General features: G+C 67.6%; 104 protein-coding genes, 3 tRNA genes and 1 pseudogene (2 of these 108 cut by a window edge). 62 read left to right on the plus strand and 46 right to left on the minus strand.

The annotated features are described in order from the left end of the window. On the plus strand, positions 1 to 991 hold the 3' portion of the coding sequence (gene dinB, locus AC5Y39_RS14355; protein WP_500017723.1) for a DNA polymerase IV. 203 nt of this gene lie to the left of the window's left edge; the window shows 991 of its 1,194 coding nt (coding positions 204-1,194); its start codon lies beyond the left edge, outside the window; the stop codon is at positions 989 to 991. Positions 992 to 1,063: 72 nt separating this feature from the next. Then, positions 1,064 to 1,597, plus strand: coding sequence for a TetR/AcrR family transcriptional regulator (locus AC5Y39_RS14360; RefSeq protein ID WP_500017721.1), 534 nt, complete (start codon positions 1,064 to 1,066; stop codon positions 1,595 to 1,597). On the opposite strand, the gene AC5Y39_RS14365 is transcribed toward AC5Y39_RS14360, so the two are convergent. After that, complete coding sequence (locus tag AC5Y39_RS14365; protein WP_500017719.1) at positions 1,570 to 2,574, minus strand: PHP domain-containing protein; 1,005 nt, start codon at positions 2,572 to 2,574, stop codon at positions 1,570 to 1,572. The genes AC5Y39_RS14360 and AC5Y39_RS14365 overlap by 28 nt on opposite strands. A gap of 40 nt (positions 2,575 to 2,614) precedes the next feature. Between AC5Y39_RS14365 and AC5Y39_RS14370 the strand changes: the two genes are divergently transcribed. Beyond that, positions 2,615 to 3,460, plus strand: coding sequence for an LLM class F420-dependent oxidoreductase (locus AC5Y39_RS14370; RefSeq protein ID WP_500017717.1), 846 nt, complete (start codon positions 2,615 to 2,617; stop codon positions 3,458 to 3,460). A 370-nt stretch (positions 3,461 to 3,830) separates the two neighbouring features. Here the strand turns inward: AC5Y39_RS14370 and AC5Y39_RS14375 are convergent, their stop codons facing one another. The 3 genes from AC5Y39_RS14375 to AC5Y39_RS14385 all read right to left on the minus strand — a co-directional run bounded on the left by AC5Y39_RS14375 (position 3,831) and on the right by AC5Y39_RS14385 (position 10,908). After that, positions 3,831 to 5,297 carry a glutamate synthase subunit beta gene (locus AC5Y39_RS14375; protein WP_500017715.1) on the minus strand — a complete coding sequence of 489 codons (1,467 nt, stop codon included), beginning with the start codon at positions 5,295 to 5,297 and terminating at the stop codon, positions 3,831 to 3,833. Then, complete coding sequence (gene gltB / locus AC5Y39_RS14380; RefSeq protein ID WP_500017713.1) at positions 5,290 to 9,867, minus strand: glutamate synthase large subunit; 4,578 nt, start codon at positions 9,865 to 9,867, stop codon at positions 5,290 to 5,292. Before gltB ends, AC5Y39_RS14375 begins: the two co-directional genes overlap by 8 nt. A 426-nt stretch (positions 9,868 to 10,293) precedes the next feature. Beyond that, positions 10,294 to 10,908 (minus strand): TetR/AcrR family transcriptional regulator, encoded by a 615-nt coding sequence (locus tag AC5Y39_RS14385; RefSeq protein WP_500017711.1) that lies wholly within the window; start codon positions 10,906 to 10,908, stop codon positions 10,294 to 10,296. 50 nt (positions 10,909 to 10,958) lie between these two features. Here AC5Y39_RS14385 and AC5Y39_RS14390 point away from each other — a divergent pair, with 50 nt between their 5' ends. Further along, complete coding sequence (locus tag AC5Y39_RS14390) at positions 10,959 to 11,942, plus strand: Rv3169 family protein (RefSeq protein ID WP_500017710.1); 984 nt, start codon at positions 10,959 to 10,961, stop codon at positions 11,940 to 11,942. Positions 11,943 to 12,068: 126 nt separating this feature from the next. After that, entirely contained in the window at positions 12,069 to 13,112 is a 1,044-nt protein-coding gene (locus AC5Y39_RS14395) for a phosphotransferase family protein (RefSeq protein WP_500017708.1), read from the plus strand. Positions 13,113 to 13,216: 104 nt separating this feature from the next. Here AC5Y39_RS14395 and AC5Y39_RS14400 read toward each other — a convergent pair whose 3' ends face one another. Beyond that, positions 13,217 to 13,489: a WhiB family transcriptional regulator gene (locus AC5Y39_RS14400; RefSeq protein ID WP_499912463.1), complete on the minus strand. Its 273-nt coding sequence runs from the start codon at positions 13,487 to 13,489 to the stop codon at positions 13,217 to 13,219. 186 nt (positions 13,490 to 13,675) lie between these two features. Between AC5Y39_RS14400 and AC5Y39_RS14405 the strand changes: the two genes are divergently transcribed. The 21 genes from AC5Y39_RS14405 (at position 13,676) to eccA (ending at position 35,643) form a co-directional block, all read left to right on the plus strand. Beyond that, positions 13,676 to 14,716 carry an FHA domain-containing protein gene (locus AC5Y39_RS14405; protein WP_500017706.1) on the plus strand — a complete coding sequence of 347 codons (1,041 nt, stop codon included), beginning with the start codon at positions 13,676 to 13,678 and terminating at the stop codon, positions 14,714 to 14,716. Between the two features lie 73 nt (positions 14,717 to 14,789). Next, entirely contained in the window at positions 14,790 to 15,269 is a 480-nt protein-coding gene (locus tag AC5Y39_RS14410; RefSeq protein WP_500017705.1) for a hypothetical protein, read from the plus strand. Between the two features lie 98 nt (positions 15,270 to 15,367). Beyond that, positions 15,368 to 15,520, plus strand: a complete 153-nt coding sequence (locus AC5Y39_RS14415; protein WP_500017704.1) for a hypothetical protein — start codon at positions 15,368 to 15,370, stop codon at positions 15,518 to 15,520. Between the two features lie 7 nt (positions 15,521 to 15,527). Next, positions 15,528 to 16,361, plus strand: coding sequence for a DUF4226 domain-containing protein (locus tag AC5Y39_RS14420; protein ID WP_500017702.1), 834 nt, complete (start codon positions 15,528 to 15,530; stop codon positions 16,359 to 16,361). 12 nt (positions 16,362 to 16,373) lie between these two features. Next, positions 16,374 to 16,676 carry a type VII secretion target gene (locus tag AC5Y39_RS14425; RefSeq protein WP_500017700.1) on the plus strand — a complete coding sequence of 101 codons (303 nt, stop codon included), beginning with the start codon at positions 16,374 to 16,376 and terminating at the stop codon, positions 16,674 to 16,676. Then, entirely contained in the window at positions 16,673 to 16,948 is a 276-nt protein-coding gene (locus tag AC5Y39_RS14430) for a DUF2694 family protein (protein WP_500017699.1), read from the plus strand. Before AC5Y39_RS14425 ends, AC5Y39_RS14430 begins: the two co-directional genes overlap by 4 nt. Before the next feature lie 7 nt (positions 16,949 to 16,955). Next, complete coding sequence (locus AC5Y39_RS14435; protein ID WP_500017697.1) at positions 16,956 to 18,410, plus strand: PPE domain-containing protein; 1,455 nt, start codon at positions 16,956 to 16,958, stop codon at positions 18,408 to 18,410. Beyond that, positions 18,407 to 18,706 carry a hypothetical protein gene (locus AC5Y39_RS14440; RefSeq protein WP_500017695.1) on the plus strand — a complete coding sequence of 100 codons (300 nt, stop codon included), beginning with the start codon at positions 18,407 to 18,409 and terminating at the stop codon, positions 18,704 to 18,706. Before AC5Y39_RS14435 ends, AC5Y39_RS14440 begins: the two co-directional genes overlap by 4 nt. Positions 18,707 to 18,728: 22 nt before the next feature. Next, positions 18,729 to 19,886 carry a hypothetical protein gene (locus AC5Y39_RS14445; RefSeq protein ID WP_500017693.1) on the plus strand — a complete coding sequence of 386 codons (1,158 nt, stop codon included), beginning with the start codon at positions 18,729 to 18,731 and terminating at the stop codon, positions 19,884 to 19,886. Then, entirely contained in the window at positions 19,883 to 22,804 is a 2,922-nt protein-coding gene (eccCb, locus tag AC5Y39_RS14450; RefSeq protein WP_500017691.1) for a type VII secretion protein EccCb, read from the plus strand. Before AC5Y39_RS14445 ends, eccCb begins: the two co-directional genes overlap by 4 nt. A gap of 113 nt (positions 22,805 to 22,917) precedes the next feature. Then, a complete protein-coding gene (locus tag AC5Y39_RS14455) occupies positions 22,918 to 23,217 on the plus strand; it encodes a PE domain-containing protein (RefSeq protein ID WP_500017689.1) in 300 nt (99 codons plus the stop codon). Between the two features lie 8 nt (positions 23,218 to 23,225). Further along, positions 23,226 to 24,437, plus strand: coding sequence for a PPE domain-containing protein (locus AC5Y39_RS14460; RefSeq protein WP_500048234.1), 1,212 nt, complete (start codon positions 23,226 to 23,228; stop codon positions 24,435 to 24,437). 81 nt (positions 24,438 to 24,518) lie between these two features. Then, complete coding sequence (locus AC5Y39_RS14465; RefSeq protein ID WP_499912497.1) at positions 24,519 to 24,836, plus strand: type VII secretion target; 318 nt, start codon at positions 24,519 to 24,521, stop codon at positions 24,834 to 24,836. Positions 24,837 to 24,854: 18 nt separating this feature from the next. Continuing rightward, positions 24,855 to 25,148, plus strand: coding sequence for a WXG100 family type VII secretion target (locus tag AC5Y39_RS14470; RefSeq protein WP_499912499.1), 294 nt, complete (start codon positions 24,855 to 24,857; stop codon positions 25,146 to 25,148). A 78-nt stretch (positions 25,149 to 25,226) separates the two neighbouring features. Continuing rightward, positions 25,227 to 26,090: an ESX secretion-associated protein EspG gene (locus tag AC5Y39_RS14475; protein ID WP_500017685.1), complete on the plus strand. Its 864-nt coding sequence runs from the start codon at positions 25,227 to 25,229 to the stop codon at positions 26,088 to 26,090. Between the two features lie 43 nt (positions 26,091 to 26,133). Then, positions 26,134 to 27,621 (plus strand): type VII secretion protein EccB, encoded by a 1,488-nt coding sequence (gene eccB, locus AC5Y39_RS14480; RefSeq protein ID WP_500017683.1) that lies wholly within the window; start codon positions 26,134 to 26,136, stop codon positions 27,619 to 27,621. Between the two features lie 29 nt (positions 27,622 to 27,650). Continuing rightward, on the plus strand, positions 27,651 to 29,063 hold the full coding sequence (locus AC5Y39_RS14485) for a MinD/ParA family ATP-binding protein (protein ID WP_500017681.1): 1,413 nt from the start codon (positions 27,651 to 27,653) through the stop codon (positions 29,061 to 29,063). A 19-nt stretch (positions 29,064 to 29,082) separates the two neighbouring features. Beyond that, entirely contained in the window at positions 29,083 to 30,600 is a 1,518-nt protein-coding gene (gene eccD / locus AC5Y39_RS14490) for a type VII secretion integral membrane protein EccD (protein ID WP_500017679.1), read from the plus strand. Then, positions 30,600 to 32,249, plus strand: coding sequence for a S8 family serine peptidase (locus tag AC5Y39_RS14495; protein ID WP_500017677.1), 1,650 nt, complete (start codon positions 30,600 to 30,602; stop codon positions 32,247 to 32,249). Before eccD ends, AC5Y39_RS14495 begins: the two co-directional genes overlap by 1 nt. Further along, entirely contained in the window at positions 32,246 to 33,883 is a 1,638-nt protein-coding gene (gene eccE, locus AC5Y39_RS14500) for a type VII secretion protein EccE (RefSeq protein ID WP_500017676.1), read from the plus strand. Before AC5Y39_RS14495 ends, eccE begins: the two co-directional genes overlap by 4 nt. 8 nt (positions 33,884 to 33,891) lie before the next feature. Next, positions 33,892 to 35,643, plus strand: coding sequence for a type VII secretion AAA-ATPase EccA (gene eccA, locus AC5Y39_RS14505; RefSeq protein ID WP_500017674.1), 1,752 nt, complete (start codon positions 33,892 to 33,894; stop codon positions 35,641 to 35,643). Positions 35,644 to 35,655: 12 nt separating this feature from the next. Here eccA and AC5Y39_RS14510 read toward each other — a convergent pair whose 3' ends face one another. Further along, complete coding sequence (locus tag AC5Y39_RS14510) at positions 35,656 to 37,404, minus strand: PE-PPE domain-containing protein (protein WP_500017672.1); 1,749 nt, start codon at positions 37,402 to 37,404, stop codon at positions 35,656 to 35,658. A 190-nt stretch (positions 37,405 to 37,594) separates the two neighbouring features. On the opposite strand from AC5Y39_RS14510, the gene AC5Y39_RS14515 reads away from it, so the two are divergent. From AC5Y39_RS14515 to AC5Y39_RS14540, 6 genes are all read left to right on the plus strand, one after another. Beyond that, positions 37,595 to 38,005: an EVE domain-containing protein gene (locus AC5Y39_RS14515; RefSeq protein WP_500017670.1), complete on the plus strand. Its 411-nt coding sequence runs from the start codon at positions 37,595 to 37,597 to the stop codon at positions 38,003 to 38,005. A gap of 21 nt (positions 38,006 to 38,026) precedes the next feature. Continuing rightward, positions 38,027 to 39,031 carry a pirin family protein gene (locus tag AC5Y39_RS14520; protein ID WP_500017668.1) on the plus strand — a complete coding sequence of 335 codons (1,005 nt, stop codon included), beginning with the start codon at positions 38,027 to 38,029 and terminating at the stop codon, positions 39,029 to 39,031. Beyond that, positions 39,006 to 39,341, plus strand: coding sequence for a GNAT family N-acetyltransferase (locus AC5Y39_RS14525; RefSeq protein ID WP_500017666.1), 336 nt, complete (start codon positions 39,006 to 39,008; stop codon positions 39,339 to 39,341). Before AC5Y39_RS14520 ends, AC5Y39_RS14525 begins: the two co-directional genes overlap by 26 nt. Before the next feature lie 282 nt (positions 39,342 to 39,623). Continuing rightward, a complete protein-coding gene (locus tag AC5Y39_RS14530) occupies positions 39,624 to 40,361 on the plus strand; it encodes a cutinase family protein (protein ID WP_500017664.1) in 738 nt (245 codons plus the stop codon). A 50-nt stretch (positions 40,362 to 40,411) separates the two neighbouring features. Further along, on the plus strand, positions 40,412 to 41,554 hold the full coding sequence (gene macS / locus AC5Y39_RS14535) for a MacS family sensor histidine kinase (RefSeq protein ID WP_500017662.1): 1,143 nt from the start codon (positions 40,412 to 40,414) through the stop codon (positions 41,552 to 41,554). Positions 41,555 to 41,573: 19 nt separating this feature from the next. Continuing rightward, positions 41,574 to 42,203 carry a response regulator gene (locus tag AC5Y39_RS14540; protein WP_500017965.1) on the plus strand — a complete coding sequence of 210 codons (630 nt, stop codon included), beginning with the start codon at positions 41,574 to 41,576 and terminating at the stop codon, positions 42,201 to 42,203. Between the two features lie 23 nt (positions 42,204 to 42,226). Here the strand turns inward: AC5Y39_RS14540 and AC5Y39_RS14545 are convergent, their stop codons facing one another. Together AC5Y39_RS14545 and AC5Y39_RS14550 are read right to left on the minus strand one after the other, a co-directional pair. Beyond that, entirely contained in the window at positions 42,227 to 43,522 is a 1,296-nt protein-coding gene (locus AC5Y39_RS14545) for an acyltransferase family protein (protein ID WP_500048235.1), read from the minus strand. 55 nt (positions 43,523 to 43,577) lie between these two features. Then, positions 43,578 to 43,865 (minus strand): YiaA/YiaB family inner membrane protein, encoded by a 288-nt coding sequence (locus AC5Y39_RS14550; protein ID WP_499912535.1) that lies wholly within the window; start codon positions 43,863 to 43,865, stop codon positions 43,578 to 43,580. 145 nt (positions 43,866 to 44,010) lie between these two features. Between AC5Y39_RS14550 and AC5Y39_RS14555 the strand changes: the two genes are divergently transcribed. Beyond that, positions 44,011 to 44,403: a VOC family protein gene (locus tag AC5Y39_RS14555; protein WP_500017658.1), complete on the plus strand. Its 393-nt coding sequence runs from the start codon at positions 44,011 to 44,013 to the stop codon at positions 44,401 to 44,403. A 108-nt stretch (positions 44,404 to 44,511) separates the two neighbouring features. On the opposite strand, the gene AC5Y39_RS14560 is transcribed toward AC5Y39_RS14555, so the two are convergent. After that, a tRNA-Leu gene (locus AC5Y39_RS14560) sits at positions 44,512 to 44,594 on the minus strand. Between the two features lie 244 nt (positions 44,595 to 44,838). Here AC5Y39_RS14560 and AC5Y39_RS14565 point away from each other — a divergent pair. The 7 genes from AC5Y39_RS14565 (at position 44,839) to pknB (ending at position 54,342) form a co-directional block, all read left to right on the plus strand. Next, on the plus strand, positions 44,839 to 46,209 hold the full coding sequence (locus AC5Y39_RS14565) for an FHA domain-containing protein (RefSeq protein ID WP_500017656.1): 1,371 nt from the start codon (positions 44,839 to 44,841) through the stop codon (positions 46,207 to 46,209). A gap of 140 nt (positions 46,210 to 46,349) precedes the next feature. Further along, positions 46,350 to 46,817, plus strand: a complete 468-nt coding sequence (locus AC5Y39_RS14570; RefSeq protein ID WP_499912814.1) for an FHA domain-containing protein FhaB/FipA — start codon at positions 46,350 to 46,352, stop codon at positions 46,815 to 46,817. Further along, positions 46,814 to 48,313 (plus strand): PP2C family protein-serine/threonine phosphatase, encoded by a 1,500-nt coding sequence (locus tag AC5Y39_RS14575; RefSeq protein ID WP_500017654.1) that lies wholly within the window; start codon positions 46,814 to 46,816, stop codon positions 48,311 to 48,313. Before AC5Y39_RS14570 ends, AC5Y39_RS14575 begins: the two co-directional genes overlap by 4 nt. After that, complete coding sequence (locus tag AC5Y39_RS14580) at positions 48,310 to 49,725, plus strand: FtsW/RodA/SpoVE family cell cycle protein (protein WP_500017652.1); 1,416 nt, start codon at positions 48,310 to 48,312, stop codon at positions 49,723 to 49,725. Before AC5Y39_RS14575 ends, AC5Y39_RS14580 begins: the two co-directional genes overlap by 4 nt. Continuing rightward, positions 49,722 to 51,200 carry a D,D-transpeptidase PbpA gene (pbpA, locus tag AC5Y39_RS14585; RefSeq protein WP_500017650.1) on the plus strand — a complete coding sequence of 493 codons (1,479 nt, stop codon included), beginning with the start codon at positions 49,722 to 49,724 and terminating at the stop codon, positions 51,198 to 51,200. The genes AC5Y39_RS14580 and pbpA overlap by 4 nt, the downstream gene beginning before the upstream one ends. Further along, positions 51,197 to 52,474, plus strand: coding sequence for a protein kinase domain-containing protein (locus AC5Y39_RS14590; RefSeq protein ID WP_500017648.1), 1,278 nt, complete (start codon positions 51,197 to 51,199; stop codon positions 52,472 to 52,474). The genes pbpA and AC5Y39_RS14590 overlap by 4 nt, the downstream gene beginning before the upstream one ends. Then, positions 52,471 to 54,342, plus strand: coding sequence for a Stk1 family PASTA domain-containing Ser/Thr kinase (gene pknB / locus AC5Y39_RS14595; protein WP_500017646.1), 1,872 nt, complete (start codon positions 52,471 to 52,473; stop codon positions 54,340 to 54,342). Before AC5Y39_RS14590 ends, pknB begins: the two co-directional genes overlap by 4 nt. Here pknB and AC5Y39_RS14600 read toward each other — a convergent pair. Both AC5Y39_RS14600 and AC5Y39_RS14605 read right to left on the minus strand, forming a co-directional pair. After that, entirely contained in the window at positions 54,320 to 54,994 is a 675-nt protein-coding gene (locus AC5Y39_RS14600; RefSeq protein ID WP_500017644.1) for an aminodeoxychorismate/anthranilate synthase component II, read from the minus strand. The two genes, pknB and AC5Y39_RS14600, sit on opposite strands and share 23 nt — an antisense overlap. Before the next feature lie 35 nt (positions 54,995 to 55,029). Then, positions 55,030 to 55,764: a DUF881 domain-containing protein gene (locus tag AC5Y39_RS14605; protein ID WP_500017642.1), complete on the minus strand. Its 735-nt coding sequence runs from the start codon at positions 55,762 to 55,764 to the stop codon at positions 55,030 to 55,032. Positions 55,765 to 55,849: 85 nt separating this feature from the next. Here AC5Y39_RS14605 and crgA point away from each other — a divergent pair, with 85 nt between their 5' ends. Both crgA and AC5Y39_RS14615 read left to right on the plus strand, forming a co-directional pair. Further along, positions 55,850 to 56,131, plus strand: a complete 282-nt coding sequence (gene crgA / locus AC5Y39_RS14610) for a cell division protein CrgA (RefSeq protein WP_499912830.1) — start codon at positions 55,850 to 55,852, stop codon at positions 56,129 to 56,131. A gap of 151 nt (positions 56,132 to 56,282) precedes the next feature. Next, positions 56,283 to 56,699, plus strand: coding sequence for a PH domain-containing protein (locus tag AC5Y39_RS14615; RefSeq protein ID WP_500017640.1), 417 nt, complete (start codon positions 56,283 to 56,285; stop codon positions 56,697 to 56,699). A gap of 2 nt (positions 56,700 to 56,701) precedes the next feature. Here the strand turns inward: AC5Y39_RS14615 and AC5Y39_RS14620 are convergent, their stop codons facing one another. Further along, on the minus strand, positions 56,702 to 57,232 hold the full coding sequence (locus tag AC5Y39_RS14620; RefSeq protein WP_500017638.1) for a peptidylprolyl isomerase: 531 nt from the start codon (positions 57,230 to 57,232) through the stop codon (positions 56,702 to 56,704). An 86-nt stretch (positions 57,233 to 57,318) separates the two neighbouring features. Between AC5Y39_RS14620 and cwsA the strand changes: the two genes are divergently transcribed. Beyond that, entirely contained in the window at positions 57,319 to 57,738 is a 420-nt protein-coding gene (gene cwsA / locus AC5Y39_RS14625; RefSeq protein WP_500017636.1) for a cell wall synthesis protein CwsA, read from the plus strand. 87 nt (positions 57,739 to 57,825) lie between these two features. On the opposite strand, the gene AC5Y39_RS14630 is transcribed toward cwsA, so the two are convergent. From AC5Y39_RS14630 to dnaA, 10 genes are all read right to left on the minus strand, one after another. Beyond that, positions 57,826 to 57,898, minus strand: a tRNA-Ala gene (locus AC5Y39_RS14630). A 105-nt stretch (positions 57,899 to 58,003) separates the two neighbouring features. Beyond that, positions 58,004 to 58,077: transfer RNA gene (locus tag AC5Y39_RS14635), tRNA-Ile, on the minus strand. 39 nt (positions 58,078 to 58,116) lie between these two features. Further along, entirely contained in the window at positions 58,117 to 58,848 is a 732-nt protein-coding gene (locus AC5Y39_RS14640) for a DUF3566 domain-containing protein (RefSeq protein ID WP_500017634.1), read from the minus strand. A gap of 34 nt (positions 58,849 to 58,882) precedes the next feature. Further along, complete coding sequence (gene gyrA / locus AC5Y39_RS14645; protein ID WP_500017632.1) at positions 58,883 to 62,650, minus strand: intein-containing DNA gyrase subunit A; 3,768 nt, start codon at positions 62,648 to 62,650, stop codon at positions 58,883 to 58,885. 15 nt (positions 62,651 to 62,665) lie between these two features. Beyond that, on the minus strand, positions 62,666 to 64,696 hold the full coding sequence (gene gyrB / locus AC5Y39_RS14650) for a DNA topoisomerase (ATP-hydrolyzing) subunit B (RefSeq protein ID WP_500017630.1): 2,031 nt from the start codon (positions 64,694 to 64,696) through the stop codon (positions 62,666 to 62,668). A gap of 211 nt (positions 64,697 to 64,907) precedes the next feature. Then, a complete protein-coding gene (locus AC5Y39_RS14655) occupies positions 64,908 to 65,429 on the minus strand; it encodes a DUF721 family protein (protein ID WP_500017628.1) in 522 nt (173 codons plus the stop codon). Then, complete coding sequence (gene recF / locus AC5Y39_RS14660; protein ID WP_500017626.1) at positions 65,426 to 66,568, minus strand: DNA replication/repair protein RecF; 1,143 nt, start codon at positions 66,566 to 66,568, stop codon at positions 65,426 to 65,428. The genes AC5Y39_RS14655 and recF overlap by 4 nt, the downstream gene beginning before the upstream one ends. A 10-nt stretch (positions 66,569 to 66,578) precedes the next feature. Beyond that, entirely contained in the window at positions 66,579 to 67,472 is an 894-nt protein-coding gene (gene gnd / locus AC5Y39_RS14665; protein WP_500017624.1) for a phosphogluconate dehydrogenase (NAD(+)-dependent, decarboxylating), read from the minus strand. A 43-nt stretch (positions 67,473 to 67,515) separates the two neighbouring features. After that, positions 67,516 to 68,709 carry a DNA polymerase III subunit beta gene (gene dnaN, locus AC5Y39_RS14670; protein WP_500017622.1) on the minus strand — a complete coding sequence of 398 codons (1,194 nt, stop codon included), beginning with the start codon at positions 68,707 to 68,709 and terminating at the stop codon, positions 67,516 to 67,518. Between the two features lie 517 nt (positions 68,710 to 69,226). Next, a complete protein-coding gene (dnaA, locus tag AC5Y39_RS14675) occupies positions 69,227 to 70,723 on the minus strand; it encodes a chromosomal replication initiator protein DnaA (RefSeq protein ID WP_500017620.1) in 1,497 nt (498 codons plus the stop codon). Positions 70,724 to 71,207: 484 nt separating this feature from the next. Here dnaA and rpmH point away from each other — a divergent pair, with 484 nt between their 5' ends. The 9 genes from rpmH to AC5Y39_RS14720 all read left to right on the plus strand — a co-directional run bounded on the left by rpmH (position 71,208) and on the right by AC5Y39_RS14720 (position 77,571). Further along, positions 71,208 to 71,351, plus strand: a complete 144-nt coding sequence (gene rpmH, locus AC5Y39_RS14680; protein ID WP_083088040.1) for a 50S ribosomal protein L34 — start codon at positions 71,208 to 71,210, stop codon at positions 71,349 to 71,351. Between the two features lie 22 nt (positions 71,352 to 71,373). Then, positions 71,374 to 71,733, plus strand: a complete 360-nt coding sequence (gene rnpA / locus AC5Y39_RS14685) for a ribonuclease P protein component (protein WP_500017618.1) — start codon at positions 71,374 to 71,376, stop codon at positions 71,731 to 71,733. Beyond that, entirely contained in the window at positions 71,730 to 72,089 is a 360-nt protein-coding gene (gene yidD, locus AC5Y39_RS14690; RefSeq protein WP_500017616.1) for a membrane protein insertion efficiency factor YidD, read from the plus strand. Before rnpA ends, yidD begins: the two co-directional genes overlap by 4 nt. A 43-nt stretch (positions 72,090 to 72,132) precedes the next feature. Continuing rightward, the gene (yidC, locus tag AC5Y39_RS14695; protein ID WP_500017963.1) at positions 72,133 to 73,179 is read left to right on the plus strand and encodes a membrane protein insertase YidC; all 1,047 of its coding nucleotides are present in this window, start codon (positions 72,133 to 72,135) and stop codon (positions 73,177 to 73,179) included. Between the two features lie 47 nt (positions 73,180 to 73,226). Next, positions 73,227 to 73,805, plus strand: a complete 579-nt coding sequence (locus tag AC5Y39_RS14700) for a Jag family protein (protein ID WP_500017614.1) — start codon at positions 73,227 to 73,229, stop codon at positions 73,803 to 73,805. 57 nt (positions 73,806 to 73,862) lie between these two features. Continuing rightward, positions 73,863 to 74,564, plus strand: coding sequence for a 16S rRNA (guanine(527)-N(7))-methyltransferase RsmG (gene rsmG / locus AC5Y39_RS14705; protein ID WP_500017612.1), 702 nt, complete (start codon positions 73,863 to 73,865; stop codon positions 74,562 to 74,564). Beyond that, on the plus strand, positions 74,456 to 75,589 hold the full coding sequence (locus tag AC5Y39_RS14710) for a ParA family protein (RefSeq protein WP_500017610.1): 1,134 nt from the start codon (positions 74,456 to 74,458) through the stop codon (positions 75,587 to 75,589). The genes rsmG and AC5Y39_RS14710 overlap by 109 nt, the downstream gene beginning before the upstream one ends. Before the next feature lie 24 nt (positions 75,590 to 75,613). Further along, positions 75,614 to 76,585, plus strand: a complete 972-nt coding sequence (locus tag AC5Y39_RS14715; protein ID WP_500017608.1) for a ParB/RepB/Spo0J family partition protein — start codon at positions 75,614 to 75,616, stop codon at positions 76,583 to 76,585. Between the two features lie 227 nt (positions 76,586 to 76,812). Continuing rightward, positions 76,813 to 77,571, plus strand: a complete 759-nt coding sequence (locus AC5Y39_RS14720; RefSeq protein WP_500017606.1) for an acetyltransferase — start codon at positions 76,813 to 76,815, stop codon at positions 77,569 to 77,571. Here the strand turns inward: AC5Y39_RS14720 and AC5Y39_RS14725 are convergent. From AC5Y39_RS14725 to AC5Y39_RS14760, 8 genes are all read right to left on the minus strand, one after another. Further along, complete coding sequence (locus AC5Y39_RS14725; RefSeq protein ID WP_500017604.1) at positions 77,561 to 78,754, minus strand: N-acetylmuramoyl-L-alanine amidase; 1,194 nt, start codon at positions 78,752 to 78,754, stop codon at positions 77,561 to 77,563. The genes AC5Y39_RS14720 and AC5Y39_RS14725 overlap by 11 nt on opposite strands. 163 nt (positions 78,755 to 78,917) lie before the next feature. Continuing rightward, positions 78,918 to 79,250, minus strand: a complete 333-nt coding sequence (gene trxA, locus AC5Y39_RS14730; protein ID WP_500017602.1) for a thioredoxin — start codon at positions 79,248 to 79,250, stop codon at positions 78,918 to 78,920. Beyond that, positions 79,247 to 80,221 (minus strand): thioredoxin-disulfide reductase, encoded by a 975-nt coding sequence (gene trxB / locus AC5Y39_RS14735; RefSeq protein ID WP_500017600.1) that lies wholly within the window; start codon positions 80,219 to 80,221, stop codon positions 79,247 to 79,249. Before trxB ends, trxA begins: the two co-directional genes overlap by 4 nt. A gap of 109 nt (positions 80,222 to 80,330) precedes the next feature. Further along, on the minus strand, positions 80,331 to 80,912 hold the full coding sequence (locus AC5Y39_RS14740) for an RsmA family anti-sigma factor (protein ID WP_500017598.1): 582 nt from the start codon (positions 80,910 to 80,912) through the stop codon (positions 80,331 to 80,333). Positions 80,913 to 80,948: 36 nt separating this feature from the next. After that, positions 80,949 to 81,521: an RNA polymerase sigma factor SigM gene (gene sigM, locus AC5Y39_RS14745; protein WP_500017596.1), complete on the minus strand. Its 573-nt coding sequence runs from the start codon at positions 81,519 to 81,521 to the stop codon at positions 80,949 to 80,951. Between the two features lie 190 nt (positions 81,522 to 81,711). Further along, a complete protein-coding gene (murJ, locus tag AC5Y39_RS14750; RefSeq protein ID WP_500017595.1) occupies positions 81,712 to 85,296 on the minus strand; it encodes a murein biosynthesis integral membrane protein MurJ in 3,585 nt (1,194 codons plus the stop codon). Then, entirely contained in the window at positions 85,293 to 87,533 is a 2,241-nt protein-coding gene (locus tag AC5Y39_RS14755; RefSeq protein WP_500017961.1) for a DUF6049 family protein, read from the minus strand. The genes murJ and AC5Y39_RS14755 overlap by 4 nt, the downstream gene beginning before the upstream one ends. Positions 87,534 to 87,622: 89 nt before the next feature. After that, positions 87,623 to 88,426 (minus strand): NUDIX hydrolase, encoded by an 804-nt coding sequence (locus AC5Y39_RS14760; RefSeq protein WP_500017959.1) that lies wholly within the window; start codon positions 88,424 to 88,426, stop codon positions 87,623 to 87,625. A 99-nt stretch (positions 88,427 to 88,525) separates the two neighbouring features. Here AC5Y39_RS14760 and AC5Y39_RS14765 point away from each other — a divergent pair, with 99 nt between their 5' ends. From AC5Y39_RS14765 to AC5Y39_RS14780, 4 genes and pseudogenes are all read left to right on the plus strand, one after another. Next, positions 88,526 to 89,962, plus strand: coding sequence for a CCA tRNA nucleotidyltransferase (locus tag AC5Y39_RS14765; protein WP_500017593.1), 1,437 nt, complete (start codon positions 88,526 to 88,528; stop codon positions 89,960 to 89,962). 17 nt (positions 89,963 to 89,979) lie between these two features. Further along, entirely contained in the window at positions 89,980 to 90,483 is a 504-nt protein-coding gene (locus AC5Y39_RS14770; RefSeq protein ID WP_500017957.1) for a pullulanase, read from the plus strand. 23 nt (positions 90,484 to 90,506) lie between these two features. After that, a pseudogene (locus tag AC5Y39_RS14775) lies at positions 90,507 to 90,624 on the plus strand (type II toxin-antitoxin system CcdA family antitoxin); the annotation flags it as partial. Between the two features lie 103 nt (positions 90,625 to 90,727). Further along, positions 90,728 to 91,108 (plus strand): type II toxin-antitoxin system VapC family toxin, encoded by a 381-nt coding sequence (locus AC5Y39_RS14780; protein ID WP_500048236.1) that lies wholly within the window; start codon positions 90,728 to 90,730, stop codon positions 91,106 to 91,108. Positions 91,109 to 91,137: 29 nt separating this feature from the next. Here the strand turns inward: AC5Y39_RS14780 and AC5Y39_RS14785 are convergent, their stop codons facing one another. Both AC5Y39_RS14785 and AC5Y39_RS14790 read right to left on the minus strand, forming a co-directional pair. Continuing rightward, positions 91,138 to 91,911 (minus strand): TIGR03084 family metal-binding protein, encoded by a 774-nt coding sequence (locus AC5Y39_RS14785; RefSeq protein ID WP_500017592.1) that lies wholly within the window; start codon positions 91,909 to 91,911, stop codon positions 91,138 to 91,140. A gap of 10 nt (positions 91,912 to 91,921) precedes the next feature. Next, a complete protein-coding gene (locus AC5Y39_RS14790) occupies positions 91,922 to 93,163 on the minus strand; it encodes an MFS transporter (RefSeq protein WP_500017953.1) in 1,242 nt (413 codons plus the stop codon). 164 nt (positions 93,164 to 93,327) lie between these two features. Between AC5Y39_RS14790 and AC5Y39_RS14795 the strand changes: the two genes are divergently transcribed. Continuing rightward, the gene (locus AC5Y39_RS14795) at positions 93,328 to 93,930 is read left to right on the plus strand and encodes a YqgE/AlgH family protein (RefSeq protein WP_500017590.1); all 603 of its coding nucleotides are present in this window, start codon (positions 93,328 to 93,330) and stop codon (positions 93,928 to 93,930) included. On the opposite strand, the gene AC5Y39_RS14800 is transcribed toward AC5Y39_RS14795, so the two are convergent. Genes AC5Y39_RS14800 through AC5Y39_RS14810 form a run of 3 tightly spaced genes read right to left on the minus strand, consistent with a single transcriptional unit; the run spans position 93,927 to position 96,247 of the window. Further along, a complete protein-coding gene (locus AC5Y39_RS14800; RefSeq protein ID WP_500017951.1) occupies positions 93,927 to 94,913 on the minus strand; it encodes a bile acid:sodium symporter family protein in 987 nt (328 codons plus the stop codon). The genes AC5Y39_RS14795 and AC5Y39_RS14800 overlap by 4 nt on opposite strands. Beyond that, positions 94,910 to 95,251: a hypothetical protein gene (locus tag AC5Y39_RS14805; protein ID WP_500017589.1), complete on the minus strand. Its 342-nt coding sequence runs from the start codon at positions 95,249 to 95,251 to the stop codon at positions 94,910 to 94,912. The genes AC5Y39_RS14800 and AC5Y39_RS14805 overlap by 4 nt, the downstream gene beginning before the upstream one ends. Positions 95,252 to 95,293: 42 nt before the next feature. After that, entirely contained in the window at positions 95,294 to 96,247 is a 954-nt protein-coding gene (locus AC5Y39_RS14810; RefSeq protein ID WP_500017587.1) for an LpqN/LpqT family lipoprotein, read from the minus strand. A gap of 129 nt (positions 96,248 to 96,376) precedes the next feature. On the opposite strand from AC5Y39_RS14810, the gene leuS reads away from it, so the two are divergent. Continuing rightward, positions 96,377 to 99,259, plus strand: coding sequence for a leucine--tRNA ligase (gene leuS / locus AC5Y39_RS14815; RefSeq protein WP_500048237.1), 2,883 nt, complete (start codon positions 96,377 to 96,379; stop codon positions 99,257 to 99,259). Between the two features lie 25 nt (positions 99,260 to 99,284). Here leuS and AC5Y39_RS14820 read toward each other — a convergent pair whose 3' ends face one another. Continuing rightward, complete coding sequence (locus AC5Y39_RS14820) at positions 99,285 to 99,947, minus strand: SDR family oxidoreductase (RefSeq protein ID WP_500017583.1); 663 nt, start codon at positions 99,945 to 99,947, stop codon at positions 99,285 to 99,287. A gap of 63 nt (positions 99,948 to 100,010) precedes the next feature. Here AC5Y39_RS14820 and ggh point away from each other — a divergent pair, with 63 nt between their 5' ends. Then, positions 100,011 to 101,351 carry a glucosylglycerate hydrolase gene (ggh, locus tag AC5Y39_RS14825; protein WP_500017581.1) on the plus strand — a complete coding sequence of 447 codons (1,341 nt, stop codon included), beginning with the start codon at positions 100,011 to 100,013 and terminating at the stop codon, positions 101,349 to 101,351. A 2-nt stretch (positions 101,352 to 101,353) separates the two neighbouring features. Here the strand turns inward: ggh and AC5Y39_RS14830 are convergent, their stop codons facing one another. The 10 genes from AC5Y39_RS14830 to AC5Y39_RS14875 all read right to left on the minus strand — a co-directional run bounded on the left by AC5Y39_RS14830 (position 101,354) and on the right by AC5Y39_RS14875 (position 110,966). Then, on the minus strand, positions 101,354 to 101,809 hold the full coding sequence (locus AC5Y39_RS14830; RefSeq protein WP_500017579.1) for a MarR family winged helix-turn-helix transcriptional regulator: 456 nt from the start codon (positions 101,807 to 101,809) through the stop codon (positions 101,354 to 101,356). 60 nt (positions 101,810 to 101,869) lie between these two features. Further along, complete coding sequence (locus AC5Y39_RS14835; protein ID WP_500017949.1) at positions 101,870 to 102,607, minus strand: amino acid ABC transporter ATP-binding protein; 738 nt, start codon at positions 102,605 to 102,607, stop codon at positions 101,870 to 101,872. Between the two features lie 12 nt (positions 102,608 to 102,619). Further along, a complete protein-coding gene (locus AC5Y39_RS14840; protein ID WP_500017947.1) occupies positions 102,620 to 104,368 on the minus strand; it encodes an ABC transporter substrate-binding protein/permease in 1,749 nt (582 codons plus the stop codon). Between the two features lie 68 nt (positions 104,369 to 104,436). Beyond that, positions 104,437 to 105,333, minus strand: a complete 897-nt coding sequence (locus AC5Y39_RS14845; RefSeq protein WP_500017577.1) for a DUF4436 domain-containing protein — start codon at positions 105,331 to 105,333, stop codon at positions 104,437 to 104,439. A gap of 37 nt (positions 105,334 to 105,370) precedes the next feature. After that, entirely contained in the window at positions 105,371 to 106,162 is a 792-nt protein-coding gene (locus AC5Y39_RS14850; protein WP_500017575.1) for an LLM class F420-dependent oxidoreductase, read from the minus strand. A 21-nt stretch (positions 106,163 to 106,183) separates the two neighbouring features. Then, positions 106,184 to 107,197, minus strand: coding sequence for a hypothetical protein (locus tag AC5Y39_RS14855; RefSeq protein ID WP_500017574.1), 1,014 nt, complete (start codon positions 107,195 to 107,197; stop codon positions 106,184 to 106,186). Positions 107,198 to 107,279: 82 nt separating this feature from the next. Beyond that, positions 107,280 to 108,224 (minus strand): Rv0045c family esterase, encoded by a 945-nt coding sequence (locus AC5Y39_RS14860; RefSeq protein WP_500017572.1) that lies wholly within the window; start codon positions 108,222 to 108,224, stop codon positions 107,280 to 107,282. Between the two features lie 10 nt (positions 108,225 to 108,234). Further along, positions 108,235 to 109,326, minus strand: coding sequence for an inositol-3-phosphate synthase (locus tag AC5Y39_RS14865; protein WP_500017570.1), 1,092 nt, complete (start codon positions 109,324 to 109,326; stop codon positions 108,235 to 108,237). Positions 109,327 to 109,377: 51 nt separating this feature from the next. Beyond that, entirely contained in the window at positions 109,378 to 109,914 is a 537-nt protein-coding gene (locus tag AC5Y39_RS14870) for a PadR family transcriptional regulator (RefSeq protein ID WP_499904467.1), read from the minus strand. 200 nt (positions 109,915 to 110,114) lie between these two features. Continuing rightward, entirely contained in the window at positions 110,115 to 110,966 is an 852-nt protein-coding gene (locus tag AC5Y39_RS14875) for a DUF1707 SHOCT-like domain-containing protein (RefSeq protein ID WP_500017568.1), read from the minus strand. A 122-nt stretch (positions 110,967 to 111,088) separates the two neighbouring features. Between AC5Y39_RS14875 and AC5Y39_RS14880 the strand changes: the two genes are divergently transcribed. The 3 genes in view from AC5Y39_RS14880 to AC5Y39_RS14890 are tightly spaced (at most 43 nt apart) and all read left to right on the plus strand, a layout consistent with a single transcriptional unit that may run on beyond the window. Next, positions 111,089 to 111,514 carry a DUF5318 family protein gene (locus AC5Y39_RS14880; protein WP_500017566.1) on the plus strand — a complete coding sequence of 142 codons (426 nt, stop codon included), beginning with the start codon at positions 111,089 to 111,091 and terminating at the stop codon, positions 111,512 to 111,514. A 43-nt stretch (positions 111,515 to 111,557) separates the two neighbouring features. Next, on the plus strand, positions 111,558 to 113,969 hold the full coding sequence (locus AC5Y39_RS14885; protein ID WP_500017564.1) for a transglycosylase domain-containing protein: 2,412 nt from the start codon (positions 111,558 to 111,560) through the stop codon (positions 113,967 to 113,969). Positions 113,970 to 114,001: 32 nt separating this feature from the next. Further along, a protein-coding gene (locus AC5Y39_RS14890; protein ID WP_500017945.1) for a glycosyltransferase family 87 protein crosses the window boundary here: on the plus strand, positions 114,002 to 115,343 show its 5' portion. It continues 275 nt past the right edge of the window; the window shows 1,342 of its 1,617 coding nt (coding positions 1-1,342); it begins with the start codon at positions 114,002 to 114,004; the stop codon falls past the right edge of the window.

Genomic DNA, 115,343 nt, shown 5'->3' on the forward strand with positions numbered 1-115,343 from the left:
GGTGGTGCCGCCTCGGATGTCGGCTTACAGCGCGGCCTCCGACGCGGTGTTCGACGTGTTCCGCGACACCACACCGATGGTCGAGCCGTTGTCGGTGGACGAGGCGTTCCTGGACGTCGGCGGACTGCGCCGGATTGCCGGGGCGCCCGTCGACATCGCTGAAAAGCTGCGGGCCGACGTTCGCGAGCGCGTGGGCCTGCCGATCACCGTGGGCATCGCGCGGACGAAGTTCCTCGCCAAGGTGGCCAGCCAAGTGGCCAAGCCCGACGGCTTGCTGTTGGTTGCTCCGGAACGGGAACTCGCCTTCCTGCAGCCGCTGCCGGTACGCCGGCTGTGGGGCGTCGGCGCGGTGACCGCCGAGAAGTTGCACGCGCACGGGCTCGAGACTGTGGCCGACGTCGCCGAGCTGGGCGAGCCGATGCTGGCGTCGCTCGTCGGGCCGGCGATGGGCCGGCGGCTGTTCGCGCTGTCACGCAATGTCGATTCGCGCCGGGTACAGACCGGTGTTCGGCGGCGTTCAGTGGGCGCCCAGCGGGCGCTCGGCCGAGGCCGGCACAGCGCCGCCGACATCGACGTGACGGTCGTCACGCTCGTCGAACGCATCGCCCGCAGGATGCGCGCCGCCGGACGCACCGGCCGCACCGTGGTATTGCGAATGCGTTTCGAGGACTTCGGCCGCGCGACCCGCTCGCACACGCTGCCCCAAGCCACCGCCTCCACCGCGCCGCTCTTGACGGCTGCGCGCGAATTGGTTTGTGCGGCAACCCCTTTGATCGCCCAGCGTGGCCTGACCCTGATCGGCTTCAGCGTCGCCAACATCGACCGCGACGGTGTTCACCAACTCGAGTTGCCCTTCGACTCGGCGCCCGACGGCGTCGCGCTGGACGGGGCACTGGATCTCGTGCGCCGGCGCTACGGCACCGGTGCGGTCACCCGCGCTGTGCTGCTGGGCCGCGACGCCGGCTTGGAGATGCCGCATCTGCCGGATTGACCACAGCAAAACAGGCATGAGTCCGTTACGGGCCGGGTAACCGCAGAGCAACAACACGGGAGGAACTGGTTCATGCGCGTCACCAGGAAACAGGCGGAACTCAACAGGCAGCGCATCATCGACAGCGCCATTCGGTTGTTTTCAGAGCGTGGAGTCGACGGGGTCGGTGTCGCCGAGGTGATGGCCGATGCCGGTTTCACTCACGGCGGCTTCTACAACCACTTCTCGTCGAAAGACGATCTCGTCAACGAGGCCTGCCGCGCGTCGTTCGCTCGCTCGATGAACGCCATGCGCGAAGGAGATTGCACGCTCGACCGGTTGCGTGACGACGAGTTCGGCGCGTGCGTGTCAGCCGCTATGCTCAGCGAGGCCGCAAAGGGCAAGGCCGGCCTCAGCGCCGTGTTCGCGAAGGGAATCCGCGAGTTCCTCGACATGCTCACCGAGCGGTACGGCAGCCACGACCGCGCCGTGTCGAGTTTGACGTGCTTCGTCGGCGCGCGGGTGCTGGCCCAGGCAGTTGCGCTGTCCGACCGGGAGTTGGCTGAGCAATTCGACGCCGCGCTCTACCCTCAGGACGCTCAGCCGCGACTCCAGGCCAGCAACTGATCGAGCGGCCAGGTGTTGACGATCCGTTCGGCCGGCACACCGGCGTCCAGCGCCCGCTGCGCGCCGTAGGCCAAGAACTCGAGTTGCCCAGGCGCGTGTGCGTCGGTGTCGATGGAGAACACGCACCCGATCTGCAACGCCAGATCCATCAAGCGCCGCGGCGGATCCCGGCGTTCCGGGCGTGAATTGATCTCGACGGCCGTGCCGTACTCCGCGCAGGCGGTGAACACCTTTTCGGCGTCGAATTTCGATTCCGGCCGCAGGCCCCGGTTGCCGTCGACAAGCCGGCCGGTGCAGTGTCCCAGCACGTCGACCAGCGGATTCGACACCGCTCGCACCATCCGGCGTGTCATCGACGGGGCGTCCATGGACAACTTGGAATGGACGCTGGCCACCACGACGTCCAGCCGCTCGAGCAATTCGGGCTCCTGGTCCAGTGACCCGTCCTCGAGGATGTCCACCTCGATGCCGGTGAGAATCCGCATTGGCGCCAGCTCGTCGCGCAGCTCGTCGATGACATCGAGCTGTGCGCGCAGCCGCTCCGGGGACAGCCCGTTGGCGATCTTCAACCGCGGGGAGTGATCGGTCAGCGCGCAGTACTCGTGCCCCAGCGCCTTGGCCGCCTGCATCATCTCCTCGATCGGCGCCGATCCGTCGGACCAGTTCGAATGCAGATGCAGATCGCCCCGCAACGCGGCGCGGATCTCGCTGCCACCCAAATCGCTTGCGCCAGCGCGTAATTCGAGGAGAAGCTGTGGCACCTGACCTGACCACGCCTCGGCGATCACCTTCGCGGTCTTCGGGCCGACCCCGGACAGGCTCTGCCAGCCGTTCGTCTGCCCCAGCCGGTCGCGCTCGGCCTCGTCCAGCGCCTCGATCACATCGGCGGCGCGCCGGTACGCCATCACACGCCGTGGCTCTTCACGCGCGCGGTCTTTGTAGTAGGCGATCTCACGCAGCGCGGCTACCGGATCCATGACTCCAGTGTGCCCAGCGGCAGCGACTACCCTCGGCCCGGTGCGATTCGCGTTCAAAACCTCACCGCAGAACACCACCTGGTCGGACATGCTGGCCGTCTGGCGGGCAGCTGACGACATCGACGTCTACGAATCCGGTTGGACGTTCGACCACTTCTACCCGATCTTCTCCGACCCGGCCGGGCCGTGCCTGGAGGGCTGGACCACGCTGACCGCGCTGGCCCAGGCCACCCGCCGACTGCGCCTGGGCACGCTGGTCACCGGCATTCACTACCGGCATCCGGCGGTGCTGGCCAACATGGCGGCGGCGCTGGACATCATCTCGAACGGCCGGCTGGAGCTCGGCATCGGCGCGGGCTGGAACGAAGAGGAATCCGGCGCGTACGGGATCGAGCTCGGCTCCATCAAAGAGCGCTTCGACCGCTTCGAAGAGGCCTGCCAGGTGCTCGTCGGGCTGCTGTCGCAGGAGACCACGGATTTCGACGGCAAGTACTACCACCTGAAGGCGGCGCGCAACGAGCCGAAGGGCCCGCAGCGCCCGCATCCGCCGATCTGCATCGGAGGCAGCGGCGAGAAGCGCACGCTGCGCATCACCGCGCGCTACGCCCAGCACTGGAATTTCGTGGGTGGGCCACCTGCGGAGTTCGCCCGCAAGCGCGACGTGCTGGCTGCCCACTGCGCCGACATCGGCCGGGATCCGAAGGAGATCATGCTGTCGGCGCATGTGCGCCTCGACGACGACCGCGACTACGCCAAGGTGGTGGCAGACGCGGCGGCGCTGGGCGAAGAAGGGCTGGGCCTGGCGATCGTCTACCTTCCGGTGCCGCACACTCCCGACGTGCTCGAGCCGCTGGCGACGGCGATCAGGGATTCGGGATTGCTCTAGACGGTAACGGATTGATAACGGTCAGCAAAGGCCAGCAACCTCAACGCTTCATGCGCTGACCGTGGCGTTCGGCAGGTCAGACGCCGTAACGCAGTAACTCGTCCGCAGTGACCAGGCGCTCGTGCTTAGCTGGAAACTCGCGGCTCTTCACGGGGTGTCGAAACCATGACCAGGCAATTCGACCCACCCGAGACCGGGGTATCGGGTTCAGGTGCACGATGAACACTCCTGCGGTGAACCAGCTTCAGATATTTGCGCAGTGGTAAGGGTACACCGCACCACCAACGTTCAATCATTGAACACCTGATTTACGGCAAACTTTGGGAGGCGCGCCAAAAACTCTCGACCGCGTGTCGAGACTTGTTTGTGGTTAGCGCTGAGGTGCGGCCGTCGGCTTGATCGGGGCGGGCAGCGCGGTGACGCCCATCAGGTAGTCGTCCACCGCCGCTGCGGCCGCCCGGCCCTCGGCGATCGCCCACACGATCAGCGACTGCCCGCGTCCCATGTCGCCGGCCACGAACACGCCCGGCACGCTGGTGGCGAAGTCGTCGTCGCGGGCGACGTTGCCGCGCTCGGTGAACTCCACCCCGAGATCGGTCAGCAGACCTTCGCGTTCCGGCCCGACGAAGCCCATCGCCAGCAGCACCAGATCGGCCTCCAGCTCGAAGTCCGTGCCCTCGACCTTGACGAACTTGCCGTCTTGCATCCGCACCTCATGCGCACGCAGCCCCGTCACGTGGCCTTCGCTGCCGATGAACTCCTCGGTGTTGACCGAGAACACCCGCTCGCCGCCCTCTTCGTGCGCCGACGACACTCGGAACATCAGCGGATAGGTGGGCCACGGCGTCGACTCCGCTCGGGTGTCCGGCGGCCGCGGCATGATCTCGAACTGGTGCACCTCGGTGGCGCCCTGTCGCAGCACCGTGCCCAGGCAGTCGGCGCCGGTGTCGCCGCCGCCGATGATGACCACCTTCTTGCCTTTCGCGGTGATCGGCGGCTCGCCGTCCGGACCCAAGACGTCGTCACCGAGCTGCACCCGGTTGGCCCACGGCAGGAACTCCATCGCCTGATGGATGCCGTCGAGGTCGCGTCCGGGGATCGGCAGGTCGCGCCACGCCGTCGCGCCGCCGGCCAGCACCACCGCGTCGAAGTCGGCCCGCAGCTGCTCGGCGGTGATGTCCACGCCGACGTTCACGCTGGCTTTGAACACCGTGCCTTCGGCTTCCATTTGCGCGAGCCGACGGTCGATGTGGCGCTTTTCCATCTTGAATTCCGGAATGCCGTAGCGCAGCAGCCCGCCGATGCGGTCGTCGCGCTCGAACACGGTCACCATGTGGCCGGCGCGGGTCAGCTGCTGCGCTGCCGCCAGTCCGGCCGGCCCGGATCCCACCACCGCGACGGTCTTGCCCGTGAGCACCGACGGCCGGATCGGGGTCACCCAGCCCTGCTCGAAGGCGTTGTCGATGATCTCGACCTCGACTTGCTTGATGGTCACCGGATCCTGGTTGATGCCCAGTACGCATGACGCCTCACACGGCGCCGGGCAGAGCCGGCCGGTGAATTCCGGGAAGTTGTTGGTGGCATGCAGCCGGTCGATCGCGTCGCGCCAGCGGTCGGTACGCACCAGGTCGTTCCACTCGGGAATCAGGTTGCCCAGCGGGCAACCGTTGTGGCAGAACGGAATTCCGCAATCCATGCAGCGGGTCGCCTGGATCCGCAACTTGTCGTGCGGGAAGTCTTCGTAGACCTCTTTCCAGTCGCGGATGCGCAGCGGGATGGGCCGCCGCTTGGGCAGCTCGCGCTGACGGTACTTGAGGAAGCCGGCGGGATCAGCCATGGGCCGCCGCCATGATCGCTTCGTCGACGTCGGTGCCGTTCTGTTCGGCCTCGGCGATCGCCTCCAGCACCCGCTTGTAGTCACGGGGCATCACCTTGGCGAACCGCTGCCGCTCGGCACCCCAGTGCGCCAGGACGCGCTTGCCCGGGGCTGAGTCGGTGGCGTCGACGTGCTTGGTCAACATCCGGTGCAGCCACTCGAAGTCGTCGTCGTCGAGCTCTTCCAACTCCACCATCTCCGGGTTCAGATGTTCGGACAGCACCGAATTCGGGTCGTACACGTAGGCCACTCCGCCGGACATGCCGGCGGCGAAGTTGCGTCCGGTCGGCCCGAGAATGACCACCTTGCCGCCGGTCATGTACTCGCAGCCGTGATCGCCGACGCCCTCGACCACCGCATGCGCGCCGGAGTTGCGCACCGCGAACCGCTCGCCCACCTGCCCACGCAGGAAGCACTCGCCGCTGGTGGCGCCGAACAGCACCACGTTGCCGGCAATGATGTTGTCCTCGGCGACGTAACCCTCGGGGGCGTTGCGCGACGGCCGCACGACCACACGGCCACCCGAGAGCCCCTTGCCCACATAGTCGTTGGCGTCGCCATACACCCGCAGCGTGATGCCGCGCGGCAAGAACGCACCGAAGCTGTTACCGGCCGACCCGTCGAACGTGATGTCGATGGTGTCGTCGGGAAGCCCTTGTCCCCCATAGGCTTTCGTGAGTTCATGGCCCAGCATGGTGCCGACGGTGCGGTTCACGTTGGAGATCGTGGTGGAGAACTTCACCGGCGTCTGGGAATCGAGCGCCTCGCGGCTCATCACGATCAGCTGCTGATCCAGCGCCTTGTCCAGACCGTGGTCCTGACGCGAACTGCAGTACAGATCCTGGTTCATGAACGCCGACTCCGGCTCGTACAGCACAGGCGACAGATCCAGCTTGCGGGCCTTCCAGTGCTCGGCGGCCACCGCGGTGTCCAAGGCGCCGACCTGCCCCACCGCCTCGTTGATGCTGCGAAAACCCAACTGCGCCAAGTATTCTCGCACTTCTTCAGCGATGAACATGAAGAAGTTCTCGACGAACTCCGGCTTGCCGGTGTAGCGCTTGCGCAGCTCGGGGTTCTGGGTGGCCACCCCCACCGGACAGGTGTCGAGGTGACACACCCGCATCATGACGCAGCCCGACACCACCAGCGGCGCGGTGGCGAAGCCGTACTCCTCGGCGCCCAGCAGCGTCGCGATCATCACGTCGCGCCCGGTCTTGAGCTGGCCGTCCACCTGGACGACGATCCGGTCACGTAACCCGTTGAGCAGCAACGTCTGCTGCGTTTCGGCCAGGCCCAGCTCCCACGGCGCTCCGGCATGCTTCATCGACGTCAGCGGCGTCGCGCCGGTGCCGCCGTCGTGCCCGGAGATCAGCACCACGTCGGCGTGCGCTTTGGACACGCCGGCAGCTACCGTGCCGACACCGTTCTCGGACACCAGCTTCACGTGTACACGCGCGGCTGGGTTCGAGTTCTTCAGGTCGTAGATCAGCTGCGCCAGGTCTTCGATCGAGTAGATGTCGTGGTGCGGCGGCGGCGAAATGAGGCCGACGCCCGGGGTGGAATGCCGAACCTCAGCCACCCACGGATACACCTTGTGACCCGGAAGCTGGCCTCCCTCACCGGGTTTCGCGCCCTGGGCCATCTTGATCTGGATGTCGGTGCAGTTGGTGAGGTAGTGCGACGTGACACCGAACCGGCCGGACGCCACCTGCTTGATCGCACTGCGCCGCCAGTCGCCGTTGGGGTCCTTCTCGAAGCGGCGGACATCTTCGCCGCCCTCACCGCAGTTCGACCGGCCGCCAAGGCGATTCATCGCGATCGCCAGCGTCTCGTGCGCCTCGGCGGAGATCGAGCCGTAGCTCATCGCGCCGGTGGAGAACCGCTTGACGATTTCGCTGGCCGGCTCGACCTCCTCGATCGGCACCGGCGGGCGCACACCCTCTTTGAACCGCAGCAGCCCGCGCAGCGAAGCGATCCGCTCGGACTGGTCGTCGACCAGCTTCGTGTACTCCTTGAAGATCTTGTACTGGCCGGTGCGGGTGGAGTGCTGCAGCTTGAACACCGTGTCGGGGTTGAACAGGTGGTACTCACCCTCGCGGCGCCACTGGTATTCGCCGCCCACCTCGAGTTCGCGGTGTGCGCGCTCCTCGGGCCGGGGCAGGAACGCCAACGCATGCCGACGCGCGACGTCGTCGGCGATGTCGTCGAGGTCGATGCCGCCGGTCGGACAGGTCAGCCCGGTGAAGTACTCGTCGAGCACGGCCTGACTGATGCCGACGGCCTGGAACAGCTGCGCGCCGGTGTAGGACGCAAGCGTCGAAATGCCCATTTTGGACATGACTTTCAGCACGCCCTTGCCGGCGGCCTTCACATAGTTGGCGAGCGCCTTCTCGCGATCCAGCCCGGTGATCACTTTGCGATCGAGCATGTCCTCGATCGACTCGAACGCCATGTACGGGTTGATCGCCGCAGCGCCGAAGCCGATCAGCGCGGCCATGTGGTGCACCTCGCGGGCGTCACCGGACTCGACCACCAGGCCGACCAGTGTGCGCGAACGCTCCCGCACCAGATGGTGATGCACCGCTGCGACCGACAGCAGCGACGGGATGGGGGCCATCTTCTCGTCGGACTCGCGGTCTGACAGCACGATGATGCGGGCGCCATCGGCGATCGCCGCCGACGCCTGCCTGCGGATGTCGTCGAGCGCGGCGCGCAACCCGGCGCCGCCTTTGGCCACCGGGTAAAGGCAGCGAATCACCGTGGTGCGCATGCCATGCCGGCGACCGTTGACCTCCGCGTCGGGGTCGAGGTTGACCAGTTTGGCCAGCTCATGGTTGCGCAGGATCGGCTGCTGCAGCACGATCTGGCGGCACGAGTTCTCGTCGGGCGACAGCAGGTCGCCCTCAGGGCCGATCACGCCCTGCAGGCTGGTCACCACTTCCTCGCGGATGGCGTCCAGCGGCGGGTTGGTGACTTGGGCGAACAACTGCTGGAAGTAGTCGTAGAGCATCCGCGGCCGCTGCGACAGGACTGCGACGGGGGTGTCTGTGCCCATGGAGCCGATGGGCTCGGCGCCGGTGCGTGCCATCGGCGCGACGAGCAAATTCAGCTCTTCGTAGGTGTAACCGAACACCAACTGCCGCAACACGATTCGGTGGTGCGGCATTCGCACGTACGGACCCTGGGGCAATTCCTCCAGAGCGATCAGCCCGTTGTCCAGCCACTCCTGATACGGGTGCTCGGCGGCCAGCTCTGCTTTGATCTCCTCGTCGGAGACGATGCGGCCCTGAGCCGTGTCCACCAAGAACATCCGGCCGGGCTGCAGACGCATTCGCTTGACCACGGTCGACGGGTCGAGGTTGAGAACACCGGCCTCTGAGGCCATCACCACCAGTCCGTCGCTGGTGACCCAGATCCGCGACGGCCGAAGCCCGTTGCGGTCCAGCACCGCGCCCACCACCGTGCCGTCGGTGAACGTCATCGACGCGGGGCCGTCCCACGGCTCCATCAGCGAGGAGTGGTACTGGTAGAACGCCCGGCGCGCCGGGTCCATCGACTCGTGGCGCTCCCACGCCTCGGGGATCATCATCAGCACCGCGTGCGCGAGGCTGCGGCCGCCGAGGTGCAGCAGCTCCAGCACCTCGTCGAAGCGCGCGGTGTCCGACGCGCCCGGCGTGCAGATCGGGAACAGCTTTTCGACGTCCGTGCCGAACACGTCGGTGCGGATCAGCGCCTCGCGCGCGCGCATCCAGTTCTCGTTGCCTGTGACGGTGTTGATCTCGCCGTTGTGCGCGATCCGCCGGAACGGGTGGGCCAGCGGCCACGACGGGAACGTGTTGGTCGAAAAGCGCGAGTGCACAATGCCCAGCGCGCTGGTCAGCCGATCGTCTTGCAGGTCGAGGTAGAACGCCTTGAGCTGCGGGGTGGTGAGCATGCCCTTGTAGACCAGGGTCTGGCCGGAAAGGCTTGGGAAATAGACAGTTTCGCGGCCGGGACCGTCCTGGCCCGGACCCTTGGTGCCCAGCTCGTGCTCGGCGCGCTTGCGGATGACGTAGACCCGGCGCTCGAGATCCATGCCCGACGCACCGCCGATGAAGATCTGGCGGAAGGTCGGCATCGCGTCGCGGGCCAGCGCGCCCAGTGACGACTCGTCGGTGGGCACGTTGCGCCAGCCCAGCACCTCGAGTCCTTCGGCTTCGACGATCTTCTCCACCGCAGCGCAGGCCTCCGCGGCCTCCTTGGACGACTGCGGCAAAAACGCCATCCCGGTCGCATAGCTACCTGCCTCGGGCAGGTCGAAATCGACGACCGCCCGCAGGAACTCGTCGGGAACCTGGATCAGGATCCCCGCACCGTCGCCGGTGTGCTGCTCGGCCCCGGCCGCACCGCGGTGCTCGAGGTTCAACAGGGCGGTGATCGCCTTGTCGACAATGTCGCGGCTGCGCCGGCCGTACATGTCGACGACCATGGCGACGCCGCAGGCGTCGTGTTCGAACGCGGGGTTGTAGAGCCCGACACTGCTGGGCGCCATTCCCACCTACCTTTTCCGCACGCTTTCGCGAAAGTCTCTCTCGGTTGCCGACGGTGTGCTCCCTGGGCGGTGGGTCGCACCCTCGGACTTGTCAATTCTGGGCCGGTTCACTCCGGCCGAAAAGAGGGGCCGAATCCCGCGGAGGGAATGCAGCCGTACGACGCTGAACGGCGCACTTGTCCCGGTTGCGACAAGTGCTGAAAACGATATGACAAACAGGCCCTGACATGCCAACTTTGTCCACCCTCGCCGCTCAGTGCCCCGCCGTCGGCGGGAGTCTCCAAAGCGGTCCGGGCCTGACCCGAATCGGCTGTGCCGCTTGTCGATTCATGCTACGCCCGTGCGGCGTGCACTCAGGAACAGAGCGACAGCGGATTTGCTGTGATTCTCGACTCATCGCCCTGAGCGTAGAAATCGCTGGTTAAGTTAATTCTCATCGTTTGCTGTGACGCTCACCACGCGGTGCACGGCGGCCGCAATCCGGGCGCAGAACTCATCTGCCCCCTCGTCGGCGTGCGTCATGGCCCGCAGGAACGTCGCGCCGCGGATGATGTCGAACACCACATCGGCGTCGCAGCCCGGCGCCGCTTTGCCCTCAGCGACCGCCCGGGCGATCAACGCGTCCAAAGCGGCGCGCACCGGAAGCTCGCCGCGGGTGAGCAGGCGCTGGTAGCTGTCAGGGTCGCGGCTGTATCCGGCCAGCAGTCCGGGCACCGCCGCCCGCGCCGCCGGCTCGCTGGCGACGTCGAGGAACAGCCTCACCCAGGTGTGAAGGTCGGCGCGCAGATCTCCGGTGGGTTCGGGCAGGTCGAAGGTGTCGAGGTGCAGCACCGCTTCTTCCAGCAGCTCGGCCTTGCTGGCCCAGCGCCGGTAGATGGTCGGGATGCTCACGTTCGCGCGCCGGGCGATCTCGGCCAGGGTGGTGTCTTCGTAGCCGCGTTCGGCGACGACGGCCCGGGCGGCCGCGATGATGGCCGCCGCGATCGCGGGATCGCGGGGCCGTCCGGGTCCGACGCGGACCGACTCGTAGAGCGCAGACAAAAGCGTGCTCCCTATTGATTACGTGCCGTAACGTAATATAGCGTTCCGGCATGTTGGTCGCCCACGACGAGTTGCTGTGTCACCAGTTGCCGACGACGTTCGACCACGTCGAGCAGTCGGATCTGCGCTGGACCGAACGGGTGGTGATCTACGGTTTCGACCCGGCCACCGGCACCAGCCTGATGACAGGCATGGCCCGCTACCCCAACCGCAACGTCACCGACGCGTACGCGATGGCCACCGTCGACGGGCAGGCGCATGTGGTGCGGGCGTCGCGCGAAATCTCGGCGGGGGTCGACGGCATCGCGTCATGGCAAGTGGGCCCGTACGGCTACCGCATCGTCGAGCCGCTGCGGCAGGTGCAAGCCACGCTCGACACCGACGCCATGAGCATGGACCTGACGTTTTCCGGGGTGTTCCCGTGCTACGAGCAGGCGCCGGCGTTCTTCCGGCACCGCGGCCGCGTCGACGAGGACGCCCGCCGCTTCTACCAGAACGGCCACGCCACCGGCTCGATCGTTGCCGCCGACCACCGAATCGAGATCCGGCCAGACACGTGGGTGTTCGGCCGTGACCACAGCTGGGGCGTGCGGCGCGGCGGCGGAGGCGGCAATCTGCCCGAGTCGCAGATCCTGCAACCGCATGAAATCCCCGACGGTGTCCTGTATTTCATGGGCATCTTCCAATTCGAGGACCGCCTGGTGCATTTCGCGCAACGCGAAGACGCCGACGGCCGGATCTGGCACTACGAGGGCGAGTTGCTCTACCCGATCTCCACCGGCAAGCCCAGCCAGAAGATCGTCAGCGTGGACCACGACTTCGTGTTCCGCCCTGAACAACCGCGGGTGATCGCCGGCGGCGAGGTCACCATCCATGCCGACGACGGCTCGCAGGACACCCTCTCGATCACCCCGGTCACCGACTTCTGGCCTGGCTTCGCCGGTTATGACGAATACCGCGGCTACGCGTCGGGTTACTGGCGCGGGCCCAGCTACCTCGACCACTTCGCTCGTCGACACCACCGATCTCAGTGAGGTCGCCAAAGTCAGCATGCTCAGCGAGACGCTGTGCACGCTGCGCTGCGGTGACGCCACCGGCCACGGCCTGGTCGAGATGGTGTTCATGGGCCGTAACGACCGCTACGGCTACGCGGGTTACTGATGTCGGCCTCGGCGCGGCCCACCGCCGAAGAGCTGCCTGTTCTGTTGCAAGACGCTGTTACACAACGGATTTCGCGGGACGCACGGGTGGTGAACTGGCGTGCGGCCGAGCGCGGACTGTCCACCGAGACATACCTGTTCGACGTCGCCGATGCCGACGGCGTGGTGCTGCGGCGATTGGTGTTTCGTCGCCCCCCGGCCGTGGCGCTGTATCCGGACTACGACATCCTGCGCCAAGCGCTGGTGATGAATCGGTTGGCGCACACCGCAATTCCAGTGCCGCGGGTGCTGTGGCTGGACCGGTCCGGCCGCGACGTCGGCAGCCCGTACCTGGTGATGGAACAGGTGCCCAATATCGGCAGCCCCGGTGACTTCCCGTCGTATCACAGCGAGGGCCTGTACTTCGATGCGACCGAAGAGCAGCGCTCGACGATGTGGTGGGGATGTCTGCAGGCGATCGCCGACATCCACGAATTGGACTGGCGCGCATTGCGGCTGGAGTCGCTGTTGTGCCCGGCTTCCAGTGCTCATCCGCTGCGGCAGGTGGTCGACTACTACGGGTCGACGCTGCGCTGGGCGATGGGTGAGCGGCCGCGCCCCGAGCTGCTGGCGGCTGTCGACTGGCTCGCCGACAACATCTACGAGCCGGAGCATCTGTGTTTGTGCTGGGGCGACAGCCGCCTGTCGAACGTACTGTTCGGACCCGGCTACGAGGTCGCGGCAGTGCTCGACTGGGAGGTCGCCTACATCGGTGACCACGAAGCCGATCTCGCGTGGATGCTGTTTCTGGACTGGTCGTACAGCGATCAGCAGCAGATTCCCCGGCTTGCCGGTACACCCAGCCGCGAGGAGACGATCGCCCGCTACGAGCAGCTGACCGGCTGGCCGGTACGCAACCTGCGCTACAACGAGGTGCTGGCCGCGGTCGCGCTGTCGGCACCGGTGCTGCGCCTGCAGGCCAAACTGCTTGGCGACGGACTGATCACCGAAGACTTCGACTTGGCCGGCTTCTGCGTGGAACGGATCCGCCAGCTGCTGGGATAGCCGGCGCCAGGCCCTGCCGGCCGTGGTCACCCCTCGTCTACCACGGCCGGCAGCCGGGCCGGACCTCCCCCGACGGGCCCAGCCCGGCCGGTCACTGGCCGGGCTCACTGGACGGCGTAGCCGCCGTGTGCCGCCAACGACCGCAGCTGCTTGAGCGCGAACGCGCGCCCCCGGCCTCCTTCCGGGATGACCACGCCCGCCCACATGCCTTGCGCCGCGGGCATTTCGCACGCCTCCTTGGCGCAAAGCCAGCGCCGCGGGCATGCCCGGCACACCGCTTTGGTGGCTTCGTCGGTGGCGGTCAGCCAGCGGTCAGGGTCGCGGGTGCACGCGGCGATCTCGAACTCGGTCGCGGGCCGTTCCACCACCACGGTCATGTCGGAACTCCTTCTGTGCGGCGTTACGCGCAGAACCGTAGCAGTCGTTCCGTAGCGCTGCAACGCTTTTTCGCGGCGCGCGGCTGTATCCCATGTGCAATCGGGCGTATCACGGTCGCCAAACCGTAGCGAAGATACGGTCCGCCTGCTCGGCCGCGTCGGCGTAGCCGGATAGAGTGATCGTCGATGGACACCGCTGCGCCGCCGACGCTGACGGTCGAGTGTTCAGGCGCGGTCTACCAGCTCAATCCCGATCGCTCACCCGCCACGATCGGACGGTCGACCGAGGCCGACGTGCCGGCGACCGATCCGCGCATCTCGCTGGTGCATGTCCGCCTCGAAAGCGATCCCGGTGGCTGGCGGGCGGTCGACGCCGGCACCCGCACCGGCATGTTCGTCGGCGGCGTGCGCCGCACGGTCGTCGACATCCACGACGGCCTCACCATCCACCTCGGCGATCCCGACGGCATGCCTGTCACATTCCGGTTCGCCATCGACCCCCCCGCGACAGCCGGCGACGACGAGCCCGTCGACAGCGGAATCGCCCGTGCCGGGGCCGCAGTGGCCGCGCGTCGGCGAGAGCTGAACATCACCCAGCGCACACTGGCCAAATACCGGATCATGAACGCCGGCGCGCTTATCGCGTTCGAGAAGGGACGCAGCTGGCCACGCGAACGCACCCGCGCCAAGCTGGAGGAAATTCTGCAGTGGCCGCCCGGAACCATTGCGAACATCCGCAATGGCGGCGCCGTGCCGGGCCAGCGTTCAGAGCCGGAGGCCGACGCTGACCAGGCGCCGTTGATCGTCGGCGCGGTAGATGTCGCGATGAAGACGTTCGCCGCCGCCATCGATGCGCTACCCGACGAGTCCGCCGGGGACTTCGCGGGGCGGGCAGCGGTGATCCTCGCGGATCTGCGGCAGTTGGAGGCGGTCGTCGCCCGGGCCGCACGCCAGAGCCGCGGTATGCCCGCGGTCGTGATGGCCCTGAGCGCGGTGCGAAAACGATACGAGGAGTTGATGTTTCGAGCTGCGGCCGCGCCGGACGCCACGCTGGGCCAGCGGCTGTTCGCGGCCCGGCGGCGGGCCAACCTCTCCGCAGCCGAGATCGGCAATGCGATCGGTGTGTCGGCGCAGCTGGTCGAGGCGCTCGAGGCAGGACAACCGGTCAGCGAGCACGACGCCGCGGCGATCCAGCGGTTTCTGGCCCAGTTCCAGCAACCGGCTTAGCCGCTGCACGCACGCGAGCAAGGGTGCCGACTTTGCGCACCGAACCACCCGCGGCATGTCCGATACTGATGGCATGCCCTTGGAGGACTCGGTTCACCACGCGCGCGACGTGCTCGCGCGCGCCGATTCTCTGTTCGGTTCGGCGGCCGACGAACCGCCGGCGCCGGCGCCGCAGCTGTCCGAACTCGCCGATCTCGTGCGGCGCACCGCGACACCGGACATGGCGGGGTCGGCGATCGCCGGCTACACGACGTTCGCCCACGAGCGCGCCGCCAAATTGACGCAGCTCGCCGATGCCGACAAGGCATTGCACCGCGTCCTCGACGATGCGGCGCGAGCCGAGAACACCGCTGCGGCCGCCTCCCGGTCGACACTTGCCGCCGCCCGAGCACACGTCGATCGTCATGAAGAGCTCGCGGCCACGCCGGGCGGTCAGCTGTCGTTGCTCGCGGCGCTGCACGCCGAGGTCGGCCGCCAACAGGCCTTGGTGAGCGAGCACCACCAGCGAGCCGCCGAGCTGGCCGACCAGCTGCGGCTGGTGTCGTACGACTGATCGATTCCGGCGTCGCGGCGACCGGCGGGGTGCGCAGAATTCGCGCTGAAACAGCCCTCAACAGCGGGTTACGCTGAGGCGCGACGAAGGGGGTCGCGATGGAAGTCTGGCTGCAGCAGCAAGCGAACGCGGTACTGACCGCGCTGCAGCACGCCCAACAGCTCTTCGGTGGCCCCAGCGCGCCTCAGCCGCCGCGGCCGTTCGCGCCGCGCGAAGATCTGGAAGCTGACCTGGGCCGGCCATGGATGTGAGGCCGGCATGACGCAGCCCGCATTCGGCACCGACGAGCAACTCAGCGGCCGTGCCGCTGACGCCGTCGCCGACCTGCACGACGAGCTGCGCCGCCGCTTCTCGGGACTCAACACCGCCGAGGCGCAACTGGCCGAGGCGGTATTGACCGCCCAGGCGACCAGCGAAGCCGGCCGCGCCCGGCTACAGAACATCCAGGCCCAGCTGGTGGAGGCGATCGCCAACCCGGTCAATGCGCTGGACACCCCGGCCGGCGAACGCCAGTTCCTGATGTTCCTGCGCGCCAAAGTGGCTGAAATTCAGCGCGTGGTCGACGACGGTGCCCTGACCGCGCAAGACCAGGCGGAGCTTGCGCGGGCGCTGGGAAACGGCTACCTCGGCGGCGACACGTCGGGGGCTGAGTCGGTGGCCGGTGAGTCCCGGCCCGCATCTGCGGCTCGCCCCTCCCCGATGCCGCAAACCACGCCCGCAGCCAGCATGGCGCCGCCCTCGCTCGGCGGTTTGCCGCAAGCACCGCCGCCGTCCGCGCCGACGGCACCCGGCCGGGGCGCGGCCACGTCGCCACTTGCCGGGCTGGCGCCTCTGCTCGCGGAGCTCGGCGGCGACGAATCAGCGCCGCGGCGGGCCGAGGACCAGCCCGCCGACGAGCACGAGAAAGCGCCGCACCCGAAAGACGACGAAGACCAGATCGAAGACCAAGACCAAGACCAAGACAACGACGCACCGCCGGCACGCGACGACGAGGACGAGCGGGAGACCGATGACGAGGACGCACCGCCGACTCCCGACGCCGCGCCGCCCGGGGAACCCGCACCGGCGCAGACCCGCCCGGCCGCCAGCTAGGAGACAACGACGATGGCAGAACAGGGCATCCGCGTCACGCCGGATGCGTTGCGGCAGATCGCTTCTCAGCATGAGGGCATCGCCGACGAGATCGCCTCGGCGCGGGCGGCCGGCCCGGACATCCTGGCGTCCGTCGCGACCCACGGGCCGATCATGCACACGTTCAAAGCCGCCGTCGCCGACGTCGTGGCGCGCCGCGACGCAGCGTTCGCGGCGCACGAGGCAGACCACCGAGCGGCTGCGGCCAAACTCCGCGAAGCCGCCGACCGCTTCACTGAACAAGAACAAATCAACGCAGCGAGGCTGCAATTTTGAGCGACGAATCGTTTACCGCGTCGACGACCGACAACACCGTGTTCGTCCGGGTCGCCGTCGCCGGCCACACCCTCGGGGTGCAGATCGAACCCGAGGCGATGCGGCTGTCGGCCCACACCATCGCCGAGCGGATCATGGCCTGCAACGACGTCGCATATCTGAAGGGTCAGCTGGTGCTGCGCGACGAGTTGCAGCGGGCCGCCATCCCGGTCGACGACATGCCGACCGAGCAGGACCTGGCCGCTGCCGAACGTCGGCTGAGGGAGCTGTAGACCGACGATGAAAGTGGATTCAACCGGGCTCGTCGCTGCGGCTGAGCGGCTGCGCAATGCCGCGGCGTCGCTGAGCGCGCCGGATGTCGCAGTACACCCTCCGCTGGCCGGCGATCACACGTCGGTCGCCGCCGCGGACAGGCTCAACGCGGCCGGAGAAGCTCTGGCGTCGGCGATCAGGTCCCAAGCCGCCGGCCTGCTCGCCACCGCCGATCACCTGGCGGACGTCGCCGCCGGCTTCACCGAGCAGGAGACCGTTAACGCAGCCGCGCTGAGCGGTGCGACTTCACGCGCTCAGCCGGTCGGGATCCCGTCCTCCCTCGCCGCCGCGCCGACCGTGCCAGCCGACACCCGGACAGCGCTGCCACCGCCGACCGACACCGACGGAGAAACGGTGGCCCGCAAGCTGCACGGCGGAAACGCTTCTGCCGGAATGGTTTTCGCGCAAAACTGGCGCTCCCGGGCCGCAGCGGCCGAAGACGCGCGAGGCGTCGTGCGCGACGTCCTCGGCACACTGCCGGAGCTGTGGACCAGCCCTGCGGGCACCGCGGCGGCGACCGCTCGCCTGGCCGCCCACTCCGAGGGGCTGGCCACCGTCGCGGACCGGGCCGCCGCACTGGCCGAGCAGGCGCAACGTCACGCGGACAGCTACCGCAACGCGGCCGCGAATGTTCCGCAGCCGCAGGAGTTTCAGGCAAACCACGAGGAGCTGCAGGCAGCGCTGGACGCCAACGCCAGGTTCCCCGGTCGGTACACGCCGCTGGTGTCGTCGCTGATCGCCCAGCAGGGGGCGCTGAATCAGAAGGCGCTCAACACCCAGGCCCAGTATCACAGCGACACCGATGCCGCCACGGCCAGCCGACCCGACGACGGCGTGACGCCAGAAGAGGCCGGGCAGTTGGCGTCACAGCTGCCGCAGATGATCCCCGGGCTGCTGGGTGCCGTCGGCGGACTGCTCGGTGGGGCGATGTCGTCAGCCGGTGCCCTCCCCCAGACAATGATGCAGACCGCCCAGCAGCTCGCCCAGACCGCTGCGCAGAGCCTGTCCGGGCTGGCCGCCTCTCCGCTCAACGGCAAGTCGACGCCGCCAACGCATTCGGGCGCCGCCCCCGCCGCGACAGCCAAAGCCGGCGGTCCCGCCCTCAGCGGCGCGACCAGACCCGCTGGCGGCATCGACACGACTCCCGTCGCGCCGTCCACGTCGTCGTCGTCAGCGCCGCGCCCCACGCCGCCAGCAAGTGCGATGCCAACTGCCACCCCGGCCGCAGGGCCGTCCGCGGCTCCGATGGGCATGCCGATGGGTATGGTGCCGCCGCAAGCGGCCAACGACACCGAACGACGTCAGGTGCCCGCCGACAAGAAGATCGTGGTGACCGCGGCGCCGCACACCGAATCCGTCACCGGCCGGTGCACGGCAGCTCGCCTTACGGCCGCACGCAGGATCGACGACGAGGCGCGATGACGGACTTCGACGATCTCGACGACGCCGCGAAGGTCCGCTACAGCCAGGCGGAACTTGCGGCCACGTTTGCTCAACTGAGCGCGGTGCTGGATCGGCTGGCTGCGTTGCGGACCACCGCCGCGGACCCCGACGGCGACGTCCGGCTCACCCTGGGTCCGGACGGCAGGTTGCTTACTCTTTTCATCGACGAATCGGTTCCGAGCCGGCTGACCCACCTCGGGCTCGAGGAGAAGATCAACAATCTGCTGGCAGAGGCCAACATCGTCGCCGAGAAATCCAGGCGGGAGAGTTACTGATGTCCTCACTAGGGTGGCTCGGGTGACGACGCGCCCCTTCGTGCCTCCGCCCCGCGAGCCGGCACCGGAGACCGGCGGCGGCAAGATCGCCGTCGACGCGCCGATCGCCGCGCCTGTGCCGCCTCCGCGCAGCATCTGGGGAATCGTGTTGCCGATCGGCCTGGTCGTCGGCGTGGTGGGCTTCATCGTCGCGATGTACGTCTCCGGTCAGCGGTCGCTGGCCAACGGGTTCGCGATCTTCCCGCTGATCATGCTGATGAGCATGGGCGGCATGCTGTTCCGCGGGCGCGGCGCCGCCCAGCGCATGCCCTGGAGCCAGCTCGAGCAGTACCGCCGCGAATACTTCGCCCGGCTCGACGAGGTCCGCGACGAGGTCACCGAGGCGGCCCGCAAGCAGTGGGCGCACCGGGCGCACAGCCATTGGCCGCCGTCGCAGCTGGTCAGCGTGGCCGGCTCGCCCCGGATGTGGGAACGCCGCCCCGGCGACCCGGAGTTCGGCGTCGTCCGCCTCGGCACCGGCAACGTGGCGCTGGCGATGACCATCGACACCCCGCAGATCCCGGCCGCATCCAAGATCGAGCCGGCGACGGGCCACGCCCTGCGCAAGTTCTTGATCGAGCAGCGCCACGTGCGCAACATGGCCCGCGTCGTCTGGCTGGAACGCCAGCCCGGGGTGTCGCTGGTCGGCGACATGGAAGCGGTGCGCGGCGTCGCTCGGTCCATGATCTGCCAGCTCGCCGCCTTCCACAGCCCCACCGATCTGCAGATCATGGTCGTCTCGTCGGCGCCGTCGCGATGGGACTGGATCAAGTGGCTGCCGCACTGCCAGCACACCGCCGTCCGCGACGGCTGCGGCGAGCGACGGCTGCTGTTCTCCTCGCCTGCCGAACTCGAGGGCTTCGCCGGCGACGAGCTGCTCGACCGCAAGGAATGGACGCCGCCGCCGTCCGGCCTCCACGGCGGACCGGATCCGTCGGCGCCGCCGCTGTGGGTGATCGTCGACGACCACTGCGGCGCGGCCGACGACTGGGCGGCCATCACCGGCAAGCGCGGCGTGGGCCGGGTCTGCTTCGTGCGGCTGGCTCCGGAGCCGACGACGGGTGTCGGCTTCGACCCGGACAGCACCTACCGGCTGTCGGACGGCGTGCTGCGCAAACGGGCAGGGGCGATGCTGCGGTGAGCGCACCTCATGAACTCGAAGACGCGTTCTACGCCGTCGCCGACACGATGACGATCGCCGAGGCGGAGCGGTTCGCCCGCACGCTGTCGGCGTGGCGCCCAGTGGGGTCGGCGTCCGTCGTCACGTCTGACGGCCCTGCACGAGACTTGTTGGAAGTGCTGGGAATTCGCGACGCCCGCAAGCTCGACGTGGACCGGCTGTGGTCGGCGCGACGCACGCAGAACCGGCTGTGGATGCGGTTCCCGATCGGCTTGGACCCCTCCGGCGAGGTGGTCGAGCTGGATCTCAAGGAGACCTCGCAGTACGGCATGGGCATGCATTCGGTGCTGATCGGGTTCTCCGGCTCGGGCAAGTCGGAGACGATCATCACCGAGGTCACGTCGCTGGCGCTGACCCATTCCCCCGAGACCGTCAATGTCGCGTTCCTGGACTGGAAGATGAAGTCGGCGGGCATCGTGCTCGAACGGTTCCCGCACGTCGTCGCCAGCGTCAGCAACCTCGGCGACGAGATGCACCTGGTCGAGCGCATGCTCGAGGCACTCGAGGGCGAGCTGGACCGCCGCGGCGCGTTGTGCGCCGCCACCAACTGCAAAGACCTCAACGTCTACAACGAGAAGCGGCTCATCGACCCGTCGCTGGAACCGGTGCCGGCGTTGGTGGTCATCATCGACGAATACCAGGAGCTGTTCGGCAGCGAGCTGGGCAGCAAGTTCATCGACCTCTGTTGGCGGATCGTGCGTCAGGGCCGGTCGCTGCATGTCTTCCTGCAACTGGCCGGCCAGACCGTCGACGTGCACCGGCTGCAGAAGATCCGCAGCCTGATCGGTTTCTTCATGGCGCTGCGGACCGGCACCGAGGAAGACTCGCGGGAGGCCATCGGCTCGGCGATCGCGGCCCATCTTCCCGAAAAGGGCAGGGAGGGAACGGGTTACCTGCGTGAGGGGCAGCGCCCGCCGCGTGAGTTCCGCGCGTTCTACAGCTCGCCGCCGTTCGTGCCGCCGCCTGAGACGGGTCCCGCGCCGCAGGCCGCCGCCGGCACGTGGTTTTCGCCGAGGCCGTTCACCGCCACGGTCGCCGAGGACGAGGACGGCCTGCTGGCCACTCCCGCGCTCAACGGCCAGGAACCCGAACAGCCCCAGCCGGCGCCGCTGCCCGCCGCCCCGGGTGAGCTGCCGCCCACGCTCGTCGACACCATCGTCGAGTCACTGCGTGCCACGGGTGCGCGGCCGCCGCGGCAACTGTGGCTGCCGCCCTTGAACAAGCCCGCCGCCGCCGACGAACTGGTCCGGCTGTACCGAGGCAAGCCGTGGGACGTCGACTACGGCGACAACGCCGGCCTGGCGTTCCCGGTCGGCATCGAGTACCGGCCGCGCCAGCACCGCCAGGACGTGCACACCTTGGATCTGCTGACCGCCAACGGGCTGGTGATCGGTGCGCCGCAGTCGGGCGTCACCACCACGCTGATGACGATGATGACGACGGCCGCGCTGATGTACCGCCCGGAGCGGGTGCAGTTCTACTGCGTGGCGGCCGGCGGGCCGAGCCTGGCCGCGGTCGCCGGCCTGCCGCACGTGGCGGGCTTGGCCCCGGCGCTGGACCGCGAGGGCGTCGGCCGCATTCTGGCGACCGTGCAGGGCATCGTCGCCGAGCGCGAAGCCATTTTCGCCAAGACCGGCTTGGACATGGACGAGGTGCGGCGGCGCAAGTTCGGGCCCCAGCCGCAGCCGGTTCCGGTAGCCGGTGGTGACGTCGTGCTCGTGATCGACGGCTGGGCGACCTTCGCCACCGAATACCCCCAATATGTCGACCACATCGTGGCTTTGGGTCGTGCGCTCAGCTACGGCGTGCACATCGTGGTTTCGCACACCAGCTACCTGCAGGGCTTCAAACAGGCACTGAAGCCGCTGGCCACCGCGCGGATCGAACTGCGGCTCACCGATCCCGGCGACTCCGAGATGGACCGGGTGCTGGCACGCAAGGTGCCCAAGAACATCCCCGGCCGCGGCCTGACCAAAGCCGGGATGCATCTGCTGATCGGTGTGCCGGAGCTGGCCGAGCAACCGCAAGGACGAGTCGACGCACGCTCCGTCGGCGCCGTCGTCGCCGCGCATTCCGGCGTGCGCAAGGCCGCGACCGTGAGCCGGCTGCCGGAGTCGGTGCCCTACGAAGAGGTCGCACGACGGGCGGGCCGCCCTGCCCGTCGCGGCCTGCTGGCGTTCGGGCTGTCAGAGACCGACCTCGGTCCGGCCTACCTCGACCTCGACGACCACCCGCACGCTGTTGCGGTCGGGGCACCGCGGTCGGGACGCACCAATTTCCTGCGCACCCTGTGCCGCGCCATCACCTCGCAGTACACCCCCGATGAGGCGCGGCTGGTGATCCTCGACCCGCGACGCACGCTGTTCGGGGTCGTGCAGGGCGCTCACCTCGGCGAGTACGCCTACACGCAGACCGCAATCCGGGAGGCGGTCCGCAAAGTGGTCACCGAATTGGACAGCCGCCAGCCGCCGCCGGGCACCACACAAGAAGAAATGATGACGAAGAAGTTCTGGTCCGGTCCGGAGATCTTCGTCGTGATCGACGACGCCGGGCTGTGGCCGGTGATGGACAATCCGCTGGCTGCGCTGGCCATGCACGTCGAGCAGGCCCGCGACACCGGGCTACACATCCTCGCCGGCACGGCGGTGGCGAACTGGAACCAGGTGGCGATCGGAAGTTCGCTGCTGGGCAAGATGCGCGCTTCGCTCACCCCGACCCTGATCCTCGACGGCCGCCGCGACGCCGGCAAGATCGTCGGCGACCTGGTCGCCGAGCCGCAGCGTCCCGGCAAGGCGATCTACTTCACCCGATCAGCGACCACCGGCGCGCTGATCGCGTGGACCAACCCGCCGGCACTGCCCACGGGGCCGACGTCTTGACCCAGCAAACCGTGCCTGAAGAATTCCACAGGGCCGATATTGGCGCTGTGGCATGTCTCACGGCCGGTTAGGATCATTTCGTCACGTTACGACGGTCGGGAGGAAACACATCCATGCTTGTCGATCCAGCGCTGTTGGGCGCCGCCGCGTCGACGGAAACCGCCGGAACCGCCACCATGGCGTCAGCCAGCGCCGCCGCCGCGCCCGCCATCTCGGCCGTGCTGCCCCCGGGTTCTGACTCGGTGTCGGTGCGGGCCGCCGCAGTGCTCAACGCCCGCGGCGCGGAGACCACGGCGATTCTCGCGGACTACATCGCGATGCGTGGCCTGTACGCGGGGGCGATCGGCAGCAGTGGCGCCACCTACTCGACGGTGGAGGGCATCAACGCAGCCACCGCTGCGTTGGGCGGCTAACCGGCTACATGCCTGGGGTTGAATGGGGCGCGATGCCGCCCGAGGTCATCGCCGCGCAAGTGACCAGCGGGGACGGCGGCGCCAGCCTGACAGCAGCCATCGCGGCGTACCAGGAACTCGTGGCGACGCTCACCACCGAAGGTGCCACCATGGGCGCGACTGCGGCAGGCACCGCAGCCAGCGGATGGGAAGGTCTGGGCGGCACCGCGATGGTGGCCACCGCAATGCCCTACGTCGCGGCGCTGGAGGCGCTGACCGCATGGATCGAGCAGGCGGGCACTGCGGCAGCGGCGATCCTGGACGCCTACCACACCACGCGTGCGTCGCTGATCCCGGTGCCGGCCTGTGAGACCAACCGAGCGCAGTTCGCCGCCGCCGTGGCGGCCGGCATTTTCGGCTGGCCTGAGGCCGTCGCACTCGAGGGTCAGTATCAGGAGTACTGGGTCCAAAACGCCAGCCTCGCCGGCTCCTACGAGGGCGTCGTCACCGGAATCCTCGCGCCGCTGGCCACTCCGCCGCCGCCTGCGCCGTTGACCGCGAACCCGGCCGGACCCGCCGCCCAGGCCGCCGCCGTCGGGGAGGCCGCCGCCAACGGCGCGGTGAACGCAAGCATGCACAGCAGCCTGCAAGGCGTCAACGAGGCAGCCAGCGGCACCCAAGCCGGCGCGGCGCCCGCCGAGGCGGCGCAATCGATGCTGTCCAGCGCCCCGCAGATGCTCGGCCAGCTGAGCCAGCTGCCCCAGATGGCGAGCCAGGCACCGCAGTTGCTTGGCCAGTTTCCCCAGATGCTCAGCCAGTTCCCGCAGATGGCGATGGGCATGCTGGGTCCTCTCACCAGCGGCATGAACGCCAGCTCCGCCGCAGACATGGCAGCCCTGGAGAAGGCCGGCGCGGATGTGGCTCCCGTGGCGGCCGGCACCGACGCCGCCGCGCGCACCGGCAGCAGCGGACTGTCGGGCAGTAGCGCGGTGATGTCCAGCTTTACGCGGCCGACCAGCAGCTTCAACGCTCCCGGGCCGCCGAAGCTGCCGACCGGATGGTCCGCGGCCACACCCGCAGTCCCAGAGGTTGCCTCCTCGGCACAGCCGGCGATGGCCGGCGGAACCGGCGGCCTCTACGGTGCGCCGGGCATGATGCGCGATGACCGCAGCCAAGAGAACGCCAAACCGGTGCGCACGGTCCAGCTGACCACCGCGCCCGCTGCGGGGAGGGGGGAATAACCGAAGAAATTGGTGCACGGACCACCGTTTCGTGCGGCTTAGACTCAGACGGACAGCAAACAAACCCGAAAGAAGACATAGATGGCGGATTCGCAGTTACTCGTCACTCCCGACCAGATGCGCAGCGCTGCCCAGCAGCTCGAGCAGCTGCGCGACCAGGCCAACGCCACCCTGCAGAACTACCTCAACGCCGCCCATGACGTGCATTCATCGCAAGGCTGGTACGGCATGGCGGCCAGCACGAACATCACCACTACCGAAGAAATTCACAACGCTCAGATGAAGCTCACCACGCAATGGGGCGAGCTGATCAACACGCTGCGGCAAGCTGCCGACAACTACGAGCATCAGGAACAGAGCTCTCAGTCCACCATCGCCGGCGTCGCGAATTCGCTTTAGTCAGAAGGGGTTTCAGTCATGGACGGAATGTTCGTCTACAACCCGGCGATGCTGCCGGACTATGTGCAGTCCATCTCCACGGCCAGCGCTCAGCTCGAGGACGTCCGCAGCCAGGCGCAGAACGTGCTGGCGCATGTGCGCTCGGTGTTCGACTCCCGCGGTGGCGGCGCCTTCGAGCAGGCCCAGATGATGATCAACTCCGGCATCGACGCCGGCAAGGAGGTCATCATGCGGCACTCGCAGGTGGTCGGCAACGCCCATGAGGACATGGTCGCTACCGACGTCTCGGCGGCGCAGTCGTTCGGGTTCTGACCCTCAGCAAACCTAGACCAGGGGAGGCCCTGCCGCGGAGACACCGCAGGGCCTCCCCTGTCTGATGTGAGAGAACCGATGGCTGATCTGACCACCACCACCGCCGGCATCTGGGTGCTGCAGGCGCTGCTCGGCGTGGAGACCATGCCGGTGACGCTGCGGTTGCGGCCGTACATTCCGTCGGTCGATTCCGGACCGACGGTCGCGACCGTGGCCGGCGAGCGCCCGCTGACGCAGACCGCCGAGTACGCGAGCCTGGTCGCAGCCGGCGTCATCGGCGCCGACGGCCGGGTGGACGACGCGGTGCGCGACTGGATGGCGGTGGTCGGCCGGCCCGAACGCGAAGTCGTCGTCGCCATCCGCCGCCCAGCCGAGGACTCCGACGGAGCGATCCAGGAACGGACTCTGTCGATGTGCCGGCGCGGCCGCTGGCTGGCGATGATCGCCCGCAGTGGCGACGAGGTCGTGCTCGCCCCGGTCGGCGAGACCGCGTCACCCGACGAGCAGCTTGGCTTGATTTCCGACACGGTCCTGCATGCGTTCGGCGACGCCCCGCCGGCCGCCATCGACGGGGTCAACTTGCCCACTGATGCGCTCAAAGCGGCGATGGAAGCGGCTCGCGGCGGTGACCGCTGGGCGGTCGCCAACGCACTGGCGCGCCTCGGTCTGGCACCAGACCAGGTGGCCGCGCTGGTGGCTGGTTTGCGGTTGGACGAATCCGCGATGGCGGTGGTCTCGGTCATCGACCACGGAGTGGCCCGCACAATCCACCCCGATGTGCTCGGCGTATACGACACCGCCAGCGGGCGGTTCAGTCTGAGCACCACCAGCGCGCCCGACGGGTCGAGCTGGACCAGCATCTGGCCGGCCACACCGGGGTCGCTGCGGCAGGACCTGGCTCGGCTGCTTTCAGTGCCCCGGCCCACCGCATACCCGGTTTGACCTCCGGTTTTCCAAGACTCAAGCGACGATAAGGTACTGACACATGGCGTTGAACCTGGCGAGCGGCCTGCAGGTGTCGGCGCACTTCTTCTGGCAGCGCCGCAACGCCGCCGCGCTGTCACACCACGGCGTGCGCATGGAGTTCGATCCGGTGCAGCGCCAGCGCGCGTCCCTGCTGCTCGGCTTCGTCTTCGCGCTGCTCGGGGTGGCGCTGATGTTCCTGCTCTCGTGGTTCAAGCCGGCGGGGCAGGTGGGTAAGTCGACGATCCTGGCCGACCGCGACACCGGAGCAGTGTTCGTGCTCGTCGACGGGCGGCTTCATCCGGCGCTGAATCTGGCCAGCGCGCGGTTGATCGCCGGGCAGGCCGCCAATCCGACGTTCGTCAAAGCCACCGAGCTCTCCAATTACCCGCAGGGTCCGACGGTAGGCATTGCCGGAGCGCCGATGGCGATGCCGTTGCGCACTTCCGACGCCTCGCAGTGGGCGATCTGTGACACCGCGGCCTCGGGCAAGGCCTCTGCGCCGCCGACTGTGACCGCGATCGGCGGCCCGCTGACCGTCGGACAACGGGCGCAGCAGCTGACCGCCCCCAAGGCGGTGCTCGTCACGCACAACGACACGACCTATGTCATCTGGGGCGGCCACCGTTCCCAAGTCGACCTGTCGAACAAGGCTCTTGCTCTCGCACTCGGATTGGATTCCGCTGCGCCACAACCAGTTTCGATATCCAACGCATTGTTCGACGCGCTGCCGGCCACTGAGCCGATCACGACGCCCACGGTCCCGAACGCCGGCGCACCGGGCGGCTGGAACCTGGCACCCGGCGCTGTCGTCGGGTCAGTGCTGTCGGTGCGCGACCTGCAAACCGGCGAAGACACCTTCTATGTGCTGCTGACCGACGGGGTGCAGCGGATCTCGCCGTTCGTGGCGTCGCTGCTGCGCTCGGCCAACTCGTTCGGCAATCCGCTGCCGCTGGTGGTGGCACCGGACAAGCTCGCCCACGTGCCCGTCGTCAACTCACTGCCGGTGGGCTATTACCCCACCACCCGGCTGACGTTCGTCGACACCGCGGCCAATCCGGTCACCTGTGTTGCGTGGTCCAAGGGCTCGACGGACCGTTCCGCGGTCACCACCGTGCTGTCCGGCAAGGGCCTGCCCATCCCGGTGGGCGCCGACTCGCGGCTGCTGCAGCTGGTCAAAGACGCCCGCGGCCCGGCGTCCATCGAGGCCGATCAGGTATACATGGCGCCGGGTGCCACCAACCTGGTGATGACCACCAGCGCTGCGCCGGAAGCCACCACCCGCGAGTCGCTGTGGTGGATCAGCGACCAGGGGGCGCGGTACGGCATCTCGCTCGACGACGCGTCGCTGCGAGCTCTGGGCATCACCCCGGGCATGGCCCGGCAGGCGCCGTGGCCGCTGATCCGCGTGTTCGCCGCTGGCCCGGCGCTTACCCGAGCGGACGCGCTGACGCAGCACGACACCGTGTCCGCGCCGGCGGAGGCGGCCCCGCTCGGCCAGCCCCAATAACGATTTTGAACAAGGAGACCGATCCAGCCGTGACCGAACGTGACGACTTCCTCCAAGAGCATCTCGGGCCGCCGCCGGATGACGAGCCCGCTCCCGCGCACGCCGCGCAAGACCCGCCCGACGCCGCGGAGCAGCCGAGCACCCGCCCCGAGCCGGTAGTGCCCCGCTCCCCGGAGCCGGGTGTTCGCCCGTACGAGGGCGCGCCGCCGCAGCAGTGGCCGACGCCGCCGGAGCCGGGCGCTGCGGCGCAAGGCGCGCACTACCGCACCGGACCGGCAAGCTATCCCCCGCCGAGCCGGCAACCTCAGCAACCGCCTACAGCCGGCGGCCCCACCTCCTCGGAAACCGGCCGGATGTTCAATCCGGGCCGGCCGGAACGCCCGTCGGGATGGCCGCCGGCACGCGAGCCCGCGACGCCGGGTCAGCGGCCAGGCCCAGGCTGGCAGCAGCAGCCCGCGCCCCGCTGGCAGGAACCACCGACCCCGCCGACGAACTGGTCCTACGTGGACAGCATCCGCACCAGCGAACTGGTGCCGACCCGTAAGCCGCCGCCCGGTCGGGGCTGGCGCCGGGCGGTGTACAAGGCGACGTTCGGGCTGGTGAACCTGGGCCGGTCGCCGGACGAGCTGCGCCAGGCCGAGCTGGAAGCCAAGATTCGCTCGGTGCTGCGTGGGCACTACAAGATCGGTGTGCTGGGCAAGGGCGGCGTCGGCAAGACCACGATCGCCGCCAGCGTCGGCTCGATCCTGGCCGAGCTGCGCCAGGACGACCGGGTGGTCGCCATCGACGCCGACACCGCATTCGGCAAGCTGGGCAGCCGCGTCGACCCGCACGCCGCGGGCTCGTACTGGGAACTCGCCGCCGACGACCACCTCGACACGTTCGCCGACGTCCGCAGCCGCGTCGGCAACAACTCCGCCGGGTTGTTCGTGCTCGCCGGCGAGGCGTCCACCGCGCGGCGCCGCGTGCTCGACCCGGCCGTCTATCGAGAGGCCGCACAGCGGCTGGACCGGCACTTCACGATCTCGATCGTCGACTGCGGCTCGACGATGGACAGCCCCGTCACCCAGGAGGTGCTGCGCGACCTCGACGCGCTGATCGTGGTCTCGTCGCCGTGGGTGGACGGCGCCGCCGCCGCCGGGCAGACCATGGAGTGGCTGGCCAACCGCGGCCTGACCGGGCTGCTGCACCGCACCGTGGTGGTGCTCAACGACTCCGACGGCCACGCCGACAAGCGCACGCGCAACATTCTGGTGCAGCAGTTCGCCAGCCGGGGCCAAGTGGTGATCGAGGTGCCGTACGACTCCCATCTGCGGCCCGGCGGAGTCATCGACGTGTCGACGGAGATGTCGCCGAAGACCCGCCGCAAGATGGTCGAGATCGCCGCCGCGATCGCAGAACATTTCCCGGCGACGACGGACGCGCCGCGGGAGAGGCGATGACCGCTTCGAGGGGACCGCGGTGACGACGTACCAGTCGCCCGCGACCGCCGCGGCGCCGACGGCTGCTCCGCCGGCCGTTCCGCCGTCGTGCCGGGTGTCCATCCTGGCCGGCGACTCGCATCAGATCGACCTCGTGCTGCCGTCGGCGGCTCCGCTGTCCACCCTCATCGATCCCACCGTCGCCGCCATCAACAAGGTGCTGCGCGGCCGCGGCGCCCCCGAATTGCCCAGCGCGACATACGAATTCGCACGGGTGGCCGGGATGGCGGCGCTGGCGTCGGACGTGTCGCTGGCCGGTCACAACATCGTCGACGGCGAGGTCCTCGTACTCACGCCCGCCGGCACCGCCGAACGGTTCGGCCCGGTGGTCGAGAACGTCTCCACCGCGCTGGCGCAGTACGCCTCGGAGCACTTCGTGCGGGTCAGCGCCGAAACCGCGATGGCGGTGGCTGTCGCGATCATGGGCGGCGCACTCGCCGTCGCCGGCGCGCTGTTGTGGCGGCTGCGCTGGGCATCCGAAAGTTCCGTCCTGGTCCCTGCACTGCTGGCGGGGGTGGCGCTCGTGCTCGTCGGGGTCGCGGTGCTGGGCACCCGGCTCGGCGCGCTGCGCGTGGTCAACGACGGCGCGGCGTGGGCGGCGATCGCATTGGCCACGCTGGCCGCTGCCACGGTTCCGCCGGGCGGAAACCCGGGCGCTCCGCACGCGTTTTTGGCCGCGGTCACCGCAGTCGCCGCCACCTGGCTCCTCGCGCGGCTGACGGGTCGCTACTTCGCCGCGGTCGCCGCGGTGATCACCGGCGGAGCAGGGGTGATCACCGCCTCGGCCATCCGGATGTATTGGGCGGTCCCGGCACCACGGCTGGCGGTCGGCATGCTGGTCGCGGTGCTCGTCGCGACGGCGGCGGCGCCGGCTGTCGCGCTGTGGCTCGCCAAGGTGCCGCGCCAGACCTTCGGCTCGATCACCGGACGAGACATCTTCGCCCGCGCCGCCGGACAGCCCGAAGACACCGTCTCGCCTGTCGAATCGGGGCCACCCGCCGACGTCACTCTGACCGGTGAACAGGTGGCGGCTGCCGCCCGGCGGTCGAACACCGTGCTGACCGGCGTGCTGCTGGGGATCGCCGCGCTCACGGTGCCGTCAGCGCTCGTCGCGGTGACACCGGGCGCCGACCAGCAGTGGGCGCAGCTGGTGGTCGTCGGTACGGTCGGCATGATTCTGATCTTGCGCGCCAGGGCTTTTCGCGACCGCCGGCATGCCATCATCCTGGTGCTGGCCGCCACCGCCGCAATGATCGGTGCTGCCGCGCGCTACGGATTCCATTCCGCGGCAAGCGATTCCACTGCCGCACTGGTCGCCGCGGGCGTGGCGATCGGCATTGCGCTCGCGGGTCTGCTGGCTGCCACCGTGGTGCCGCCGCGGGTGTTCTCACCGCCGGTGCGCAAGGTCGTCGAATACACCGAGTACGTGTTGTTGGCGCTCATCGTGCCGTTCGCCGCGTGGGCCGTCGGCCTGTTGCACTACATCCGCTACCACTGATGTGCGGCGCATCGGTTCGGGCAGCAGCAGCTGCCACTGCCGCGGTCGCGCTGCTGGCCGCCAACCTGCTGATGCCGGCAGCGGCAGTGGCGATCGATCCGCCGACGATCGATCCCGGGGCGCTGCCTCCCGACGGTGTCCCGGGCCCCGACCAGGAGATGAAGCAGGACAACACCTGTGCGGCACCACTTACCGTCGCCGTCCCAGATGTCACCCAGCCCGCGCCCGGAAACGTCATGCTTGCGATTCCGCAAGCCTGGAAGTTCTCCACCGGCGCCGGCGTGACCGTCGGCCTCATCGACACCGGCGTGACACCGAACCCGCGACTGCCCGCGCTGGCCGCAGGTGGCGACTACGTGATGGGGCTCGCCAACGGGGGTCTGACGGACTGTGATTCGCACGGCACCATCGTCGCGTCGATCATCGCCGCCCACCCGTCGGATCCCGCGGCCAAACCACCGCCGATGCCGGCCGGCGTGGCGCCGCCGCCACCGCCACCGCCACCTCCGGCGTCACCGTTTCCCACCACTCCCCCACCACCGCCACCCAAACCGTCGACGGTGACCGTCACTGCGCCACCTCCTCCACCGCCACCGCCGCCACCGGGCGAAGAGCCACCACCGCCCGACGCCCCCGCTGCGGGGCCGGGTGACGAGGGCGGCGACCAGCCGGTGCCCCCTCCGCCGCCCGGCAGTCCGGACGGTGTCGTCGGCGTCGCTCCGGACGCGGCGCTGATCTCCGTGCGCCAATCGTCGGCGGCGTTCGGTCCGGCCAAGCCGTCTGCCGGCGACGAAGGCGAGCGGCGCGAAAAGGCTGGCGACATCGCGACATTGGCGCGCGCGATCGTGCACCTGGCGAACTTGGGCGTGGACGTCATGAACATCTCGGTGACGGCATGCATCAATGCGGCCGCGCCGATCGACCAGGCCGCGCTCGGTGCGGCAGTGCGATATGCCGCGGTCGAGAAGGACGTGGTGATCGTCGCGGCAGCCGGCAATGTGGGCGAAGAGAACTCCTGCGGGCAGAACCCGGTGTTCGATCCGCTGCGTCCCGACGATCCACGCGACTGGCACGAGGTGACGACGATCGTCACGCCCGCCTGGTTCTCCGACTACGTGCTGGCTGTCGGCGCGGTGGCCCCGGACGGTCAGCCGCTGCCCAAGAGCATCGCCGGGCCGTGGGTGGGGGTGGCGGCGCCAGGGCTGCAGATCATGGGATTGTCGAGCCTGGACGGCGCACCCGTCAACGCGCTGCCCGCCCGTGAGCCGGGTAAGGCGAATCCGTTCTGGGGCACCAGCTTTGCGGCTGCCTACACCAGCGGGGTGGCCGCGCTGGTACGTGCCAAGTATCCGCAACTCACAGCGCACCAGATCATTCGCCGCATCACCGCGACCGCGCACAACCCGCCCCGCGGCGTCGACAACACCGTCGGCTACGGCGTGATCGACCCCGTCGCGGCGCTCACCTTCGACGTCCCCCTCGGCGATCCGAAGCCCCCCGAACGGCTCACCTCGTTCCTGCGGGTTCCACCGCCCGCGCCGGCACCGGATCTGCGGCCGCGCCACACCGCGCTGATCGGCGCCGCCGTGGTCGTCGCAATCGTGGCCGGGGTGACCGGGGCGGCCGCGCTGCGCAGGAGGAAGTCGTGAGAGAGCGGACCATCGGGGTGGCCCTTACCATCCCCGCGGTGATCGGCGCTGAGGTCGTCGTGCTGGCCGGACTCGCGCTGTTCCCTCCCACCCGAGGCCCGTGGTGGCCCGTTGCGGTGATCGCCGTGATCGCCATCGCGGCTCTGCTGGTGACGGTGCATCGGCGCAGTGCGGTGGGCTGGCTGGTTGCGCTGCTGCGATTTTGGCGACGACGGCGGCGCGGCCCAGTGGTGGTGCCCGCGGCGGTGGACATCCCGCACGGCTCGCAGCTGTACGGAGTGCGGATCGACGGCGGCGAGGCGATCACCATGGTCGCGGTCTCCGGGCAGGCGTATTCGCCGACCGTCCTCACCGGCTCGGCGACCGCGCTGACGCCCAACCTGCTGCCGCTGGATGCGCTCACCGCGCTGCTCGATCAGCCGGGCGGCATCCGGTTGGCGGGTATCGACATCGTGGCCAGCGGGGTGCGGGTGCGGCGCGGCATCGGCTACCCGCCGCTGTACAGCACGCTTCTGGCGGACCGGCCCGCTGCCGGGCAGCGGACCACGTGGCTGGTGGTGCGTCTGGACATGGCACGGTCGAGCAATGGGCTGCGGTATCGCGCGTCGGTCGGAGCGGCCGCGGCGGCGGCTACCGAGCGGATCGTCAACGCGCTGCTGCAGCGCGAAGTTCGTGCCAGCGCATTGACGGCAAAGGATCTCGACGCCGCGATGACCGAACTCGGCGCTGGCTTGGTCACGCCCGCTCAGGTGCTGGAAAGCGTTGATGCCGAGCCGGTTTCGGCCGCACGGCGTGCCACACCCACGGAGGCCTGGAGAACGATCCGGCAGCATCCGGGGTTCTTGAGTTCGTACTATTTCTCGGCCGAGGACATCACCACCAACGCGTTGAACCAGATGTGGGCGCTGCATTCCGACGCGGTGGTGCAAACCGTGTCGTTGACCAAGAAGCGCAGCCGCACCGACGGGCGCGCCTGGGTGTCGGCGATGGTGCGGCTGTCCGACCCGCAGCCGCCGGCGAATCCGCCCACGCTCTACCTCAATACGCTGCCGGGCGAACAAGGACCGGCTGCGGTGCGCTGCGTGCCCGCCGCGCGCAGGTTCGACCGGCTACCCGCGCGGCCATTGGACAAAGAAGGCCTCGACATTCCCATCGGGTCGTCGGGCGTGTTGGTGGGCACCACCTTGCGCGGCGACTTGCTGCTGATGGCGCTGACGGATCCCGACCAATCCACCCGCATCAGCATGAAGACGTCGGCGGCATACACCCGTCAGTTGCTGGTGCGCGCTGCCGCAGTCGGCGAACGGATCGCCATCTACACCGACAACCCCCGTCGCTGGACCACGCTCGAGCAACCGCTGATCGCCCTCGTCGACCGCAGCCACCCGCCCGAGTTCGTGCCGTCGATCATCGTCAGCGACCGCGCCGCCGGCCCGCCGCCCGCGGGGCTGGCGTCAACCGTGATCAGCCTGGACGATTCGGAACACCAAGCGGCCGCGGATATTTCGTTCACCCAGACGTCGCCGTCGATGGTACGGATCACCACCGCGGCGTTCAGCGCCGACGTGCACATCGCAACCTTCAAGGCCGAACAACCCTTCCTGGGCCAGCCCGTCGACGAGATGGCACTCTGAGGACCGCTATGACATCGCCGAACGATCAGCGCCGCGCGTTCGACGCCGCGATCGAAAGTTACAAAGCAGGCAACACCGCTGCCGCGCTCAGCGCGTTCCGCTCGATCACCGCGGCGCAGCCCGCGATGTCGGATGCCTGGTTGGGCCGACTGGCATGCGGTGACCTTGATATCGCGGTGCTGCGCGGCGCGCACGAGAATTCCCGGTCGCTGTACCGCGAAACGCGCCGAATCGGGCTCGTCGACGGGGACCTGCACGCTCGGATCGACGCGCCACTGTACGTGACGATGCCGGTGTGGTCCCGCGCGACGATCGCGCTGGCATATGCGACAGCGTTGATAGCCGAGCGCGATTTCGCAACCGCGATGAAGGTGCTGGAGGATCCGGTGGTCACCGGTGACGCGATGGCCGCGCAGTGGTGTCAGTTCGTCACCGCGGCCGCGTATCACATCGCGAAGCGGTGGCCGGATGTCCTTGTCGCGACGGCGAAGTCGCCGCCGGCGCACGCCACGCACGTCATCGCCGATCTGACGGCCGCGGTCGATACCCTGGCCGCCTCCGCCGCAGCCAGCCTCGGTCAGTTCCAGACCGCGCTCGACCGCGCCGCCGCAGTTTCAACTGGCAACCAGTACATCGCCGCCGACGCAGCCCTGACTAAGGGCTGGTGCTTGCGCGAGCTGGGGCAGGAAGACGACGCACGAATCAGCTTCGAGCAGGCGACCGCCAACGGTGTGCTGCTGGACGCCGCTCGGCAGGCGCTGGCGAATCCCGGTTACCGGCTGGTGGTCACTGATGCCGAAACCATTGCCACCCGCACCGATCCCTGGGATCCCGATACGGAGACCAGCCGCGAGGAACGGGCGGCTGCCGCGCTGGCCGACCAGAAGGAGAACGCGCTGGCCGCCGCACAGGCCAAGCTCGACGAGCTCATCGGGCTGGCCGGCCCCAAGGAGCAGATCACCGTGTGGCGCACCGAGATTCAGATCGACCAGATCCTGGCCGCCCGCGGTGAGGAGACGTCGACCACGCATGAGAATCACATGGTGCTGGAGGGTCCGCCCGGGACCGCGAAGACGTCGTTCGCGCGGATCGCAGCCGAGTTCCTGTTCGGCCTCGGCAAGATCGAGCGGCCCACCGTCGTCGAGGTCACCGAAGAGGACCTGGTCGTCGGGTACATCTCGCAGACCGCCGCGCGGATGAAGGAAGTCTGCGAATCTGCTTTGGGCGGAGTGCTTTTCATCGACGAGGCCTACCGACTCGCGCCGGAACACGAAGGCCACTCCTTCGGCAAGGACGCCATCAACACGCTGCTGAAGTACATGGAAGATTACCGGGACCGTCTGGTGGTGATCGTCGCCGGATACCCCAAGGAGATGCGCCGGTTCATGAAGACCAATCCCGGTCTGGCATCACGCTTCCACCTGACGTTGAGCTTCGAAAGCTACACCCCCGAGGAGATCGTTCAGATCGGCCAGCACATCGCCCGCAAGGAGAAGATCTCGATCGCCGACAGCGCATGGCCACTGCTCGAGGCGGAGGCGACGCGGCTGCGCAACACCCCGATCGATCACGGCACGGCGCTGGACACGGCGGGCAATGGCCGGTTCGCGCGCAAGGTCGTGATCCACTGCAAACACGAACGCGCCCGTCGGCTGTCCACCACACCGCCGCACCTGCTGGCGCAGGCCTCCAACGACGATTTGATCGTCAACGACGACGACATGCGCCGCGCCATCGCCGCCGCGCTGGCGACACAGTAGGTCCGACCCGCATCAGCTAGCGGCGTCGTTGTTCTTGGCGCCGGTTCGGCCGGTCGCCGTCGTCCCCGTCCCCGAGGCATCGGTGGATCGGTGTGTGCGCGACGGCCGCTGCGGTTTGGTGGCCTGCTGACGAGATGCCGGCTCACCTACGGTGGGTCCTGTTGCAGCCCTTGACTTTTCGGTATCGGCCGTGCGTGACGGCCGGTGCAGTGTCGACGGGGTGGTGTCGCGCGGCGCCGACGATGCTCGCGGCAGCGGTCGCAGGGATTGACGTGTGGTGGCGACGTTCGACGTCGAACGGGCCTGCTGGTCAGACCTCGTTGCGGCGTCATTCGTGTCGGCATCGGCTGCTGTGGTGCCTGTGGTGCCCAGATTGGGCGCCACCCGCCGCAGCAACTGAATCACCGCGGCGTTCAGTCCATTCGGCTGGCCTTGCGGGAACAGGATGTTGTCTTCGGCCCATGCGGTCAATGAGAAGAGGGCCGGCTCGATGATGCTGTTCAACGCGGCCGGTATGCCCAGCCCGTTGACCACTGCGTCGAATGCCCTCGCCGGTGGCCCTTTTAGTTGCGCGAAGATCTGGAATGGGTTGAAGGCCTCGTTGACGGCTGTGACGAGCTGGCGGTATGGCGCGCCTATGGTCGCCGTCGATTGGGTTTCGGCTTTCGTGAGGGAATCGGTGAGTGCCTGGTATCCAGGCAGTTGCGCGCCCACGATCTTGGCGGCGTTGTTGGCGCCCTCGACCACCGCCTTGGCCAGCTGAATGGTCAGTGTCGCCGGGTCGGTCACCGGAATCAGTTGCGCCGGTGTCGGTTCGCCGAAGGGAATGGACCTGTCGTAGCCGGCCTCCACCAAGACTTTGAAGAACGGTTCGACGACGTCGATGAGCTTTTCGGGCACGCCGATCAAGCGCAGCGGATCGAACAGCGGCAGATCGGTGGTGGGAATCCAGTAGTACGTGGTGTCGCCGTATTGCTGAACGACCGTGCCGGGCACGTACTTCGGGCTGGACGGATCCAGGCTGACCTCTTCGCCGTAGAGGGCATGCACGAACACCACGCCCAGTATCGCGTTGGCCGTCGACACCAGGTCGAGCGGGAACTGCGGTGTGTCAGCCAAACCGTCGTACTGGCGGGCGATGTCGATGGTTTTGAAACCGGTGTCGGTGGGTGCGGCGCCGTTGAAGGTGAAGTCGAAGAACGGGATAGTCACGCCTGAAAACCGTTCCGCGATACCGCCATTGGGTCGGTTGCCCATACCGATTCCCACGAAGGTGACATCGGGAACCTGCTCACCGCGCGCCTGGCGAGCCGCGAGTTCGGCCTTCACCTTCATCGACACGACAGTGCTCTGTGAATACCCGAAAACCACGAACGGCCCCTTCTGGCCGGCCATGGCGTCCAATAGCGAGTCGACACCGACGTCGACGGAGTGGTTGATGCCGAGGATCTCTTCTGGTGTCCATACCGCAACTGGCGTGTACCCGTCGGCATCGGGCACGGTTGGAGCGATGAAGTCGCGGATCGCCGATGCCATGAATCCCCGGCTCGGTACGGGAAAGGTTGTGCCGTCCATGATCAGTGCGTTGGTCAGCAGCCGCACATTGAGGAACGACGGCGTCAAGGCCAGTAGCGCCGCGCACACGAAGGCCACGGCGACGAGGAGGGCGCGGGCCGCCGCTGTCCACTGCGGCACCTGAACCATCACCCGCTGACGTCTCAGGTCCCCTCCGGCCTGACGTTCGGTGGACTTGTGGCGCATGATTGCCCTCCGTATCGCAAGCGCGCCGGACTTCCTCTCGGGGGAGCATGCTGTCACATTTCACCAGTAAGCGGTGGAGGGGCGTTCTAACTGCTCGTGCTGTCCCCAACGCCGACTTCATCCACAGCCGTTGCCGCGGCTCCACGCGCGGTGGCCAGTTGTGTCGCCCCCCGGTCCTACCGTCAGCGCCATGACGAACTGGATCAGCACCGTTAGCCGCGATCACGTCGAGCTAGGCGTGCGCGGGCGCTTCACGCAGGCCAATCACGGCAAGCCACACATGCTGCGGCGGATGGCCAAGGGCGACTTCCTTGTCTTCTATTCGCCGAAGACTGCCTTGGATGGCGGCGAGCCGCTGCAAGCGTTCACCGCGATCGGGCAGATCGTCGACGACGAGCCGTATCGGCTCGACGACTCCCCGGACGCCCTGTGGCGCAGGAACGTCGACTTCCTTCCCGCCCACGAGGCACCGATCCGGCCGTTGATCGACGAGCTGCATTTCATCGAGGACAAGAAGCGGTGGGGATACAAATTTCGCTTCGGCGTCTTCAAGATCGACGACCACGATCTCGAGGTCATCAGGACGGCCATGACGAGCTGAATCGGGCGTACCGTCGCGGACGTGAGCAACCTGGACGCCGCGCCCGTCGAGGCCACCTGCGCGGCGTCTGGGCAGGCCGGCGTCGAGGTGCTGCACGCTCGCGACGTTCCGCTGGGCGGCCCTCGGGCATTGCGGGTGCGCAGGACGCTGCCGCAGCGCCAACGTTCGCTCGTCGGGGCGTGGTGCTTCGCCGACCACTACGGCCCTCATGACGTGCGACATGCGCCCGGCATGGTGGTTCCACCGCATCCGCACACGGAATTGCAAACTGTCAGTTGGCTTTTCAGCGGCGAAATCGAGCACCGCGACAGCGGCGGAGTGCACGCTTTCGTCCGGCCGGGTGAGCTGAACTTGATGACGGCAGGGGCGGGAATCTGTCACTCGGAGGTGTCGACGGCAGCGACGACGGTTTTGCATGGCGTGCAACTGTGGGTCGCGCTGCCCGAGGCGCACCGACACACCGCTCGGGGCTTCGCCCACTATGTCCCCCAACCGGTTTCGTTCGACGGATTCACCGCGCGTGTGTTCGTCGGCGCTGTGCACGGCATCGCGTCGCCGGTTGAGGTATTCACCCCGCTGCTCGGCGCCCAACTCGACCTTCGTCCCGGCGCCGCGGCTGACCTCCACGTCGACCCCTCGTTCGAGCACGGCGTGCTGTTGGATCAAGGCGACGTGGCGGTGGCGGGCGTACCGCTGGGCACCGGTGATCTGGCTTGCCAAGGCGCCGGGCACACCGTGCTGAGCATCCAGAACACCGGAGGCGCACCCGCGCGCGTGCTGCTTCTGGGTGGTACGCCGTTCGCCGAAGAGCTTGTGATGTGGTGGAACTTCGTCGGCCGCAGCCATGAGGACGTCGTTTCTTACCGCCAATTGTGGGAATCCGAGGACGAACGCTTCGGTGTGGTGGAGGGCTACGCCGGCACGCCCGCTCGATTGCCGGCTCCTCCCCTGCCCACGACGCGACTTCGACCACGACCTGCGCCGGCCAGAAAGGGAACCGATGACCACCGACAAAACGGGCGCTGAGACCACAGTGGCGCAAGAACCCGATCGGTTCACCATCAGCGTCGAGGGCCGGCCGGTCGGCTTCACCGAATTCAAGGACCGCGATCGTCAGCGGATCTTCGTTCACACCGAAGTCGACGACGAGTTCGAAGGCCGTGGACTCGGCACGATCGTCGTCGGCGAAGCGTTACAGGCCACCAAAGACGCGGGCCTTCGCATCGTGCCGATGTGCGAGCTCGTCGCCGCGTACGTCGACAAGCATGCTGAATACAGCGACGTCGTCGACCCGGCGACACCCGACATCCAAGACTGGCTGCGTAACGCCAGCTGAGCGGGTCAGGGGATCGCGCAAACCCTCCGCACAGTGCCATGCCGTTGCTACTCCGTGCGCGGACGTCCCATCCCGCGCCGTATTCGTTAGACAGGTTTAGTATCGGGGAGGCGGACATCTTTCGATCGGGGCAATGCAAGCCGAGGGGCCGGTCGAAGACCACAACGAAGTAGGCGTTCGAACGCGGCATGCAGCGCCGTGCACTGCAGTTGACTTGAGCGACTTGGAGGGCGGGCAATGACTCTTGGGGGATCGGTTCAGGCGCAGCGGTCTTTTCATTTGATGAACACGCACGTGGTCGCGCGTCTGCTGGGTGTGCTGGCTCTGGTGGCCTTTTCGGTGCTGCTGAGCGCGCCGGGCGCGATTCCTTCCGCATCAGCGGCGCCATGCCCGGATGTCGAAGTCGTCTTCGCGCGGGGAACGTTCGAGCCGCCGGGTGTCGGGGTCACCGGTCAGGCGTTCGTCGATGCGCTGCGCTCACGGCTCGGCGATAGATCCCTTGACGTGTATGCGGTGAACTACCCGGCCTCGCTGGACTTCGCGACTGCGGCCGACGGTGTGATCGACGCCAGCAACAAGGTCCGCGACACGGCGACGAGCTGCCCGAACACCCAGATGGTGCTCGGTGGCTACTCCCAAGGCGCGGCGGTGGCCGGCTACATCACCGCGGATGCGGTGCCTACGGGCTACGACTTGCCCGACGGGATCAAGGGGCCCATGGCTCCAGCGGTGGCTGACCATGTCGCAACGGTGGCGTTGTTCGGGAAGCCGTCCAACGGTTTCTTGAACACCATCGATCGCGATGCGCCGCCGATTACCATCGGCCGCCTTTACACGGCCAAGACCATCGAGCTGTGTGTTCCCGAGGATCCGGTGTGCGCACCGCAGGGCAGCGATAACGGCGCGCACGGACTCTATCCGTTCAACGGGATGGCGGACCAAGCCGCGGAGTTCACCGTCCGCCACCTACGCTCAACCGGATCGAACGAAGCACCGCCGACGCCGGAGAATCACGGGTAGACGATTCGTGGCGCCGTCCACCCGACGTCGGACTGCCTTAGATTCGGGGCGTGAGCGCTGCTGACCCGACCACACCGTTGTGGCGGGCCGCCCAAGTCTTTCGGTTGCTCAGTTGCCTGTATGCGCTGGGCTTTCAGATCGCGATCAACTCGGATCTGAAACACCCGGCGGTCGGCTGGCTGTTGTTCGCGGTGTTGGCGACTTGGAGCCTGGCGTGCGGTGTCGCTTACCTGCGTGGCTTCGGCCGTCGCACCAGCTGGGTCGTCGCCGAGATCGTCGTCGTGGTGCTGCTGATGCTGTCTACGCACTTCGTCGCAACTGAGCAGTGGGTCGCCGAGAATCAGTCCTGGCCCACCACGTTGTGGGCGACCAACGCAACCATCTCCGCGGCGATTCTGCGCGGTCCGGCGATCGGCATGCTGACCGCCGTGGTGGTGATGGCCGCCTACGCACTTTTGAAGGGCTACTTCAGCCTCAACCTGGGCCACAACGCGACCATCGTCATCGAGGTGGCGGTCGGACTGGCCGTCGGCATGGCCGCGCGTACTGCTGAGCGCGCCCATACGCAGTTGCAGCGTGCGGCGCGAATGTCGGCGGCCGTCGAGGAACGTGAGCGGCTGTCGCGACAGGTACACGACGGTGTCATCCAAGTGCTCGCCCTGGTGTCCAGACGCGGTCGTGAAATCGGCGGCGCCGCAACAGAATTGGCGCAACTGGCCAGCGAGCAGGAGCGCGCGCTGCGCCGCCTGATCGGCGCTGCCACCGCCGGGCCGGCCGCATCGGCCGACGGGCCGACGGACGTCGGCGGCCTGCTGCGACGTCACGAATCAGACGCGGTGTCGCTGAGCCTGCCCGCCACCCCGGTCCTGATGGACGCCACGGTCGCCGACGAGCTCGACGCCGCCGTCACCAACGTGCTCGCCAACGTCGCCGCCCACGCCGGACCCGGCGCGCACGCGTACGTGCTGCTCGAGGACCTCGGTGACCGCGTCACCGTCAGCATCCGCGACGACGGCGTGGGTATTGCAGCAGGACGACTCGAACAAGCGGCCGAGCAGGGCCATGTCGGAGTGACCAAATCGATTGTGGGGCGGCTGGATTCGCTGGGCGGCCGAGCCGAATTGACCACCGCCCCGGGTTGCGGCACGGAGTGGGAGCTGACCGTGCCGAAGAAGGCGGCGCGCCGTGACTGAGCGTGAGCCGCCCACGGTGATGGTGGTCGACGACCATCCGATCTGGCGTGACGCACTAGCCCGCGACCTCGCCGAGAGCGGATTCACGGTGGTCGCCACCGCCGACGGCGTCGCGGCCGCGGCCAAACGCGCCGCCTTGGTGAAACCCGATGTCGTGGTGATGGATATGCGCCTTACCGATGGTGACGGCGCACAAGCGACCGAGGCGGTGCTGGCGGTGTCGCCGGTGTCGCGGATTCTGGTGCTGTCGGCCTCCGAAGAGCAGGACGACGTGCTGCAGGCGGTGAAGGCCGGCGCGCAGGGCTATTTGGTCAAGAGCGCATCGCGGGAGCAACTTGTCGCCGCCGTCCGCGACACCGCCGACGGCCGGGCCGTGTTCACCGCTGGTCTGGCGGGGCTGGTGCTCGGGGAATATCGGCGCATTGAGCAGAGCCCGGATACCGGGGCGGACAAGCCGCGTCTCACCGAACGCGAGACCGAGATCTTGCGCCACATCGCCAAGGGTTTGACCGCCAAGCAGATCGCCGCCCGGCTGTCGCTGAGTTACCGCACCGTGGAAAGCCACGTGCAAGCCACCTTCCGCAAGCTTCAGGTGAGCAACCGGGTCGAGGCCGCCCGGTATGCCATCGAGCATGGCCTCGACAGCTGAAACGCTCACTGCTGCAACCTGATTCATTGTGCAGCGCTCCTGCTCAGTGCGCGAGCACTCACGAGAGCAGCGAGCATGGTCGTCACGCAGACCAGTCCGTCGCCTTTGAGGCCCCACTTGATCGCCGCCAACGTCGCCACCCCGGCCACACACAACAGCACACCCACCGCCACACCGCGCCGCAGCGACATGTTTACGACAGGGCCGTCCCAGCCGGGAAGCGGATCGTTCTCCAGCGGGCGCAACAGCACAAACAGCAGCGCCACCGCGACAACCACGATGAGCAGCTGCACGGCGCTGACAACGAGGAAGCCGTGCTGGCCCGGATAGCGCGGAGAGCCCACGTAGTCGAAGAGCAAGTGGACACCCAGTAGTGCGGGCATGTGCCACAGGTAAAGCGTCATCGCTCCGGAGTTGCCGACTGCTGTCCACCACCACACCCGCGGCCGCGCCACCCACCGGGCGATGGCCGGCGCAGCGGCAATCGCCAACGCGCACAGGATGATTGCGTGACCCGCCAGCAGAAGCGACGGCGGGCTGGTGTTGGACAGCCGGTGATCTCCGGTGCCGACCATGCTGATCTCATACGGTCCCCATCGCACCAGGGCGACGTCAACGACGAGTATGGCTGCCGCCAGGAGGGCCGCAGCACGGCCGCTGAGCAGCCGACGGCGGTAGCCGACGCCGAACATCGCGGGGATCAGCCAAACCGCAAGGTTCAGGTAGCCCAGCGGCGCCGCGGCGGTCCAATGCAGTCGAACGACGTCGATCAGCGCGATGGCGCCGTAGACCCCCGCGACGCCCGTCGCGAGGTGGGCAGTGGTGGTGATGCGTGACAACAGCGGGATCGCCGCCAGCACAAGCACATACGCGCCGAGGAACCACAGCAGCTGAATGCTGACGCCGGCGATCGGCTCGTAGACGTGTCGTGGCAGCAGTCGATGAAGCACGGTCAGGGTGACCGCCCAGAACGCGAGGTAATAGAAGACCGGCCGAAAGAGCCTGGTGCAACGCTTCATCAGCCACCGGCCCCAGTTGGTACCGGGCGACCAGGACGACACACAGGCCGCGGCGCCGGCGAAGAAAAACAGCGGCATCACTTGGAAGATCCAGGTCAACGCTTGGAACGCCGCCGAGGTGGTGAGCAGGTTGTCCCATATCAGCACATCGCCACGGATGGTGCTGATCGCGATCACGGTGTGACCGACGACCACGGTGATCAGCGCGCTGATCCGGAGGAGATCGAGAACGCGATCGCGGTCAGCCGGGGTGCGCGCGGACAGGTCTGCGGCGGTGGGGAAATCGAGAGCAAGTGCCATCGGTTGAATTGCCTTTCGTTGCAACGAAATTGCGGTTGTCGGAGGCCCGCCCGTTTCAGGCGGTAGTGAAGGGATTGTGTTCGGCCAGCAGCCTTTCCATGCGCGCCTCGTCGAGCCGCACCCGGATGGTGGCTGCCTCGTGCTGGTCGCGGACCACCTTGGCGAGCGTGAAGGCACTCGACACGACGAAAAGGAACGTGATGCCGAGGAAGAGCCGTTGCCACGGGTCGAGTGGCAGGAAGAAGATCCCGCCGAGCGCGGTGAGCAGACTCACCCCGAAAGCGACGGCGGCCTGGACGAAGAAGGCGGAGGTGCTCTTGGACATGGTGTTGGGAACTGTCATGCAGAAAGCCTGCGACGGCGCACCGTTTGTTCGGATCCGTAGAACTACGGAATTCGCATCGCGCCGATGAGTTGCGGCACGCCGGCCGGTCTACAACGGGTGACGGCAGTCGAGGATCGGGTGCCGCGGATCAGAGGAGCAACAGATGCATACCACGATCTTCGTGAACCTGCCGATCGCCGACGTCGAACGTTCGCGAAAGTTCTTCAGCGACTTGGGATACACCTTCAACGAAAGGTTCTGCGACAGCAGAGCTCTTGCACTGGTGCTCGGCGACAACCAGTTCGCCATGCTCACGCAGACCGACTTGTTCGACAGCTTGCACCCAGTCGAGACCACCGACGCGTCCAAGGCCAAGGAGTGCGTCGTCTGCCTGAGCGCCGACAGTCGTGACGCGGTGGACGCGCTAGTGGACCGTGCCATCGCGGCCGGCGGCACGGCCGGCGACACCGAGGACCACGGCTTCATGTACGGCCGCAGCTATGACGACCTCGACGGGCACTCCTGGCAGATCTTCTGGATGGACCCGGCCGCCTGAGCGTCGCTAAGAGGTGGGCACGTCGATAGTCGGGCGCGCCAGGGTCACTGGTGTAGAAGTTGCCGGCGTCGGGCTTCAGTGGCCCAATGACCCGACTCATCACAAATGTGGGCGAAGGGGGACTTGAACCCCCACGTCCCGAAGGACACTGGCACCTGAAGCCAGCGCGTCTGCCATTCCGCCACTCGCCCGAAACAACCGCTAGAGGCTATCACGACAACACCAGCGGTCCCCAACTCGATTCCCACGGAGAAATCGACGTGAAAGCGGCCTCGGGACCGCCGCTGACATGCGCCGATGCGATTCTCAGAGTTCTGTGGTTCCCGCTGCGCCGCCCTAGACCGATACCATGCAGATAGACGAAGTGGTGGTAAGACACGCGGGCACCACCTCGGCGGCAACAAGACGGACAAGGAAATAAGGAAGGGCGGTGGCATGGGCTTCGTTCAGCGCATTGAGCGCAAGCTCGAAGTCACCGTCGGTGACGTGTTCGCCCGCGTCTTCGGCGGCGCGATCGTCCCGCAAGAGGTCGAGGCGGCGCTGCGGCGCGAAGCATCCGACGGCGTGCAAACCCTGGACGGCGGTCACCTGCTCGCGCCGAACGAGTACCTGATCACCCTCAGCGAGTCCGACTACGCCAAGGCGGTCGCCGACCCTGACCTCACGTCCGATACTTTCGCCAAACATCTGGTGGGGTACATCCGCGATCAGGGGTGGCAAACGTATGGTGATGTGGTTGTCCGATTCGAGCAGTCGCCGAAGCTGCACACCGGCCAGTTCCGCGCCCGAGCTGCGGTCAACCCCGACGCCACCCCCGCCCCACAATCACCCCAGGCGCTCAACGCAGAACCAGGAGTAGCACCGATGACTGACAACCCCAGCTACCGCGGCGGACAGGAGCCGGGGCGGCCTGCCGACGATTACTACGACGAACGCTACGGCCGGCCCCAGGATCAGCGTGGTCCCGAGCCCCGCGGTGCGTACCCGCCGCCTCCCGAGCAGGGCGGCTACCCCGAACAGGGCGCTTACCCGCCGCCCCCGCCGGGTGAGCCGGGATACCCGCCCCGCGGTGGCTACCCGGACCAAGGCGGCTACCCCGAGCAAGGCGGCTACCCCGAACAGGGCTACACCGCGCAATACGAGCAGCGCCCCGCGCCCGGGTACGGCCCGCCGCCCAGCGCACCGCCCGCAGGACCGCCGCCTGGGTACGACCAGCCCTATCGCCAGGGCCCACCGCCCGGCGGCTACGGCGGGCAGGGCTACGGCGACTACGGCCGGCCCCCCGGCCCGCCGCCACGGCACGAAGGTTACGGCCGGCCCGAGCCGCGCTACGGCGAGTACGAGCAAGGCGGCTACCAGCAGCAGCCCTACGGCCAACCCGACTACGGGCAACCCGACTACGGCCGTTACGACGCTCCCGCTGGATACGGCGCGCCACAAGCCGGCGAGTACGAGTACGGCCAGGGCGGTTACGCGGGCGCGGGCGGATACGGCCAACCCGAATACGGGCAGAGTGGCCCCAAGACCGTCACGCTGCAGCTCGACGACGGCAGCGGCCGTACCTATCAGCTCCGGGAGGGCGCCAACATCATCGGCCGCGGCCAGGACGCCCAGTTCCGGCTGCCTGACACCGGCGTCTCACGCCGTCACCTCGAGATCCGCTGGGACGGCCACACCGCGTTGCTGTCGGACCTCAATTCGACCAACGGCACCACCGTCAACAACGCCCCGGTGCAGGAATGGCAACTGGCCGACGGCGACGTCATCCGGCTCGGGCACTCCGAGATCGTGGTGCGGATGCACTGAGACCCCGCGCAATCGGCTTCTCTCCCGCGTCGGGGTCCGCCCAAGTATCGTGACGATGCTGATGGGCGGTCGGTCTCGGTGTCACCGGCCCAGATCGAGACAGACGTTGTTGGAGAAGAACGAGGACAAGGGGGCGCCGGATGCAGGGCTTGGTGCTGCAACTGTCGCGCGCCGGCTTCCTGTTGCTGCTGTGGCTGTTCATCTTCGCCGTGCTGCGGATCCTGCGCACCGACATCTACGCGCCGACCGGCGCGGTGATGGTGCGGCGCGGACTGGCGTTGCGCGGCTCGCTGCTGCCCAACCGCCAACAACGCCACAAGGCGCGGTACCTCGTCGTCACCGAGGGCTCACTGGCAGGCACCCGGATCACGCTCGGGAACCAGCCTGTGCTGATCGGCCGCGCCGACGACTCCACGCTGGTGCTCACCGATGACTACGCCTCCACCCGCCATGCCCGACTGTCGCCGCATGGCTCCGAGTGGTACGTCGAAGACCTAGGATCGACCAACGGCACATATCTCGATAGGGACAAGGTGACGACGGCGGTACGGGTTCCGATCGGAACGCCGGTTCGGATCGGCAAGACGGTAATCGAGTTGCGCCCGTGACCCTCGTTCTCCGTTATGCCGCACGCAGCGACCGCGGACTGGTGCGCGCCAACAACGAAGACTCCGTGTACGCCGGCGCACGGCTGCTGGCGCTGGCCGACGGAATGGGCGGTCACGCCGCAGGAGAAGTCGCCTCGCAGTTGGTGATCGCGGCGTTGGCTCACCTCGACGACGACGAGCCGGGCGGCGATCTGCTGGCCAAGCTCGACGAGGCGGTGCGCGAAGGCAACGCGGCCATCGCCGCCCACGTGGAAAACGATCCCGAGCTCGAGGGCATGGGCACCACGCTCACCGCAATCCTGTTCGCGGGCAACAGACTCGGCCTGGTCCACATCGGTGACTCGCGCGGCTATCTGCTGCGCGACGGCGAGCTCACGCAGATCACCAAAGACGACACCTTCGTGCAGACCCTGGTCGACGAGGGCCGCATCACCGCCGAAGAAGCGCACAGCCACCCGCAGCGTTCGCTGATCATGCGGGCGCTGACCGGACACGAAGTGGAGCCGACGCTGATCATGCGGGAGGCCCGGGTCGGCGACCGCTACCTGCTGTGCTCGGACGGGCTGTCGGACCCCGTCAGCGAAGAGACCATCCTGGAAGCGCTGAAGATTCCCGACGTCGCGGAAAGTGCCGACCGGCTCATCGAATTGGCGCTGCGCGGCGGCGGCCCCGACAACGTCACCGTGGTGGTCGCCGACGTCGTCGACTACGACTACGGCCAGACCCAGCCGATTCTCGCCGGTGCCGTCTCCGGCGACGATGACAATATCGCCCCGCCGAACACCTCGGCGGGGCGCGCGTCGGCGTTCAACCCCAAGCGCAATGCCGTCGCCAAACGCGTTGCGATAGAACCCGAACCGCCACCCACCAAGCGACCGCGCCCATGGCGGCGCATCCTCATCGCCGCCGCATTGGTGCTCGTTCTCTTGGTCGCCGCGCTACTGATCGGCCGCACGCTGATCCGCAGCAACTACTACGTCACCGCCTACGACGGCACGGTGTCGATCATGCGTGGCGTGCAAGGCTCGTTGCTGGGCTACCGCCTCCAGGAGCCCCACCTGTTGGGCTGCCTCAACGACCGAAATGAGTTGTCGCTCATCAGCTTAGGGCAATCGCATCCCGGTTGTGAGTTGCTGCGCGTCGACGACCTGCGTCCGTCCGAACGCACTCAGGTGCTCGCGGGTCTGCCCACCGGCAGCCTCGACGACGCGATCGCACAGATCCACAAGTTGGTGCCGGCGTCGCTGCTGCCCATCTGTGCGCCGCCCGCTCCCCCGGCGCCGCCGGCGGCAACCAAGAGTCCCGCGACCGCTGCGGCGCCCACTCCGCCCGCCGTCACCAGCGCCGCGCCCACCACCACAGAAGTCGCCCCGCCGCCGAACCCCAACCCGAGCCCGTCGCTTACCGCCGCCGCACCGCCTCCCGCGCCGACCCCGGTGACCTCACTGCCCCGCGCACCCCAAGAGCCGGGCAAAGACTGCCGGACGGCCGCATGACCACGCAGCCCCAGCCGGTGGTCGCGGTGATGCCGCCACTTCCCAACCGCCGCAATGCCGAACTGCTGCTGCTCGGTTTCGCCGCGGTGATCACCGCGGTCGCACTGCTGATTGTCGAGGCGAACCAAGAACACGGGCTCAGTTGGGATCTGGCGCAATACGTCATCGCCTATCTTGCGTTGTTCGGCGCGGCGCACGTGGCCATCCGGCGCTACGCGCCCTACGCCGATCCCCTGTTGCTGCCAGTGGTCGCTCTGCTCAACGGGCTGGGCCTGGTCATGATCCATCGACTCGACCTCGCTCAGGGCGCCCTGGAATCCGGTACAGCGCAGGGCCCTAGCGCTAATCAGCAGATGCTGTGGACGCTGCTCGGCGTCTCGGCGTTCTCGGTCGTGGTGGTGTTTCTGCGCGATCACCGACTGCTCGCGCGCTACGGCTATGTCTGCGGCGTGGCCGGGTTGATACTGCTGTTGATCCCGGCCCTGCTGCCGCGGTCACTGTCCGAGGAGAACGGCGCCAAGATCTGGATTCGGTTGCCGGGCTTTTCGATTCAGCCCGCAGAGTTCTCCAAGATCTTGCTGCTGATCTTCTTCGCCGCCGTGCTGGTGGCCAAGCGTGGCGTGTTCACCAGCGTGGGCAAACACTTTCTCGGCATGAACCTGCCCCGGCCGCGTGACCTCGCTCCCCTGCTGGCGGCATGGATCATCTCCGTCGGCGTGATGATCTTCGAAAAAGACTTGGGCACATCGCTTTTGCTGTACGCCTCGTTTCTGGTGCTGGTGTACGTCGCCACCGATCGGCTCAGCTGGGTGGTCATCGGCCTGATCCTGTTCGCTGCGGGCAGCGTCGCCGCGTACTACCTTTTCGCGCACGTCGAAACCCGCGTGCGGACGTGGTGGGATCCCTTCGCCGACCCGGACAACACCGGATACCAAATGGTGCAGTCGATGTTCAGCTTCGCCACCGGCGGCGTATTCGGAACCGGTCTCGGCAACGGCCAGCCGGGCACGGTACCGGCTGCGTCGACGGACTTCATCATCGCGGTGGTCGGCGAAGAGCTCGGCCTGGTGGGCCTGGCCGGAGTTCTGATGCTGTACACGATCGCGATCGTGCGCGGCTTGCGCACCGCGATCGCGGTCCGCGACAGCTTCGGCAAGCTCCTGGCCGCCGGGCTGGCGTCGACGCTGGGCATCCAGCTTTTCATCGTCGTTGGTGGCGTCACCAACCTGATCCCGCTGACCGGGCTCACCACACCGTGGATGTCATACGGCGGGTCGTCGCTGCTGGCCAACTATGTGCTGCTGGCCATCTTGGTGCGGATCAGCCATGCCGCGCGCCGCCCGATCGTCACCCGGCCGCAGCAGCCGACGCCGATCGCGGCGGCCAGCACCGAGGTGATCGAGCGGGTATGAACACCTCCCTGCGGCGAGTGTCGGTGACGGTCATGGCCCTGATCGTGCTGCTGCTGCTCAATGCGACGATCACGCAGGTGTTCCGCGCCGACGGGCTGCGCACCGATCCGCGCAATCAGCGGGTGCTTCTCGACGAATACTCCCGGCAGCGCGGACAGATCTCCGCCGGTGGCCAGCCGCTGGCCTACTCGGTGTCGACGCCGGGCCGCTTCCGTTACCTGCGCGTCTATCCCGACCCCTTAGCGTCGGCACCGGTGACCGGCTTCTACTCGCTGCGGTACTCCAGCAGCGGGCTCGAGCGGGCGGAGGATTCGATCCTCAGCGGATCGGACGAGCGGCTGTTCGCCCGCCGGCTGGCCGACTTCTTCACCGGCCGCGACCCGCGCGGCGGCAACGTCGACACCACGATCAAACCTCAGGTGCAGCAGGCTGCGTGGAACGCGATGGTGCACGGCTGCGGCAATGCGCCGTGTCAGGGCGCGGTCGTCGCATTGGAGCCGTCCACCGGCAAGATCCTTGCCATGGTGTCGGCGCCGTCGTTCGATCCGAACCAGTTGTCGTCGCACGACGTGGACGCGCAGACGCAGAACTGGCAGCGGCTGCGCGACGACCCGAATAATCCGATGCTCAACCGCGCGATCTCCGAGACGTATCCGCCCGGCTCGACGTTCAAGGTGATCACCACCGCGGCGGCGTTGCAGGCCGGCGTCACCGAAGACGAACAACTGACCGCCAACCCGTCGATCCAATTGCCGGACAGCACAGCAACTTTGGAGAACTTCGGCGGCAGCCCGTGCGGCAGCGGCGCGACGGCGTCGCTCAAGGAGGCGTTCGCGCGGTCGTGCAACACCGCGTTCGTCCAGCTGGGATTGAAGACCGGTACCGATGCGCTGCGCACCATGGCGGCGGCGTTCGGCCTGGACGCGCCGCCCGAGCCGATCCCCCTTCAGGTGGCCGAGTCCACCGTCGGCCCGATCCCCGACCAAGCGGCCTTGGGCATGTCAGCGATCGGCCAGAAGGACGTTGCGCTGACCCCGCTGCAGAACGCGATGGTGGCCGCGGCGATCGCGAACCGTGGCCTCATGATGCAGCCGTACCTGGTCGACAGCCTCAAAGCCCCCGACCTCACCACCATCAACGCCACCCAACCGCGGCAACTGCGGCGTGCGGTGTCCCAACAGGTCGCGGCTAAGCTGACGGAACTGATGATCGGTGCTGAGCAGGTGACACAGCAGAAAGGGGCCATTCCCGGCGTGCAGATCGCGTCCAAGACCGGGACGGCCGAGCATGGCACCGACCCGCGCAACACCCCACCGCATGCCTGGTACATCGCCTTCGCGCCCGCCCAAAGCCCGCGGGTGGCCGTCGCGGTGGTGGTGGAGAACGGCGGCAACCGGCTGTCGGCGACCGGTGGTGCGCTGGCCGCGCCGGTGGGCCGGGCGGTGATCGAGGCGGCACTTCGGGAGGGCACATGACGGCCCGCGTGGGTGTCACGCTGTCCGGCCGGTACCGGCTGCAGCGGCTCATCGCCACCGGCGGCATGGGACAGGTGTGGGAGGCGGTCGACAGCCGCCTGGGCCGGCGGGTGGCCGTCAAGGTGCTCAAGCAGGAATTCAGCTCCGATCCGGAGTTCATCGAGCGGTTCCGTGCCGAGGCGCGCACCGTCGCCATGCTCAACCACCCCGGCATCGCCACCGTCTACGACTACGGCGAGACGGAGATGGAGGCCGACGGGCGCACCGCCTACCTGGTGATGGAACTGGTCAACGGGGAGCCGCTGAACTCCGTGCTCAAGCGCACCGGCCGGCTGTCGCTGCGGCACTCGCTCGACATGCTCGAGCAGACCGGGCGCGCGCTGCAGGTTGCCCACACCGCGGGCCTGGTGCACCGCGACGTCAAGCCCGGCAACATTCTCATCACACCGACGGGTCAGGTGAAGCTCACCGACTTCGGCATCGCCAAGGCGGTGGACGCGGCCCCGGTGACGCAGACCGGGATGGTCATGGGCACCGCGCAGTACATCGCGCCGGAGCAGGCGCTCGGTCACGACGCCACCGCGGCCAGTGACGTGTACTCGCTGGGAGTGGTTGGCTACGAAGCGGTTTCGGGTAAGCGGCCGTTCACCGGTGACGGTGCGCTCACGGTGGCGATGAAGCACATCAAGGAGACGCCGCCGCCGCTGCCGGCCGACCTGCCGCCCAATGTCCGCGAACTGATCGAGATCACGCTCGCCAAGAACCCCGGCGCACGCTACCGCAACGGCGGGCAGTTCGCCGACGCCGTCGCCGCGGTCCGTGCGGGCCGCCGGCCACCGCGGCCGAACGCCGCACCCACCATCAACCGGGCCGCCCCAGCGGCCATCCCGTCCGGAGCACAGGCCCGCGCCGAGATGACGGGACGCTCAGGCGCGATGACCGGCGCCCGCGTTCGCCCGGCCACCGGGTCGCACCGGCCCCCGCCGCCGCGGCGCACCTTCTCGTCGGGGCAGCGGGCGCTGCTGTGGGCGGCCGGGGTGCTGGGTGCGCTGGCGATTGTGATCGCGGTGCTGCTGGTCATCCAATACCGCGACAAGCAGGAGCAGAACCAGCAACCGCAAGAGACCACGATCACCCAGACCGAGCCTGCTCCTGCCCCGGCCACCCCGGGTAGTTGGACGCCGCCAGGCACCGGGCCACAAACTGGGTACGCACCTCTTGCGGCGTCTGTCGTTCCCGTGTCGCCGCCACCACACGACGAGACCTTGGAATGACGACACCGCAGCATTTGTCCGATCGCTATGAACTCGGCGAGATCCTGGGCTTCGGCGGGATGTCCGAGGTTCATCTCGCGCGGGATCTGCGGCTGCACCGAGACGTCGCGGTGAAGGTACTGCGCGCCGACTTGGCCCGAGACCCGAGCTTCTACCTTCGGTTTCGCCGCGAGGCCCAAAACGCCGCAGCGCTGAACCATCCGGCGATCGTCGCGGTGTACGACACCGGCGAAGCCGAGACGTCCGCCGGTCCACTGCCCTACATCGTCATGGAGTACGTCGACGGGATCACGCTGCGCGACATCGTGCACAACGAGGGACCGATTCCGCCGCGCAAGGCCATCGAGATCATCGCCGATGCGTGTCAGGCGCTGAACTTCTCCCACCAGCACGGCATCATCCACCGCGACGTCAAGCCGGCCAACATCATGATCAGCAAGAGCGGCGCGGTGAAAGTGATGGATTTCGGCATCGCCCGCGCGCTGGCCGACTCCAGCAGCGTCACCCAGACCGCGGCCGTGATCGGTACCGCGCAGTACTTGTCCCCCGAGCAGGCTCGCGGCGACGCTGTCGACGCCCGCTCCGACGTGTACTCGCTGGGCTGCGTGCTCTACGAAATCCTCACCGGCGAGCCGCCTTTCGTCGGTGATTCCCCCGTTTCAGTGGCCTACCAGCACGTCCGGGAGGCGCCCGTCCCGCCGTCGCAGAAGCACCCGGGCATCTCCGCCGACCTCGACGCCGTGGTGCTCAAGGCGCTGGCGAAAAACCCGGACAACCGCTACCAGACGGCGGCTGAGATGCGCGCCGACCTGGTTCGGGTGCACAACGGCGAACCGCCTGAGGCGCCGAAGGTGCTCACTGATGCCGAGCGCACGTCGCTGCTGTCTTCTCCTGCGACCAACCGCTCGGCGTCACCGGTCGCGGTGCCGCCGCGCCAGGACGACGCCGGGCGGGGAGCGGGCAGGAGATCGGTGCGCCGGTGGTTGATCGCTGTGGCGGTGCTGGCGGTGCTGACCGTTGCGGTGACTGTGCTGATCAATGCGATCAGCGGTCCTACCCACGCGGTGCAGGTGCCCAACGTGGCCAACAAGCCTTCGGCCGATGCGGTCGCGACCCTGCAGAACCGGGGGTTCAAGGTCCGCACGCTGCAAAAGCCGGACTCGACGGTGGCGCCTGACCGCGTCATCGACACCGATCCCAAGGCCGGTGATTCCGCCGACCAGGGCTCGGAGGTGACGCTCAACGTGTCCACCGGGCCTGAGCAGCGCGAGATCCCCGACGTGTCCAACATGAGCTACCTCGATGCGGTGCGCCGCCTGACGGCCGCCGGCTTCGGCAAGGTCAAGCAGGTGCTGACCCCGTCGACACCGGAGCAGAAGGACCGCGTCGTCGAAACCAACCCGCCGGCGAATCAGACCGCCCCGGTGACGTTCGAGATCTCCGTACTGGTGGGGACCGGTCCGGAGAAGGCCGACGTGCCCGACGTCGCGGGCCAGTCCGAGGAGCAGGCCCGGGCGACGCTGACTGCGGCCGGCTTCAACAACATCGTCTCGTCGCCGGTAGACAGCACCCGGCCCGCCGGCTCGGTGATCGGCACCAATCCGCCTGCGGCACAGTCAGTTCCGAAGGACGCGGTGATCCAGCTGCAGGTGTCGAAGGGCAACCAGTTCGTGATGCCCGATCTCACCGGAATGTTCTGGACCGACGCCGAGCCGCAGCTACGCGCGCTGGGCTGGACCGGCATCCTGGTCAAGGGCGCCGACGTGCCCGGCAATGATCAGCAGCGCAACCGGGTGGTCTACCAGAGCCCCGCCCCGGGCACCGGGGTGAACCGCGACGGCAACATCACGCTGAAGTTCGGTTCGTAGGGATCAGCGCCGCGCGCACGGTATCGGCGACCTCGTTCTCCAGCCGGCGCACCAGCGCGTCGTCCGGGGCGGCACCGCAGACCGCCAGCCAGTTCGCCAGCATCCGGTGGCCCCCCTGGGTGAGGATCGACTCGGGGTGGAACTGCACGCCGTGGATCGGTAGCTCGGTGTGCTGCAGCCCCATGATCACGCCGCTTTCGGTGTGCGCGGTCGGGGTCAGGTCGTCGGGCACCGTGTCGGGCAGCACGGTCAGCGAGTGGTACCTGGTTGCGACGAACGGGTTCGGAAGTCCTTGCAGGACACCGTCATTCGTGTGGTACACGGTGCTGGTCTTGCCGTGCAGCAGCTCGGGCGCACGGTCCACGGTGGCGCCGAACGCGACGCCGATGGCTTGATGGCCCAGGCATACGCCGAGTAGGGGAGTGCCGGTCTGGGCGCATGCGCGCACCAGCGGGATCGACGCGCCGGCACGTTCGGGGGTGCCCGGCCCGGGGCTCAGCAGCACGCCGTCGTAGTCCTGGGCGACAGCGACCGGATCGGCGAGGTGCGGGTCGTCGTTGCGCCAGACCTGCGCCTGGACCCCCAGCTGCCCGAGGTACTGGACCAGGTTGAAAACGAAGCTGTCGTAATTGTCGACGACCAGAATGCGCACCATGCCAGGTTAACGGGCGCCGGCGGCGGCTCGGTTCAGCCGGCCGGGCGGGCATAGTGCATGGCGACCGGTTCGGTGTAGCCGACCACCTCCACTTCGGCCCGCGGCTCTTCGGTGTAACCCAGCCCGAATCGGGCCACGTACTGCTTGTACAGGGTGACCAGGGGGGCGGCCGCTAACGCGGACTGCATCCTCGCGACGTCACCGATGGCCGTCACCGTGTAGGGCGGGCTGTAGGTCTTGCCGTGCAGCAGCAACGTGTTTCCCACACAGCGCGGCGCCGACGTCGCGATCAGTCGCTGGTCTTGCATCTGCACGGCCTCCGCGCCGCCGCTCCACAGTGCGTTGAGCACGGCCTGGATGTCCTGCTGGTGCACGACGAGGTCGTCCGGGGAGGCGTCGCGGGGGAACCTGCCGTTGGCGTCTCGCTGGGCGTCGGTCAGGGTGACCACCAGGCCGGGGCCGCGCATCGGGGTCAGCCCGGCCGCCACGGCCAGCGGTGCGGCCCTGATCAACAGAGCCGCCACCTGCGAGTCGTTGACGGCCGGTCCGGCGCGCGCGGCGTCGACCTGGTGTACCAACGCGTCGCGTTGAGCGCTGAGCCGGTCGACGGACTGCTGGGCTTCGCGGACCAGATCCACCAGTCGTGGGGAGTCGCTGCGGCGAATTTCGCTACCGCCGGACACGCTGTGGGTGGTGGCCAGCAGGACGCCCGCCAGCAGGCACACCACCGGCACGCCGGTCCGCCAGGCGCTGCGCCGCGTCGTCACGTGTGCATCTTCCCAGGTACGGCAGTCCGAGCGCGCGCGATGGTTGGGTTAATCTCAATTGCACCTGCAGCGGGGAGAGGAGCCCATGCCGAAGTCCAAGGTCCGCAAGAAGAACGATCTGACGGCCCGGTCCGTGAGTCGTACGCCGGTCAAGGTCAAGTCGGGCCCGTCCAGTGTGTGGTTCGTCGCGTTCTTCGTCGGACTGATGTTGATCGGGCTGTTGTGGCTTCTCGTTTTCCAGCTCGCGGTTGCCAGCGGCAATCAGCCGACCTGGCTGCAGTGGATGGCCGACCTCAACGTGTGGAACTACGCGATCGCGTTTGCCTTCATGATCAGCGGCCTGTTGCTCACCATGCGCTGGCACTGAGCCGACCCGATGTGGCGGCAGGCGCGGTTTTCGGCGGGTTACCCCGTCCGAAACTTTGCCGTTACCCAATCACACCGATGTGATTCATCCCCATTGTTGATAGCACCTGTGGATAACCCCATCTGGTGTGGTAGGGGCCTGCGGATAACCAATGCAGCAAACTGAGTGGGGCCCGAATCCGGTTGCCGTCGCCGGGTGCGGCGTGCTGGGAATTCTGCTGACGTCAGCGGCTGTGACGCTCGTCGCAGATGTTCCGGGCCGGTTTTTGGTGGGGATTGCGGGCGTCGGGCTGCTGGTCTTTGCGGGCTTCTCGCTTCGCGCGCGGCCCAAGCTGGCAATCACCCCCGGCGGATTGGCGATCCGGGGTTGGTGGCGGACCCGGGTGTTGGCCAGGCCCCAGATCGACGTCATCCGGATCACCGAGTTCCGGCGGCTGGCACGCAAAGTCCGATTGCTCGAAGTCGACACCGTCGACGGCCGGCTGATCGTGTTCAGCCGCTGGGATCTGGGAACCGACCCGCTCGACGTGCTGGACGCGCTGACCGCAGCCGGCTATGCCGGCCGGTAGCGCTACTGCGTCACGCTGATCGAGTTGATCACCACCGGCTCGGTGGGGCGGTCGCGCGCGTCGGTGGCGGTGGTGGCGATCGCGTCGACGACGCGCTGCGACTCGGGGTCGACGATCTCACCGAATATCGTGTGCTTGCGGTTCAGGTGCGGCGTCTTGGTGACGGTGATGAAGAACTGCGAGCCGTTGGTGCCCGGGCCCGCGTTGGCCATTGCGACCAGGTAGGGCTTGTCGAACTGCAACTCCGGATGGAATTCGTCGGCGAACTGATAGCCGGGGCCGCCGCGGCCAGTGCCGGTCGGGTCGCCGCCCTGGATCATGAACCCGTCGATCACCCGGTGGAAGACGGCGCCGTCGTAGAACGGGCCGGCGTTACCGCCCTTCGCATTCTGCGTGGTGTATTCCTTAGTCCCCGTTGCCAATCCGATGAAGTTGGCGACGGTCTTGGGCGCATGATTGCCGAACAGCGCGATCTTGATGTCGCCGCGGTTGGTGTGCAGGGTGGCAGTTGCGGTCTGGATGGGGCTCGTCACGGGATGCCAGTGTGCCATGCCCGTTCCGTCCGGTCCGACGGGCGCGGTCCGATACGCTCGACCCCGACTTGGCAGAAAGGCGGACCGTGACAACCAAGACCCGGCTGACCCCGCGGCAGCGTCTGACCCGAGGCCTGCAGTACACCGCAGTCGGACCCGTCGACATCACGCTCGGCACGGTCGGCCTCGGCGCGCAGGGCGCGTCCTCAGCCGGCCAGCGCGTGCGCGAGCGATACCGGCAGAGCCGTGTCGCCAGGGAGGTCAGCGCAGCGCAAGAGACCCTTACCCGTGAGCTGGCCGCCGCGCAGCAGGTGGTCGCGAATCTGCCTCAGGCGCTGCAGGACGTACGCCAGCCGCGGAACACGCGGCGCCGGATCGCGCTGCTGACGGCCGCCGGCATCGCGACTTTGGCTGGGGGAGCGGTCGCGTTCTCGATCGTGCGGCGGTCCATGCAACCCGAGCCGTCGCCGCGGCCACCTAGCGTCGAGGTCGAGTCCAAGCCGTAGTGCGTCGAGCCTGCGTCTAGATCGTCGGGGCGGCGGATTTCGCGATCTGTGCGCAGTTTCGACGCAGCGGAATGGCCAAAAAAGGGGTGGAGCCTAGGGGATTCGAACCCCTGACTTCTGCCTTGCAAAGGCAGCGCTCTACCAACTGAGCTAAGGCCCCTGAGGATGGTGCGACGGCGTGTGCCAGACCTCGGCGGCCCGCCGCGATCGCACCCAAATCACCAACGCTGCCAGCGCGGCGAGCACCACAACCCATCTCATTTCGTGGGGCTAGGAGGACTCGAACCTCCGACCTCTTCGTTATCAGCGAAGCGCTCTAACCGCCTGAGCTATAGCCCCGAACGACCGACGAGATTACCGCAACGGCACCTGCTCCCGTTAATCGCGATCGGCGAGCGTCACCTCGACTCCACCGACCAGATCGGTGGTGAGGTTGTAGATGAACGCGCCAACGGTGGCCATCGCCGTCAACAGGACGATGTTGACCAGGCCGATCAGCGCCGCGCTGCCGAAGATGGTGCCGCTGGACACCAGCTCGCTGTTGGAAGTGTTGTTCAGCAGGTCGCCGACGTTGCTGTTGAGCTTGGCCCACACGCCCATGCCGCCGAGCACCAGGTACAGGAACGCGACCGCGATCATCCACGCGAAGAACAGGGCCACCGACAGCACCAGCGACACCTTCAACACGCTCCACGGGTCGACACGGCGGATCTGCATGCTGGCCCGCACCGGACCGCTGGTACGGGTGCCCACCTGCACACGGGGACGCGGCGGAGCTGCGGGCTCGCCCTGCCTCTCGGTTGCGGGCGCCGGCCGCGGCGGACGCGGCGGAACCGGGCCGGAGAGATCCGGGAGCTCGCTGCGCACGTTCTCCGCGCGCGTCGGCGCCTCTGTGCGGGCAGGTGCGGGGGCCTCCGCTTCCGCGGGCGGCGCACCGGCCGGCGATCCCGAGATGAAGCGGTTGATCCGCTCTTCGATGCCGGCCGGTTCGTGGGGGCCGGACGTCTCGGGACGCCGCGGCGGCGGCTGCTGCGGCGGGCGGGCCGTGGCCGCAGAGCGCTGCCAGGGGCGCGGGCCGTCGCCGTTGCCCGGCTCGTTCGGTGAGCTCACCTACCGCTCCTTACGTGGTCGAGTCCGGTCGGGCCTATTGCTCGTCGCGCAAGCGCTCGTCGGCCTGGGCACTGTCAGTTTCCTCGGCGTTGCGTGCGATGGCTACCAGTGTGTCGCCCTCGCCCAGGTTCATCAATCGAACCCCCTTGGTCTGCCGGCCGGCCTTGCGCACCTGCCGGGCTGCGGTGCGGATGACGCCGCCGCCCGAAGTGATCGCGTACAACTCGGTGTCGTCGTCGACCACCAATGCGCCCACCAGCGTGCCACGCCGTTTGTCGTATTGGATGGTCAGCACCCCTTTACCGCCGCGGCCCTGGACGGGGTACTCGTCGATAGCCGTGCGCTTCGCGTAGCCGCCGGATGTGGCGACCAGCAGATAGGTGCCCTCGCGCACCACATTCAGCGACAAAAGCGCGTCGTCGGTGTTGAACCGCATGCCCTGCACGCCCGAGGTAGCGCGGCCCATGGGGCGCAGCGCCTCGTCGCTAGCGGTGAACCGGATCGACTGGCCTTTCGCGGACACCAGCAGCAGGTCGTCGTCGCCGGAACACAACACCGCGCCGACGAGCTCGTCGCCGTCGCGCAGGTTGATCGCGACGATGCCGCCAGATCGGTTCGAGTCGAAATCGCTGAGCCGCGACTTCTTCACCAGCCCGTTGCGGGTGGCCAGCACCAGATACGGGGCGTCGTCGTAGGACTTGATCTGGATCACCTGCGCGATGCGTTCCTCGGGCTGGAACGCCAGCAGGTTGGCGACGTGCTGGCCGCGCGCGGTGCGGGAGGCCTCGGGCAGGTCGTAGGCCTTCGCGCGATAGACCCGCCCTTGGGTGGTGAAGAACAGGATCCAGTCGTGCGTGGAGCAGACGAAGAAGTGGTTGACGATGTCGTCTTGCTTGAGCCCGGCGCCCTGCACGCCCTTGCCGCCGCGCTTTTGACTGCGGTACAGGTCGGTCTTGGTGCGTTTGGCGTAGCCGGTTTCGGTGATCGTGACGACGACGTCCTCGCGCGCGATCAGGTCTTCGTCGGACACGTCGCCGTCGGCGGCGATGATCCGGGTGCGCCGGTCATCCCCGTGCTTGTCGGCGATTTCCTTGAGCTCGTCTTTGACGATCCCGCGCTGACGCTCAGGCTTGGCGAGAATGTCCTCCAGGTCGGCGATTTCGGCCTCGATCTTGGCCAGGTCGTCGACGATGCGCTGACGCTCCAGGGCGGCCAGCCGCCGCAGCTGCATGTCGAGGATGGCTTGGGCCTGGATTTCGTCGATGTCGAGTAGCCCGATCAAGCCTTGGCGGGCCTCGTCAACGGTCCGCGATCCGCGGATCAACGCGATCACCTCGTCGAGCGCGTCGAGCGCCTTGACCAGGCCACGCAGGATGTGCGCGCGCTCGTTGGCTTTTCGCAGCCGGTAGCGGGTGCGGCGGATGATGACGTCGAGCTGATGGTCCACATACAGCCGGATCATCTGGTCCAGCCGCAGGGTGCGCGGCACGCCGTCGACGATGGCGAGCATGTTCGCGCCGAAGCTGGTCTGCAGTTGGGTGTGCTTGTACAGGTTGTTCAGCACGACCTTGGCCACCGCGTCGCGCTTCAGCTCGACGACGATGCGGATGCCGACCCGATCACTGCCCTGGTCTTCGATATTCGCGATGCCGGAGAGCTTTCCGTCGCGAACCTGCTCGGCGATGGACGTGATGAAGTTGTCGTGGTTGACCTGATAGGGCAGCTCGGTGATCACCAGTGAGGTGCGGCCGCGCGAGTCCTCTTCGATCTCGGCAACACCGCGCATGCGGATAGACCCGCGCCCGGTGGTGTATGCGTCGGTGATCCCTTGTGTGCCAACGATCAAGCCCGCCGTGGGGAAGTCAGGTCCCTTGACGTACTTCATCACCGCTTTGAGGGTGGTCTCCTCGTCGGCGTCGTAGTTGTCCAGGCACCAGAACACCGCGTCGGCCAGCTCGCGCAGATTGTGCGGCGGGATGTTGGTGGCCATGCCGACCGCGATGCCGCCGGAGCCGTTGGCGAGCAGGTTGGGGAACCGGCTCGGCAGGACGGTCGGCTCCTGCACGCGACCGTCGTAGTTCGGGATGAAATCGACTGTCTCCTCGTCGATTTCACGCAGCATCTCCATCGCCAGGGGAGTGAGCCGCGCTTCGGTGTTGTGGCTGACGAACCCGTTGGTGACGAACGCGTGGTCGTCTGTATCGATGCGCAGGCTGTAGACCGGTTGTACGCCGGCGTCGGTCACCGAAGCGACGCGCGCGTAGTAGAAGCGACCGTCCGTGAGTTCAGTAGCAATTGCACGCACATCGGGATCGGCAATACGGCGCAGAATCTCTTCGCCGTCGCGCCGCCAGCGGGACAGGCGGTCAATGTTGTGTCGGTTCAGCCAGTCCTTTTCCGCCCAGCGGCTGCCGCAGTGCCTGCGGATAAATCGCGCCAGTCCGGGTACGTGGTCGCCGTCCCTGCCAGCACATGGCGGCATAGCTGACAAGATCCTGATCAACTTCTCTTGCTTCGCGCCGCCGAACCCGATTTGGGTTGCAAACAGCTCCGCCTGCGCACGATTGCTGATGACCACCTTGTGCTCACCGATAGCGTGCTGGTAACGGCGCGAAACCACCCCGAACTCGAGCAGCATTTGCTGGACCTCTTTGGCCAACCGTTCACTGCGGGTCGAGTAAGACACTTGAATTGTGTTGCGGGGCAACAGAGAGCATGAGCCGTCACCCTCGAAGAGGGCCTGCAGAAAGGCTCGCTTGGCCGCTGCGGCCGCGCTCCATAACCATTCCGGGACAAACTTGTCCGCAGAACGTTGGCCTACGAGTTGACCGAGCCGCGACTTCTCGAGCGCTGCCAGGTCATGAACGTCGAGTTGATGGAGCACAGAACCCGACGCGATTTTGCGCGATGAAGTGTAGCGGCGGCCGCCAACTACCGAGTCGAATGCCGCGACGACCATGTTGAAGAAGTCGCGGTCCACGTTGTTGAACCCGGCACGAGAAGCTGACACGAACCCCTCGCTGACGATCGCCCCCGCGAGAAGAGCCTCCATTGCTTCACGCCAGTCCGCAGGACCAAGCTCCTCCGGAGGCGTGCGCTGCAACACCACATGGTCGCCGGGTTCGATCTCTTCGATCAGCTTCCACAGCAGTGTCGGAACGCCACCCATGTCAACCAGGCATAACAATGGGTGGTTGGCCGTACCTGTGAGTTCGTAGCCTTCTGCGGTCCGGACCGTATAGGTCTGATGCTCACCTGAATGGAAGAGTCGGTCGGCGACAACGGGATTACCGTGCCGGTCGAGGACCTTGAGCTCAATGGCATTGTCCGAGTTGGGTTTTGCGCCCCTGACGACGTCGCCGATGCGCACGGATTGCCCGAATGGCAAGCGAACCAACGCATCACCGGTGACGCAATACCTCATCGCCGCCGGGGGGTCGTTGCCCGGCGAACCGAAGTTGCCCTGACCGTCGACCAGCGGGTAGCGCAGCGACCACGGCTGCGCCATGCGCACCAACGTGTCGTAGATCGACGCGTCACCATGAGGGTGGTAGTTGCCCATCGTTTCGGCAACGGAGCGCGCGGATTTCGCGTGGCTGCGATCCGGCCGGAACCCCGAGTCGAACATCGCGTAGAGCACCCGGCGGTGCACCGGCTTGAGCCCGTCGCGCACTTCCGGCAGGGCACGCCCGACGATCACGCTCATCGCATAGTCGATGTAGCTGCGCTGCATCTCCTGCTGGATGTCGACCGGTTCGACCCGGTCGGCGGACTCGTCTGGTGGCAGCGTGGTGTCAGTCATGAGTTCCTTTGTGAACTAAACGTCGAGGAAGCGAACGTCTTTGGCATTGCGGGTGATGAATGAGCGACGGGCCTCGACGTCTTCGCCCATGAGGATCGAGAACAATTCGTCGGCCGCGGCCGCGTCGTCCAAAGTGACCTGCCGCAGTACCCGCACCGACGGGTCCATCGTGGTCTCCCACAATTCCTTGGCATCCATCTCGCCGAGACCTTTGTAGCGCTGGATGCCGTCGTCCTTGTTGATCTTCTTGCCGGCCTTCAGACCCGCTTCGAGCAACCCGTCGCGTTCCCGATCGGAGTACGCGAACTCCGGCTCGGCGCGCTGCCACTTGAGCTTGTACAGCGGCGGCTGAGCCAAGAACACGTGCCCGTTTTCGATCAGCGGCCGCATGAACCGGAACAACAGCGTCAGCAGCAGTGTCGAGATGTGCTGGCCGTCGACGTCGGCGTCGGCCATCAGCACGATCTTGTGGTAGCGCAGCTTGGAGATGTCGAACTCGTCGTGAATACCGGTGCCTAGCGCGGTGATGATCGCCTGCACCTCGGTGTTTTTCAGCACGCGGTCGATGCGCGCCTTCTCGACGTTGATGATCTTGCCCCGCAGCGGCAGGATCGCCTGGAACATCGAGTCGCGGCCGCTCTTGGCTGAGCCCCCGGCCGAATCGCCCTCCACCACATACAGTTCTGACTTGCGCGGATCGGTGGAGCGGCAATCGGCCAGCTTGCCAGGCAGCCCGCCGATGTCGGTGGCGCTCTTGCGCCGCACCAGCTCGCGGGCCTTGCGTGCGGCGATGCGGGCCTGGGCCGACGAAACCGCTTTGTTCACAACGACTTTCGCGTCAGCCGGATTCGACTCGAACCAATGGGTGAGTTGTTCGTTGCACACGCGCTGGACGAATGATTTCACCTCGGTGTTGCCCAGCTTGGTTTTGGTCTGGCCTTCGAACTGCGGTTCGGCGACCTTGACCGAGATCACCGCGGCGAGGCCTTCGCGGATGTCGTCGCCCGTGAGGTTGGGGTCCTTGTCTTTCAACAACTTCCGGTCTTTGGCGTACTTGTTGACCACCGACGTCAACGCGGCCCGGAACCCTTCCTCGTGGGTGCCGCCCTCGTGGGTGTTGATGGTGTTGGCGAAGGTGTGCACCGACTCGGAGTAGCCGGCGTTCCACTGCATTGCGACCTCGACCTCGTGACCCGGACCCTTGCCGGAGAAGTCGACGACGCTGTTGTGGATCGGCTGTTTGGTGCGGTTGATGTGCTTGACGAAGTCGACGAGCCCGCCGGGGTAGTGGAATTCCCGCCGCTTCACCTTGTGGGCGGTGGCCTCGGCTGCTTGTTCCTCGGCGGTCTTCGGCGCCTCGGCGGTGTCGCTGACGACCTCGTCGACCACCTCCACTTCCGACACCCGCTCGTCGGTGAGGGTGATGGTCAGCCCCTTGTTGAGGAACGCCATCTCCTGCAGCCGCCGCGCGACGGTCTCGAAGTCGTATTCGGTGGTTTCGAAGATGTCCGGGTCGGCCCAGAACCGCACCGTGGTGCCGGTCTTCTTGGTCTTCTCGCCCTGCTTGAGGGTGCCGGGCACCGAGTGATCGTAGGACTGGAACCACTCATAGCCGTCGCGTGAGATGTCGACTTCGAGCCGGGTGGACAGCGCGTTCACCACGGAGACGCCGACGCCGTGCAGCCCGCCGGACACCGCGTACGCGCCGTCTTCGCCGCCGAACTTGCCGCCGGCGTGCAGCTGGGTCATCACCACGTCCACGGTCGGCGCGCCACTGGCGTGCATCTCGACCGGGATACCGCGCCCGTCGTCGGTGACTTCGACGCCGCCGTCGGCAAGCAGCCGCACGTCGACGCGGCTGGCGTAGCCGGCCATCGCCTCGTCGACCGCGTTGTCCACCACCTCCCAGATCAGGTGGTGCAAACCGCGTTCACCGGTGGAGCCGATATACATGCCGGGCCGCTTGCGGACCGCCTCCAGCCCTTCGAGGATGGTGATGGATGAGGCGCCGTACTCCGTTTGTGCTTTCTTCTTCTGGGCAGCCACGGTCGGACAGGTCTCCTTGGGGTTCGCATGCGAGCGGTTCGGTCACCGCGAGCGGGGTCTTCGTCCAGTCTACCGGTAACCGCCGCCAGCACCGATTCTGAAGCGGTGTTTCTACACAGCTAAAAACGCCGTGTACGAGATTTCGCGACCAGCGGCGCGTCCTGACGCTTGCGGCTTTTCTTTTCGCGGTTCAAGCGGCTCTCAGCGATGCTTATCCATAGGTGTCGCGCGGTCCACGCCCCGCCACCCGCAGGGGACCTTTCCGCCATGACGGTGCCACCGGTCCGGTGATCTTCAGCGACGTCACCACGCCGTCGCCGACCGCGGCGGCGATTTTCGCGAGCAGCTGGGCCTGCATCATCCGTAACTGGGTGGCCCACGCTGTGCTTTCCGCCGTGACGCTGAGCACCCCGTCGTGCAGGGCCGTAGGTGTGGCGTGCTCGGCGATCTGTTCGCCGACCACCGACCGCCAGCGCCCGAACACCGCTCCTTCGGCCACCCGGCCCGACCACCCGCGGGTCGCCGCGACATCGCGTGCGGCCGCGCCGAGTGGTTGCGGATCTCGGACGTCGGGGCCGGGACCGGACCATGAGCGACGGTTGCCTTGCCGCCCGGCCACGCGTGGCGTGCCAGTACCGCGGCGGCCCAGCCCGACGTTCTTGCCTTGCGAGCGGGCGGCGCTGCGGGCCTCTTCCAGTGTGCGGCGCACCAGATCCATCGCGTCGTCGCTCATGACGTCACCACCGACATCCGGCCGGCGTCATCTTCGGACAGCCCGATCGTGATGCGCCGGGCGTCGAGTTGCGCCGGAATGTCTTCGACCACCGCGGCTGTCACCAGCACCTGCTCGGCTTCCGCGGCGACCGCAGCCAGCGCCTGTCTGCGCGTGGTGTCGAGTTCGGCGAACACGTCGTCAAGTAATAACACGGGCTCGGTGCCGTCGGACCGTAACAGCTGGTATGCCGCCAGTCGCAGCGCTAATGCCATGGACCACGATTCGCCATGGGAGGCAAAGCCTTTCGCTGGCTGCGCACCGAGGATGAGATCCAGGTCGTCGCGATGGGGGCCGACCAGGCAGACACCGCGGTCCAGTTCCGCGGCGCGGCGCGCCGCCAGTGCGGCCAGGAGCGCTGCTTCCAAATCCGCTGTGTCGCTGGACCCCAACTCTGTGTCGATGCTCGACCGATAGCGGATGTCGGCGCTGCGCGACCCGGGTGCCAGCAGTTGATAGGCCTTCTCGACTTCGGGTCTCAGCTCGTCGACCAAGGCGATGCGTGCAGCCAGTAGCTGTGCGCCGTGCTCGGCCAGGTGACGATCCCAGACATCGAGGGTGTGCAGCAGCCCGTCGTCGCCCGTGCGGTGTCCGGCCGCGGTTTTCAGCAGAGCTGTGCGTTGGCGGACCACCCGGTCATAGTCGGCGCGGACACCCGCCAGCGCCGGGCGCCGGAGCGTCGCGAGCTCGTCCAGATACCGGCGGCGTTCGCTCGGATCGCCGCGCACCAGCGCGAGGTCCTCGGGAGCGAAGAGCACGGCACGCAGTACACCGAGCACTTCGCGTGGGCTGCGAACGGGGGAGCGGTTCAACCGCGCCTTGTTCGCCTTACCGGCTGTGATCTCCAGGTCGACGGCCAGCTCACGGCCATCATTGACGACGATCGTCGAGACCACCGCGCGCGGCCGGCCCGCGCGAATCAACGGTGCGTCGGTGGCCACCCGATGCGAACCAAGGGTAGACGAATACCACAGGGCCTCAACAAGATTCGTTTTCCCGTAGCCGTTCGGCCCGACGAACACAGTCCGCCCGGGTGCCAACTCCACGTCCACTTCGGACCAGGACCGGAAGTCGCGCAACCCCAAGTGCCGTACATACATCGGCTGCGAACTATCCCGACTGGCTGACCCGGTGAACGGCGTGACCGCCGAATTGATTACGCAGCGCGGCAACAGCTTTCATGGTGGGGGACTCCTCCTGGCGAGACAAGAACCGCGCGAACAGCGATGCAGCGATGCCCGGAACCGGTACCCGGAGCCGAATGGCCTCTTCGACGGTCCAGCGGCCCTCGCCGGAATCCTCGGTGTAGCCGGTGATCTGCCTCAGCCCGGGGTCCTCCTTGAGCGCTTTGGCCAGCAGCTGCTGCAGCCAAGACCGCACGACGGTGCCGTTGGTCCACGCTTGGTAGACGGCTTGCGGATCTTGGATCAGGTCCTCGGCGTTCAGCAGTTCATAGCCCTCGGCATAGGCCGACATCAGCGCGTACTCGACGCCGTTGTGGACCATCTTCGCGAAGTGGCCGGCGCCCACCGGCCCGGCGTGCACGAATCCGTCTTCGCGCGGGCCGGGCGGCCGCAGCGCGTCGAAGATCGGCATGGCCCGCTCGACGTCGGCGTCACTGCCGCCGACCATCAACCCGTAACCGGCCTTCAGACCCCAGATACCGCCCGAGACGCCGGCATCGATGAACGCAATCCCCTTCTGCGCCAAGAGCTTTGCATGGGGGCCGTCCTCGGTGTACCGGGAATTGCCGCCGTCGATCACCAAATCGCCCTCATCGAGCTCCTCAGCCAGCGACGCGATGGTTCCGTGGGTGATCGGCCCCGAAGGCACCATCACCCACACCACCCGCGGGGGCGTCAGCGCGTCGACGAGCGCAGCCAGTGACGGCACATCGGTGACTTCGGGCCGCGGGTCGTACCCGACGACGTCGTGGCCGCCGTCGCGCAGGCGCTCGCGCATGTTGAACCCCATCTTGCCCAGACCCACCAGGCCCAGCTGCATCTATGCCTCCCTCTTGTGGAATCGCGCGGACGGGATCAGCGCGTCAGCCGGGTAGCCGAACGGGCATCAGCAAGTAGACGTAGTCCGACGGAACGGCCGGGAACGGCCCAGCGGCGGGGAGCGGCGTGTCGTCCCCAGCGGCCGGTCGCAGCACGGCGGGCCGGCTGGGAGTGGTGAATCCGAATGACACTTTCTCACTGTGCAGCGACGTCAGCCCGTCGGTCAGGTAAGTCGGGTTGAACGCGATGGTGAGCGGGTCGCCCGAAAATTCCACGGGCAGGTCCTCTTCCGCGCGGCCGACGTCGTCGGCGCCGGCGGCCAGACGCAAACTGCCTTCGCTGAACTCCATGCGGACTTGCGCGCCGCGGTCGGCGACCAGCGCCACACGTTTGATGGCTTCCACGAGTTCGGCGACGTCCACGGTGGCGACGGCTGTGTGTTCGGTGGGCAGCAGCTGGCGGAATTTCGGAAACTCGGCGTCCAGCAGTCGGGTGGTGCTGCGTTTGCCTTCGCTTCGAATGCCGAGCAGCCCCTCCTTGCCGACATTTGCGCCCGCACCCAACGCCAGCCCGACCTCGGCGCCGGTGATGCCGGCTCGGGCGACCTCGGCCAGTGTCTTGGCCGGCACCAGCACCGCGGCCTCGATGTCGGCCGATGACGTGGACCACGTCAGTTCGCGAACCGCCAGCCGGAACCGGTCGGTGGCAGCCAAAACGACTGTCTCGCCGGATATTTCGACGCGGATGCCGGTCAGCATGGGCAACGTGTCGTCGCGCCCGGCGGCCACGGCGACCTGCGCGATGGCCTCGGAGAACAGTTCAGCGGAGATCACCCCGGTTTCCTCCGGCAGTGCCGGCAGCGCAGGATAGTCCTCGACCGCCATGGTGGGCAGCGAGAACCGGGCGCTGCCGCACGTCAGCGCCACGCGGGTGCCGTCGACGCTGACGTCGACCGGTTTGGCCGGCAACGCCCGGGTGATATCCGACAGCAGCCGCCCCGACACCAAAACCCTTCCGGGAGTGGCGATTTCCGCTGGCACCTGCACCTCGGCCGACACTTCGTAGTCGAACGAGCAGATGGTCAACCCGGTGTCGGTGCCTTCCAGGAGCACACCGGCAAGCACCGGCACCGTCGGCCGGGTCGGCACGTTACGCGCTACCCACGCCACCGCATCGGCGAAGTCCTCGCGGACCAGCCGGAATTTCAAGTCGGTCAAGCCGACCGTCGTCGTCGCCACCTCACACAGCCTTTTCTTGGATCACTGTTCGTCACACACTTCGTCCCCGCGGTTCCCGGGCCTCACAACCAGGTGACCGTCGTGTACCTACGACGACCGTAACGGCTGTCGAGGCACCACCGTAGAGCTTTCGCCTGCTCGATAAAAGCTAATCGATCAGCCCGACAGGCACTGTCCGCCAGCCCTGCCACGGGTGTGGAGAACCGTTGTCCCCAGCGCCTTCTTCTGACCGAAATCTAGAGAGATAGATAAGCAACAGTAGTAGGGGCTGTGGAATCTGTGGATACGTCGCGTTTGTGCTGAAAGGGTGCCGCGGCGCGTTGTGGACGGCCGGTGCACGACTGTGCCGGCACGACTGTGTCGATGTGCATGGCGGGCGGCTGTCCACGCCCCGGTGCACAGTCGGCGGTGTTGTTGCGGAGTTTTACACAGGGTTATGCACACGCCGGGTGGCGAAAAAAAGGGTGCACGCGGCCGAGGTTTCTTGGCGCCGGCACCGAAGGAATGCGGGATGAGATCAGCGCTTGGAGCGCTGACGGATGCGGGTGGTGAGTTCTTTCACCTGATCGAACACCTCGCGACGCTGAGCCATCTCGCCGCGGATCTTGCGTTCTGCGTACATCACCGTGGTGTGGTCGCGGCCGAACGCCTGGCCGATCTTGGGCAGCGACAGGTCGGTGAGCTCGCGGCACAGATACATCGCAACCTGGCGAGCCTGTGCCAGCGAGCGGGTCTTGCCGGGCCCGCGCAGCTCCTCGATGGTGGTTTCGAAGTACTCCGCGGTGGCCGCCATGATCATCGCGGTGCTGATCTGCATGCTCTCCGCATCGGAAATCAGATCGCGCAGCACGATTTCGGCGAGCGCGCGGTCGATCGGCGTCTGGTTCAGCGACGCGAATGCGGTCACCCGGATCAGCGCACCCTCGAGTTCGCGGATGTTGCGTTCGATGCTGCTGGCGATCAGCTCCAGGACGTCGTCGGGCACGTCGAGCCGGTCCATCTGCGCCTTCTTGCGCAAGATTGCGATGCGTGTCTCCAGCTCCGGCGGCTGGACGTCGGTGATCAGACCCCACTCGAACCGGGTGCGCAGCCGGTCCTCCAACGTGGCCAGCTGCTTGGGCGGCCGGTCCGACGAGATCACGATCTGCTTGTTCGCGTTGTGCAGCGTGTTGAAGGTGTGGAAGAACTCCTCCTGGATGCCTTCCTTGCCTTCGATGAACTGGATGTCGTCGACCAAAAGCACGTCGATGTCGCGGTAGCTGCGTTTGAACGCGACCTTGCGGTCGTCGCGCAGCGAGTTGATGAAGTCGTTGGTGAACTCTTCGGTGGAGACGTACTTGACCCGCATGCCGGGGAAGAGTCGCTGGGCGTAGTTGCCGGCCGCGTGCAGCAGGTGAGTCTTGCCTAGCCCGGACTCACCCCAGATGAACAACGGGTTGTACGCGCGGGCCGGCGCCTCGGCGATGGCGAGGGCGGCGGCATGCGCAAAGCGGTTCGACGCACCGATGACGAACGTGTCGAAGGTGTAGCGCTTGTTGAGGCTGACGCCCTGTGACTGGCCGGCGGGATCGTGGGCGGGTTTGTTCAAGAAGTACGACGGCCACGACTCGTGCGCACTGGCCAACGCTTCGGTGTCGTCGTCGACCTCGTCGTCGGTGTCGAGATTCGGCGCGGCGGCCGGGGGTTCGTCGGCGTCCCCTGGCTCCGGCGGTGCGATCCGCACGCCGAGCTCCACGCGTTGGCCGAGCCGGCGGCTCAGCGCGTCGATGATCTGGTTGCGCAGGTGGCGTTCGATCTCGTTCTGGACGAAACTGCTGGGCACCGACAGCAGCGCGAACCCTTCGGCGATGGTCAGCGGCTTGACCAAGGTGAGCCAAGCGCGCTGCTGCGGAGTGAGCGGTGGACCTGTGCGGTCGCCGTTGCTGGCTGACGTGCCGTTCGGGACGTCGCCGTTGAGTTCGGAGACGACGGTGTTCCATACCTCGGCGAACGGCGCATCGGGTTCAGCGGTCAACGACGAGAACCCCCTTTGGCGTCGGTCGAGGGTCGACAAAAGAAACGAGGCCAACTGTCCACATAGTTATCCACAGGTGTGGACAGGACAGCGGCTCGCTTCGATGTCGCTCGGCGTGAGTCTTCGGCCGCTCCGCATGGAGGCGGCACTGCCAGAAGCTAACAGGTTTCGCGGAGGCTGGCCAACCGTTCGGCAACATTGCCGACGAGAAGTCGGCGTGTCGCTTGACGACGGTGACGGTTGTGGCAACAGTGATCTCCGCTGTGGTGCCCGGACGCCGTTTGACCGGCGGTATCGGTGTCAGTACCCTCAAACGGTCGCCCGAAAGTCGGCGATACGGCAGCGAACCGGGGGAGTGTCTACCGGGGTCCGCGCCGGTTAGCGAGCGAGACGAGCTTACGAGCGGCATCCGCGTCAGCTTCGGCATGGTGGGTTAGACGATGCGCGAGTCGACGAGGTGCCAGACGCATGAGGAGAAAATGCCGTGGCCAAGGGCAAGCGGACCTTCCAGCCGAACAATCGCCGGCGCGCACGCGTGCACGGGTTTCGCCTTCGGATGAGGACTCGCGCGGGGCGCGCGATCGTATCCAACCGCCGGCGCAAGGGCCGGCGGACGCTGACTGCTTGAGTCGGCGCGGATAGCAACGACGGTGCTTCCGGCGCACAACCGGATGACGCGGTCGACGGAGTTCAGCGCCACTGTCAAGAACGGGGTGCGAGCCGTCGAACGGGATCTCGTGGTGCACGCGCATCGTTGTGACCGCCCCGACGACGCCGGCCCACGGATCGGCCTGGTCGTCGGTAAGTCCGTCGGCTCGGCCGTGGACCGCCATCGGGTGGCGCGACGGCTGCGTCACGTCGCCCGCAATCTACTCACCGAACTAGACCCGGCGGACCGGATCGTGATCAGGGCGCTGCCCGGCAGCCGCGACGCGATCTCGGCGCGGCTGGAACAGGAACTGCGGTCGGGTTTGACCCGTGCCCGGGTGCTGCCGAGGAGCCGGCGGTGAGAGCGGACCTCGCGGCTGCGCGCCGCTGGCCGGTGCGCTGCGCAATTTTCGCGATCGAGCTGTACCGCACCTACGTCTCACCGCTGCGCTTGCCGACCTGCCGGTTCATGCCCACCTGCAGCCAGTACGCGATCGAGGCGCTGACCGAATACGGCTTGGTCAAGGGCGGCTGGCTGACCGCGGTGCGGCTGGCGAAATGCGGTCCGTGGCATCGCGGCGGATGGGACACAGTCCCGCAGAGACACAACGACATTCATCGGTGCGGCGACGTGGAAGCGCTTGCCCGAAGCTCAGAAGGTGCAGCCGACGGCTGGGAGATCCCAGCGCAGCGAGGGGAGAGCACGTCCCGTGTTTGATCTGTTCAGCCTCGACATCATCTATTACCCGGTGTCGGCGATCATGTGGCTTTGGTACAAGGCCTTTTCCGCAGTGCCGTTCCTCGGCCCGTCAAACTTTTTCACATGGGCGCTGTCGGTGATGTTCCTGGTGTTCACGTTGCGCGCGATTCTCTACAAGCCGTTCGTTCGGCAGATCCGCACCACCCGCCAGATGCAGGAGATGCAGCCGCAGATCAAGGCGCTGCAGAAGAAGTACGGCAAGGACCGGCAGCGCCTGGCGCTGGAGATGCAGAAGCTGCAGCGCGAACATGGGGTCAACCCGATCCTGGGGTGCTTGCCGATGCTCGCGCAGATCCCGGTGTTCCTCGGGCTCTACCACGTGCTGATGTCGTTCAACCGGACCCAGCACGGCATCGGCCGGCTTGGGCTGAGCCCCGATCAGAACCGCCAGATCGGCAACTATGTCTTTAGCGTCGCCGATGTCAACCACTTCCTGGATGCGAACTTGTTCGGCGCGCCGATCGGGGCGTCGATGACCCAGTCGACGGGAAGCATCGCGGCGTTCCACGAATTCAACCGGCTGTCGGTGATTTTGATCGGGGTGCCGCTGATGCTGCTGGCGGGCTTCGCGACGCATATGAACAGCCGTGCGTCGATCACGCGGCAGAGCCCCGAGGCGGCGGCCAACCCGCAGACCGCGATCATGAATCGCCTTGCGCTCTACATCTTTCCGCTCGGCGTCGTCGTGGGTGGTCCCTTCCTGCCGCTGGCCATCATCATCTACTGGTTCGCCAACAACATCTGGACGTTCGGTCAGCAGCACTACGTGTTCGGCAAGATCGCCAAAGAGGAAGAGGCCAAGAAGCAGGAAGCGCTCGCTCGGCGCGCGGCGAATGCACCTGCTCCCGGCGCGAAACCGACCCGGCCCAAGAAGGCGGCGGCAGGGGACGGATCCGGCAACGGTGCAGTCAAGCCCGACACCGAGGCGGCGGACGGCCGGCCGGGTAAGAGCGACACCACACCTGAAAACGGCGCAGCGTCGGACGGCGGCGGTGCCGTAGGTCGGACGCCGCGACCGGGCGCGCGCCCGAAGAAGCGCAAACGTTGAAGCCGGACGCCGCGACAGCGGCGGGCACATAGGGGAGAGGGACACGGATGAGCGACGCAGAGACCGCCGAGCGCGAGGACAACGTCGACGAGAACGTGAACGACGACTCGACGGCCGACGTGAGCGATGAGGCAGCCGGCAGCACTAAGGCCGACGACCTCGAGGAACGGTTGGTGGCCGAAGGCGAGATCGCCGGGGACTATCTCGAGGAGCTGCTCGACCTGCTGGACTTCGACGGCGATATCGACCTGGACGTCGAGGGCAACCGAGCCGTCGTCAGCATCGACGGCGGCCAGGACTTGGTGAAGCTGGTCGGCCGCCGCGGCGAGGTCCTCGACGCGCTGCAGGAGCTGACCCGGCTGGCCGTGCATCAGAAGACAGGCGAGCGCAGTCGGCTGATGCTCGACATCGCGAGCTGGCGCCGCCGCCGCCGCGAGGAGCTGGCCGCCCTCGGACAGAAGGTGGCTCAGCGCGTGCTGGAGACCGGGACCCGCGAGCAGCTCGCTCCGATGACGCCATTCGAGCGCAAGATCGTGCACGACGCGGTGGCGGCGATTCCCGGGGTTCGCAGCGAGAGCGAGGGGCAGGAGCCCGCGCGGCGCGTCGTCGTCCTTTTGGATCAGTAGAGGCGACTTACATCGATGTAGTTCGATGGCCGCGGGTGTTCTCCTTGCCGCAGAGGGATGTTTCACGTGAAACATGGCGTGCCGCCTGATCCGCCGTCCGCGGCGCAGCGTTTCTTCGGGGACCGACTGGACTTGGCGACGAGCTACGCCGAGCTCCTTGTCACTGAGGGAGTCGAGCGAGGACTTATCGGTCCGCGGGAAGTCGACCGCATCTGGGATCGCCACATCTTGAATAGCGCCGCCATTGCCGAGCTCCTGCCGCCAGGTGCCCGAGTAGCGGACATCGGCAGTGGGGCCGGGCTCCCCGGGATACCTCTCGTCTTGGCGAAGCCCGATCTGCGGATGTCGTTGGTAGAGCCGATGCTGCGCCGGGTCACCTTCTTGCGGGACGCGGTCGATTCGCTCGGGCTGGATGTCGCCGTCATCCGCGGCAGAGCGGAGCAGCCGGACGTGCGCGCGCAGGTCGGTCCGGCGGACGCCGTGGTGTGCCGGGCCGTCGCGTCGCTCGATAAGTTGGCGGGATGGTCGGCGCCGCTGCTGGCGGCCGGGGGGTTGCTTGTCGCGATCAAAGGCGAGAGAGCCGAGGAAGAAGTGGAACGGTATCGGCGTGTGATGGCGTCGTTAGGTATAGAGACTGTCAGGGTGGTGAGATGTGGCGGGGACGACTTAGATCCGCCGACGACTGCGGTGGTCGGGGAGCGGACCGACGCGAACCCACGGCAGACGCGAAGGCGAGCGCAAAGCGGGAGGCGACCGTGACGACGGGCGACACGTCCAGGACCACCGCGGACGCGAATGTTTCACGTGAAACGGCGGCCGTAACTTCGGCAGTGGGGCAGGGCAGCGTCGCCGACGTCACGTCGGCCAACCCGGGCGTCGACGCGGACTCCGCCTGGCGCGCCGATCCGGCCGACACCCCCATCGGTGCCGCCGCGCACCGGGCCACGCAAATTCTGCACACCACGCACCCCCGTCTTCCTCGACCGTCGCGCCGGCGGATCTTCACGGTCGCGAATCAGAAGGGCGGCGTCGGTAAGACCACCACGGCGGTGAACCTCGCGGCGGCCCTCGCCCTTCAAGGACTCAAGACCTTGGTCATCGACCTCGATCCGCAGGGCAACGCGAGCACCGCGCTGGGTATCGAGCATCGGCACGCGGGCACCCCGTCGTCGTACGAGATGTTGCTCGGCGAACTGCCGCTGGCCGACGCGATCCGCAAGAGCCCGCACAGCGAGCGGCTGTTCTGCGTCCCGGCGACCATCGACCTCGCCGGCGCGGAAATCGAACTGGTCAGCATGGTGGCGCGGGAGAACCGGTTGCGCACCGCGCTCGCCGACCTGGACACCACCGACTTCGACTACGTCTTCATCGACTGCCCGCCGTCACTCGGCCTGCTGACCATCAACGCGCTCGTCGCCGCGCCCGAGGTCCTCATCCCGATCCAGTGCGAGTACTACGCGCTAGAGGGCGTTTCGCAGTTGATGAACAACATCGAGATGGTCCGAGCGCATTTGAACCCGGCGCTGACGGTGTCGACGGTCGTGCTGACCATGTACGACGGCCGGACCAAGCTCGCCGACCAGGTGGCTGAAGAGGTCCGCCGGTACTTCGGTGACAAGGTGCTGCGCACCGTGATCCCGCGCAGCGTCAAGGTCTCCGAGGCGCCGGGCTACAGCATGACGATCATCGACTACGACCCGGGCTCACGCGGAGCGATGAGTTACCTCGACGCCAGCCGCGAACTCGCGCACCGCGACGGCCCTGCCGGGGCACCGAGTCGCTGACAGACCAACGAAGAGGAGGCACTGATGACCCAAGCATCGCGCCGCAAAGGCGGCCTCGGCCGCGGGCTGGCATCGCTGATCCCGACCGGTCCCACCGAGACCGGTGCGGCGGGCCTCGGGCCTCGAATGGGTGACGCCGCAGCGGACGTCGTGCTGGGTGGCCCCCCCGCGGTCGACACCGCGGCCGTCGGCGCGGTGTACCGAGAGATCGACCCGGCGATGATCGTGCCGAACCCGCGCCAGCCGCGACAGGTGTTCGACGACGAAGCCCTCGCGGAACTGGTGCATTCCATCCGCGAGTTCGGGTTGATGCAGCCGATCGTGGTACGCGCTCCGGATTCGGCCGGCCGCTATCAGCTCGTCATGGGGGAGCGGCGCTGGCGAGCCGCCCAGCAGGCCGGGCTCACCGCGATCCCCGCCATCGTCCGCGAGACCACCGACGACAACATGCTGCGCGACGCTCTGCTGGAGAACATCCACCGCGTGCAGCTCAACCCACTCGAGGAGGCGGCGGCATACCAGCAGCTGCTCGACGAGTTCAACGTCACCCACGACGAGCTTGCCGCGCGGATCGGCCGGTCGCGCCCGCTGATCACGAACATGATCCGGCTGCTGCGGTTGCCGATCCCGGTGCAGCGCCGCGTCGCTGCCGGCGTGCTGTCGGCGGGCCATGCCCGCGCGCTGCTGGCATTGGAAGGCGGTCCGGACGCACAAGAGGAGATGGCGGCCCGGATTGTCGCCGAGGGGCTTTCCGTGCGCGCCACCGAGGAGGCTGTCACGCTGGCCAATCGCGGCGACGCCACACCCCATCCCGGGCCGCGCCGTAAACCGATCCAGATGCCCGGCTTGCAAGACATCGCCGAGCGACTGTCGGCCGCGTTCGACACTCGGGTCACCGTGAGCCTGGGCAAGCGCAAGGGCAAGATCGTCGTCGAGTTCGGCTCCGTCGACGATTTACAGCGGATAGTGGCGCTGATGGACAACGCGAACCGCTGATTTCGCCCGTGCGCTGACACCGGGCCGATACGTCACTGTGACGGCATCAAGACCGGATCGCGACCCGGAAGTGATCTCCGCGCGAAAGATTGTGTGGCTCAGGAATTTTCACCCTGCGCGGGAGTCGACCAATGCAGAACGGCCGAAACTGGCCCGTACCGCCCACCCTCTCCTATTCTGGAAGGGCTGCCTTGGGCAGCAGCATCACATGGAGGCCTCGAAGCGTAGTGTCTGCCCGAATCACGCCACTGCGGCTCGAGTATTTCGAGCAGCTTCCTAAACATGCCCGGCGCTGTGTGTATTGGGAGGTCGACCCGACTGCGCTGGGCACCGACGATCACTTCGCCGATCCCGAGTTCGAAAAAGAAGCCTGGCTGTCGATGGTCATGCTCGAGTGGGGTGCGTGCGGCCAGATCGCGGTCCCGGCTCGGGACGAACCCGCCGAGGCCGACGGCGGCGGCGAAGACGCGGAGCTCGACGCGCCGTGCATCGGCTACGCGCTGTACGCGCCGCCGGGCGCCGTGCCGCGCGCGAGTTGTTTTCCCACCGCCCCGGTGAGCCCGGACGCGGTGTTGCTGACGTCGATGGGGGTCGAACCCGAACACGCCGACCCGCTGTCGCGGCGCCTGATCGCGCAGGCGGTCGCTGATCTGCAGCGCCGCGGCGTGCGGGCGCTGGAGGCGTTCGGTCGCACCGCCGAAGCCGAGGAACTCGTCGACCATCGCGCCGCACCGGCAGACGTCAAGCCGGTGGTGGAGCCGTTCGGTGACTGCTCGTTCGGCCAGTGCATGATCACCGCGGAGTTCCTGCGAGACGTCGGCTTCACGGTCGTCGCACCCCACCCGTACTTCCCGCGGCTGCGGTTGGAACTCGACCAAGGGTTGGGGTGGAAGGCCGAAGTGGAGGCGGCGCTGGAGCGGCTGCTGCAAAGCGCGCAGATGGAGCCCGTGGGCGCTGGTGCCTGCCGCGTGGACGCTACCGACTGAGCCGGCTGGTCTGTTCCACCGACAGTTCGTGCGCCAGCAGCTCGGCGAACGTGAAAGTGCCTGTGGGGCGGTCGTTTTTGCCGAGCAGATAGAGGCGCTTGACCGCGGCCAGAATCCCTTCGGCGATCGAGTCGCGGGTTTGTGCGGTCACCAACATCGCGCGGTCGCGTGGATTTGTGATGTAGCCGATGTCCACCTGAACCGTCGGCATCCGCGTCAACCGCAGCAGATCCCAGGTGCGGCCGTGCGCGCGGCAGTCCAGTAACCCCGTGCGCGCCACCACTTCCCGCTGAATGAAATCGGCGAGGTTGCGCCCGATCGTCGACACCGAGCCGTGCGAGTTGCCGAAGTGAAACGACGCGACACCGTTGGGCAGGGGACTGGGCTGGGTGGCGCAGCGCAAGCTGATCATCAGATCGGCGCCGACGGTGTTCGCCGTTGCGGCCCGCTCGGCGTCCGAGGGGCTGCGGTTGGCCGGGCGAGACAGAAACGTCTCCATCCCGATCGCGGTCATCCGGCCCTCTAGCCGGGAAGCCAAGTCCCACAAGATGTCTGACTCGCTGATCGGCCCCGCCGGCCCTTGCACGATCGTGCCGTGATCGTCGCCGCCGCGGCCCGGGTCGATGATGATCCGCTTGCCGGACAGCCGTGGACCGGAGCTGCGCACCAGCTCTTCTTCCCGAATCGCATGCGGCGAACCGCCGGTCACGCGGGAACCGAGAAAATACAAGGAGCGCAACGTTTCTGGGCCGCAGATACCGTCCGGGGTGAGCCCGTACTCGCGCTGGTAGGACATCAGCGCGTTGTGCGTATGCAGACCGAAGTGGCCGTCCACCAGCCCGGTGTAGAAGCCCAGATCCTGCAGTCGGGCCTGCAGCGACGCCACGTCGTCGCCGTACATCGGCGCGCCGAACTGGTGATGCAGGACCCGGGCGCCGAGCCGGTATGACGCCTCCTTCAACGCCCGGTACGTGGCTTCACCCACAATGCCGTCGACGAGCAGGCCGCGATGCTGCTGGAACGCCCTCACCGCTTGGTCGAGTTCGGCGTCGAACAGGTCGGGGACCGAATGCTTTCCGGTGGTCAGGTCCGCGTCGGGATCCTCCAGCCAACCGAGCGACGCGAGCGCGCTGCGGATTTCGGCAACCGCGCTGCTGCGGTCGCCGCGGCGCAGAGTCGACATAGAAGGCCTTTCGGTCACGGACGTCGAGCCAGACATCACGTTGCGCGGTCGTCGTGTTCCCAAAGCTTCTCGCGCAACCGGCTCATCGCCGAACTACACACATTGTCGCAGACGGTTCTGCGAATCGAGAAAACGCCAGGCGACCGGCGGGCCGCCTCGTCGGCTAGATTTCGTCGGCGAGCTCCCGCAGCAGCGCCGCCTTGCTCTTGGCGCCGACGATCCGTTTGACCGGCTGGCCACCCTTGAACAGGATCAGCGTCGGAATCGAGATCACCTGGAAGTCGCGCGCGGTGCCGGGATTGGCGTCGATGTCGATCTTGGCGACGGTCAGTGCGTCGGATTTCTCGGCGGCGATCTCCTCGAGCACCGGGGCCACCATCCGGCACGGCGAGCACCACGTCGCCCAGAAGTCGACCAGGACGGGCCGCTCGTTTGCCAGGACGTCCTGGGCGAAGGAGTCGTCGGTGACGGCGATGGTCGCGGTGGATTCGGTCACAGCGGTGCTCCAATCAAGTTGTCGGCGGTGTCGGTGTGGGCGGTCTCGGCGAGCCAGCGTTCGGCGTCGATGGCCGCGGAACAGCCGGTGCCGGCCGCGGTCACCGCCTGCCGGTAGGTGCGGTCCACCAGGTCGCCGGCGGCGAAAACCCCCTCCACTGACGTGTGGGTAGTGCGGCCGCGCACCAGTACATAGCCGTCGCCGTCGACGTCGACCTGGTCGCGGACGAGATCAGAACGCGGATCGTGCCCGATCGCGACGAACACGCCGGTGACGTCGAGCGTGCTGTCCTCGCCGGTCTTGGTGTTGTGCACACGAAGCCCGGTGACGCTGCTGTCGCCCAGCACCTCCAAAACGACGGTGTTGGTGAGGAAGCGGATCTTGTCGTTGTCTTCGGCCCGGGCCAGCATGATCTTCGACGCGCGGAACTCGTCACGGCGGTGCACGATCGTGACGCTTCGGGCGAAGCGGGTAAGAAACGTCGCCTCTTCCATCGCCGAGTCACCGCCGCCGATCACCGCGATGTCCTGCTCGCGAAAGAAGAATCCGTCGCAGGTGGCACACGAGCTGACCCCGCGGCCCAGCAACTCCTGCTCGCCCGGTACGCCCAGGTAGCGCGGTGCAGCTCCCATCGCCAGGATCACCGCGCGAGCATGGTGGGTTTCGTCGCCGACGGTGACGGTTTTCACCGGCCCGGTCAGCGACACCGCGTCGACGTCTTCCATGCGCAGGTCGGCGCCGAACCGCAGCGCCTGCTCGCGCATTTCGTCCATCAACTCGGGGCCGGTGATGCCGGCGCGGAATCCCGGGAAGTTCTCGACTTCGGTGGTCGTCATCAGCGCGCCACCGAATTGCGAGCCTTCGAACACCACCGGGGACAGCTGGGCGCGGGCGGCGTAGATCGCCGCGGTGTAGCCGGCCGGCCCTGAGCCGATGATGATCAGGTCGTGGACGGTGGGGGACGACGCCATGTCAGCCTTTCTGCCCGTGGTCTGCTCGCCATCGTGTCGGACACCGGGAGCGATGGTTCAAACACCAGGGTATGTGGCGGTGTTCCCGGCCCGTGTCATGGCGCCCGTGTCATCGACGGCGGATCCGGGTGTCGGCGACCAGGCCGGTGTCGGCCGAACTGCAGTTCGGCCGCACCGCCAGCGCCGTGACGGTGTCGGGGGTGTCACCGGGCAGGACCAGCACAACCGCGGGCGCACCGGTGATCTGGACTTGCCGGGCACCCAGCACGGGGCCGCCCGCCGGGTAGCCCAGCCCGTTGAGGCACGACGAGCGGCGGCGGGGGTCTGCGAGTCCGCCGTAATCGGGTGGCTGGTTGAGCAACGCGAGAATGTCGTGGTCGGCAAGCGGCACGGTCGGGGCGGACGGTGCGGAGGTCAGCTGCTGGGTCGAGGACGCGGTCCCTGGGCCGCCAGGCTGCATCAGCATGGCGGTGCCCAGGCCGGCCGCCGCAACCGCTGCGGCGACGCCCATCGCCGCGCTGATCCGGACGACCCGCGTCCGCCTGGGCGGTGACGTGGCGCGCAAGGCCGAGACCACGCGTGCGGTGACCGCGGTCGGGACCTCCGGCGCCGAGTCGGCGTCGGCGCCGAGGCGGGCGAGGTCGGCGCGGACTCTGTCGACCGCAGGCACCGCCGGTCTGCCGCTGTCCATGCACCTGTTGTACCGCGGCCGGGCGACGGACTTGTGTTATCCGGCGGCGCTGCCGGCAGCGTCGGGGTGGAAGTAGCGCAGCATCAATGCCAGCCGGGCGCGCCCGCGGGCACATCGGCTTTTGACCGTGCCCTGCGGTACGCCCAGCAGCCGGGCTGCGTCGGCCACCGAGTACCCCTGCATGTCGACCGCGACGACGGCGGCGCGCTGCTCGACCGGCAACCGCATCAGCGCCCGCTGCACTTCCACCGCGGTGTCGGTGCGCGAACTGGGGTCGCTGACCGGGTAGACATCGTCTTCGATCTGGACGGTGACGTGAGTCTTGTTGCGCCGCAACCGATCCAGGCAGGCATTGACCACGATGCGGTGCAGCCAGCTGCTGACGGCGGCGTCGTTGCGGAATGATGCCGCGCTGCGGTGCGCCGACAGCATGGCGTCCTGCAGAGCATCTGCGGCGTCTTCCCCGGTGCGGCTGGTCAGCCGGGCCAGCCGGTAGAGCTGACGTTGATGCCGTAGGAACAACTCCTCGAATGCGTAGCGGTCGCCTGCGACGTGTGCGGCGAGCAACTCTGCGTCGGACCGTTGCTGTGATCCCCCGAAGCACCCCACAGCCGAACCCTAAGCGGACGCTGGGATACCCCTGAACGCTAACTGGGAGATTGCTGACGATCGCAATCAATCGTCGGCTATGTCCGGTTAGCCCGTCCTGCGCGCATAGCTGATCAGTCCAAGTGATGCGGTTAGCCGACGTCGCCTGGGTCGCGCGCAAACTCCATCGATGGCATTTACTGGACGACGGCTACGTGGTGCCCTCGAGCGTGACCTCGTAGATGTTGGCGACACTCTGGCCGTCTGTGCTGCCCAAGGTCGAAATCCACACCAGCACATGCGATGTCGCGGTCGGCGTGTTGACCGGGATCCGGTTCGGGCCGGGTTGCACCGGGGTGGGAGCGGTCAGCGCCGCGGTGTCGTCGAGGCTGCCGGGCGAGGCACTGTTGGCGGCGCGGATTTGAATCTGCGTGCCGGTGCTCGACACGTTGACGTTGACCGCGGTGAGCTTGGTGGGCTGGGCAAGTTGCAACATCAGGCCGACACCGTTTTTGAAGTTCGGAAACGGAACGCTGTCGGTGTAGACGTCGGTCTTCCACGCGGTGGACGTGTTGCCGTCGATGGCCAAGCCGGCGTCACCGGGGTTGTCCGGGCCGCCGCCCGGTGAAAAGACCTCTGCACGAACGGGTTTGATGGTGTTGCCGCTGGCGCCCGGCGCCGACGGCAGACTGCTGGTGGGGTTGAGGCCCAGCTGGTCCTGGGTGCTCGAGTAGTCGTCGTTGAAGCCGTTGAACAATGCTGCGGCCAACAGCGTGGCCACCACCAGGATCGCGCCTACGACACCGAGTCCGATCAGCAGGCTTTTCCGGCGCCGAGCGCGCTCGTCTTCGTCCAGCTCACTCGAGTTGCGAAAGCCGTAGCCGCGCAGGCGCGACGACGGTGCCGGCGCCTCGACCGGCGTGATCAACTCGGTGCGGTCGGCATCCGCAGTGGCCTGCTGCAAAACATTCAAAAGCGTTGCGGCGCTTGAAATTCCGCCTGTCTTCTGTACCGATCGCGCGGCGGCCGCGGAGATCTGGAACGGAATGGTGTTGTCGAGGACTTTGGGCTCGATCGGATTGCCCGCCGAATCGAGGTCGGCCGGCGCCAACCCGCTGGGCACCCCACTTTCGGGTAACGGCCAGCGATCCACAAGCAGGGCGTACAACGCGGCACCGATGCCGCGCAGGTCGCTTTCCGGCGTCGCGTCGGGCATGGTCGCCGGAAAGGCCAGCGCCACGTCGCCTTCGATACTGACGCGCACCCGGCTGGGGTGGTCGATCGACATAGCGACACCGGCGCGGTGAGCGGCTTCGGCGGCGGCAGCCAGTGACTGCATCGCCCGGGCGCCGCCGATCGGCGACGGCGAAGTGTCGGCCACCTCCTTCAGGGAGCCCCCGCGGATCCACTCCGACACCACCAGCCCCCCGTGGCGGGTGCGTGCGACGTCGAGCACCCGGGCGATGCCGGGCATGTCGATCCGGCTCAGCCGCAGCGTGCGGGCGAGGATGTCTTGGACGACGTCCTCGGGCAGCTGTCCGTCGGGGTCGACGAACGTCAGCGCCACCTGGCGGTCCAATGCGGTGTCCAGGGCCTGCCAAAACTGCAGGTTCTCCGGTCCGCCGTGAAACACCAGCAGCCGGTATCGGCCCTCCGCGATGATCGCGCCCGGGATGAGAGGGACGTCGGCTTCTGAGCGTGACGAGTCGGCAGTGTCGCGCGGCGCGGCGATGCCCATCGACTCCCGCGTCGGGTCACCGGCGAAATCCCCGGGTGAGCGGTCTGGACGCGGCAGTGCCGTCGTCTCGAGGTGTTCTGTCGGCTCGGCGGGCACGTCAGGCTGGAAATCATCCGCCGCCGGCCGCTGCAGCCGGGTCGTCGCATCCGAGGCGGTCCTGCCCGCGTCCTCGTCGGTCACCGCCATCCTCTCCCGCGCGTCGGCGCGTATATCACCGGCCCTGGGCGGGCCGGGCTGGGGCCGCATCAGGGGGCTTCGCGCCAACGAAAACCTCTGTTCAGAGTACGTGAGGGTGGTATCCGGGCGAGGCCCGTCCGAAACCGCAATCGCGTCGCGAGCTGCGTTCTGCGGGGAGCGGTGCAGGCGCCGGCGCACCGCGGAAACCGCCGCGTGAGCCTCGGGCACCTGGGCGCTGAGCATCACCGTGGCGATGATCGGCGCCATGATCAGGCCCAGCAGCACCAACCGCAACAGCGACCCGGCGCCGCCGCCGTGCTCTGTCAGGCGGTGGAACCCCAGCAGCCGGTCGGCAACGTAGGCGGCGAGCGCTGCCAGCAGCGATGCGGCGGTGGTGACCAGCACGGTGCGTACCACCTCGGCGGTGTAGAGGTGGCCGTGCGTCAGGTTCAGGGCGGGGCGCAGCAGCAGGTAACCGGCGATCGCCCCGGCGAGGAAGCCGAGCCCGTTGGCCAGCCCCAGGTACCCGGCGACCATCTCGGGGTTGTCGATCACGTGATGTGCCGTGAGCTGTTGCACCGCAAGGGATGCCACGATCTTGACGGTGGTGATCACGACGATGATCGCGATCGGCGTCCACGGCCGCTGGCGCGCGTAGAACACGCGCAGCTGCAGCAGCACCATCGCGTAAGGGATGAGCGTGAAGGCTGACAACGCGATCGCGCTGCCCAGGTAGCCGGCGTCGACGGAGCCGAACTTGCCGTAGGCGAAAAGCGCCGAGCCGATTGCCGAACCACCCACGGTCATGACCGCGACCGTCGGAATCAGTGTCACCATCGTGAGTCGGGTGGCCAGCGCGAGGTCGTCGAGCACGGCCGGAATGTCGTCGGCGGCGGCGTTGCGGGACAGTCGCGGCATCACCACAGTCAGCACCGTCACGCCGATCATGCCGAACGGCAGCATCAGCACCAGCCAGGTGTAGTTGTAGATCGCTGGGCCGGAAGCCGCTGCCCAGCTTGCGATTTGGTTGCCGACCACCAGACCGAACTGGCTGATCAACACGTACAGCACCATCGCGGCGGCCATCGCGCCGAACTGTTTGAGCCGATCGTCGAGGCCCCACAGCGGACGCAGGCTGATGCGCTCGCGGGTGATCGCCGCCAACAGCACCACGGTCTGCGCGGCCACCCCCAGCGTGGTGCCGATGCCCAGCACCAGAAGTTTGGTGTTGCCCGGCTCGACCGAAAGTTCCCCGGGCACAAGCACATACACGCCCAGTGTCGCGATCGCGACGATGTTGTTGACCACCGGCGCCCAGGCCGGCGGCCCAAAGATGTTGCGATTGTTCAGTATCGCCATGAACACCGACGAAAGCCCGTAGAAAAGTACTTGAGGCAGGAGCAGATACGCGAACGCGACGGTGAGCGGCTTGTCCACCTGGGGGTCGCTGCCCAGCATCAAGCGGACCAGCAGTGGCGCACCCGCGACGGACAGCGCGGTGGTGACGATCAGCAGTGTGGTGGCCAGCGTGACCAGCCTGCGCACGAATGCGGCGCCGCCGTCGGGATCGTCGCGTTCGGCACGGGCCAGCACCGGCACGAAGATCGCGGTGAAGGTGGCTTCCAGCACCAGCGCGGCGACCATGTTGGGCAGCTGATTGGCCACCGAGAACGCACTCGACAGCGCGGCGCCGAGGATCGCGGCCAGCAGCACGATCCGGGTGAAGCCGGTGATGCGACTGACCAGTGTCGCGAACGCCATGCCCCATGACCGCGACACCACCGCCGCGTCGGTCAACTCGGGCCGAGCGGCAGTGGGCGACGCGGCGCTTGACCCCCCAGCATCGGGCCGGGCCGCGGCGGGCCGGCTGCCGGCGGTCACTGGGGTTCCGGCCGGTCGAGGTCGGCGGGATCGGGCTGCCCGCGGAACCGGTGCCACAACCGCCGCCCGGCCAGCACCGCCAGCACCGCCGACGCCGCCATCGTGATCGCGAACAACACCTTGCCGTAGGCGTTGGAATGTACCGACAACCGCACCGGCTCACCCAGCTGCAGACCGTCGGGCGTGCGCAGCGTGACGTCGACGGCGACGCGCTGAGTGAAGTTGACCTCGATGGGCACCCGCAGCGGCAGGTATCCCGGCGGCAGTTCCTGCACGCCGATATCGGTGGCCGTCATGCCGGGGGGAGTGTCCACCTGCAGCCGCACCTTGATGGGTACCGGCAGGTCGTTGCGCAGCGCCAGCGGCAGCGGGCTGTGCTCGGTGGCCAGGGTGTAGGACCCGCCGGGGTTGACGATCGTCACCGCCCCGAACATGTCGTCGACCGCGACGTCGACGGCCGACATCCGTTGCCGCGCTTCGTCGTCGCGGGCCTCGGGTGCGATCGCCTGGCTCAGCGCGCGCAGCATGTCCTCGCGCAGCGGCGCGGTGTACTGGGTGCCGCTCAGCCCCGTGCGCGGGTCGGTGGTCAACGCCGACGTCAGCCCCCACAGCCGGCCGACCTGACGGTTCATGTCGGCGGTCACCGCGTCGTCGATGCGATTGCGGCCAGCACTGGCCATCGTCTGCGAACTCGGCGTCGCCGTCGCGGCGGCCTCGCCGATCAGCGCCGGGAGCGGGCGGGGCGCTGCCAGGCCGGCGTGCACGGCCGTCGCCAGCGCGGTCATGATCGCCTGCGCGTCCGGCGCCTGCAGATTCCACGCCAGCGGTGGCATCAGGATCTGGCTGCGCGGCGCGGTGTCGGGATTGAGCCCCAGCCACAGCATCGCGCCGATTGCGTCCTGGCGCCGCGCCGCCTCCGAGTCGTGGCTGTTAGGCACGACCAGCGAGTGGTCCAGATACGACGGCGACACCGGGCTGCGGCCGGCCGCGGCGAGCGCGGCGCCGACCGTCGGATCGAACGGTGCCGCGACCAGCCGGTCGGACAGCCGGTGCGGATTCACGTTCGCCGGCTGCGGCTTGCCGTCGATTTCGTCTTGCGCGGTGCAGTCGGCGGCGGAGATCGCGACAGTGGGGCCGTGCGCGGTCAGCAGCTGGGCTGCTGCCGAGGTCAGCGTGCCGTCACCCATCAGCGTGACACCGCGCGTGGAGTTCACCCCGAGGATCTGGTCGACGACGTCGGCGGCGTTCTCCGTCGCAATCGCCGCCAAACCGGGGTCGCCGACCCGCTGCAGCGCGTCGAGGTCGGCTTGGGCGTACGGCGTCGGCGCCACACACATCCGCCGAGCCAGCGCGCGCAGCCGGTCCAGCCAGCTCGTCGCCGCGGCCTGACCGGCGCCCGGATGGGTGGGGGAGTTGCGATCGCCGGGCTTGTCGGTGACGACGTAGCCGGCCGTCATCGCGTTGACGGTCACGAGCAGGTCGGGGTCCACCGCCAGGCACAGCGCCCCGCTGACGCGGCCGCCGGGGTCCACGGTCGGTGAGGTCGCGAAGTCTGCGGCTGACAGCAAGATGTCCAGCCGCCCGCCCGGGGCCAGCGACGCCGCCAACTCGTCGTCGACGAGCCGGACCGGCGTCACACCGCCCGGCGCGCCAGGGGCGAGCCGCGGCCGGTCGGCCAGTGGCCACAGCATCGTCACGGCGACGGGTTTCGAGGTGTCGGGCGGCACCACCGACGTCAGCGCATCGGCCGACTCCACCGACGGGTCCGCGGGCACACCGAGCACCGGCAACAGGAAGCGGCCGTCGTCCAGCCGGGCCGGCTCGCCGTAATCGGGGGTGCCGTTGACGTTGACGAGCAGCGGGTAAACGCCGGGCTGGTCGATGCCCAGCGACGGCGCCGACGACGAGCGCAGCGGATACGCCAGCGTGAAGCCGCTGGACTGGCCCGGCTGCAGTTCGGGGGCCACGGTGACGAAGTCGCCGACCGGGCGGTACTGGTCAGTACTGCCGTCGAGGTTGGTCCGCAGGCCTTGCGGCGACGTGACCGGCCCGGCGTGCTCGAGGCGGACGACGATGTCGCGCACCGAGCGGTCACCGACGTTGCGGACGGTGCCGTTGACCGTGACAGTGGCGTCCCCCGTGGTCGTGACGATCTCCGGGGTGACGCGGTCGATGCTGACTTCGAGGAAGCGGACGTCGCCGGGTTCGCCGGCCGCGGCGCGCGGCCCCAGGCCCATCACCGCGGGTATCGCGATCAGCATTGCCGCGACGACGAGCCGCAAAGCCGCTGCGGGTGCCCGCAGGAGTGCGCGGCGCCGCGAAGGTGTCACTGCCGGCGCCTGTGACCGTTCGTCCGGCCGGACTCGCCACTATCTGCATGTCGCGCAAGCGGCTCGCCGGCTTCGCGCGGTCGCTCGTCCCCTCGCGCCTGCTCATCGCGCCGCCGTCGGGTCCGGCTGTGTGTCTGGCGACGTCGCCACGGCGCGCTGTGCGGCAGCGGCGGCAGCGCGCCGGGCCCTTTGGTGTGCAGGGTCTGGATCAGCTCACCGGCTACCTCCGCGAGCCGGCGTTCGTCGGCGTAGGCCAGCCGCGACGGCAGCTCGTCCAGCGGCACCCAGGCCACCTCGCTGACTTCGAGGTCGCGGTCGGACAGCTCGCCGCCGAGGAACCGCAGGAGATAGTGGTGCACGGTCTTGTGCACGCGCCGGCCTTCGGTGACGAACCAGTAGTCGATGCTGCCGAGCGAGGCCAGCACGTCGCCCTGGATGCCGGTTTCCTCGGCAACTTCGCGGATCGCGGTCTGCTCGGCGGTTTCGCCGAGCTCGATGTGGCCCTTCGGCAGCGACCACAGCATCCGGCCGCGCCGGTCGAGGCGGCCGATCAGTGCCGCCATCTGACTGCCGTGCGGATCGTCGAGACCGTCGACCACCAACCCACCCGCGGAGGTTTCGTGCACGGTACGCAAGCGGTCCGGCGATCGGCGGCCGCGTTTTGCCGGTTTCGTGTCACTGCTTTGGGTGGGGGTTTGCTTCGTGGACTGCGTGGCGGCGGTGTCGGTGGAGGCGGCGGCACGCTTGCCGCGGCGCCGACCTCGGCGCCGTCGCGGCCTTGCCTGTTCGCCGTCCGACACCCAAGCGATAGTAGCTGTCATGACATTTCACTCCTGGCCCACGCGCCGGTGGACGGGGCGCACCGTCTGGCTGGGGAGTGCGCATTAGGGTAGTCGAACGTGCCTGAAACCGCCTCCGACGCCGAACTGCTCGCCGGCGCCGCGGTTGCACTGAATCAGCACGCGGACACGCTGCGCTCCCTGGGCTCGGTGTTCGTCCGGGCGAACCGCGAACTGTATCTGGTGGGCGGCAGTGTGCGAGACGCGGTGCTGGGCCGGTTGGGCGCCGACTTCGACTTCGCCACCGACGCACCACCCGAAGAGGTGCAGCAGATCCTGCGTCCCTGGGCGGATGGCTTGTGGGACATCGGCATTCAGTTCGGCACCATCGGGGCTACCAAAGGCGAGCACCGGTTCGAGATCACTACCTTCCGCTCCGACACCTACGATCAGGTGTCGCGCAATCCGGACGTGCGGTTCGGCACCAGCATCGACGAGGACCTGATCCGGCGCGACTTCACGGCGAACGCAATGGCCGTGCGGATCACTGCCGACGGCCCGGCGGACTTCATCGATCCGCTCAACGGGCTGGCGGCGATCCGTGAGCGGCTCCTCGATACGCCGTCCGCGCCGGAGGTGTCCTTCGGCGACGACCCGCTGCGGATGCTGCGGGCGGCGCGGTTCGTCTCGCAGCTCGGCTTCTCCGTCGCCCCGCGGGTGCGTGCCGCCATCGAGGAGATGGCGCCCCAGCTGAGCCGGATCACCGCCGAACGGGTGGCCGCCGAACTCGACAAGTTGCTGCTGGGTCAGGACCCGGTGGCCGGCATCGAGCTGATGGTCGACACCGGCATGGGTGACGTGGTGCTGCCGGAGGTCGGCGCGATGCGGCTGGCGATCGACGAGCACCATCAGCACAAGGACGTCTACCGGCACTCGCTGACCGTCCTGCGGCAGGCGATCGAGCTCGAGGACGACGGCCCGGATCTGGTGTTGCGCTGGGCGGCGCTGCTGCACGACATCGGCAAGCCGGCCACCCGCAAGCTCGAGCCCGACGGCGGGGTCAGCTTCCACCACCATGAGGTGGTCGGCGCGAAGATGGCGCGGAAGCGGATGCGCGCCTTGAAGTACTCCAAACAGATGATCGACGACGTCTCCCAGCTGGTGTATCTGCATCTGCGGTTTCACGGTTATGGGGACGGCAAGTGGACCGACTCGGCAGTGCGGCGCTACGTCACCGACGCCGGCCCCCTGCTGCCCAAGCTGCACAAGCTGGTGCGCGCTGACTGCACCACCCGCAACAAGCGGCGGGCTGCGCGGCTGCAGGCCAACTACGACGATCTCGAGCGACGCATCGCCGAGCTGGCCGCCCAGGAGGATCTGCAGCGGGTGCGGCCGGACCTCGACGGCAACGAGATCATGCAGCTGCTGGGCATCCCGGCCGGCCCCCAAGTCGGAGAGGCGTGGCGGTACCTGAAGGAGCTGCGGCTGGAGCGCGGCCCGCTGTCGAAAGAGGAGGCCACCGCCGAGCTGCTGAAGTGGTGGAACGCGCGAAGCTAGGGCGGCGTCCAACCGGCATGGAGTACTGCTTCGGTGCCGGTGACGGGTCCGCGTCGATGTGGGTGGGCACACCGGACACCGACCTCGACGGCGACGGTGAACTGGACGCACTGCGGCTGGATTTCGACGGCGACGGTCGCCTCGACGACGCGGTCGCCGACCTCGACGGCGACGGGCTCGCCGACCACGTCGCGCTGGATGTCGACGACGACGGCACCGCCGAAAGCTGGTTCACCGACGACGGGTCGGGCACGTGGGCGGTGGCGGCGCAGCGCGCCGGTCAACTGCGCTGGTTCAGCCTCGACGGCATCGAACACACCGGCGGCCCGAGCGTCGACTTCGACGGCGACGGGCAGGCCGACGACCGGCTGATCGACAGCGATGGCAACGGACTGGCCGACCGGGTGCTGTCCGGCGACGGCGAAGTCGGCTACGTGGACACCGACGGCGACGGGCGCTGGGACGTCGAGCTCGCCGACACCGACGGCGACGGCGCCGCCGACATGTCGAAACAGCTGTAGCGATCCGCCTGGTGTGTACATTTATGTGTATGGCCCGGCTGAATGTCTACGTTCCCGACGAGTTGGCCGAGCGCGCCCGTGCTCGAGGGTTGAATGTGTCAGCGCTGACCCAGGCCGCAATTGCCGCCGAACTCACGCGAACGGCGATGGCAAGCTGGCTTAGTGACCTGCCCGTCGTCAGCCGACCCGTTGAGCATGAGACGGCGATCGCCGCGCTCGACCAGGCGCGCGACGAGTTCGGCAGGTGAGCGAGGCGAGTATCGTCCTCGACGCATCGGCCATGGTTGACCTGTTGCTGGGTCGCATCGCAGCCCGCGATCGGCTGGAGATTGCCCAGGTTCACGTGCCGGGGCATTTCGACGCCGAGGTGCTCTCCGCGGTCGGCCGGCTATGGCGGGCGGACTTGGTCAATGTCGAAGACGCCACCGCCTGTGTTGAGGCTCTCCAACGCGCGCCGTTCACACGCCACCCGTTGGACAGCCTTGTCGTCGGTGCCTGGCGCCGACGGAACAGCTTTCGCCTAGTTGACGCGCTCTACGTCGAGCTTGCTGAGCGACTTGGCCTTCCGCTGCTGACCACAGACGCGCGATTAGCGAATGCACACTCCGCAGCGGAATTGCTCTGATGTCGAGAGCGACGCTTGCGTCGGCAGCCTCAGCGGCCGGGCCCGGGCGGGCCGGCGAACGCCTGCGCGATCGTCAACCAGTGCGCAGCGTCGTCGCCGACTGCCTTGACGTCGAGTGCCGACAGCGGTCGCCGTTGCGTCACCAAGTAGCAGAAGTCCAATGCTGAACCGGTGATCCGCTGATAAGCCTCCTCGGGGCCCCACGCCCATGTGGAACCGTCGGGAGCGGTCAACTCCACCCGAAACGGCTCGGCCGGCACAGGCATGCCGTGCACCGCATACGCATAGTCACGGGTGCGCACCCCGAGGTGTGCGATCGAACGCAGCCGTGCGGTGGGCTCCCGCTGCACCTGCAGCGCGTCAGCCACGTCGAGGCCGTGCGCCCACGTCTCCATCAACCGCGCAGTCGCCATCGACGCGGCGCTCATCGGCGGCCCGAACCACATCAGCTTGCGGGCCGGGGATACCGCGAGCAGCTCGTCGTGTAGCCGCCGGCGCGTGGTGCGCCAGTCGTCGAGCAGTTCGGCAGGCGAGCGCCTCGACTCCTCCTCGGCCGCCGCGTCCACGAACCCCGTCGGATCGGCGGCCGCGGCTGCCAGCAGCTCACCGAACGCGGGTTCGTCGGTGACCGACGTCAGCGCCACCCGGTCGGTCCACAACAAGTGACCGATCTGGTGTGCGATCGTCCAACCAGGCGCGGGTGTGGCTGTGCCCCAACGGCTTCCAGGAAGGGACGCAACCAGGGCATCCAGTTCGGCACTCTCTGCGCGCAGGTCGTCGACGATGGGAGCCGCATCCGCCATGCCGCAAACATTAATCCTTGGCAGAGCCCACTCCGCGCCGGCCGACCGCGGCGTGCACCACCAGGCCGGCCAGGTAGGCAGCGGCCGCCGCCAAGGCGAGCGCGGGGGAGTGGCCGTTGGCCGGCACCAGCGCGGCGGCCGCCGCGGCTGCCGCCACGAACGTCAGCCAGAAAAGCGAGTCCTGCACGGCGAACACGTGGCCGCGGCGGGGGTCGTCCACGTCGATCTGCATCGCGGTGTCCGCGCACAGCTTGACCAGCTGCCCGGCTGCGCCCAGGAAGAACGCGCACACCAGCATCACCGGCAGGATCAGTGCGGCGCCGACGAGCTGGATCGCGGTCGCGGCGGCGAGCGCAATGTTGGCAGCGGCGAACCGGCCCACACGTCGCACGATCGCCGGCGTGAGCAGGGTCGCGGCGAACGCGCCGGTCGCCGCGGCGGCAAGGAACACCGCGGCCACGCCAAGGCCCGCGACGCCTTGCGCACCGGTGTGCCGCACGATCACCAGCAGCAGCAGCGTGTTGACGCCGAACGCGACGCGGTGTGCGGCCAGCCCCGACAAGGTCGCGGCGACACTGGATGTCGCGATGACGGTCCGCAATCCGTGCAGCCAGCCGGTGGCCACCGCGTAGACGGCCGAACCGTGAATCGATCGGGCGGTCTCGTCTGGGCCGAGGCTGTGCGGCGGGAACCGCAACGCCAGCAGCAGCGCCACGAGAACCGGGGCGGCGACGATGAAAATGACTGTGGCAGAAGCGGTGTCGTTCGCACCGAAGAGCCAGCGGGTCACCAGCATGAAGTTGGCGCCGACGAAGCTGGCGACGGCCCCCACCGCAGTGGCGAGTGCGTTCATCCGCACCACCTGGTCGCGCGGCACCACATGAGGCAGCGCCGCCGACAGCCCGGAGGTGACGAACCGGTTGACGCCGTTGACCAGCAGGGCCCCGGCCAGGATGGCATGCCCGCCGGCGCCGATGGCCAGCAGCGCGCCCACACCGATGACCAGGATCAGCCGCGCGGCGTTGGCGCCGACCAGCACGTAGCGGCGGTCCCACCGGTCCAGCAGCGCACCGGCGAAGGGCCCGAGAAGCGAATACGGCAGAAACAGCACCGCGAACGACCACGCGACGTCGCCCGGAGTCGCGGCCCGATCAGGGTTGAACAGCAATGCCCCGGCAAGGCCGGCGTTGAACAGCCCGTCGCCGAACTGGCTGGCGACGCGCAGTGCGAGCAGCCGCCCGAACTCGGGCATGGCGCGTACCGACCGCCACACCGCGGCCGGTGCGTGCACGTCAACCACTCAAGTCACTTCCTGCCAGCCGCCGCCGGAGAGCGAGCCGAACCTACAGTACAAATATCGCGCCCAGCATCCCGCCGATCGCCCCAATTGCGCTGTGCTGGTGACATGATGGTGACGTGGCTTACTCAGAGGATCCGGAGGATTACGCCCCCACCACCAATCGGGTGCGCTCCGGCACTCTGCTGTTGGCCAACACCGATCTGCTCGAGCCGACGTTTCGGCGCAGTGTGATTTACGTCGTCGAGCACAATGACGGCGGCACTTTAGGTGTGGTGCTCAACCGGCCGAGCGAAACCGCGGTGTACAACGTGTTGCCGCAGTGGGCAAAGCTGGCGGCCAAGCCCAAGACCATGTTCATCGGGGGTCCGGTCAAGCGCGACGCGGCGCTGTGCTTGGCGACGCTGCGGGTGGGTGTCACCTGTGACGGCGTGCCGGGGCTGCGTCACGTACAGGGTCGCGTGGTGATGGTGGACCTCGATGCCGATCCCGACTCGATAGCCCCCTTGGTCGAAGGGGTGCGCATCTTCGCGGGCTACTCGGGGTGGACCATCGGTCAGCTCGAAGGCGAGATCGAGCGGGATGACTGGATTGTGTTGTCCGCGTTGCCTTCTGACGTGCTCGTCGAGCCGCGAGTGGACCTGTGGGCGCGGGTGCTGCGGCGCCAGCCGTTGCCGCTGTCGCTGCTGGCAACCCACCCCATCGACGTCAGCCGTAACTAGCCGGGGGCAGTTTGCGGCACGCCTTGCCGGGACAGCCGACCAGCGATCACCGCGCACACCAGCAGCTGAATCATGTGAAACACCATGAGCGGCAACATGATCAGGCCCACGCTGGCCGAGCCGAAGAGAACCAGGGCCATCGGCAGACCCGACGCCAGGCTCTTCTTCGATCCGCAGAACAGCACGACAATCGCGTCGCCCCGGTTCAGCCGCGCCAGCCGCGCCAGCGTCGACGTCGCCGCCAGCACCACGGCCAGCAACGCGCCACAGATCGCCGCGAGTGCGGCCAGCCGCCACGGCGTCACCGCGCTGAAGACGCGTTCGGTGATACCGGCCGAGAATGCGGCGTAGACCACCAGCAGGATCGAGCCGCGGTCCACCACTTTCGTCAGCGTCGTGTGCCGATGCACCCAGTCCGCGACCCACGGCCGCAGCAGTTGCCCGACGACGAACGGCGCCAGCAGTTGCAGCACGATGTCCACCACGGCGGTTCCGTCGAACCGCGCACCGCCGCTGGTTCGCATCAACGCGACCACCAACAGCGGGGTCAGGATCACACCCAGGATGTTGGAGATCGTGGCGCTGACGATGGCCGCCGCGACATTGCCGCGGGCGATCGACGTGAACGCGATCGACGATTGCACGGTCGACGGCACCAGGCACAGGAACAACAGCCCGGTGTAGAGCTCGGCGTCGAGCAGGCTCGGCTCGAACACGCGCGCCGCCAAGCCGAGCAGTGGAAACACGATGAACGTGACCGTCAGCACCATCAGGTGCAGGCGCCAGTGCCGCAGCCCGTGCAGGGCCTGCACCGGTGACAGCCGCACGCCGTACAGCAAGAACAGCGAAGCGATTGCGACTTTGGTGCTCACTGACACAACGGCGGCGCCGACACCCGTTGCCGGCACCAGCGCGGCCAGCCCGACGGTCGCGAGCAGGGCCAGAACGAACGAGTCGACGGGCAGCCGCGGGATCCGCGCTATCGGCACGACTGTGTGCAGGAAGCGCAGGGTAGGTCACGCTGACAGGAACCACCGCGCTGCAAGGCGACGTGCGCATAGCGGGCGCCCTGCCACACCCCGACGGCGACCGTGCCGACCGCTCCGGTGATGCACAGCGCCAGCAGCCCGACGGAGGGCCGGCTCGACAGAGCGACGACGCCACCGGCGGCCAGCATCATCGCGGCCGCCAATTGGGTGGGTGCGACCGCACGCAGCACCTGTTGTGCACCACCGGCCGGAGCCGGCCGCGCCAGCGCCCGCGCACCCAGTACTGCCAGAGTTGCGGCGGCGCACAGGCACAACACACCGGCTACGAGCATGCGGTCACAATACGAGAGCTCCGAAAGCCCCGCAGAGGGCGCCTACCGGGTGGGTGCAGGGGCGGGCTGGGCTGCCGGCGCGGGCGGTGCTGCTGTCGCCGGCGCCACCCGGAAGCCATTGACGATTGCGTCCGTGGCGTCGGCGGCGGACGGCGCGCCCTGAATGTTGGCCAGCGACGTCACCGACAACGACACCAGGTATCGGTCGGCGCCGGCCGTCGCGATCACATGCCGCCGCGACGCGTTCAGCGTCATGTCGTTCTGGCGGTAGGTGCCCTCGATGATCGACGACGGGAACCCGTAGAAGTCCGCAAACGACGCGTCGGTGGTGCGCCAGGCCGGCAGCGACTGGCTGTCGACGAACCCGTGGGTGATCGCTTCCTTCGGGTCGAAGTCGCCGACCAGCTTGTAGACGACCACCTGCGCATTAGGCGTGTAGAGGTCGGGGCTGGTCCGGTTGGCGATCACCGCGAACGCGTCCGGGACGTTCGGGTCGGGCACCTGCGTCCAGCCAGGCGGCATCGGCAACGTGATGTTGAAAGCCTGGAACCCTTGTGCGCGTTGGGGTTCCAGCTTGACGCTCTTGCTCTTCAGAAAGTCGGTGATGGTGCCCGACGTGGCTGGCACCAACGTGGGCGCCGGGACGGCGGGTGTCGCGGCGGTGACCCCGGATTGCGGCACCATCGGCGCGGACGGCGCCCCGGCGACGGGCGCGCTGGGCGCGGGAGCGAAGCCGACCGGCGCGCGCTGCACGGGCGCGGCAGCGACCTGGGGGACCGCGTGCGGTGCCACCAGCCCGGGCGCGACGGGCACGGTTTGGGTGATCGTGACGGGCGCCGGCACGGGCGGGGGCAGTGGTTCGGCGCCGGCGCTGGGGCTGGACAGGCAGACGACCGCGGCAATGCCTGCGCCGCACGCTCCCGCCGCCGTCAGCCACATTCGGCCCTTCGCGATGCCACCGTCTCGTCGCGCAAGCCGCTCTTCGCTGTTGACCATCACGCTCCCTCCTCCTTCCCCGCGCGCGGCGAATGCCGACGGTAACAACCGTCACTCCCGTATCACCAGAGCTGGAACCGACCCCTGATCGGTCCGCAACGCAACCGAGACCTGGCCGCTGACTAACCTATGGGGGTGACCGACTCCCCGTCCCCTACCGGCCCACGTGCCGACGCCGACGTGCCGAAGTTCCGCTACACCGCGGAGCTCGCCGGCGAGATCGAGCGGTCATGGCAGCAATACTGGGCCGAGACCGGCACGTTCAACGTGCCCAATCCGGTCGGGTCGCTGGCGCCTGCGGACGGCAGCGCCGTGCCCGACGACAAGATGTTCGTCCAGGACATGTTCCCCTACCCGTCGGGCGAAGGCCTGCACGTCGGGCACCCCCTCGGCTACATCGCCACCGACGTCTACGCGCGGTACTGCCGGATGACGGGCCGCAACGTGTTGCACGCGTTGGGTTTCGACGCCTTCGGCCTGCCCGCCGAGCAGTACGCGATCCAGACCGGCACCCATCCGCGCACGCGCACCGAAGCCAACATCGTCAACTTCCGCCGTCAACTGGGTCGGCTGGGATTCGGTCACGATTCACGACGCAGCTTTTCCACTACCGATGTCGAGTTCTACAAGTGGACGCAGTGGATCTTCCTGCAGATCTACAACGCCTGGTACGACGAGGACGCGAATCGGGCCCGGCCCATTGCCGAGCTGATCGCCGAATTCGAGGCGGGCGCACGCACATTGGCGGACGGCCGCAGCTGGGCGGAGCTCTCGAAGGGCGAGCGCGCCGACGTCGTCGATTCTTTCCGGCTGGTCTACCGCGCCGACTCGCTGGTCAACTGGTGCCCCGGCCTGGGCACCGTGCTGGCCAACGAAGAGGTCACCGCCGAGGGCCGCAGTGAGCGCGGCAACTTCCCGGTCTATCGAAAATGGTTGCGCCAGTGGATGATGCGGATCACCGCCTACTCCGACCGGCTGCTCGACGACCTCGACCTGCTGGACTGGCCGGAGAAGGTCAAGACCATGCAGCGCAACTGGATCGGCCGCTCCACGGGCGCGTCGGCCTTGTTCGCAGCCACCGCGAACGACGGTGCACCGGTGGACATCGAGGTGTTCACCACGCGGCCGGACACGCTCTTCGGCGCCACCTACATGGTGCTGGCGCCCGAACACGACCTCGTCGACCGGCTGGTAACCGACCACTGGCCGGAAAGCGTCGATCCCCGTTGGACCTTCGGTGCCGAGAATCCGAGGGCGGCCGTCGCGGCTTACCGGCGTTCGATCGCCGCGAAGTCGGACCTCGAGCGTCAAGAGAACAAGACGAAAACCGGTGTGTTCCTTGGCACCTACGCCACCAACCCGGCCAATGGTGAGCGGGTGCCCGTCTTCATCGCCGACTACGTACTGGTGGGCTACGGCACCGGCGCCATCATGGCGGTCCCCGGCCACGATCAACGCGACTGGGAGTTCGCTACCGAGTTCGGGCTGCCTATTGTGGAAGTCATTGCCGGAGGTGACGTTTCGCGCGAGGCCTACACCGGAGACGGACTCCTCGTCAACTCCGCCTACCTCAACGGCCTCGACGTGGACGCCGCCAAGGAGGCGATCACGCGGCGCCTGGAATCCGACGGCAGAGGCCGGGCCCGGATCGAATACAAGCTGCGCGACTGGCTGTTCGCTCGCCAACGGTACTGGGGCGAGCCGTTCCCGATCGTCTACGACGAGGACGGTCGCCCCCATCCGCTGCCCGAATCGGAACTGCCCGTCGTGCTACCCGACATCTCCGACTACTCACCGGTTCTGTTCGATCCCGAGGATGCCGACAGCGAGCCGTCGCCGCCGCTGAACAAGGCCACCGACTGGGTGCACGTCCAACTCGATCTCGGCGACGGAGTCAAGACCTACACCCGCGACACCAACGTGATGCCGCAGTGGGCCGGCAGCTGCTGGTACGAGCTGCGTTACACAGACCCGCACAACTCAGAACGGTTCTGCGCCAAAGAGAACGAGGCGTATTGGATGGGTCCCCGGCCCGCCGAGCACGGCCCGAATGACCCAGGCGGCGTCGACCTGTACGTCGGCGGCGTCGAGCATGCGGTGCTGCACCTGCTGTATTGCCGCTTCTGGCACAAGGTGCTGTTCGACCTCGGGCATGTGAGCTCACGCGAACCCTATCGGCGCCTGGTCAACCAGGGCTACATTCAGGCGTTTGCCTACACCGACTCCCGCGGCGCCTACGTGCCCGCCGCCGAGGTCGTCGAACGCGACGGCAGGTTCTACTACACCGGCCCGGACGGCGAGATCGAGGTATTCCAGGAGTTCGGCAAGATCGGTAAGAGCCTGAAGAACTCGGTGTCGCCCGACGAGATCTGTGACGAGTACGGCGCAGACACCCTGCGGGTGTACGAGATGGCGATGGGACCGTTGGAGGCCTCGAGGCCCTGGGCCACAAAGGATGTGGTGGGCGCGCACCGGTTCCTGCAGCGGGTGTGGCGGTTGGTGGTCGACGAGCAGACCGGCGAAACCAAGGTGTCCGAGGAATCCGTCGACGAGCAGACGCTGCGGGCGCTGCACCGCACCGCCGCCGGTGTCGCCGACGACTATGCGGGCCTGCGTAACAACACAGCGATCGCCAAGCTGATCGAATACACCAATCACCTGACCAAGCAAGGAATCACGGCGCGCGCGGCGGTCGAGCCGCTGGTGCTCATGCTGGCCCCTGTGGCACCGCACTTGGCGGAGGAGATGTGGCGGCGGCTCGGCCACGACGGGTCGCTGGCGCACGGCCCGTTCCCGCACGCTGACGAGCGGTATCTGACTGAGGACACCGTCGAATACCCCGTCCAAGTGAACGGCAAAGTGCGCGGCCACATTTCAGTGCCTGCGGACGCGGACAAGGACGCGCTGGAGGCCGCTGCTCTGGCCGACGAGAAGGTGGCGGCGTTCTTGGCCGGCGCGACGCCGAAGAAGGTCATCGTGGTGCCCGGCCGGCTGGTCAACCTCGTCGTCTAGGCGCTCACCGGGGGAAACCCGAGCGTCAGCCGCGGTGACGGATCATGACCTCGTGCACGTGTCCGTCCGGCGGGGTGGCGACGATGTCGGCGATCGCCCGGGCAACCGTCTCGGGCCGTAGGTAATTCGCGGGATCGTAGTCGCCGCCTTCGAATTCGCGGAGCTGACGCTGCATGTCGGTGGCAATACGGCCCGGGTGTACCGACGTCACCCGCAACGACGGCTCCTCCGCCCGCAGCGAATCCGCGTACGCACGCAGCGCGAACTTGCTCGCCGAGTATGACGCCATTCCAGGCAACACATGCAGCCCCGCACCCGAATTCACGAACAGCACTTGCCCTTTCGCGCGGCGAAGCGCAGGCAGCAGCGCATGGGTCAGCGCCACTGCGCCGATCACGTTGATCTCGAATGTCGTTCGCCAGTCGGCGATGCGTGAATCGGCGAGCCGGTCCGGAAACGCCACCCCGGCGTTGTGCACCAGCACGTCGAGCTCCTCGCCGACGTCGAGATCGAGCGCGTCGGCGTCGGTCAGATCCAATGCCACCACAGAAGCGCCCACCCGCCCCGCGACGGCGTTTAGCCGCTCGGACGGCCGCCCCGCGAGCAGCAGCGTATGTGTGGGAGCGAGGGCGTCGGCGATGGCGGACCCGAGGCCGCCGCCGGCCCCGGTGATCAGCGCGGTCGGCATGCGGGCCACCCTATCGGCTCGCTTGGCAAGCGAGCGGGCGTGGCCGGCCGCATCATAGAACCGATGGCGCCCGATCCCAGCTTCTCGCCGACGCAGCTCGCCGCACGAGCGGCGTACCTGCTGCGCGGCAACGACCTGGGTGTGATGACGACGGCCGCGCCGCTGCTGTACCCGCACATGTGGAGCTGGGACGCGGCGTTCGTCGCGGTGGGTCTGGCGCCGCTGAGCGTCGAGCGCGCGGTCGTCGAACTGGACACGCTTCTGTCGGCGCAGTGGGCGAACGGGATGATCCCGCACATCGTGTTCGCCAACGACGTAGACGGCTATTTCCCCGGTCCGGCCCGCTGGGCCTGTTCCGAGTTGGCCGCACATGCCCCGGCACATCTTCAGACGTCGGGCATCACCCAGCCGCCGGTGCACGCGATCGCCGTCGAGCGCATCCTCGATCACGCCCGTCGGCGCGGCCGCTCCACGCGGCAGGTCGCCGAGGCATTTCTGGACCGCCGCTGGGACGACTTGGTCCGTTGGCACCGATGGCTCGCCGAGGCGCGCGATCAGCGCAGCCGCGGCCGCATCACGCTGTATCACGGCTGGGAATCCGGAATGGACAACTCACCGCGGTGGGATGCCGCCTACGCCAACGTGTCACCTGGTGCGGTCCCGCCATATCGACGCAAAGACAACATGATCGTGCTCGACCCGTCGCAGCGGCCCACCGACAGCGAATACGACCGCTACCTGTGGTTGCTCGAGGAGATGAAATCCGTCCGCTACGACGACGAACAGTTGCCGACGGTGATGAGCTTCGTCGTCGAGGACGTGTTCGTCTCCGCGATCTTCTCGCTGGCGTGTGAGGTGCTGGCCAACATCGGCGAGGACTACCACCGGCCGAACGCCGACATCAAAGACCTGTACAGCTGGGCCGAACGCTTCCGCGCCGGAGTGGTCGAAACCGCAGACGAAAGAACCGGGGCGGCAAGGGATTTCGATGTCCGCGCGAACAAGTGGATCGTCACCGAGACCGTGGCCCAATTCGCCCCGCTGTTATGCGGAGGCTTGCCGCACGACCGGGAGCGCGCGCTGCTGCGGTTGTTGGAGGGCCCGAGGTTCTGCGGCCATCCCGATCTGAAGTACGCGCTGATCCCGTCGACGTCGCCGGTTTCCCGCGACTTCCGGCCGCGGGAGTATTGGCGCGGGCCGGTCTGGCCGGTGATGACGTGGTTGTTCTCGTGGGCGTTTGCGCGGCGGGGCTGGGCCGAACGCTCGCGCACATTGTGCAGAGAGGGATTGCGCCAAGCCAGCGACGGCACGTTCGCGGAATACTACGAGCCCTTCACCGGCGAGCCGCTGGGCAGCATGCAGCAGTCCTGGACCGCCGCAGCGGTGTTGGACTGGCTCGGTTGAAGCTACGTGGTGGACTGGCCGCCCAGCCGCTCCAGCGGTGCGAGCGCCCGGGCCAGCAGTTCGCGGTCTTCGGTCGACAGGGCGGCGAGCATCTCGGCCAGCGCAGCGCGCCGGTTCGCCAGCGATTCCCGATGCACGGCCAGGCCTTTCTCGGTGATGTCGACAAGCACGGCGCGCAGGTCGGACGGGTCCTTCGACCGCTTCACCAGGCCGAGCTTCTCGAGCCGGCGGATAGCCACGGTGGTGGTCGGGGTGCGCACCCGCTCGTGGGCGGCCAACTCCGTCATGCGGATCGGTCCGCGGTCGATCAGCGTCACCAATATCGACAGCTGCGCCAGCGTCAGGTCACCGGTCGCCACCCGGGTGGTGTCGCCCCGGCGCAGTACCGAGAACAGCTTGGAGAGCACCCGGTGCAGCCCTTCGGCCAGCTCGGTGACCTGCTGCTCGGTCTCGACCATAATTCGCCAGTCTAACCTGTCGGTGGCTGCCAGGACCCTATCCGGCAATATCTTTGAAAGTCATAACAGCTGCGACAGAAACCGTTGTAGACGCTCAGTCTCGGGTGCGTCGAAAATGCGCTCTGGCGGACCGGATTCCACCACCCGGCCGTGGTCCATGAAGACCACGGCGTCCGACGCCGAGCGGGCGAAGCCCATCTCGTGGGTGACCACGATCATCGTCATACCCTCGGAGCCCAGGTCGGCGATCAACGCCAAAATGCCCTTCACCAGTTCCGGATCGAGCGCCGATGTCGCTTCGTCGAAGAACATCACCTGCGGTGCCATCGCCAATGCCCGCGCAATCGCGACCCGCTGCTGCTGGCCACCCGACAACGTCGCGGGCCGCACGTCGGCCTTGTGCCGCAAGCCAACTCGGTCCAGCTGTGCCAGCGCAAGCTCGCGGGCGGCCTCTGCCGACAGCCGTTTGAGCTTGCGCGGTGCCAGCATCACGTTGTCAATCACGGTGCGGTGCGGAAACAGGTTGAAGTTCTGGAACACCATCCCGATCCGCTGTCGCAACTTGTCGGGGTTGTCCTCGAGCACCGACCGGCCATCGAGCAGGATGTCACCGCGGTCCGGTTCGTAGAGGCGATTGAGGGTGCGCAGCAGCGTCGACTTGCCGGACCCGGACGGCCCGATGACCGCGACGGTGCTTCCGGCCGCCACGTCGATGTCGACGCCGCGCAACACGGCGTTTTTACCGAACGACAAATGAATTCCTTTGCCGGACAACGAAACCGGCTGCGGACGTGCCACCTCGGCCACCACTTACATCATCTCCTGAGCCTCAGCGAGGGGGTCTTCCGGTTCGGCCACCGCACGGCCTTGCCGTAGCCGGTCGTCGATGTAGTTCACCAGATGCGTCAGCGGAATGGTCAGCGCCAGATAGAACAGCCCGGCCGCCACCAACGGCGACAGGTTGCCGGTCTGCGCGTTGAGGTCGCGGCCCACTTGGAACAGCTCCCGCTGCCCCGCGACCAGACCGAGGAAATACACCAGCGCAGAGGCTTTCAACAGCGAGATGAACTGGTTGACCAGTGCCGGCAGGACCCGCCGAATACCTTGCGGCACAACGACGAGCCGCATCGCACGCCGGTAGCTGAAGCCGAGCGCGCGGGCCGCCTCCATCTGTCCGGGTTCGACGCTTTGGATACCGGAGCGGAAGATCTCACCCACGTAGGCCGCCGCCATCAACCCCAGCGCCGCGATGCCCAGCGGGTACGGGTTGTTGCCGGTCAATCCGCCCACCACCGGCCCCACGCCCAGACCGATCAGCAGAATGATCACCACCTCCGGCAGACCGCGGAACACGTCGGTGTACACCCGCGCCGGCCAGCGCAGCCACCGGGCCCGGGAAATGCCCGCGACGGCCAGCACCATGCCCAGCACCACCCCGATGATGCTCGCGCTGATCGTCAGGATCAGCGTGTTGGGCAGGCCGGTCTTGAACAGGTCGGGGATCGCCTGCTTGTAGAGATCCCAGTCGAAGAAGGCGTCTTTCAGTTGCGCCAGCGTGGATTTCGGAGCGGGCGCGGTGCTGGCGCGCGGAGTGTGGCTCGCCGCGATCGCCGCGAAGTCCGGCAGGACCGGCTGCGGCGCCGCCTTCGAGCCCGGCTTCCACCCCGGCGGCAGCGCCCGAGGCACCCACTCGGAATACAGCCGCGACCAGGTGCCGTCCGCAATCACGGCGTCCAAACCCGCGTTCAGTGCGTCGATAAGGGGCGTGTTCTCCTTGGCGACCGCCCACGCCACGAAATTGTCCAAGCTGAAAGTGTTTTCGACGACCACGGCCTGGTCCCCAGGGCGCACGGTGCCTACCGCCTGCTGCGACGGTGCCACCCACGCGTCGATTTGATGTGTCTTGAGGCTGCCGTACACCGTGTTGTAGTCGGGGAACTTCACCGGCTGCAGATGCAGGGTGTCGATGACGTAGGCCTCTTGCACGGTGCCTTGCACCACGCCGATCCGCTGGCCGGGTGCGAGCTTGTCGAATCCGGTGATCGGCGAGCCGGGCGGCACGACGAGTGAGAAGTATCCGAAGTCGTAGCCGTTGGTGAACCCGACGGTCTTGCGGCGCGCGTCGGTGGTGGTGATCGATGACGAGCCGACGTCGAACCGCCGCGACGCCACCTGTGCGAGCAGGCCGGAGAAGTCGGTGCCGACGAACCGCACCTGCAGCCCGAGTTTGGCCGCGACCGCCCGCAGCAGTTCGTTGTCGAATCCGGTGAACTGGCCGGCCGAGTTGATGCAGACGCTGGGCGGGGCGTCAGACAGTGTGCCGACGACGATCGTGCCGGGTGTGCCGAGGCCCAGCTTGGTGACGTCGACGGCGCTCAGCGGTTCGACGGTCGCGGTCGTGTACTTGTCTTCGGCCGAGCCTTTGGCAGCCTTGGCGAGGTTGGTTGGCAGCGGGCTGGCGGCTTGCACGCCGGGCGGCGAGCATTGGTCGGCCGCCGCTGCGGGCGCATCGACAAGCGCAGTCACCACCAGCACGGCGGCCAACGCCCAAACGCGGATCACACGCTGAGCGTACGGTTGTTCGCGCGCTGGCTCGCGCTATGTGCGCAACAGCAGTGGGCGGGGCGTCATTCCGAATGCCGGTGCCACGCGAAGATGTACAGCGCCATCGCCGTCACCAACGCGAGCAGCACCCACAGCACCAATGCCTGGTCGATCCACGCGCCCGGTGGTGGCGCACCGGGCAGGATGTTGCGCAGCGGCACGATCGCGAACAGCATGGCCGCGTACCAGGTGGAGAACGGCGGCACGAACTTCTTCTTGCCGCGCAGCATCTGGATCGCGACGAATAACGCCATGATCGGCAGGCTCAGCAGCACCACGCAGATGCCGAGGTCGAAGAACAGCGGCCCCTGCGCCCGGTGGAGGGTGAGCGTCACGTTGTCGCCGTCGGGTGCCGACTGGGTGGCCGGTCCGCTGCGCTTGGCCGAAATGTCCCAGCCTTCTATTGATCCGGTCACTTCCACGCGCGCCGACACGTAGTCGCGGTTGTCGCCGTCGCCCACCAGCACGTCGGCACTGATCTCGTCGGTGGTGTAGGAATCGAACGGCCAGCGGTCCGGGTGGCCGTTGGCGTCGATCGTCGTCTTGTACTGCGCGGTGGTGGGTTTGCCCTTCTTGTACTCCAGGTCGCCCAGTTCGTTGGCCGGGTACATCCGCACAGCGATGTCCTGCTTGACCACGTCGAGGTTGGTATCCATCAGCGAATCCTCTGGATACACAAGCACTTGCACGTCGAGGCGGTTGTCGGTGGTGTGCAACGCGATGAGGTTCACCACCACCACCGTGTCGTCGGTGGTGCCCAGGTCGGCCGGCGGAAGCGGCCGCGCGGAGCCGCTCAGCGCGTGATACCCGAGCAACGATCCGGCGTAGAGCGCGGCGAGGATGAAGACGATGCCGCCAACTGCTGCGAATTTCCGCCAACGGGACCGCCGAACCGGCGCGGGCGGCGTCTGAACGACCACCCGGCGAATCTAGCGTGAGTTGTTTTGTCTGCGTGGCTTATTGAGCCCGGCGAGCCCTCCACCGGCACAACGCCTCGGCTTGGCTCAGGTCATAGTCGGGACCGTTGACGCCGACCGTCAGAAACGTCACCCCCAGATCAGCCATCGCATCGGCCTCGGCCAGCAGCGCGTCCTCGGAGCGGCCCTGAACGCCAGCGGACCGCTCGATGGACTCGGGATCGCGGCCGACCGCGGCGCAGTGCTGCGCCAAGACCTCGGCTTTGCGTGGGTAGCTTTCGCGGTCGACGAACCCGTGCCAGATGTCGGCGTGCTCGGCCACCAGCCGCAGCGTCTTCTGCTCGCCCTGGCCGCCGATGAGCACCGGAATGTGCCGCGTCGGTTGCGGATTGAGCTTGGCGAACCGCGACTCGATGCGCGGCAGCGCCTCGGCGAGGTCTCGCAGCCGGCTGCCCGCGGTGCCGAACGGGTAGCCGTATTCGTCGTAGTCCTTCTGCTTCCAGCCGGAGCCGATGCCCAGGATCAACCGTCCGTTGGAAATGTGGTCGACCGTGCGCGCCATGTCCGCGAGCAGCTCCGGGTTGCGGTACGAGTTGCAGGTGACCAGCGCGCCGATCTCGATCCGTGAGGTCTGCTCGGCCCACGCGCCCAGCATCGTCCAGCACTCGAAGTGTGGCCCGTCGGGATCGCCGTAGAGCGGAAAGAAGTGGTCCCAGTTGAACGCCACGTCGACGCCGATGTCTTCGGCGCGGCGGACCGCGTCACGGATGTTCGCGTAATTCGGTGCGTGCTGCGGCTGGAGTTGGACGCCGATGCGACGAGGGAAGGCCATGCGGCCACGGTATCGCGCAGCTCAGTGGCGGCAGTTCTCGTACCTGTCGATCAGTGCCTGTTCGGGCGGCGACGGCCGGTAGTCGCGCCTGATGCACGTGCCGATCGACACGGTCACCGGGCCGGTGGCCTGCCCGTAGAAGCCGAGCCGGCCTTGGTACTGGTTGGTGGCTGAGTACAGCACCGGCGCGGGCAGTCGCGCGACAACCGGCAGGTGCTGCTCGGCGAGCCGCAGCGCCAGCGCGGTGTCGTCGGCGCTGATCTTCTCCGACACCCATAGCGGTCCGGTGACCGCGCCGTTGATGGTGAAGACGTCGGCGTGCGGGATCGACTGGTCGGCGTTGAGCGTGTCCCACAACTCCATCTCGGCAGGGGTCGGCAGTCGCCGCGAGGTGTGAATCTCGGCAGGGTGCTGCTTGCCGGGGTTCACGGTCCATTCACCGCCGGCCATGTCGGCGAAGCTACTGGCCAGGGTGCCGACGGCCGCGGCGACCGCACGGTAGTCAGCAGCGTCGGGCAGTTGGATGGAGCCGGAATTCGGAACCGTCGCAGTGGCGGCGCGCAGTCTGACTGTGCCGCCGGGGAATTGGCGGCGCAGCGCTACCCAGCTGCGCGCCTGCTGGACAACTTGCTCGCGGTTGCTTACCGGGCGACCGCCGTTGTCCACGCGGAACAGGTTGTCGCCGGTGCGGATGTCGAGCTCGGTGCGGTAGCCCTTGTAGTCGTCGGTGGCCATGTCGTCGATGTAGGACGACGTGACTGCGGCCACCTGATCGGCGGTGACCTCGCCGGCCACGTCGACGTCGAATTCGGCGTACGCCGGTCCGCGCGCCGCGTCGTCGTCGAACGTGGTGTGCACCTGCGTCACGCCCGGCAGCGTGCGGATCCGCTGGCTGAGCTCGTCCACCTCGGCGCGGCGATCCGGCGGCGCCGCCGTGCACGCGGCCAGGACCAGCACCACGACCGCCAGCCATTGCCATCGCACCAGCCGATTCTGCCAAGGCGACTGCGTCGACGTCGCCGGTCGTCGGCTCATCGTCAGTCCCGTTCGGCCAGCCGTTTGATCCGCGCCACCCGAGCGTCCCAGGTCGTCCCCGCCTCGGTCATGATGTGCACTTCTAAGACTGAGTTGCGCCGAGCACTCCGCGCAGGATCTCGACGAGCACCAGCGGCTGGTCGCTGTGCACCGAATGTCCGGCGTCGGCGACCACGTGCACGCGCTGGAATCCCGGTGCGGTGCGGGCGAATTCGTCGGCGTCCTCGTCGTTGACGAAGGCGGACCGTGCGCCCCGTACCAGCGTGGTGGGTGTGGACAGCGCGGGTACGTCGTCCCACAGCCGCTGGAAGCCGGAGTAGTCGGCGTCCTGACGGAAGGAGTCGTAACGCCACGTCCACGTGCCGTCGTCGAGGCGCTTGGAGTTGTGAAACACCCCGCGCCGCAACGACTTTCGGTCTCGGTGCGGCGCCGCGGCGACGGTCACGTCCACCATGGACTGAAAGGTCGGGAAGGTGCGTTCGCCCTGGATCAGCGCCACTGTGCCCTTCTGCTCGTCGGTCATCTCCGCGTGCCGGGCCGGGGAGGTGGGGGTGACGTCGACGAGCACCAGCCGCCGCACCAGTTCGGGCGCCTGCGTCGCGAGCCGGATCGCGGTCAGCCCGCCCAGGGAATGGCCGACGAAAAGGTCTGCGGTCGGAGCCCATTCGCGCAACACAGGCAACAGCGTCGCCGCGTTCTGAAGGGGCCCGTAATCGCCGTCGTCCCGCCAGGCCGATCGGCCATGCCCGGGCAGGTCGACGGCCAGTGCCGGCTCCCCGAGTCCCAGAATGACGGTGTCCCAAGTGTGCGCGTTCTGGCCGCCGCCGTGCAGGAACACCACCCGTGGCGGCGCGGACCCGAATCGCAACGCGCTGACGGGTCCGGCGTCCAGCCGTTCGACGAGCGGCAGCGGACCGCTGACACCGGCCTGCTCGGCGTTTTCGGGCAGCAGCGCGAATTCGTCGAGACCCAACAGGTCGTCGTCGGAAATCTCGCGCCCGCGAGGAGCACCCGGTACTTCCGTCACGACGACGACACTAGCCGCGGATGAAGTCCTCGAGTTGGGCGCGCGCCACGTCGTCGGGCATCTGTTCCGGCGGGCTCTTCATCAGATAGGCCGACGCCGGGATGATCGGGCCGCCCAGTCCGCGGTCCTTGGCGATCTTGGCCGCCCGCACCGCGTCGATGATGACGCCGGCCGAGTTCGGCGAGTCCCACACCTCGAGCTTGTACTCCAGGTTCAGCGGCACGTCGCCGAACGCTCGGCCTTCCAGCCGCACATATGCCCACTTGCGGTCGTCGAGCCAGCCCACGTGATCGGACGGGCCGATGTGGACGTCTTTGGTCTTGAACTCGCGCTGCAGGTTGCTGGTGACGGCCTGGGTCTTGGAGATCTTCTTGCTCTCCAGCCGCTCACGCTCGAGCATGTTCAGGAAGTCCATGTTGCCGCCGACGTTGAGCTGCATCGTGCGGTCCAGCTGCACGCCGCGGTCTTCGAACAGCTTGGCCAGCACCCGGTGGGTGATCGTCGCACCGACCTGGCTCTTGATGTCGTCACCGACGATCGGCACCCCGGCGTCGGCGAACTTCTTGGCCCACACGGGGTCTGACGCGATGAACACCGGCAGCGCGTTCACGAACGCCACGCCGGCGTCGATCGCGCACTGGGCGTAGAACTTGTCGGCCTCTTCGGAGCCGACCGGCAGGTAGGAGACCAGCACGTCGACCTCGGCGTCGCGCAGCGCCTTGACCACGTCCACCGGCTCGGCATCGGACACGTCGATGGTGTCGGCGTAGTACTTGCCGATTCCGTCGAGGGTGGGTCCGCGCTGTACCACCACGTCGGTGGGCGGTACATCGGCGATCTTGATGGTGTTGTTCTCCGACGCGAAGATCGCCTCGGACAAGTCGAAGCCGACCTTCTTGGCGTCGACGTCGAATGCGGCGACGAACTTGACGTCGCGCACGTGGTAGGGGCCGAACCGGACGTGCATCAGGCCGGGAACCGTCGAGCTGTCGTCAGCGTGCTGGTAGTACTGCACGCCCTGCACCAGTGAGGACGCGCAGTTGCCGACGCCGACGATTGCGACGCGCACCTCCGAACCGGCGCCGGTCTTATTGCCACTCATGAGCGGTTCTCCTTACTCCTGCCAGTTGACGTTTTCGTGCGGTGCGAGTCGTTACTCGGCGAGTCCCTGGGCTACTCGTTCCGCGGCGATCAGATCGTTGAGCCATTTCACTTCCCGCTCGCTGGACTCCAGGCCCAGCTGATGCAGTTGGCGGGTGTAGCGGTCGAACGAGCTACTGGCCCGCGCAACGGCTTCACGCAGACCTTCCCGCCGCTCCTCCACCTGACGGCGCCGGCCCTCCAGAATCCTCATCCGCGCCTCTGCGGGGGTGCGGTTGAAGAATGCGAGATGCACGCCGAAGCCGTCGTCGGTGTAGTTCTGAGGACCGGTGTCGGCGACGAGTTCGGCGAACCGCTGCCGACCGGCCTCAGTGAGCCGGTACACCCGGCGCGCACGGCGCACGGGAGCTCCGGCCGGTGCCGCATCCTCCGCGATCAGCCCGTCGAGCTGCATCCGGCGCAGCGCCGGATAAAGCGAACCGTAGGAGAACGCGCGGAAAGCACCGAGTAGACCGGTGAGGCGTTTCCGCAGTTCGTAGCCGTGCATCGGCGACTCGAGCAGAAGTCCCAGGATGGCGAGCTCCAGCACCGAGTCACCTCCTTTGCTTGGCCCGTTACGACCCGTCGACACCTCGGGCCATAGTATCGCGCCGATATATTCGCGGCCAGCCCCCGGGCCAGCCTCCTGCGCGAGGCTTCTGGGCGAGGGTGCGTGTCTGTCCACCGACACGCCGGGGCCAGGCGTGCAACACCGCACGCTCACGCCGCGGGCAGGCGCAGACGGCGGCCTCAGGACGGCGGGTATTGGCTGACGATGTCGCCCTGCGGACCGACCGTCAGGTAGCCGCTGCGCTCGTAGGTCGTCGACACGTAGATCGCGATCACCACTGCGTCAGGAGTCGTCGGATCTTTACTGGGCTCGATGTTCATGTAGGTCGACTTCACGTCCTTCTGCTCGATGCCCAGAATCTGCGGCGCACCGCGCAGTCGGCCGATGACCGCAGGCACGTCGAACTTCGCAAGGTCGACCAGGCGCTCGCCGTCGCTGATCGCGCTCACCGACGGAGCGCTGTCCCAACCGCCCCGATACGTGTACCGAAGCGTGCGGCGTTCGTCGGCGGGGTCGGCACGCTCCATCGACGCATAGTCGGGGTAGATGGTCAGGCTGTAGCCCATCGTGTCGCCAAACTTCTTGCGGGCCTGGGTGAACAAGCCGTTCAGCCCATTCGCCGAGTGCAGCAGCCGCGGCGGCGCCTGGACGTCGGCGGCGATGCCGTCGGGCGCGGCGCCGGGGTCGTTGCTCAGCGGTGACGCGCTGCTGCCGAACAGGCCCCAACCGATGCCCACACCCAACAGCACCAGCACCGCCGCCACGGCGATCCGCATGCCCCAGCCGGCACCGGGAGCGCCGACGCCCGGCGATTTGAGCCGAGGCAACTGCACCGGCGCATTGCTGGTCTGGAGGTCCGACACCAATGCGTTCAATTCGCCCAGCGTCGTCGCGTTGGTCGCAGCGCTGACCCGCTGACGGTGTTCTTCCATCGACAACTGGCCCTCGGCGAGCGCGGTGTCGAGCACCTGGCAAGTGTCGTTTCGGTCGCTGTCTTTGGCCCGGGTGCTCATCGATTGCCGCGTCGCCACGACGATGATCGTAAGAGCGCGCCCACCGATTCGACGGGCAACTGCGCAGCGCAGCGAGCGCCGATAGATCGGCTGCCCCTTCTGTGCTTCGGCCGTCGGGGGAGGCACGTACTCTGGTCACCGTGCGACTGCAGCGACAAGTGGTGGACTACGCGCTTCGGCGCCGGTCCCTGCTGGCCGAGGTGTATTCGGGGCGCACGGGTGTCACCGAAGTCTGCGACGCGAACCCCTACTTGTTGCGGGCCGCCAAGTACCACGGCAAGCCCAGTTCGGTGATGTGCCCCATCTGTCGCAAGGAACAACTGACTCTGGTGTCGTGGGTGTTCGGCGATCACCTCGGCCCGGTATCCGGGTCTGCCCGCACCGCCGAAGAGCTGGTGATGCTGGCGACACGATACGACGAATTCTCGGTACACGTGGTGGAGGTATGCCGGACCTGCAGCTGGAATCATCTGGTCAAGTCGTATGTGCTGGGAGCGGTCCGTCCTCCGACAGGATCGCGTGGCACTCGGACGGCGCGCAGGGGCGCGCGCACGGCCAGTGAATAGGGGAGAGCGTCCCGACCGGTCAGCCACCGACAACCGTCCTGGAATGGCGGCTGACCGCGTCGCCCGCCCTCCGCAGCGGCCCGGTCCCGCCTTCGGTCCGCCTCGCGCGCCCCGACCTCCGGCACCGGGACCGTCGCGGCGGGCCACTCCCGTCGACGGTGGTCCCACCAGCGTGATCCCGCCGGTCGGCGAGCACACCGAGCCGCTGCGCGACGAGGTCGACGTCGTCAAGGCCGCGCTCGACGGTGCACCACCTCCCCCGCCGCCGCACGGCCGTCCGCCCGGTGGCGGCCCGCCATTCGGGCCCAGACGTCCCGCGCGTCACGTCAATTGGAAGTGGGTGCGGCGCGGCGTGATCATTGCCGCTGCGCTGCTCATCGTGCTGCCCCTGGTCACGTTCTCGATGGCTTACCTCATCGTCGACGTGCCGCAGCCCGGCGACATCCGCACCAATCAGGTGTCCACTATCTTCGCCAGCGACGGCACCACTGAGCTCGCGAAAATCGTTCCCCCAGAAGGCAATCGGGTCGATGTCAGCATCAGCCAGGTGCCTCAGCACGTGCGCGACGCGGTGATGGCCGCCGAAGACCGCGACTTCTATTCCAATCCCGGGTTCTCGTTCAGCGGTTTCGCGCGCGCCGTGAAGAACAATGTGTTCGGCGGTGACACGCAGGGCGGCTCGACGATCACGCAGCAGTACGTCAAGAACGCTTTGGTGGGTTCTCAGCGTGCCGGCGTCGGCGGTTTGGTCCGCAAGGCCAAGGAATTGGTGATCGCCACCAAGATGTCCAGCGAGTGGTCCAAAGACCAAGTGCTGCAGGCGTATCTGAACATCATCTACTTCGGGCGCGGTGCATACGGTATCGCTGCGGCATCCAAGGCCTACTTCAACAAGCCCGTCGAGCAGCTCACCGTCGCGGAAGGTGCGTTGCTGGCGGCGCTCATCCAGCGGCCGTCCAGCCTTGACCCGGCAGTGGATCGCCAGGGTGCCGAGAAGCGGTGGAACTGGGTGCTCGACGGCATGGTGACCATCGGGGCACTGCCGGAGAACGAGCGGGCAACACAGGTGTTTCCGGAAACGGTGCCGCCAGATCTATCCCGCATGGAAAGCCAGACCACCGGGCCCAACGGATTGATCGAGCGCGAAGTCACCAAGGAGCTCCTCGACCTGTTCAACATCGACGAGCGCACGCTCAACACTCAGGGCCTACAGATCACCACCACCATCGACCCCAAGGCGCAGTCGGCCGCCGAGGACGCGGTGAACCGTTACCTGGAGGGCCAGGACCCCGACATGCGCGCCGCGGTGGTGTCCATCGATCCGAAGACCGGAGGCGTCAAGGCCTACTACGGCGGCAGCGACGCGAATGGTTTCGACTTCGCCCAGGCGGGTTTGCAGACCGGCTCGTCGTTCAAGGTGTTCGCTCTGGTGGCCGCGCTGGAGCAGGGCATTGGGCTGGGCACCCAGATCGACAGTTCGCCGTTGACCGTCGACGGGATCAAGATCACCAACGTCGAAGGCGAAAGTTGCGGCACCTGCAACATCGCGGAGGCGCTCAAGCGGTCGCTGAACACGAGCTTCTACCGGTTGATGCTCAAACTGAAGAACGGCCCCTCCGACGTCGCCGATGCCGCACACCGCGCCGGCGTTGCCGAGAGCTTCCCCGGTGTGGAGCACACGCTGTCCGAGGACGGCAAAGGCGGTCCGCCGAACAACGGAATCGTGTTGGGCCAGTATCAGACTCGGCCCATCGACATGGCATCGGCGTACGCCACCATCGCGGCCTCGGGCATCTACCGCGCCCCGCATTTCGTGCAAAAGGTGGTGAACTCCCAGGGCGAGGTGCTGTTCGACGCGTCGACGCAGGAAAGCGGCGGCGACCGTCGCATCGACGAAGGAGTCGCCAACAACGTCATCTCTGCGATGCAACCGATCGCGGGCTACTCCAACGGTCACAACCTGGCCGGCGGCCGGCCATCGGGCGCCAAGACCGGCACCACCCAGCTGGGCGACACCGGCGCCAACAAGGACGCCTGGATGGTCGGTTTCACGCCGTCACTGTCGACGGCCGTGTGGGTCGGCACGGTGCGTGGCGACAAGCCGCTGGAGAACAAGTGGGGTTCACCGGTGTGGGGGTCGACGTTGCCGTCCGACATCTGGAAGGCGACCATGGACGACGCGCTCGACGGCACACCGAACGAGAAGTTCCCCAAGCCAACGATGATCGGCGGGTATGCCGGCGTGCCCGCCGCCCCACCACCGCCGCCGCGATCGACACCGCCGCCCTCGTCGGCGCCCACTCCTACGCCGGGTCAGGTGATCCAGCCCAGCATCGAAGTGGCACCCGGGATCACGATCCCGCTGGGACCGCCCACCACGGTTCCCGCGGCGCCGCCGCCCGGCGGTGACAACGGTGGACAGGGTCCGCTTCCCGGGCCGCCACCGCCGCCGTGACCGACGAGGCGGCAGAGCAGCACGCGGCTGCGGTGGTTTCGCCGCAGCCGCTCGCGGCCGACCGGCGCAGCCTCGACGACCGCGATTTCCCCAGCCGCACAGACCCAATCGGCGCTGCGCTCGCCGAGACCATCGGCGGTCCGGTGGGCCGGCATGCCCTGATCGGCCGGCAGCGGTTTCTGACGCCACTGCGGGTCATGTTCCTCTTCGGGCTGGTGTTCCTGGCGCTGGGTTACTCGACCAAGGCCGCCTGCCTGCAAAGCACGTCCACCGGCAGCGCCGACGCCCGAGTGGCCAACTGGCAGAACAACCGCCAGTACTACGAGCTGTGCTACTCCGACACGGTTCCGCTGTACACCGCCGAGCTGCTGAACCAAGGCAAGTTCCCGTACAAGTCCAGCTGGCGTGAGACCGACTCCGCCGGAAAATCCAAGACCCAGTACGACGGGCGCCCGGCGGTGCGGTACATGGAATATCCGGTGCTGACCGGGCTGTACCAGTACGCGTCGATGGCGCTGGCCAAGACGTACACGGCGCTGACCAAGGTGGTAGGGATACCGGTGATCGCCGAGGTGGTGATGTTCTTCAACATCTCCGCGTTCGGGTTGGCGCTGGCGTGGCTGGCCACGGTGTGGGCGACGTCCGCGCTGGCGGGCCGGCGGATCTGGGATGCGGCGCTGGTCGCCGCCTCGCCGCTACTGATATTTCAGATCTTCACGAATTTCGACGCGCTCGCAACGGCTTTCGCGATCGGCGCGCTGCTGGCGTGGGCCCGTCGAAAACCCGTTTTAGCCGGCGTGCTGATCGGCCTGGGCGTCGCGGCCAAGCTGTATCCAATGCTGCTGTTGCTGCCGCTGCTGGCACTCGGGGTGCGCACGGGCCGGGTGCGCGCGGTGGCCCAGACCGGCGCAGCCGCCGCGGCCAGCTGGCTGGTGGTGAATCTGCCTGTCATGCTGCTGTTTCCGCGGGGGTGGTCGGAGTTCTTCCGGCTCAACGCCCGTCGCGGTGACGACATGGATTCGCTGTACAACGTGATCAAGTCGTTCACCGGCTGGTCGGGCTTCGACGGCAACCTCGGGTTCTGGGAGCCGCCGGTGGTGCTCAACAGCGTCGTCGCTGTGCTCTTCGTAATTGCTTGTGCCGCAATCGTTTACGTGGCGTTGACGGCACCGCGCCGACCGCGCGTCGCGCAGCTGGCGTTCCTGGTGGTCGCGGCGTTCCTGTTGACCAGCAAGGTGTGGAGCCCGCAGTTTTCTCTGTGGCTGGTGCCGCTGGCGGTGCTGGCGCTGCCGCATCGGCGAGTCCTGCTGGCGTGGATGACCATCGACGCACTGGTGTGGGTGCCGCGCATGTACTACCTGTACGGCGATCAGA

It is taken from the genome of Mycobacterium sp. NGS39 (assembly GCF_059812765.1).

Coding starts and splice junctions, on each gene's coding strand:
- AC5Y39_RS14360 (WP_500017721.1), top strand. CDS start 1,064: ATGCGCGTCACCAGGAAACAGGCGGAACTCAACAGGCAGCGCATCATC.
- AC5Y39_RS14365 (WP_500017719.1), bottom strand. CDS start 2,574: ATGGATCCGGTAGCCGCGCTGCGTGAGATCGCCTACTACAAAGACCGC.
- AC5Y39_RS14375 (WP_500017715.1), bottom strand. CDS start 5,297: ATGGCTGATCCCGCCGGCTTCCTCAAGTACCGTCAGCGCGAGCTGCCC.
- gltB (WP_500017713.1), bottom strand. CDS start 9,867: ATGGCGCCCAGCAGTGTCGGGCTCTACAACCCCGCGTTCGAACACGAC.
- AC5Y39_RS14390 (WP_500017710.1), top strand. CDS start 10,959: ATGTTGGTCGCCCACGACGAGTTGCTGTGTCACCAGTTGCCGACGACG.
- AC5Y39_RS14395 (WP_500017708.1), top strand. CDS start 12,069: ATGTCGGCCTCGGCGCGGCCCACCGCCGAAGAGCTGCCTGTTCTGTTG.
- AC5Y39_RS14400 (WP_499912463.1), bottom strand. CDS start 13,489: ATGACCGTGGTGGTGGAACGGCCCGCGACCGAGTTCGAGATCGCCGCG.
- AC5Y39_RS14405 (WP_500017706.1), top strand. CDS start 13,676: ATGGACACCGCTGCGCCGCCGACGCTGACGGTCGAGTGTTCAGGCGCG.
- AC5Y39_RS14410 (WP_500017705.1), top strand. CDS start 14,790: ATGCCCTTGGAGGACTCGGTTCACCACGCGCGCGACGTGCTCGCGCGC.
- AC5Y39_RS14415 (WP_500017704.1), top strand. CDS start 15,368: ATGGAAGTCTGGCTGCAGCAGCAAGCGAACGCGGTACTGACCGCGCTG.
- AC5Y39_RS14420 (WP_500017702.1), top strand. CDS start 15,528: ATGACGCAGCCCGCATTCGGCACCGACGAGCAACTCAGCGGCCGTGCC.
- AC5Y39_RS14425 (WP_500017700.1), top strand. CDS start 16,374: ATGGCAGAACAGGGCATCCGCGTCACGCCGGATGCGTTGCGGCAGATC.
- AC5Y39_RS14435 (WP_500017697.1), top strand. CDS start 16,956: ATGAAAGTGGATTCAACCGGGCTCGTCGCTGCGGCTGAGCGGCTGCGC.
- AC5Y39_RS14440 (WP_500017695.1), top strand. CDS start 18,407: ATGACGGACTTCGACGATCTCGACGACGCCGCGAAGGTCCGCTACAGC.
- AC5Y39_RS14455 (WP_500017689.1), top strand. CDS start 22,918: ATGCTTGTCGATCCAGCGCTGTTGGGCGCCGCCGCGTCGACGGAAACC.
- AC5Y39_RS14460 (WP_500048234.1), top strand. CDS start 23,226: ATGCCTGGGGTTGAATGGGGCGCGATGCCGCCCGAGGTCATCGCCGCG.
- AC5Y39_RS14465 (WP_499912497.1), top strand. CDS start 24,519: ATGGCGGATTCGCAGTTACTCGTCACTCCCGACCAGATGCGCAGCGCT.
- AC5Y39_RS14470 (WP_499912499.1), top strand. CDS start 24,855: ATGGACGGAATGTTCGTCTACAACCCGGCGATGCTGCCGGACTATGTG.
- AC5Y39_RS14475 (WP_500017685.1), top strand. CDS start 25,227: ATGGCTGATCTGACCACCACCACCGCCGGCATCTGGGTGCTGCAGGCG.
- eccB (WP_500017683.1), top strand. CDS start 26,134: ATGGCGTTGAACCTGGCGAGCGGCCTGCAGGTGTCGGCGCACTTCTTC.
- AC5Y39_RS14495 (WP_500017677.1), top strand. CDS start 30,600: ATGTGCGGCGCATCGGTTCGGGCAGCAGCAGCTGCCACTGCCGCGGTC.
- eccA (WP_500017674.1), top strand. CDS start 33,892: ATGACATCGCCGAACGATCAGCGCCGCGCGTTCGACGCCGCGATCGAA.
- AC5Y39_RS14510 (WP_500017672.1), bottom strand. CDS start 37,404: ATGCGCCACAAGTCCACCGAACGTCAGGCCGGAGGGGACCTGAGACGT.
- AC5Y39_RS14515 (WP_500017670.1), top strand. CDS start 37,595: ATGACGAACTGGATCAGCACCGTTAGCCGCGATCACGTCGAGCTAGGC.
- AC5Y39_RS14525 (WP_500017666.1), top strand. CDS start 39,006: ATGACCACCGACAAAACGGGCGCTGAGACCACAGTGGCGCAAGAACCC.
- AC5Y39_RS14530 (WP_500017664.1), top strand. CDS start 39,624: ATGAACACGCACGTGGTCGCGCGTCTGCTGGGTGTGCTGGCTCTGGTG.
- AC5Y39_RS14540 (WP_500017965.1), top strand. CDS start 41,574: ATGGTGGTCGACGACCATCCGATCTGGCGTGACGCACTAGCCCGCGAC.
- AC5Y39_RS14545 (WP_500048235.1), bottom strand. CDS start 43,522: ATGGCACTTGCTCTCGATTTCCCCACCGCCGCAGACCTGTCCGCGCGC.
- AC5Y39_RS14550 (WP_499912535.1), bottom strand. CDS start 43,865: ATGACAGTTCCCAACACCATGTCCAAGAGCACCTCCGCCTTCTTCGTC.
- AC5Y39_RS14555 (WP_500017658.1), top strand. CDS start 44,011: ATGCATACCACGATCTTCGTGAACCTGCCGATCGCCGACGTCGAACGT.
- AC5Y39_RS14565 (WP_500017656.1), top strand. CDS start 44,839: ATGGGCTTCGTTCAGCGCATTGAGCGCAAGCTCGAAGTCACCGTCGGT.
- AC5Y39_RS14570 (WP_499912814.1), top strand. CDS start 46,350: ATGCAGGGCTTGGTGCTGCAACTGTCGCGCGCCGGCTTCCTGTTGCTG.
- AC5Y39_RS14580 (WP_500017652.1), top strand. CDS start 48,310: ATGACCACGCAGCCCCAGCCGGTGGTCGCGGTGATGCCGCCACTTCCC.
- pbpA (WP_500017650.1), top strand. CDS start 49,722: ATGAACACCTCCCTGCGGCGAGTGTCGGTGACGGTCATGGCCCTGATC.
- AC5Y39_RS14590 (WP_500017648.1), top strand. CDS start 51,197: ATGACGGCCCGCGTGGGTGTCACGCTGTCCGGCCGGTACCGGCTGCAG.
- pknB (WP_500017646.1), top strand. CDS start 52,471: ATGACGACACCGCAGCATTTGTCCGATCGCTATGAACTCGGCGAGATC.
- crgA (WP_499912830.1), top strand. CDS start 55,850: ATGCCGAAGTCCAAGGTCCGCAAGAAGAACGATCTGACGGCCCGGTCC.
- AC5Y39_RS14615 (WP_500017640.1), top strand. CDS start 56,283: ATGCAGCAAACTGAGTGGGGCCCGAATCCGGTTGCCGTCGCCGGGTGC.
- gyrA (WP_500017632.1), bottom strand. CDS start 62,650: ATGACTGACACCACGCTGCCACCAGACGAGTCCGCCGACCGGGTCGAA.
- AC5Y39_RS14655 (WP_500017628.1), bottom strand. CDS start 65,429: ATGAGCGACGACGCGATGGATCTGGTGCGCCGCACACTGGAAGAGGCC.
- recF (WP_500017626.1), bottom strand. CDS start 66,568: ATGTATGTACGGCACTTGGGGTTGCGCGACTTCCGGTCCTGGTCCGAA.
- gnd (WP_500017624.1), bottom strand. CDS start 67,472: ATGCAGCTGGGCCTGGTGGGTCTGGGCAAGATGGGGTTCAACATGCGC.
- yidC (WP_500017963.1), top strand. CDS start 72,133: ATGTGGCTTTGGTACAAGGCCTTTTCCGCAGTGCCGTTCCTCGGCCCG.
- AC5Y39_RS14700 (WP_500017614.1), top strand. CDS start 73,227: ATGAGCGACGCAGAGACCGCCGAGCGCGAGGACAACGTCGACGAGAAC.
- rsmG (WP_500017612.1), top strand. CDS start 73,863: ATGTTTCACGTGAAACATGGCGTGCCGCCTGATCCGCCGTCCGCGGCG.
- AC5Y39_RS14710 (WP_500017610.1), top strand. CDS start 74,456: ATGTGGCGGGGACGACTTAGATCCGCCGACGACTGCGGTGGTCGGGGA.
- AC5Y39_RS14715 (WP_500017608.1), top strand. CDS start 75,614: ATGACCCAAGCATCGCGCCGCAAAGGCGGCCTCGGCCGCGGGCTGGCA.
- AC5Y39_RS14725 (WP_500017604.1), bottom strand. CDS start 78,754: ATGTCGACTCTGCGCCGCGGCGACCGCAGCAGCGCGGTTGCCGAAATC.
- trxB (WP_500017600.1), bottom strand. CDS start 80,221: ATGGCGTCGTCCCCCACCGTCCACGACCTGATCATCATCGGCTCAGGG.
- AC5Y39_RS14740 (WP_500017598.1), bottom strand. CDS start 80,912: ATGGACAGCGGCAGACCGGCGGTGCCTGCGGTCGACAGAGTCCGCGCC.
- AC5Y39_RS14755 (WP_500017961.1), bottom strand. CDS start 87,533: ATGGGCCTGGGGCCGCGCGCCGCGGCCGGCGAACCCGGCGACGTCCGC.
- AC5Y39_RS14770 (WP_500017957.1), top strand. CDS start 89,980: ATGGAGTACTGCTTCGGTGCCGGTGACGGGTCCGCGTCGATGTGGGTG.
- AC5Y39_RS14785 (WP_500017592.1), bottom strand. CDS start 91,911: ATGGCGGATGCGGCTCCCATCGTCGACGACCTGCGCGCAGAGAGTGCC.
- AC5Y39_RS14790 (WP_500017953.1), bottom strand. CDS start 93,163: ATGCCCGAGTTCGGGCGGCTGCTCGCACTGCGCGTCGCCAGCCAGTTC.
- AC5Y39_RS14805 (WP_500017589.1), bottom strand. CDS start 95,251: ATGCTCGTAGCCGGTGTGTTGTGCCTGTGCGCCGCCGCAACTCTGGCA.
- AC5Y39_RS14810 (WP_500017587.1), bottom strand. CDS start 96,247: ATGGTCAACAGCGAAGAGCGGCTTGCGCGACGAGACGGTGGCATCGCG.
- leuS (WP_500048237.1), top strand. CDS start 96,377: ATGGGGGTGACCGACTCCCCGTCCCCTACCGGCCCACGTGCCGACGCC.
- AC5Y39_RS14820 (WP_500017583.1), bottom strand. CDS start 99,947: ATGCCGACCGCGCTGATCACCGGGGCCGGCGGCGGCCTCGGGTCCGCC.
- ggh (WP_500017581.1), top strand. CDS start 100,011: ATGGCGCCCGATCCCAGCTTCTCGCCGACGCAGCTCGCCGCACGAGCG.
- AC5Y39_RS14830 (WP_500017579.1), bottom strand. CDS start 101,809: ATGGTCGAGACCGAGCAGCAGGTCACCGAGCTGGCCGAAGGGCTGCAC.
- AC5Y39_RS14850 (WP_500017575.1), bottom strand. CDS start 106,162: ATGGCCTTCCCTCGTCGCATCGGCGTCCAACTCCAGCCGCAGCACGCA.
- AC5Y39_RS14855 (WP_500017574.1), bottom strand. CDS start 107,197: ATGAGCCGACGACCGGCGACGTCGACGCAGTCGCCTTGGCAGAATCGG.
- AC5Y39_RS14865 (WP_500017570.1), bottom strand. CDS start 109,326: ATGAGTGGCAATAAGACCGGCGCCGGTTCGGAGGTGCGCGTCGCAATC.
- AC5Y39_RS14885 (WP_500017564.1), top strand. CDS start 111,558: ATGGCGGCTGACCGCGTCGCCCGCCCTCCGCAGCGGCCCGGTCCCGCC.